The 101,307-nt window shown below is 72.2% G+C and carries 103 protein-coding genes and 1 tRNA gene (1 of these 104 only partly in view); 54 read left to right on the forward strand and 50 right to left on the reverse strand.

Annotation, left to right across the window (positions count from 1 at the left end; genetic code table 11):
• Both DEJ04_RS07140 and DEJ04_RS07145 read left to right on the forward strand, forming a co-directional pair.
• On the forward strand, positions 1-844 hold the 3' portion of the coding sequence (locus DEJ04_RS07140) for a hypothetical protein (protein ID WP_111029813.1). The gene continues 233 nt to the left of window position 1, outside the view; the window shows 844 of its 1,077 coding nt (coding positions 234-1,077); its start codon lies beyond the left edge, outside the window; the stop codon is at positions 842-844.
• Between the two features lie 223 nt (positions 845-1,067).
• Positions 1,068-1,952, forward strand: a complete 885-nt coding sequence (locus DEJ04_RS07145; protein ID WP_111046665.1) for a VOC family protein — start codon at positions 1,068-1,070, stop codon at positions 1,950-1,952.
• 26 nt (positions 1,953-1,978) lie between these two features.
• Here the strand turns inward: DEJ04_RS07145 and DEJ04_RS07150 are convergent, their stop codons facing one another.
• On the reverse strand, positions 1,979-2,764 hold the full coding sequence (locus DEJ04_RS07150; RefSeq protein WP_111046725.1) for an SDR family oxidoreductase: 786 nt from the start codon (positions 2,762-2,764) through the stop codon (positions 1,979-1,981).
• A gap of 128 nt (positions 2,765-2,892) precedes the next feature.
• Here DEJ04_RS07150 and DEJ04_RS18665 point away from each other — a divergent pair, with 128 nt between their 5' ends.
• The 4 genes from DEJ04_RS18665 to DEJ04_RS07165 are packed head-to-tail and all read left to right on the forward strand — an operon-like array spanning position 2,893 to position 5,823.
• Positions 2,893-3,468: a hypothetical protein gene (locus tag DEJ04_RS18665; RefSeq protein ID WP_258371331.1), complete on the forward strand. Its 576-nt coding sequence runs from the start codon at positions 2,893-2,895 to the stop codon at positions 3,466-3,468.
• Positions 3,465-4,112: a signal peptidase I gene (gene lepB / locus DEJ04_RS18670; RefSeq protein ID WP_111091885.1), complete on the forward strand. Its 648-nt coding sequence runs from the start codon at positions 3,465-3,467 to the stop codon at positions 4,110-4,112. The genes DEJ04_RS18665 and lepB overlap by 4 nt, the downstream gene beginning before the upstream one ends.
• Positions 4,109-4,927, forward strand: coding sequence for a helix-turn-helix transcriptional regulator (locus DEJ04_RS07160; RefSeq protein ID WP_146248668.1), 819 nt, complete (start codon positions 4,109-4,111; stop codon positions 4,925-4,927). Before lepB ends, DEJ04_RS07160 begins: the two co-directional genes overlap by 4 nt.
• A 38-nt stretch (positions 4,928-4,965) precedes the next feature.
• On the forward strand, positions 4,966-5,823 hold the full coding sequence (locus DEJ04_RS07165; protein WP_111046667.1) for a helix-turn-helix domain-containing protein: 858 nt from the start codon (positions 4,966-4,968) through the stop codon (positions 5,821-5,823).
• 50 nt (positions 5,824-5,873) lie between these two features.
• Here the strand turns inward: DEJ04_RS07165 and DEJ04_RS07170 are convergent, their stop codons facing one another.
• The gene (locus tag DEJ04_RS07170; RefSeq protein WP_111029819.1) at positions 5,874-6,413 is read right to left on the reverse strand and encodes a hypothetical protein; all 540 of its coding nucleotides are present in this window, start codon (positions 6,411-6,413) and stop codon (positions 5,874-5,876) included.
• Positions 6,414-6,697: 284 nt separating this feature from the next.
• On the opposite strand from DEJ04_RS07170, the gene DEJ04_RS07175 reads away from it, so the two are divergent.
• Together DEJ04_RS07175 and DEJ04_RS07180 are read left to right on the forward strand one after the other, a co-directional pair.
• Positions 6,698-7,429 carry an alpha/beta fold hydrolase gene (locus DEJ04_RS07175; RefSeq protein WP_111046668.1) on the forward strand — a complete coding sequence of 244 codons (732 nt, stop codon included), beginning with the start codon at positions 6,698-6,700 and terminating at the stop codon, positions 7,427-7,429.
• An 81-nt stretch (positions 7,430-7,510) separates the two neighbouring features.
• Positions 7,511-9,130: an MFS transporter gene (locus DEJ04_RS07180; RefSeq protein WP_181437759.1), complete on the forward strand. Its 1,620-nt coding sequence runs from the start codon at positions 7,511-7,513 to the stop codon at positions 9,128-9,130.
• Between the two features lie 67 nt (positions 9,131-9,197).
• Here the strand turns inward: DEJ04_RS07180 and DEJ04_RS07185 are convergent, their stop codons facing one another.
• Positions 9,198-9,515 carry a hypothetical protein gene (locus DEJ04_RS07185; RefSeq protein WP_111046670.1) on the reverse strand — a complete coding sequence of 106 codons (318 nt, stop codon included), beginning with the start codon at positions 9,513-9,515 and terminating at the stop codon, positions 9,198-9,200.
• A gap of 88 nt (positions 9,516-9,603) precedes the next feature.
• Here DEJ04_RS07185 and DEJ04_RS07190 point away from each other — a divergent pair, with 88 nt between their 5' ends.
• Complete coding sequence (locus DEJ04_RS07190) at positions 9,604-10,827, forward strand: PP2C family protein-serine/threonine phosphatase (protein WP_111046671.1); 1,224 nt, start codon at positions 9,604-9,606, stop codon at positions 10,825-10,827.
• 363 nt (positions 10,828-11,190) lie between these two features.
• Here the strand turns inward: DEJ04_RS07190 and DEJ04_RS07195 are convergent, their stop codons facing one another.
• Positions 11,191-12,060 carry a phosphoribosylaminoimidazolesuccinocarboxamide synthase gene (locus DEJ04_RS07195; RefSeq protein ID WP_111046672.1) on the reverse strand — a complete coding sequence of 290 codons (870 nt, stop codon included), beginning with the start codon at positions 12,058-12,060 and terminating at the stop codon, positions 11,191-11,193.
• Positions 12,057-13,325 carry a phosphoribosylamine--glycine ligase gene (purD, locus tag DEJ04_RS07200; RefSeq protein ID WP_110864321.1) on the reverse strand — a complete coding sequence of 423 codons (1,269 nt, stop codon included), beginning with the start codon at positions 13,323-13,325 and terminating at the stop codon, positions 12,057-12,059. Before purD ends, DEJ04_RS07195 begins: the two co-directional genes overlap by 4 nt.
• A 57-nt stretch (positions 13,326-13,382) precedes the next feature.
• Between purD and DEJ04_RS07205 the strand changes: the two genes are divergently transcribed.
• A complete protein-coding gene (locus tag DEJ04_RS07205) occupies positions 13,383-13,754 on the forward strand; it encodes a sterol carrier family protein (protein WP_111046727.1) in 372 nt (123 codons plus the stop codon).
• 327 nt (positions 13,755-14,081) lie between these two features.
• Here DEJ04_RS07205 and DEJ04_RS07210 read toward each other — a convergent pair whose 3' ends face one another.
• On the reverse strand, positions 14,082-16,670 hold the full coding sequence (locus tag DEJ04_RS07210) for a LuxR C-terminal-related transcriptional regulator (RefSeq protein ID WP_146248669.1): 2,589 nt from the start codon (positions 16,668-16,670) through the stop codon (positions 14,082-14,084).
• 108 nt (positions 16,671-16,778) lie between these two features.
• Between DEJ04_RS07210 and DEJ04_RS07215 the strand changes: the two genes are divergently transcribed.
• The gene (locus DEJ04_RS07215) at positions 16,779-17,180 is read left to right on the forward strand and encodes a hypothetical protein (protein WP_110858851.1); all 402 of its coding nucleotides are present in this window, start codon (positions 16,779-16,781) and stop codon (positions 17,178-17,180) included.
• A 145-nt stretch (positions 17,181-17,325) separates the two neighbouring features.
• On the opposite strand, the gene purF is transcribed toward DEJ04_RS07215, so the two are convergent.
• Positions 17,326-18,783: an amidophosphoribosyltransferase gene (purF, locus tag DEJ04_RS07220; protein ID WP_027465037.1), complete on the reverse strand. Its 1,458-nt coding sequence runs from the start codon at positions 18,781-18,783 to the stop codon at positions 17,326-17,328.
• Positions 18,784-18,856: 73 nt separating this feature from the next.
• Between purF and purM the strand changes: the two genes are divergently transcribed.
• Positions 18,857-19,972, forward strand: a complete 1,116-nt coding sequence (gene purM, locus DEJ04_RS07225; protein ID WP_110858852.1) for a phosphoribosylformylglycinamidine cyclo-ligase — start codon at positions 18,857-18,859, stop codon at positions 19,970-19,972.
• A gap of 218 nt (positions 19,973-20,190) precedes the next feature.
• Here purM and DEJ04_RS07230 read toward each other — a convergent pair whose 3' ends face one another.
• Complete coding sequence (locus DEJ04_RS07230) at positions 20,191-20,409, reverse strand: DUF3073 domain-containing protein (protein ID WP_017886249.1); 219 nt, start codon at positions 20,407-20,409, stop codon at positions 20,191-20,193.
• Positions 20,410-20,567: 158 nt separating this feature from the next.
• Here DEJ04_RS07230 and DEJ04_RS07235 point away from each other — a divergent pair, with 158 nt between their 5' ends.
• Positions 20,568-21,713 carry an NAD(P)-binding domain-containing protein gene (locus DEJ04_RS07235; protein ID WP_111046674.1) on the forward strand — a complete coding sequence of 382 codons (1,146 nt, stop codon included), beginning with the start codon at positions 20,568-20,570 and terminating at the stop codon, positions 21,711-21,713.
• Positions 21,714-21,840: 127 nt separating this feature from the next.
• Here DEJ04_RS07235 and DEJ04_RS07240 read toward each other — a convergent pair whose 3' ends face one another.
• The 4 genes from DEJ04_RS07240 to DEJ04_RS07255 all read right to left on the reverse strand — a co-directional run bounded on the left by DEJ04_RS07240 (position 21,841) and on the right by DEJ04_RS07255 (position 25,811).
• The gene (locus tag DEJ04_RS07240) at positions 21,841-22,281 is read right to left on the reverse strand and encodes a DoxX family protein (RefSeq protein WP_027465040.1); all 441 of its coding nucleotides are present in this window, start codon (positions 22,279-22,281) and stop codon (positions 21,841-21,843) included.
• Between the two features lie 120 nt (positions 22,282-22,401).
• Entirely contained in the window at positions 22,402-22,677 is a 276-nt protein-coding gene (locus tag DEJ04_RS07245; RefSeq protein WP_017886246.1) for a DUF3072 domain-containing protein, read from the reverse strand.
• A 114-nt stretch (positions 22,678-22,791) separates the two neighbouring features.
• Entirely contained in the window at positions 22,792-23,547 is a 756-nt protein-coding gene (locus DEJ04_RS07250) for a hypothetical protein (protein ID WP_111046675.1), read from the reverse strand.
• An 11-nt stretch (positions 23,548-23,558) separates the two neighbouring features.
• Complete coding sequence (locus DEJ04_RS07255) at positions 23,559-25,811, reverse strand: APC family permease (protein ID WP_111046676.1); 2,253 nt, start codon at positions 25,809-25,811, stop codon at positions 23,559-23,561.
• Positions 25,812-25,941: 130 nt separating this feature from the next.
• On the opposite strand from DEJ04_RS07255, the gene DEJ04_RS07260 reads away from it, so the two are divergent.
• Positions 25,942-26,394: a MerR family transcriptional regulator gene (locus tag DEJ04_RS07260; protein WP_111046677.1), complete on the forward strand. Its 453-nt coding sequence runs from the start codon at positions 25,942-25,944 to the stop codon at positions 26,392-26,394.
• A gap of 138 nt (positions 26,395-26,532) precedes the next feature.
• On the opposite strand, the gene DEJ04_RS07265 is transcribed toward DEJ04_RS07260, so the two are convergent.
• From DEJ04_RS07265 to DEJ04_RS07275, 3 genes are all read right to left on the reverse strand, one after another.
• Positions 26,533-27,114 (reverse strand): PadR family transcriptional regulator, encoded by a 582-nt coding sequence (locus DEJ04_RS07265; protein ID WP_071405831.1) that lies wholly within the window; start codon positions 27,112-27,114, stop codon positions 26,533-26,535.
• Complete coding sequence (locus tag DEJ04_RS07270; protein WP_111046678.1) at positions 27,111-27,992, reverse strand: DUF4097 family beta strand repeat-containing protein; 882 nt, start codon at positions 27,990-27,992, stop codon at positions 27,111-27,113. The genes DEJ04_RS07265 and DEJ04_RS07270 overlap by 4 nt, the downstream gene beginning before the upstream one ends.
• A 157-nt stretch (positions 27,993-28,149) precedes the next feature.
• Positions 28,150-28,839, reverse strand: a complete 690-nt coding sequence (locus tag DEJ04_RS07275) for a YitT family protein (RefSeq protein WP_111046679.1) — start codon at positions 28,837-28,839, stop codon at positions 28,150-28,152.
• Between the two features lie 61 nt (positions 28,840-28,900).
• On the opposite strand from DEJ04_RS07275, the gene DEJ04_RS07280 reads away from it, so the two are divergent.
• The 3 genes from DEJ04_RS07280 (at position 28,901) to DEJ04_RS07290 (ending at position 34,724) form a co-directional block, all read left to right on the forward strand.
• Positions 28,901-30,352 (forward strand): PLP-dependent aminotransferase family protein, encoded by a 1,452-nt coding sequence (locus DEJ04_RS07280; protein WP_258371332.1) that lies wholly within the window; start codon positions 28,901-28,903, stop codon positions 30,350-30,352.
• Positions 30,353-30,460: 108 nt separating this feature from the next.
• Positions 30,461-31,135, forward strand: coding sequence for a DUF6518 family protein (locus DEJ04_RS07285; protein WP_111046681.1), 675 nt, complete (start codon positions 30,461-30,463; stop codon positions 31,133-31,135).
• Between the two features lie 109 nt (positions 31,136-31,244).
• Positions 31,245-34,724: an efflux RND transporter permease subunit gene (locus DEJ04_RS07290; protein WP_111046682.1), complete on the forward strand. Its 3,480-nt coding sequence runs from the start codon at positions 31,245-31,247 to the stop codon at positions 34,722-34,724.
• Here the strand turns inward: DEJ04_RS07290 and DEJ04_RS07295 are convergent.
• Positions 34,721-35,017 (reverse strand): hypothetical protein, encoded by a 297-nt coding sequence (locus DEJ04_RS07295; protein WP_111024960.1) that lies wholly within the window; start codon positions 35,015-35,017, stop codon positions 34,721-34,723. The two genes, DEJ04_RS07290 and DEJ04_RS07295, sit on opposite strands and share 4 nt — an antisense overlap.
• A gap of 144 nt (positions 35,018-35,161) precedes the next feature.
• Positions 35,162-36,178: an alpha/beta hydrolase gene (locus DEJ04_RS07300; protein ID WP_111091869.1), complete on the reverse strand. Its 1,017-nt coding sequence runs from the start codon at positions 36,176-36,178 to the stop codon at positions 35,162-35,164.
• Positions 36,179-36,284: 106 nt separating this feature from the next.
• On the opposite strand from DEJ04_RS07300, the gene DEJ04_RS07305 reads away from it, so the two are divergent.
• Positions 36,285-37,139, forward strand: a complete 855-nt coding sequence (locus tag DEJ04_RS07305) for a PPK2 family polyphosphate kinase (protein ID WP_181437760.1) — start codon at positions 36,285-36,287, stop codon at positions 37,137-37,139.
• A gap of 270 nt (positions 37,140-37,409) precedes the next feature.
• Entirely contained in the window at positions 37,410-39,536 is a 2,127-nt protein-coding gene (locus tag DEJ04_RS07310; protein ID WP_111046683.1) for a DEAD/DEAH box helicase, read from the forward strand.
• Between the two features lie 145 nt (positions 39,537-39,681).
• Here DEJ04_RS07310 and DEJ04_RS07315 read toward each other — a convergent pair whose 3' ends face one another.
• Both DEJ04_RS07315 and DEJ04_RS07320 read right to left on the reverse strand, forming a co-directional pair.
• Complete coding sequence (locus DEJ04_RS07315; RefSeq protein ID WP_111046684.1) at positions 39,682-40,191, reverse strand: DUF664 domain-containing protein; 510 nt, start codon at positions 40,189-40,191, stop codon at positions 39,682-39,684.
• 36 nt (positions 40,192-40,227) lie between these two features.
• Entirely contained in the window at positions 40,228-40,806 is a 579-nt protein-coding gene (locus tag DEJ04_RS07320) for a MarR family winged helix-turn-helix transcriptional regulator (protein WP_111046685.1), read from the reverse strand.
• 208 nt (positions 40,807-41,014) lie between these two features.
• On the opposite strand from DEJ04_RS07320, the gene DEJ04_RS07325 reads away from it, so the two are divergent.
• The 4 genes from DEJ04_RS07325 (at position 41,015) to DEJ04_RS07340 (ending at position 47,097) form a co-directional block, all read left to right on the forward strand.
• The gene (locus DEJ04_RS07325) at positions 41,015-41,614 is read left to right on the forward strand and encodes a hypothetical protein (protein ID WP_110864334.1); all 600 of its coding nucleotides are present in this window, start codon (positions 41,015-41,017) and stop codon (positions 41,612-41,614) included.
• Positions 41,615-41,682: 68 nt separating this feature from the next.
• Positions 41,683-42,882, forward strand: coding sequence for a S24/S26 family peptidase (locus tag DEJ04_RS07330; RefSeq protein ID WP_111046686.1), 1,200 nt, complete (start codon positions 41,683-41,685; stop codon positions 42,880-42,882).
• Positions 42,883-42,943: 61 nt separating this feature from the next.
• A complete protein-coding gene (locus DEJ04_RS07335; RefSeq protein ID WP_111046687.1) occupies positions 42,944-44,107 on the forward strand; it encodes an exonuclease SbcCD subunit D in 1,164 nt (387 codons plus the stop codon).
• Complete coding sequence (locus tag DEJ04_RS07340; RefSeq protein WP_111046688.1) at positions 44,107-47,097, forward strand: AAA family ATPase; 2,991 nt, start codon at positions 44,107-44,109, stop codon at positions 47,095-47,097. Before DEJ04_RS07335 ends, DEJ04_RS07340 begins: the two co-directional genes overlap by 1 nt.
• 17 nt (positions 47,098-47,114) lie before the next feature.
• On the opposite strand, the gene DEJ04_RS18365 is transcribed toward DEJ04_RS07340, so the two are convergent.
• Positions 47,115-47,291, reverse strand: coding sequence for a hypothetical protein (locus tag DEJ04_RS18365; RefSeq protein ID WP_156463787.1), 177 nt, complete (start codon positions 47,289-47,291; stop codon positions 47,115-47,117).
• Positions 47,288-48,097: a class E sortase gene (locus DEJ04_RS07345; protein ID WP_241660484.1), complete on the reverse strand. Its 810-nt coding sequence runs from the start codon at positions 48,095-48,097 to the stop codon at positions 47,288-47,290. The genes DEJ04_RS18365 and DEJ04_RS07345 overlap by 4 nt, the downstream gene beginning before the upstream one ends.
• 94 nt (positions 48,098-48,191) lie before the next feature.
• On the opposite strand from DEJ04_RS07345, the gene DEJ04_RS07350 reads away from it, so the two are divergent.
• On the forward strand, positions 48,192-48,641 hold the full coding sequence (locus DEJ04_RS07350; RefSeq protein ID WP_111046689.1) for a GNAT family acetyltransferase: 450 nt from the start codon (positions 48,192-48,194) through the stop codon (positions 48,639-48,641).
• Between the two features lie 145 nt (positions 48,642-48,786).
• Here DEJ04_RS07350 and DEJ04_RS07355 read toward each other — a convergent pair whose 3' ends face one another.
• Entirely contained in the window at positions 48,787-49,710 is a 924-nt protein-coding gene (locus DEJ04_RS07355; RefSeq protein WP_111046690.1) for an EamA family transporter, read from the reverse strand.
• Positions 49,711-49,746: 36 nt separating this feature from the next.
• Between DEJ04_RS07355 and DEJ04_RS07360 the strand changes: the two genes are divergently transcribed.
• From DEJ04_RS07360 to DEJ04_RS07385, 6 genes are all read left to right on the forward strand, one after another.
• Entirely contained in the window at positions 49,747-50,895 is a 1,149-nt protein-coding gene (locus DEJ04_RS07360) for a CPBP family intramembrane glutamic endopeptidase (protein WP_111046691.1), read from the forward strand.
• A 9-nt stretch (positions 50,896-50,904) separates the two neighbouring features.
• Positions 50,905-52,773 carry a DNA helicase RecQ gene (recQ, locus tag DEJ04_RS07365; RefSeq protein ID WP_111046692.1) on the forward strand — a complete coding sequence of 623 codons (1,869 nt, stop codon included), beginning with the start codon at positions 50,905-50,907 and terminating at the stop codon, positions 52,771-52,773.
• A gap of 87 nt (positions 52,774-52,860) precedes the next feature.
• On the forward strand, positions 52,861-53,607 hold the full coding sequence (locus DEJ04_RS07370) for a 1-acyl-sn-glycerol-3-phosphate acyltransferase (RefSeq protein WP_111046693.1): 747 nt from the start codon (positions 52,861-52,863) through the stop codon (positions 53,605-53,607).
• A 135-nt stretch (positions 53,608-53,742) separates the two neighbouring features.
• The gene (locus tag DEJ04_RS07375; RefSeq protein ID WP_111030844.1) at positions 53,743-54,099 is read left to right on the forward strand and encodes a hypothetical protein; all 357 of its coding nucleotides are present in this window, start codon (positions 53,743-53,745) and stop codon (positions 54,097-54,099) included.
• A 439-nt stretch (positions 54,100-54,538) separates the two neighbouring features.
• Positions 54,539-55,057, forward strand: a complete 519-nt coding sequence (locus DEJ04_RS18590) for a M23 family metallopeptidase (RefSeq protein WP_220035553.1) — start codon at positions 54,539-54,541, stop codon at positions 55,055-55,057.
• A 73-nt stretch (positions 55,058-55,130) separates the two neighbouring features.
• On the forward strand, positions 55,131-55,967 hold the full coding sequence (locus tag DEJ04_RS07385; RefSeq protein WP_258371335.1) for an NAD(P)-dependent oxidoreductase: 837 nt from the start codon (positions 55,131-55,133) through the stop codon (positions 55,965-55,967).
• A 56-nt stretch (positions 55,968-56,023) separates the two neighbouring features.
• Here DEJ04_RS07385 and DEJ04_RS07390 read toward each other — a convergent pair whose 3' ends face one another.
• The gene (locus tag DEJ04_RS07390) at positions 56,024-56,227 is read right to left on the reverse strand and encodes a hypothetical protein (RefSeq protein WP_027465064.1); all 204 of its coding nucleotides are present in this window, start codon (positions 56,225-56,227) and stop codon (positions 56,024-56,026) included.
• Positions 56,228-56,237: 10 nt separating this feature from the next.
• Positions 56,238-56,756: a MarR family winged helix-turn-helix transcriptional regulator gene (locus tag DEJ04_RS07395; protein WP_110864346.1), complete on the reverse strand. Its 519-nt coding sequence runs from the start codon at positions 56,754-56,756 to the stop codon at positions 56,238-56,240.
• Between the two features lie 131 nt (positions 56,757-56,887).
• Between DEJ04_RS07395 and DEJ04_RS07400 the strand changes: the two genes are divergently transcribed.
• A complete protein-coding gene (locus DEJ04_RS07400; RefSeq protein WP_111046695.1) occupies positions 56,888-57,781 on the forward strand; it encodes an alpha-E domain-containing protein in 894 nt (297 codons plus the stop codon).
• A gap of 196 nt (positions 57,782-57,977) precedes the next feature.
• Here the strand turns inward: DEJ04_RS07400 and DEJ04_RS07405 are convergent, their stop codons facing one another.
• Together DEJ04_RS07405 and DEJ04_RS07410 are read right to left on the reverse strand one after the other, a co-directional pair.
• The gene (locus DEJ04_RS07405) at positions 57,978-59,315 is read right to left on the reverse strand and encodes an MFS transporter (RefSeq protein WP_375334727.1); all 1,338 of its coding nucleotides are present in this window, start codon (positions 59,313-59,315) and stop codon (positions 57,978-57,980) included.
• Positions 59,312-59,722, reverse strand: coding sequence for a MarR family winged helix-turn-helix transcriptional regulator (locus DEJ04_RS07410; RefSeq protein ID WP_071248270.1), 411 nt, complete (start codon positions 59,720-59,722; stop codon positions 59,312-59,314). Before DEJ04_RS07410 ends, DEJ04_RS07405 begins: the two co-directional genes overlap by 4 nt.
• Positions 59,723-59,817: 95 nt before the next feature.
• On the opposite strand from DEJ04_RS07410, the gene DEJ04_RS07415 reads away from it, so the two are divergent.
• Positions 59,818-60,570, forward strand: coding sequence for an SDR family NAD(P)-dependent oxidoreductase (locus tag DEJ04_RS07415; protein WP_071406021.1), 753 nt, complete (start codon positions 59,818-59,820; stop codon positions 60,568-60,570).
• Positions 60,571-60,750: 180 nt separating this feature from the next.
• Here DEJ04_RS07415 and DEJ04_RS07420 read toward each other — a convergent pair whose 3' ends face one another.
• The 3 genes from DEJ04_RS07420 to DEJ04_RS07430 form a co-directional block, all read right to left on the reverse strand.
• Entirely contained in the window at positions 60,751-61,695 is a 945-nt protein-coding gene (locus DEJ04_RS07420) for an acetamidase/formamidase family protein (RefSeq protein WP_111046697.1), read from the reverse strand.
• Positions 61,696-61,865: 170 nt separating this feature from the next.
• On the reverse strand, positions 61,866-62,135 hold the full coding sequence (locus DEJ04_RS07425; protein WP_111046698.1) for a hypothetical protein: 270 nt from the start codon (positions 62,133-62,135) through the stop codon (positions 61,866-61,868).
• 11 nt (positions 62,136-62,146) lie between these two features.
• The gene (locus tag DEJ04_RS07430) at positions 62,147-63,304 is read right to left on the reverse strand and encodes an inorganic phosphate transporter (protein ID WP_111046699.1); all 1,158 of its coding nucleotides are present in this window, start codon (positions 63,302-63,304) and stop codon (positions 62,147-62,149) included.
• 105 nt (positions 63,305-63,409) lie between these two features.
• Between DEJ04_RS07430 and DEJ04_RS07435 the strand changes: the two genes are divergently transcribed.
• The 3 genes from DEJ04_RS07435 to DEJ04_RS07445 all read left to right on the forward strand — a co-directional run bounded on the left by DEJ04_RS07435 (position 63,410) and on the right by DEJ04_RS07445 (position 65,957).
• Positions 63,410-64,279, forward strand: coding sequence for an alpha/beta hydrolase (locus DEJ04_RS07435; protein ID WP_111046700.1), 870 nt, complete (start codon positions 63,410-63,412; stop codon positions 64,277-64,279).
• Between the two features lie 133 nt (positions 64,280-64,412).
• Entirely contained in the window at positions 64,413-65,462 is a 1,050-nt protein-coding gene (locus tag DEJ04_RS07440) for a biotin/lipoate A/B protein ligase family protein (protein WP_111046701.1), read from the forward strand.
• Positions 65,463-65,627: 165 nt separating this feature from the next.
• Positions 65,628-65,957 carry a hypothetical protein gene (locus tag DEJ04_RS07445; protein WP_110864355.1) on the forward strand — a complete coding sequence of 110 codons (330 nt, stop codon included), beginning with the start codon at positions 65,628-65,630 and terminating at the stop codon, positions 65,955-65,957.
• Positions 65,958-65,994: 37 nt separating this feature from the next.
• Here the strand turns inward: DEJ04_RS07445 and DEJ04_RS07450 are convergent, their stop codons facing one another.
• Positions 65,995-66,285, reverse strand: coding sequence for a GNAT family N-acetyltransferase (locus tag DEJ04_RS07450; protein WP_027465074.1), 291 nt, complete (start codon positions 66,283-66,285; stop codon positions 65,995-65,997).
• 105 nt (positions 66,286-66,390) lie between these two features.
• Between DEJ04_RS07450 and DEJ04_RS07455 the strand changes: the two genes are divergently transcribed.
• On the forward strand, positions 66,391-67,263 hold the full coding sequence (locus DEJ04_RS07455) for a site-specific DNA-methyltransferase (protein WP_111030830.1): 873 nt from the start codon (positions 66,391-66,393) through the stop codon (positions 67,261-67,263).
• A 210-nt stretch (positions 67,264-67,473) separates the two neighbouring features.
• Here DEJ04_RS07455 and DEJ04_RS07460 read toward each other — a convergent pair whose 3' ends face one another.
• From DEJ04_RS07460 to DEJ04_RS07495, 8 genes are all read right to left on the reverse strand, one after another.
• Positions 67,474-69,948 (reverse strand): MDR family MFS transporter, encoded by a 2,475-nt coding sequence (locus tag DEJ04_RS07460; RefSeq protein ID WP_111046702.1) that lies wholly within the window; start codon positions 69,946-69,948, stop codon positions 67,474-67,476.
• Between the two features lie 222 nt (positions 69,949-70,170).
• Positions 70,171-71,790 carry a phosphoglucomutase (alpha-D-glucose-1,6-bisphosphate-dependent) gene (gene pgm, locus DEJ04_RS07465; protein ID WP_071406014.1) on the reverse strand — a complete coding sequence of 540 codons (1,620 nt, stop codon included), beginning with the start codon at positions 71,788-71,790 and terminating at the stop codon, positions 70,171-70,173.
• Positions 71,791-71,933: 143 nt separating this feature from the next.
• Entirely contained in the window at positions 71,934-72,179 is a 246-nt protein-coding gene (locus DEJ04_RS07470) for a hypothetical protein (protein WP_110864358.1), read from the reverse strand.
• A gap of 126 nt (positions 72,180-72,305) precedes the next feature.
• Entirely contained in the window at positions 72,306-72,968 is a 663-nt protein-coding gene (locus tag DEJ04_RS07475; RefSeq protein ID WP_071406012.1) for a bifunctional 2-polyprenyl-6-hydroxyphenol methylase/3-demethylubiquinol 3-O-methyltransferase UbiG, read from the reverse strand.
• Positions 72,965-73,630: a DUF2064 domain-containing protein gene (locus tag DEJ04_RS07480; protein ID WP_111046703.1), complete on the reverse strand. Its 666-nt coding sequence runs from the start codon at positions 73,628-73,630 to the stop codon at positions 72,965-72,967. Before DEJ04_RS07480 ends, DEJ04_RS07475 begins: the two co-directional genes overlap by 4 nt.
• Positions 73,627-74,376, reverse strand: a complete 750-nt coding sequence (locus DEJ04_RS07485; RefSeq protein WP_111046704.1) for a glycosyltransferase family 2 protein — start codon at positions 74,374-74,376, stop codon at positions 73,627-73,629. Before DEJ04_RS07485 ends, DEJ04_RS07480 begins: the two co-directional genes overlap by 4 nt.
• A gap of 384 nt (positions 74,377-74,760) precedes the next feature.
• Positions 74,761-75,831 carry an NAD(P)-dependent oxidoreductase gene (locus DEJ04_RS07490; protein WP_111030820.1) on the reverse strand — a complete coding sequence of 357 codons (1,071 nt, stop codon included), beginning with the start codon at positions 75,829-75,831 and terminating at the stop codon, positions 74,761-74,763.
• On the reverse strand, positions 75,828-76,754 hold the full coding sequence (locus DEJ04_RS07495; RefSeq protein WP_111046705.1) for an MTAP family purine nucleoside phosphorylase: 927 nt from the start codon (positions 76,752-76,754) through the stop codon (positions 75,828-75,830). Before DEJ04_RS07495 ends, DEJ04_RS07490 begins: the two co-directional genes overlap by 4 nt.
• 107 nt (positions 76,755-76,861) lie before the next feature.
• Between DEJ04_RS07495 and glp the strand changes: the two genes are divergently transcribed.
• The 8 genes from glp to DEJ04_RS07535 all read left to right on the forward strand — a co-directional run bounded on the left by glp (position 76,862) and on the right by DEJ04_RS07535 (position 83,344).
• Entirely contained in the window at positions 76,862-78,106 is a 1,245-nt protein-coding gene (gene glp, locus DEJ04_RS07500) for a gephyrin-like molybdotransferase Glp (protein ID WP_111046706.1), read from the forward strand.
• Positions 78,103-78,591: a cyclic pyranopterin monophosphate synthase MoaC gene (gene moaC, locus DEJ04_RS07505; RefSeq protein ID WP_111056875.1), complete on the forward strand. Its 489-nt coding sequence runs from the start codon at positions 78,103-78,105 to the stop codon at positions 78,589-78,591. Before glp ends, moaC begins: the two co-directional genes overlap by 4 nt.
• The gene (locus tag DEJ04_RS07510; protein WP_071406005.1) at positions 78,588-79,100 is read left to right on the forward strand and encodes a molybdenum cofactor biosynthesis protein B; all 513 of its coding nucleotides are present in this window, start codon (positions 78,588-78,590) and stop codon (positions 79,098-79,100) included. Before moaC ends, DEJ04_RS07510 begins: the two co-directional genes overlap by 4 nt.
• Positions 79,097-79,537: a molybdenum cofactor biosynthesis protein MoaE gene (locus tag DEJ04_RS07515; RefSeq protein ID WP_111046707.1), complete on the forward strand. Its 441-nt coding sequence runs from the start codon at positions 79,097-79,099 to the stop codon at positions 79,535-79,537. Before DEJ04_RS07510 ends, DEJ04_RS07515 begins: the two co-directional genes overlap by 4 nt.
• Before the next feature lie 110 nt (positions 79,538-79,647).
• Complete coding sequence (locus DEJ04_RS07520; RefSeq protein WP_146248670.1) at positions 79,648-80,211, forward strand: hypothetical protein; 564 nt, start codon at positions 79,648-79,650, stop codon at positions 80,209-80,211.
• Positions 80,208-80,606, forward strand: a complete 399-nt coding sequence (locus DEJ04_RS07525) for a PLDc N-terminal domain-containing protein (protein ID WP_051596635.1) — start codon at positions 80,208-80,210, stop codon at positions 80,604-80,606. Before DEJ04_RS07520 ends, DEJ04_RS07525 begins: the two co-directional genes overlap by 4 nt.
• Positions 80,607-80,608: 2 nt before the next feature.
• A complete protein-coding gene (locus DEJ04_RS07530) occupies positions 80,609-81,283 on the forward strand; it encodes a hypothetical protein (protein ID WP_111046709.1) in 675 nt (224 codons plus the stop codon).
• Positions 81,284-81,496: 213 nt separating this feature from the next.
• Positions 81,497-83,344: an ABC-F family ATP-binding cassette domain-containing protein gene (locus DEJ04_RS07535; RefSeq protein WP_027465089.1), complete on the forward strand. Its 1,848-nt coding sequence runs from the start codon at positions 81,497-81,499 to the stop codon at positions 83,342-83,344.
• 6 nt (positions 83,345-83,350) lie between these two features.
• Here DEJ04_RS07535 and DEJ04_RS07540 read toward each other — a convergent pair whose 3' ends face one another.
• Together DEJ04_RS07540 and DEJ04_RS07545 are read right to left on the reverse strand one after the other, a co-directional pair.
• Positions 83,351-83,827 (reverse strand): VOC family protein, encoded by a 477-nt coding sequence (locus DEJ04_RS07540; protein WP_146248671.1) that lies wholly within the window; start codon positions 83,825-83,827, stop codon positions 83,351-83,353.
• Positions 83,828-83,874: 47 nt separating this feature from the next.
• Positions 83,875-84,369 (reverse strand): MarR family winged helix-turn-helix transcriptional regulator, encoded by a 495-nt coding sequence (locus tag DEJ04_RS07545; protein WP_111046711.1) that lies wholly within the window; start codon positions 84,367-84,369, stop codon positions 83,875-83,877.
• 79 nt (positions 84,370-84,448) lie between these two features.
• Between DEJ04_RS07545 and DEJ04_RS07550 the strand changes: the two genes are divergently transcribed.
• The 5 genes from DEJ04_RS07550 (at position 84,449) to DEJ04_RS07570 (ending at position 87,576) form a co-directional block, all read left to right on the forward strand.
• Positions 84,449-84,520 (forward strand) — tRNA-Gln (locus DEJ04_RS07550).
• Between the two features lie 180 nt (positions 84,521-84,700).
• On the forward strand, positions 84,701-85,312 hold the full coding sequence (locus DEJ04_RS07555; RefSeq protein WP_181433366.1) for a nucleotidyltransferase family protein: 612 nt from the start codon (positions 84,701-84,703) through the stop codon (positions 85,310-85,312).
• 44 nt (positions 85,313-85,356) lie between these two features.
• On the forward strand, positions 85,357-85,737 hold the full coding sequence (locus DEJ04_RS07560; protein WP_111046713.1) for a hypothetical protein: 381 nt from the start codon (positions 85,357-85,359) through the stop codon (positions 85,735-85,737).
• Positions 85,738-85,849: 112 nt separating this feature from the next.
• Positions 85,850-87,121: an FAD-dependent monooxygenase gene (locus DEJ04_RS07565; RefSeq protein WP_111046714.1), complete on the forward strand. Its 1,272-nt coding sequence runs from the start codon at positions 85,850-85,852 to the stop codon at positions 87,119-87,121.
• On the forward strand, positions 87,118-87,576 hold the full coding sequence (locus tag DEJ04_RS07570; RefSeq protein ID WP_220035554.1) for a MarR family winged helix-turn-helix transcriptional regulator: 459 nt from the start codon (positions 87,118-87,120) through the stop codon (positions 87,574-87,576). Before DEJ04_RS07565 ends, DEJ04_RS07570 begins: the two co-directional genes overlap by 4 nt.
• Before the next feature lie 25 nt (positions 87,577-87,601).
• On the opposite strand, the gene DEJ04_RS07575 is transcribed toward DEJ04_RS07570, so the two are convergent.
• From DEJ04_RS07575 to DEJ04_RS07590, 4 genes are all read right to left on the reverse strand, one after another.
• Positions 87,602-89,068, reverse strand: coding sequence for an SDR family oxidoreductase (locus DEJ04_RS07575; protein ID WP_017886157.1), 1,467 nt, complete (start codon positions 89,066-89,068; stop codon positions 87,602-87,604).
• A 30-nt stretch (positions 89,069-89,098) separates the two neighbouring features.
• Positions 89,099-89,554, reverse strand: coding sequence for a GNAT family N-acetyltransferase (locus DEJ04_RS07580; protein WP_111100045.1), 456 nt, complete (start codon positions 89,552-89,554; stop codon positions 89,099-89,101).
• 61 nt (positions 89,555-89,615) lie between these two features.
• On the reverse strand, positions 89,616-90,593 hold the full coding sequence (locus DEJ04_RS07585) for an SDR family NAD(P)-dependent oxidoreductase (RefSeq protein WP_111046715.1): 978 nt from the start codon (positions 90,591-90,593) through the stop codon (positions 89,616-89,618).
• Positions 90,590-91,516 carry a chlorophyllase gene (locus DEJ04_RS07590; protein ID WP_258371333.1) on the reverse strand — a complete coding sequence of 309 codons (927 nt, stop codon included), beginning with the start codon at positions 91,514-91,516 and terminating at the stop codon, positions 90,590-90,592. Before DEJ04_RS07590 ends, DEJ04_RS07585 begins: the two co-directional genes overlap by 4 nt.
• 154 nt (positions 91,517-91,670) lie before the next feature.
• Here DEJ04_RS07590 and DEJ04_RS07595 point away from each other — a divergent pair, with 154 nt between their 5' ends.
• Both DEJ04_RS07595 and DEJ04_RS07600 read left to right on the forward strand, forming a co-directional pair.
• Positions 91,671-92,273, forward strand: coding sequence for a TetR/AcrR family transcriptional regulator (locus DEJ04_RS07595; protein ID WP_111046717.1), 603 nt, complete (start codon positions 91,671-91,673; stop codon positions 92,271-92,273).
• A gap of 155 nt (positions 92,274-92,428) precedes the next feature.
• A complete protein-coding gene (locus DEJ04_RS07600) occupies positions 92,429-92,722 on the forward strand; it encodes a hypothetical protein (protein WP_111033864.1) in 294 nt (97 codons plus the stop codon).
• Between the two features lie 8 nt (positions 92,723-92,730).
• On the opposite strand, the gene DEJ04_RS07605 is transcribed toward DEJ04_RS07600, so the two are convergent.
• The 4 genes from DEJ04_RS07605 to DEJ04_RS07620 all read right to left on the reverse strand — a co-directional run bounded on the left by DEJ04_RS07605 (position 92,731) and on the right by DEJ04_RS07620 (position 95,508).
• A complete protein-coding gene (locus DEJ04_RS07605; RefSeq protein ID WP_146248672.1) occupies positions 92,731-92,922 on the reverse strand; it encodes a hypothetical protein in 192 nt (63 codons plus the stop codon).
• Positions 92,919-93,941 (reverse strand): arsenic resistance protein, encoded by a 1,023-nt coding sequence (locus tag DEJ04_RS07610; protein ID WP_181437761.1) that lies wholly within the window; start codon positions 93,939-93,941, stop codon positions 92,919-92,921. Before DEJ04_RS07610 ends, DEJ04_RS07605 begins: the two co-directional genes overlap by 4 nt.
• Positions 93,941-95,068, reverse strand: a complete 1,128-nt coding sequence (locus DEJ04_RS07615; RefSeq protein ID WP_181437762.1) for an NAD(P)/FAD-dependent oxidoreductase — start codon at positions 95,066-95,068, stop codon at positions 93,941-93,943. The genes DEJ04_RS07610 and DEJ04_RS07615 overlap by 1 nt, the downstream gene beginning before the upstream one ends.
• A 107-nt stretch (positions 95,069-95,175) precedes the next feature.
• A complete protein-coding gene (locus tag DEJ04_RS07620; RefSeq protein WP_111046720.1) occupies positions 95,176-95,508 on the reverse strand; it encodes a hypothetical protein in 333 nt (110 codons plus the stop codon).
• 66 nt (positions 95,509-95,574) lie between these two features.
• On the opposite strand from DEJ04_RS07620, the gene DEJ04_RS07625 reads away from it, so the two are divergent.
• Both DEJ04_RS07625 and mtnN read left to right on the forward strand, forming a co-directional pair.
• Entirely contained in the window at positions 95,575-96,531 is a 957-nt protein-coding gene (locus tag DEJ04_RS07625) for a serine hydrolase (protein WP_111046721.1), read from the forward strand.
• 54 nt (positions 96,532-96,585) lie between these two features.
• Complete coding sequence (gene mtnN / locus DEJ04_RS07630) at positions 96,586-97,293, forward strand: 5'-methylthioadenosine/S-adenosylhomocysteine nucleosidase (RefSeq protein ID WP_110864380.1); 708 nt, start codon at positions 96,586-96,588, stop codon at positions 97,291-97,293.
• Positions 97,294-97,334: 41 nt separating this feature from the next.
• Here the strand turns inward: mtnN and DEJ04_RS07635 are convergent, their stop codons facing one another.
• Positions 97,335-98,165, reverse strand: coding sequence for a serine hydrolase (locus DEJ04_RS07635; RefSeq protein ID WP_181437763.1), 831 nt, complete (start codon positions 98,163-98,165; stop codon positions 97,335-97,337).
• Between the two features lie 234 nt (positions 98,166-98,399).
• Here DEJ04_RS07635 and DEJ04_RS18370 point away from each other — a divergent pair, with 234 nt between their 5' ends.
• Complete coding sequence (locus DEJ04_RS18370; protein WP_155896774.1) at positions 98,400-98,555, forward strand: hypothetical protein; 156 nt, start codon at positions 98,400-98,402, stop codon at positions 98,553-98,555.
• 54 nt (positions 98,556-98,609) lie between these two features.
• Here DEJ04_RS18370 and DEJ04_RS07640 read toward each other — a convergent pair whose 3' ends face one another.
• Entirely contained in the window at positions 98,610-101,033 is a 2,424-nt protein-coding gene (locus tag DEJ04_RS07640) for an excinuclease ABC subunit UvrA (protein WP_111046723.1), read from the reverse strand.
• Positions 101,034-101,307 lie beyond the last annotated feature (274 nt).

The raw sequence follows: 101,307 nt of genomic DNA on the forward strand, positions 1-101,307 counted from the left end.
GGACACCGAAGGGGTCATCGCGTCCGGTGCGTTCCGGCGCCTCGACGCCGGGGTCGTCCCCGCCGCGCTGCCGGGCTCGGCGATCCCGACCTACGAGGTGACTGCCGGGGTGCGTGGTCTGCTCGGCGGCTCCGATGCCGACGGCACCGCGGGAGTGATCGTCTCGCCCACGGTGCACGAGACCCTGGGTCTTGCTGCCGGCGATCGCCTCGTCACGGCGGGCGGTGCGGGCACCGGAGTCGCCGGCGTGTACGACTACCCCGACGACGGCCGGGACCCCGACCTGGAGTACTCGGTCCTCGCGCCGACGGTGGACGACGGGTCGCCGTTCGACGCCTGCTGGGCGACGGTGTGGCCGCAGCGCGACGACACGGTCTCGATGCTCCGGCGCACCGTCCTGCCGGCGAGCGGGGCCGAGGGTGAAGACCGACCGACCGCCGGGCAGCTCAACCCGACGCTGGGCGCGGTCTTCACCCCCGCGGCGCGGCAGCCAGCGCTCGTCCCGTTCGGTGCAGCGGCCCTCGCGGGGCTGACGATCGGCGGGGCAGCGGTCGCACGGCGTCGGCTCGCCCTGGCCTCCGATCGGCACGTCGGGGTACCGCGGAGTGCGCAGGTCCTCGGCGTCGTCCTGCAGCACCTGGTCTGGGCATCGGTCGGGGCGGTGGTCGCGACGAGCGTCGCGGTGGTGTCGGTGCGTGGCCTCGACGTCGACGACGCGCTGCCGATCGTGCGCGAGGCAATCGCGATCGCGTCCCTCGGGCTCGTGGGCGCGCTGCTCGGTGGGGCGCTCGCCGCGGCCGCGATCCGCGAGCGCGCGCTGCACCGCTACTTCCGCTCCCGCTGACCGCGGCCGGCGGGGCGGACGCGCGCCGGGCCTCCCGTCGCCTGCGCGCCCCGTCCGCTGTGCGCCCCCGTGCGCCAAAGCGACAGATCGCCGCGAACCGTTCGCAGCGATCTGTCGCGTTGGCGGGTGCCTCGCGCCGGGATTGCGTGGATCTGTCGCTTTGGCGCAGGCGATCGACGCCCATTTGGTTGACGCGTCAACTAAATAGGCGCACACTGGTGCCATGCACACGCAGGACCTCCTCGCCGCCGACACCGGGATGGGTGCCGTCACCCTCCGCGTCGCGAACCTCGACCGGATGATCGGCTACTACCGCGACGGCGTCCAGCTCTCGCTGCTCTCGAACGAGGGCGGCGTCGCCGTCCTCGGGCGACCGGGCGCCGGTGGCCTGGCGGTGCCGATCGTGATCCTCGAGCACGCGCCGTCCATGCAGCACGCCGGCCCGCACGACGCCGGCCTGTTCCACACCGCGATCCTGTTCGACACCCGGGCAGACCTCGCCGCGGCGATGTACTCGGTCGCAACGAAGTTCCCGCAGACCTTCACCGGCAGCGCCGACCACCTGGTGAGCAACGCGTTCTACTTCACCGATCCCGAGGGCAACGGCGTCGAGCTGTACTGGGACCGCGACCGCACCGAGTGGTCGTGGACGCACGGCATGGTCGACATGGACACGAAGTACGTCGACCCGAACGCGTTCCTGCAGTCCCACCTGACGCAGGACGCCCTGGACACCGCCGCGGCACGCCCGGGCAAGGTCGGCCACGTGCACCTGTCCGTCGGCGACGTCGACGCCGCGCGCTCCTTCTACGTGGACACCCTCGGCTTCGAGACCACCGCCGGCTTCGGCGAGGCACTGTTCGTCAGCGCCGGCGGCTACCACCACCACATGGCGATGAACACCTGGAACTCACGTGGGGCCGGGCGCCGCCAGCTCGCGCTCGGGCTCGGACTCGTGCGGATCGAGGTGCCCGGGTCGGACGACCTCGGTGCCCTCGTCGCACGCATGCACGACACCGGGGTGCAGACCGCGGACGACGGCCGGACGGTCGCGTTCGAGGACCCGTGGGCGAACCGCATCGAGGTGACCGCGCCCGGTCGCGGCTGACGAGCGGGTCGCGAGGGGCCGACAGGTCAGGCGCTGTTCGAGATCCCGCCGTCCGACTTCAGCAGCTGTCCGTTCACCCACGCGCCCTGCTCCGAGCAGAGGAACCCGACGAGCGCGGCGGTGTCCGACGGGCGTCCGAGCCGGCCGAGCGGGGTGCCCTCGACGGCCCAGCCCTTGACCTCGTCGGACATCCAGCCGGTGTCGTTCGGGCCCGGGTTCACCACGTTGGCGCTGACACCGAGGCTGCCGAGCTCCTTCGCGGCGCCGAACACGATCCGGTCGAGCGCGCCCTTCGACGCCCCGTACGGCAGGTTGTACGCGATGTGGTCGCTCGTCAGGGCGACGATCCGGCGTCGGTCGCGCGGTGCGGCGTCCCCGGCGAGCTCGAGCCCGGCCGCGTAGGCGTGCACGAGCAGGAACGGTGCGCGGGCGTTCACGGCGAAGTGGCGGTCCCACGACTCGACGGTCGTGGTGCGGAAGTCGGAGTCGACGGACTCGCAGTGCGACATGACGAGGGCGGTGACCGGGGCGCCGGCTTCCGCCTCGGCGCGGCCGACGAGGGCGGCCGCCTGCTCCGGGTCCTCCAGGTCGACCGGGAGGCGCGTCACCCGTGCTCCCGCCGCCTCGCACTCCTGCACCACCGACTCGACCCCGTCCGGGTCCGCCCCGCCGCTCACGCGGTCGTCGTAGGGCCCCCACCACGAGATGGCGAGGTCCCAGCCGTCGGTCGCCAGCCGGGTGGCGAGCGCTGCGCCGATGCCGGCTCTGCGGCCCACGCCGGTCACCAGGGCGAGTGGTCGTGCGGACGTCATGCGTGCCTCCTGCTCCGGCGCTCCGTCGCGCCGATCGGCACCCAGTCTGCCGGAACCGGCCACCCGTGTGACCATCGCACCCGGTGTCCTGTCGGCGGACGGCCGACCGCGGGGGCCAAGATGGACGGATGCCACGCACACGACGGCCCTCCCGACCGGGGCGCGGACCCCGCGGCGGTCGCCCGGATCCCCGCGACCTGCCGCTCGAGCACGTCCGCGACCGGATGTCGTCGTACATCTACGGCAACATCACGGTGCTCGCCGTCGCGATCGCGGTGAACCCGGAGCAGATCCACCACGGCGCCGCGGTGGCGACCGTCCTGGCGACCGCGGTGCTGACGTACCTGGCGCACGTGCTCGCGCACCTGGTCGCGCACGGACTCGGCGACGACGGCGAGGAATCCGCTGCGGACCGCGCTGCGCGCAGCGACTCGGTCGCGACGATCATCCGGAACGCCAACCCGATCGCGACCTCCGGCATGATCCCGGCGGTCCTCTACGCGGCTGCCTGGATCGGGTGGCTGCCGGCCGAGTGGGCACAGATCGCGGCGACGGTGATCCTGGTCGTGCGCATCGGGCTGGTGGGCGTGTTCATGCAGCGGTTCAGCGGGAAGCAGCCGACGTTCCTCGGGCTGTGGGGCGGCATCGTGCTGGCCGCGGTGGCGTTCGTGATCGGTGTCGTCAAGGTGGTGTTGACGCATTGAGTGACACGCACGCCCACGCCGAACCTCACTCCGAACCCGCCCCCGACAGCGAGCCGAAGCGCGGCGGGCTGCGGTTCCTGCGCGACCTCGTCATCATCGTCGTCGTGGCGCTGTTGGCGTCCTTCCTGGTCAAGGCGTACCTGGTCCGCGCGTTCTCCATCCCCTCGGGCTCGATGCAGAACACGCTGCTCATCGGGGACCGGGTGCTCGTCAACGAGCTCGTGCCCGGGGTCGTCCCGCTGCAGCGCGGTGACGTCGTGGTGTTCCAGGACCCGGGCGGCTGGCTCGGCATGGGCCAGGGCGATGACCTGATCAAGCGGGTCATCGGCCTGCCGGGCGACACGGTGTCGTGCTGCGACGCCCAGGGGCGCCTGTCGGTGAACGGGCACGCGGTGGACGAGCCCTACGTCGTGCTCGAGCGCGGGTCGGACCGTGTCGCCGGGAAGGACTTCGAGATCACCGTGCCGAAGGGGCGCATCTGGGTGATGGGCGACAACCGGTACGACTCCGCCGACTCGCGCGTGCACGGCACCGTGCCGGTCGACGACGTCGTGGGGCGGGCCTTCGTGACCACGTGGCCGATCTCGCGGTGGTCGGTGCTGTCCCGGTACGGCGACGAGTGGGACCGGGTCCCGACGCCGTGACCACGGACGACGAGGGCTTCGGCTACGAGACCGGCGGGGACGACGACCTGTCGATCCACCGGATCGCGACACCGGGCAAGCGGTCGGGGACGATCGGTCCGCGCCCCGACCACGTCGTGTTCTGGCTCGCGGACGGCCGGGCCAGCCTGACCGCCGACGACGGCGAGCACTGGGAGGTCGGCGCCGAGCGGCCGATGATGCTCTCGGCGTCCGTCGCGTACGGGTTCGAGACCGACGCGACCGCCACGACGCTGCTGCACCTGTCACCGTCGCTGCTCGGCGACACGGGGGAGTCCTCGGTGTTCGGGCAGCCGGACGCGGCCGATCCCGCACTCGAGCCGCTGCGGGCACTGCTGCGCGAGGCCTCCGGGCGCATCCTCGACCCGGCCCTGCCCGCCGACGACCGTGCGGCCCTGAACCGGCGGATCGCGACCGTCGTCCTGTCGACCTTCGCCCGGTCGCGAGCGGACGTCGCGGACCGGATGCGGCGGGCGATCGGCTTCGTGCACGACCACGCCGACCGGACGCTGACCGTGGCGGACGTCGCAGCGGCCTGCGACCTGAGCGAGCGCGGCCTGCAGGACCTGTTCCGCCGTCGTCTCGGCGTCACCCCCATGCAGTACCTGCGCGAGGTCCGGCTCGACCGGGTGCACCTGGAGCTGGGGCGGCCGGGTTCCCGCGCGCTGCTCGTCAGCGAGGTCGCGCGGCGGTGGCGGTTCACCCACCTCGGGCGGTTCGCGGCGTACTACCGGGAGCGGTTCGGGGAGCAGCCGCACCAGACCATCGCGCGGAGCGGCACACCCGGAGAACGGTAGTTCTCGCGTTCTTTGCGGATTCCGGCTATCCTGCTCGCGTGGATGCGCGACGGTCCGAACTGGGGCAGTACCTCCGCGCCCGTCGGGCACTCGTCCAGCCCGAGGACGTCGGCCTCACTCGCGAGCCCGGACGACGAGTGGACGGCCTGCGCCGTGAAGAGGTCGCGCGGCTCGCGGGCATCAGCCCCGAGTACTACCTGCGGCTCGAACGCGGCCGCGATCACCAGCCGTCCGACCAGGTGCTCGTGGCGCTCGGCCGGGCCCTGCGGCTCGACCACGAGGCGGTCGACTACCTGCGCCGCCTCGCACACGCCGAACGCCGCCGCCCCGAGGGGGTCGTGCCGCCGGGGCTCGACGACTCGGTCCGGTCGCTCCTGGCGCAGTGGTCGCACACCCCGGCGTTCGTGATGGACCGCAACCAGGACATCATCCTGTCCAACGCCCTGGCGAGCGCCCTCGGCCCCGGGTACATGGAGCCGGGCGCGAACCTCGTCCTGCAGATGTTCTCCGAGGCGTCCCGGCAGCACGCGGCCGAATGGGACCGCACCGCGCACCGGGTCGTCGCCGCACTCCGGTTGCATGCCGAACCCGAGGATCCCCGGCTGCAGGAGATCGTCGGCACGCTGACCCTGCAGGACCCGGACTTCGCCCGCATCTGGGCCCGGCACGACGTCGCCGTGCAGCGCACCGGGATCTCGCGGCACTGGATCGACCCGATCGGCTGGGTCGAGTTCCGCTGGCAGAACCTCGCGATCCCGGGCAGCTCGCACGTGCTCGTGACCTTCTGGGCCGACCCCGGCACCCCCGCAGCCGCGGCCGTCGCGTACCTCGCCGCGCAGGTGCAGCAGGGCACCGCGCGCCGGCAGCCGGTCGCGGGCGAGACCGCGGTGGGCTAGCCAGGCGCTCGCCGCGGGCGTCGCAGCCGCGGCGGTCGCTGCGCTCCCGGTCAGGCGGTCGTCGCGCCCTCGTCGAGCAGCCCCCGGAGCGTCGTGAGCCGTGCGGCGGACTCGTCGTCCGCCGCCGTCCACACCACGAGCACGTGCTCGGGGTCCTCCAGCCGACGCAGTTGCTCCCACCGCAGGTCGATCCGGCCCACGAGCGGGTTCTCGAACGCCGACTCCCCGCGGCGAGTCGGCCGGACCGCTCCGCCGGCCCACTCGGTCGCGAACGTCGTGCTCCGGGCCATCAGCTCGCCCAGGAGCTCCTGGAACCGGTCGTCGGCGTCGTGCTCGTCCAACGAGTCCCTGAGCATCGCGGCGGTGCGGTGCGCCTCGGCCTCCCAGCCGTCCACCGAGTCCTCGACCCAGGGGTTCAGGAAGGTGAACCGCGCCAGGTTCGTGCCGACGGTGAGGGACGCGGACAGGGCACCGGCGAGCCGGTTCGCCGCCACGACGTCCAGGTGGCGGTCGAAGACCACGACCGGTTCGGCGAGCGCGTCCACGAAGTCCTGGGCCGACGTCGTCGTCGTGCCGTCCTCGTGTTCCATGCGATCACGCTAACCGGCCGCGCCGTGGAGCAGGGGGGAGAAGGGGGCCCCGGCGGGGACCCCGTCGCCGTGCCTCCGCCCCGCAGGGGGACCCCGGCACGGTGTGTCCGACTGTCGGAGGGCACCGTGCGCCGCACCCGGAGCCGCCGGCACGGGCTGTCGTCGGGGGTGACGGGCAACGACAGGGACACGACGACGCAGCACCCCCAGCCCTAGCGTGACGACGCCGGGACCCCCCCGGTCCCCGCAGCACCCCAGACGTTCGTCACGAAGGAGACCCGCACATGGCTGCACCCACCATCGTCCTGGTCCACGGCGCGTTCGCCGACTCCGCCAGCTGGGAACCCGTCACCCGCGAGCTGCTCGACCGCGGCCACACCGTCCTCGTCCCGCCGGTCTACAACCGGAGCCTCGCCGAGGACGCCGCCTCGATCCGCGCCGTCGCCGAGCACGTCGACGGGCCGGTCGTCCTCGCCGGTCACTCGTACGGCGGGGCCGTGATCACCGTCGCCGGCGAGGCCGAGAACGTCGTCGGACTCGTCTACGTCTCCGGCTACGTGCTCGAGGTCGGCGAGAGCCTCGGGCAGCTGCAGGGCGGGTTCCCCGACTCGGACCTCGCCGCGAACCTGGTGTACACGCCGTACCCGGTCGCCGGCGCCGAGGACGGCACCGACGTCTCCGTCGCGATCGACGCGTTCCCGCAGGTCTTCGCCGCCGGGGTCGACCCGCGCGTCGCCGAGGTGCTCGCCGTCTCGCAGCGCCCGCTCTCCGGCGCGGCCTTCGGCGAGCCGGCGTCCGCCGCCGCGTGGAAGACCACCCCCGCGTGGGCGATCGTCTCGTCCGACGACCACACCATCAACCCCGAGGTCGAGCGCTTCGGCTACACCCGCGCCGGCATCACCGACGTGACCGAGCTCGCCGCCCCGCACCTCGTCATGCAGACCCACCCGAAGGACGTCGCCGACGTCATCGAGCGGGCCGTCGCCGCGACCAGCGCGACCGACGCCGCCGCCTGACCCGACCATCCCTGGAGGCGCGGCGTGCGCCCGACGCGCACCGCGCCTCCAGGATGTCCCCGTCCCACCCCAGGAGGCGACGTGACCACGGAACGCACCACCCCAGCACCCCGCGGCGGCGCCCTGGCGCCGCTCGCGATCCCGGTCTTCCGCGCCCTGTGGATCGCGGTGCTGGTGAGCAACATCGGCAGCTGGATGCAGACCGTCGGCGCGCAGTGGCTGCTCGTCGACGAGCACGCCGCACCCGTCGTCGTCGCCCTCGTGCAGACCGCGTCGAGCCTGCCGGTGCTGCTCGTCGGGATCCCCGCCGGGGTGATCGGCGAGTTCGTCGACCGGCGGCGGCTGCTCATCGGGGTGCAGGCGTTCCAGGTGGTCGTCGGCGTCGTGATGACCGTGCTCACCGCGACCGGCGACATGACCCCGGCGCTCCTGCTCACCGTCACGTTCCTGCTCGGGACCGCCTCGGCGCTCCAGCTGCCCGCGTACCAGGCGCTCGTACCCGAGATCGTGCCGCGCGCCGCCATCACCGACGCCGCGGCGCTCAGCTCCGTCGGCGTCAACGTCGCCCGGGCGATCGGACCGGCGCTCGCCGGGGTGGTGATCGCGCAGCTCGGCGTGCCGTTCGTGTTCGCTGCCAACGCGCTGTCGTTCGCGCTCTTCCTGGTGGTGCTCGTCGCCTGGCGCGGCTACCAGCGCCCCGAGACGCGGGCCGAACCGTTCATCGACGCGACCCGCGCCGGGCTGCGGTACGTCCTGCACGCGGCGGTCGTCCGCCGGCTGCTCGTGCAGCTCGCCGTCTTCATGGTGCCCGCGAACGCGCTGTGGGCACTCCTGCCGCTCGTCGCCGACGGCTCGCTCGGCCTGTCCTCCGGCGGGTACGGACTGCTGCTCGCCGCCGTCGGCATCGGATCCGTCGGCGGGGCGTTCCTGATGCCGGCGGTCCGTGCGCGGCTCGGCATCGGCCGCACGGTCGGCATCGCCTCGGTGGTGTTCGGTGTCTGCACCACCGTCGTCGCGCTCGTCCCCGTGCTGGCGGTCGTCCTCGTCGCGCTGCTGGTCGGCGGGGTGGCCTGGATCGCCGTGGTGACGACGCTGAACGGCACCGTGCAGGCGTTCCTGCCCGCCTGGGTCCGGACCCGCGGGCTCGCCGCCTACCAGCTCGTGCTCTTCGGCTGCACCGCGATCGGTGCGGCGCTCGCCGGCGCGGTCGCCACGCCACTCGGGGTGACGGGCGTGCTCGCCGGGGCCGGCCTCCTCACCGCGCTCAGCGCCGCAGTGCTGCTCGTGTCCGGGTTCCCGGTGCTCACCGACCGGCAGCGCGCCGTGACGCCGATGCCGTTCGGGGACGAGGTGTTCGTGGCGGACGACCACGGCACGGCGACGGGGGAGACCCTCGTGCTGGTGCACTGGACGGTCCCGGCGGACGCGGTCGACGAGTTCCGGGCGCGCGCCGAACGGCTCGGGCGGAGTCGTCGGCGGACCGGTGCCCGTGACTGGAACCTCTACCGGGACGCCGCGACCGGGCCGGGCGCCTGGGTGGAGGCGTTCCGGGTGGGGTCGTGGCAGGAGCACGTCGACCAGCACGAGGTCCGGCAGACCGGGGACGACGCGCGGACCCTGCAGGCGGTGCGCGAGGTCGCGGGCGAGCCGCGCGTGGAGCACCTGGTCGCGGAGGGGGTCGGCAGCCCGTCGTCGGGGTGACGGGTGGGGTCGGCGGCCGGTCGTGGTGGCGGGTGGTGTCAGCAGCCCGTCGTGGAGTCGGGTGGTGTCAGCAGCCGGTCGTGGTGAGGGTCACCGTCGCGACCGCTCCGTCGGACACCTTGGTCGTCTGCGGGCAGAGGTCACCGGCGCGGACCGTGACCTTGCCGAGGGGGACGCCCGCGAAGTCGGCCGTTCCACCCGGGAACACCCGCTGGTGCTCGGAGAGCTTGCCGGTCGAGGCGAACACCTTGACCTCGTAGGGGTGGTCGGCGGCGTTCGACGAAACCGTGACCGACACCTGGCCGGTGGAGTCGTGGGCGCCACAGCCGGCGAGGGACAGGAGCGCGGCCACGCCGAGGACGGTTGCGGGGACGACTCGGAGCACGACGACCAGGGTACGCCGACGCGCCCGACGATCTGCGCCCTCCGGACTGGGGCCAGGCCCTGTCCGTTCAGCGCGTTACCGTGGGAGCATGCAGCCGGAAACCGCGATGTCCGTGCCCGCGCCGACCGGGGCCGATGCCGTCCGGCGAGCGGCCCTGATCGCGGCGCTCGACGTGGTGGACGGTGGCGTCGAGGAACGGTTCGAACGGATCACCCGCATCGCGCGCGAGGCCCTCGGGGTCTCCGGCTCGTTCCTCAACCTGGCCGGCGAGACCACCCTGACCATCAAGTCGCAGCAGAGCGACGCAGCCTTCGGCCCGGTCATCCCGCTGCAGGACACCTTCTGCGGCCGGACCCTGGGCGAGCAGGGGCCCGTGGTCGTCCCGGATGCCCGGGTGGACGCCCGGTACGCGGACCTGCCGATGGTGCTCGGCGACCCGAACGTCCGGTTCTACGCCGGTGTCGGGCTCCGTGCCGGCGACGACGACCTGAAGATCGGCACCCTCTGCCTGATCGACCCCGAGCCGCGCACCCTCGACGCCGACGAGCTCGAACTGCTGCAGGAACTCGGCATCTGGGCAGAGCGCGAACTGCTCGCCGGAGCCGACGAGGACCGCCTGCGCACCGTGCTCAACGGCCTGCAGCCGGCCGAGGTGCAGGTTCCCGGCTACCGGATCACGGGGATGTCGATCCCGCACGGGCTCGTCTCCGGTGACTTCCACGACTGGCACCGCTCCGGCGAGGACTCGATCCACCTGACCGTGTCGGACGTCATGGGCAAGGGGATGTCCGCCGGGCTCCTCGCCGCGAACATCCGCGGAGGCCTGCTCGCCCGCGGCGACCAGGACCCGGGCACCGCCGTCGCCGAGCTCGAGGCGCAGGTCGCCCCCGAGCTCAGCCGTGCCGAGTCCTTCGCGACGATGTTCCACGGCCGGCTGACCCCGTCCACCGGGCGACTCGACTTTGCCGACGCCGGCCACGGGCTCGTGCTGCAGCTCCGCGACGACGGTGCCGAGCGGATCCTGCGGTCGTCGGACCTGCCGATCGGGCTGCACCCCGCCGGGATGCCCCGCGCCGCCGGGTCGCTCGTGCTCCGGCCCGGTGACGTGCTCATCGTCGTGACCGACGGCGCGCTCGAGCTCTGGGACTCCACACTCGCGTCGCTGTCCGAGCTGGGGTCGCTGTACCGGGAGTCCCCGGACGTCGAGACGTTCCTGCAGCGGGTGCGCGCACGTGTCGCCGAGCACGACCCGGGCGACGACCTGACCGTCGTCGTCGTGGCGCGCGACGCCGTCGAGGCGCTCGAGGCCTGACCGGTCGAGAACTGTCGGATGGTTCGTCGGCGGTCGCGCGGCGAGTCGTCGCCGGTCGAGTGGTCGTGACGTGTCGTGCGTGGGCCGCCGAGTGGTCGCGAACTGTCGGTTGGCGGGGCGTTGGCCGACGGTTCGTGACCGTTCGCCGGAGCTGAGCGGGGTGTCGTGACCGTTCGGCCGGCGACGGGCGTCACGCGGCGAGGGGTCGCGACGCGTCGTGCGTGGGCCGCCGAGTGGTCACGAACTGTCGGTTGGCGGGGCATTGGCCGACGGTTCGTGACCGCTCGCCGGACCTGAGCGGGGTGTCGTGACCGTCCGGGCCACGCCACGCCACGCGACACCACGCGCCGGCCTGGCGCAGCGTCAGGCGCCGAGGCGCTCGATCAGCTCGGCGTAGCGCGCAGCCGTGCGCTCGACGATCTCGTCCGGGAGCACCGGCGGCGTGCCCTGGCGGTCCCAGTGCGCGCTGAGCCAGTCCCGCACGATCTGCTTGTCGAACGAGTCGGTGCGGTCGGCGGAACGGGCGTCCCAGTAGCGGCTGGAGTCGCTCGTCAGGACCTCGTCGGCGATGCGGATCCGGCCGGTGGCGTCCTGCCCGAACTCGAACTTGGTGTCGGCGATGACGACGTCCCGCTCGAGGGCGATGGCCGCGGCCTCGGTGTAGACGTGCAGCGAGAGCTCGCGCAGGGTGGCCGCGGTCTCGGCACCGACCAGGTCGACGGTCCGCTCGTACGAGATGTTCTCGTCGTGCTCGCCCTGGGCCGCCTTGTACGCCGGCGTGTAGATCGGTTCCGGCAGGCGGTCACCGTTGGACAGGCCCGCGGGGAGCGCGACGCCGCACACGCTGCCGGTCTCCTGGTACTCGGCCCAGCCGCTGCCGACCAGGTACCCGCGCACGACGCACTCGACGGGGAACATCGTGAGCGGCATGACGTGCATCGACCGTGCCTCGACCTCGGCCGGCACGGGGGTGCCACCGGAGGACGGACCGATGATGTGGTTCGGGACGTCGCTCAGCTGGGTGAACCAGAACCGCGACAGGCGGGTCAGCAGCTCGCCCTTGCCCGGGATCGGCGGCTCGAGCGCGAAGTCGTACGCGCTGACCCGGTCCGAGGCGACGAGCAGCAGCTCGGACGCGCTCGCCAGGTCGGCGGTGCCCTCGGGCACGTAGAGCTCGCGGACCTTGCCGGACGAGACGTGCCGCCAGCCGGCGATCGGCGCGGGGGCGGTCACTTCGCAACCTTCGCGGCGATGTCGGTGCGGAACTGCGCGCCCTCGAGCGTGATGTCGCCGAGCCCGGCGTAGGCACGTTCACGGGCCTGGGCGAAGTCCGACCCGGTCGCGACGACGCTGAGCACCCGGCCACCCGTGGCGACGAGCGTGTCGTCGAGGACGCCGGTGGCGGCGTGCGCGACCGAGACGCCGTCGCGGGCGTTCGCGTCGTCGATGCCGGTGATCGGTCGACCGGTCTGCGGGTTCTCCGGGTAGCCCTCGCTCGCCAGGACGACGGTCACGGCGACCTCGTCGCGGAACACGGGCGCGGGCACGGCACCGAGCTGCCCAGTGGCGGCGGCCAGCAGGAGTTCGCTGAGCGGCGTGGCCAGGCGGGGGAGCACGACCTGCGTCTCCGGGTCACCGAAGCGCGCGTTGAACTCGATCACGCGGACGCCCTGCTCGGTGACGATGAGGCCGCAGTACAGGAGTCCGACGAACGGCGTGCCCTCGTGCTCGAGACGACGGACGGTCGGCAGCGCGACGAGCTCGGTGACCTCGTCGACGAAGGCCTGCTCGGACGGCCAGCGGTCGGCGAGCCACGGCAGCGGCGAGTACGCGCCCATGCCGCCCGTGTTCGGTCCGAGGTCTCCGTCGGCCAGGCGCTTGTAGTCCTGCGCCGGGCTGAGCGCGCGGACGTCGTGCCCGTCGCTCAGGAAGAACAACGAGACCTCTTCGCCGTCGAGGAACTCCTCGACCACGACGTGTCCGTGCTGGAGCCAGTAGGTGGCGTGGTCGATCGCAGCCTGGCGGTCATCGGTCACGAGCACGCCCTTGCCGGCGGCGAGCCCGTCGGCCTTGACCACGTACGGGGCGCCGAGCTCGTCGATCGCGGCGACGGCTTCGTCCGCCGTGCCGGCGTAGACCGGACGCCCGGTGGGCACACCGGCTTCGCCCATGATCCGCTTGGCGAACGCCTTCGAGCCCTCGAGCTGCGCGGCGGCCTTGCCCGGCCCGAACACCGGGATGCCGCGGGTGCGCACCGGGTCGGCCACGCCGGCGATGAGCGGGGCCTCGGGGCCCACGACGACGAGTTCGACGTCGTTCTCGATCGCGTACTCCGCGACGAGCGCACCGTTGGTGGGGTCGAGGGAGACGGTCTCGACGTCGGCGGCGATGCCGGCGTTGCCGGGCGCTGCCGTGATGACGTGACCCGCATGCTCAGCGAGGAGGGCCGTGATGATCGCGTGCTCGCGGGCACCGGAACCGAGGACGAGGATTCGCACCCGATCACCCTACCCAGCCCGACTCGCCGCCCGCGATGCGAGGGCTAGCCTGTGGAGATGCCACCCAGGAGGATCGAGGACGCCGACGGGCGCGCGGCACTGGCCGCCGTGCGTCGTGGAGAGACGGCCCGACCGGCCGTCGCGACCGCGGTGCGGTGGACGTTGCAGTGCCTGGCGGACGAGGTCCCGGGCAACAGCGTCGAGGTGCGGGTGCCGCCGTTCGCCGCCGTCCAGGCCGTGCCCGGACCCCGGCACACCCGTGGCACGCCGCCGAACGTGGTCGAGACCGACGCCACCACGTGGCTGGCACTCGCGTCCGGCGAGCTGCCCTGGGCCGAGGCGGTCGCGCAGTCGCGCGTCAGTGCCTCGGGCTCGCGCGCCGACCTGACGGCGTTCCTGCCGGTCCGGCTGCCCGCCCCCGGCGCCTGACCCTGCGAGCCGCCGGCACCGATCCGCCAGCACCGATCCGCGGCGGCGAAAGCGTCTGCGGAGAACTCCCACGCGAATTAGGTAGTGCCTACCGATGCGCCCGCATCGACCGGGTTCCTAAGCTTGAAGTCGCCGGGATTCGGACCCGACCCGAACGGGTCCGAACCCGGCGACAGGCACCAAGGTACGCGATGTTCCACACAACGTGTCAATCGTGGCGGCGCGTCGTGCTGCAATCCGCAACGTTCTTGCGTTCGCGACAGCCGACGCGGAACGCGGAGGCGGCCGTGCCGAGTGCGGAACCGGCCGTGCCGAGTACCGAGCAGCTCAGAGCAGCTCGCTGAGCTCCGACCGCGCGTGCAGGTCCCACTTCGCGAAGACACGCGACAGGTGCGCGTCGATCGTCCGCGTCGAGAGCCCGAGGGACTCCGCGATCCGCCGGTTGCTCAGCCCCTGCGCGGCGAGTTCGGCGACCTCGTACTCGCGCTTCGTCAGCGGCGGTTTCGAGTGTCCCGCGGTCACGGAGATGCCATGTGCCGCGAGCAGTCCCTGCGCCGCGATCACCCGCGTGCGGTCGCCGGCGCGCACGGCGTCGGCGTACTCGATCACCGCGGCCGCGAGCGGTCCGTCGACGCGGGTGGCGGCCTCGCGCATCCGCTCGAGCGAGCCGGTCGAGTCGCGTCCCTGCGCCATGCCGACCGCGTGGTGCAGGGCGTACCCGTACATCACGTGCGTCCACGAGCCGTTGGCCGTGCTGCGCTCGATGATCTCATCGGCGTGCTGCAGTCCGGCCGGGTTGCCGAGCACGGCCTCGGTCCAGGCGATCGACACGGCGACCTGCTCGCCGGTGATGCGCATCGCCCGCTGCGGGGTGGTCCGGGCACGTTCGAGCGCGCTGGCGGCTTCTTCCGGGCGTCCGCCGTAGGCGAGCGCCAGGGCCAGACGTGCCCAGGGGTAGGCCGCGAACCCGCCGTGGTCGGCGATGTCGTACCGCTCGCACGCCGCCGAGAACGCGGCGACGGCGTCGTCCCAGCGGCGCTGTGCGATCGCCAGGTTGCCCTGACCGATGAGCTCGAGCGTGAAGTCGTACTTCAGGTAGGGGCTGGACCGCCCCGCGGGCACCTCGATGATCAGGTCGTCCAGGTCGCCGCGCCACATCTGCACCTGGTGCAGGACGGAGGAGTTCTCACCGACGCTCCAGGGTGCTGCCTCGACGTGCGCCACCGCGGTGGCCAGGGCGCGGTGACCGAGCGCGGACGCGTCGTCGAGCCGGCCGGCGGTCGCCAACGCCATCACGGCGCAGGGGGCGACGGCGAGGAACGACATCGGCATCGTCGGGGCGTCCACGATGCCGCTGCGCTCGATCTCGGCCCGGACCTCGGCGAAGTCCCCGCCCCAGCCCTGGTGGGCCATCCGCAGCAGCCGCAGCCGTTCGACAGCCTCGTCGGACACGACCAGGCGCGTGGCGGCATCGGTCAGGGCGACCGCCGCCGTGACGTCGTCGTCGTGGAACTGGCGGATGTTCGCCAGGGTCTCGCACGCTTCGATGACGGCCTCGTCGGTGACGTCGCCGACGTGCCGCTTCGCCACGCCCCAGGCGGCTTCGGCGTCGGCGCGGCCGGCTTCTCGGCCGTCCGAGTACGAGTACGCCAGCGAGCGGAGGCAGTGCGCCGCGACCTGTTCGGTGGGGGTGAGCGTCGTGCGGAGCGCTGCCGAGGCCAGGGCGATCCCGCTCTCGTGCTCCTGCAGCCGCACGGCGACCTGCGCCGCGTCGAGCAGCTGGTCGACCGACGGCAGCACCCCGCACTCGAGCGACCACAGTGCGGCACGCAGGCGTGCGGCGGGCGGTGCGCCCTCGGGCCGGTCGGTGCGGAAGGCGTTGGCGCGCGCGAAGAGTGCCGTTCGCCGGGCCACCGGCACCAGGGTCCGGATGACCTCGCCGACGAGCGGGTGCGACGGCCGGACGACCGCGGCGCCGTCGTCGAGCGAGTCGATGCGGACCAGACCGAGCGCGACGACCCGGTCGACGTCCCCGCCGGTCACCAGGCCGAGCAGGCGCGCGAGCGGGATCGGGTCGGCGAGGGCGACGATGTCGACGACGTCGCGCAGGTCCTCCGGCAGCGACCCGAGCTCGGTGCGGTACATGTCGGCCAGGCTGTCCGACGCGGTCACCCGCCCGCGCCAGTACCACCCGGTCGCGGTGTGGTCGAGGGCGCCGGAGACCCGCGCCGCACGGACCACCTCGCGCAGGTACAGCGGGTTGCCGGCGGTGGCGCGGTGGACGCGCTCGGCCGAGGCGTTCTCGAGCGGCGAGCCCAGTGCCTCGGCCACGAGCGCCGCGGTCTCGTGCAGCGCCAGGGGCTGCAGGTCGATGCGCTCGAGCAGGTCGTCCTGCCACAGCGCGCGGAGCGGCTCGGGGAGGGCCGTGAAGTCACGGCAGGTCAGGACCAGCCGCGCGCCCTGCCGGCGGACCAGCCAGGCGACGTACCGCGCGGAGATCGCGTCGAGGTGGTCGGCGTCGTCGACGCGGAGCAGGACGTCGCGGTCGACGAGGTCCTCGATCGCCCGGAAGCGCTGCTCGGCGCCGGTGTCGTCGGACAGCTCCGAGATGGACGCCGGCAGCTCGCCGAAGCGCTCGGCGACGGCGCCGAAGGGCATCGACCGGCTCGCGGCGACCGCCGTGATCGGCACGACGACCGTGCGGCCGGTGCCGTCGCGACCGGCGACGCGGTCGGTGACCCGCGCCGCGGCGGTGCTCTTGCCGATGCCGGGGGCACCGACGAGCGCGACGCTCCACCGGTGCTCGGCGACGACGGCGACGGCGCGGTCCTCTTCCGCGCGCTGCGCGACGGGCCAGGCCACGCGGGCGGGGGCGGCCGGTCGGCGTCGGCGGGCGGGTGCGGTTCGTTCACGCATCCGACACACCTCCTCCGCTTGGGATACCGACCAGTAGCGTCCATCCTCTCCCGGATCGGTCGCCGCGCACAGGCCGCGGGACGTCCCACAGTGGGGGACAATGGACGGGTGAGCAACACCGATCAACCCGACGAGCAGCCGCTCCCCACGCCGGCACCGGCTCCCAGCGCGGTCGCCAGCCCCGACGAGGTCACCATCCGCCGTGCACCGAAGTTCGGCGTGTTCATCGTCGGCGGTGCCGTGCTCGGGTTCCTCGCGACCCTCGTCGTGGTCGCCCTCACCATGAACCTCGGCGGCCAGCGGGACCAGACCAGCTTCGGCAGCCTGGTCGGCTACTTCAGCCTGTGGGGCGTCACGATCGGCGCCTTCGTCGGCGCGGTCGTCGCCGTCGTGTTCGATCGGGTCTACGCCCGGCGGTCGGCCCGCCTGACGGCGGAGCGGGTCGAGGTCGAACTGCCGCCCGAGACGGTCGACGGTGAGCTCGACGACCACGGTGACCAGCGGCCGTAGCCGCTCCCGATCAACGGACTGGAGGCCCGGTGCCAGCTGGCACCGTCCCTCCAGGCACGGCCGTCACCCCGCTGGCGCGGTGCGCCGGTACCGGCTGGCGGGGCCCACCTCCCGTCCGTCTGGTGGTCGCGATCGCGACCCCCACTCAGCTGAGCTGGTTGGCCTCGACCCAGGACAGGTACTCCGGGCTCACGGTGCCCGTGACGTACTCGCCCGTGAAGCAGCTCATCTCGAGGTCGGTCACGTCCGAGCCCTCGATGATGGCGTCGCGCATGTCCCCGACCTCCTGGTAGATCAGGTGGTCGCTGCCGAGCACGCGGTTGATCTCCGGGATCTTCCGGTCGTGCGCGATGAGCTCCGCACGCGTCGGCATGTTGATGCCGTAGACGTGCGGGAACCGGACAGGAGGAGCGGCGCTCGTGAACGTGACCTCGTTCGCGCCCGCGGCCCGGGCCATCTCGACGATCTCGCGGCTCGTGGTGCCGCGGACGATCGAGTCGTCGACGATCAGGATGTTCTTGCCCTTGAACTCGGACGACATCGCGTTGAGCTTCTGGCGCACCGAACGCTTGCGCTCCGCCTGCCCCGGCATGATGAAGGTGCGGCCGACGTAGCGGTTCTTGTAGAAGCCCTCGCGGTACTCGATGCCGAGCTTCCGGGCGACCTGCATGGCCGCCGGACGGCTCGAGTCCGGGATCGGCATGACCACGTCGATGTCACCGGTCGGCGCGTACTGCTCGATGGTGTCGGCGAGGCGGTTGCCGAGGCGCAGACGCGCGTCGTAGACCGAGATGCCGTTCATCACCGAGTCGGGACGCGCCAGGTAGACGTACTCGAACGAGCACGGCACCAGGCGCGGGTTCTTCGCGCACTGGCGGGCGTGCATCTGGCCGTTCATCTCGATGAAGACGGCCTCGCCCGGAGCGATGTCGCGGACGATCTCGTAGCCGCCGGACTCGAGCACGAGCGACTCGCTCGCGACGACCCACTCCGGCTGCCCGGCCTCGTCGAACTTGTGGCCGAGGATCAGCGGGCGGATGCCGAACGGGTCGCGGAAGGCCAGCAGCCCGTGCCCGGCGATGGTCGCGATCGTGGCGTAGGAGCCCTCGACCCGCTCGTGCACGCGCTCGACCGCATCGAAGACCTGACCCGGGTCGAGGTTCGCGCCGCGGACCTGGCCCTGCAGCTCGTGCGCCAGCACGTTCACCAGGAGCTCGGTGTCGCTCGTCGTGTTCAGGTGACGACGGTCGATGTCGAACAGTTCACGCGTGAGTTCCCGCGTGTTGGTGAGGTTGCCGTTGTGGACGAGGACGATGCCGTACGGCGCGTTCACGTAGAACGGCTGGGCTTCTTCCTCGTTCGTCGCGGCGCCCTTGGTGGCGTAGCGGACGTGTCCGAGCCCCATGGTGCCGAGGAGGGCACGCATGTCGCGGGTGCGGAACGCCTCACGCACGTGGCCGCGGGTCTTGTGCATGTGGTGCACGTGACCCTCGACCGTGGCGATGCCCGTCGAGTCCTGCCCGCGGTGCTGCAGGAGGAGCAGTGCGTCGTAGATGGATTGGTTGGCGGGGCCCTGCGCAACAAGGCCGACGATGCCGCACATTCGCGGGTGTGCTCCAGACCGTAGAATCGGGGGGTACCGAACAAGTCTGCCATGTCACCGCGAAGGACTCCGCATGCCCAACCCGTACGCCGAAGCCGGAGTGGACACCGCTGCCGGTGACCTGGCCGTCGAACTGATGAAGTCCGCGGTCGCGGCCACCCACAACGCCTCGGTCCTCGGTGGCGTCGGCGGGTTCGCCGGGCTCTACGACGTCTCGTTCCTGAAGGACTTCTCACACCCGTTGCTCGCGACCTCGACCGACGGCGTCGGCACCAAGGTCGCCATCGCGCAGGCGATCGACAAGCACGACACCATCGGGCAGGACCTGGTCGGCATGGTCGTCGACGACATCGTCGTGGTGGGCGCGAAGCCGCTGTTCATGACCGACTACATCGCGTGCGGCCGAGTGGTGCCGGGCCGGATCGCCGACATCGTCGCCGGCATCGCCCGCGGCTGCTCGGAGACCGGCACCGCCCTGGTCGGTGGCGAGACCGCCGAGCACCCGGGGCTGCTCGGCCCGGACGACTACGACGTGGCCGGCGCGGCGACGGGTGTCGTCGAGGCCGACGCGCAGCTCGGAGCACACCTGGTGCAGGACGGCGACGTGGTCCTGGCGATCGAGTCGTCGGGCCTGCACTCCAACGGGTACTCCCTCGTGCGGCACATCCTGGCGTCGCGGGGCGTCGGCTTCACAGACCAGCTGCCCGAGCTGAGCGGCGTCGGGTTCGGCGGCGCGGTCTCCGTCGGCGAAGCCCTGCTCGAGCCGACCCGGCTGTACACCGCCCCGCTCCTGGCACTGCTCGAGCAGCACCCGGGCGCGGTGCACTCGCTCTCGCACGTGACCGGGGGTGGCATCGCCGCGAACCTGGCGCGTGTGCTGCCCGTCGGCTCCTGGGTCGAGGTCGACCGTTCCACCTGGCAGCCGCTCCCGGTGTTCCGGGTCCTGGCCGACATGGCCGGCACCCCGATCGAGGACACCGAGGGCACCTGGAACCTGGGCATCGGCATGTTCGCCGTCGTCTCGGCCGGGGCTGCTGCCGAGGTCATCGCCTCGCTCGGTGCCGCCGGCATGCCCACGTGGCCCGTGGGCACGATCGCCACGTCCGCACGGGACCTGACCGGGTTCGAGCAGGGCGCCAAGGGTGTCGACGGCGGCGCGGTCCGGCTCGTCGGGAGCTACGCGGGCTGACCCGCCGGGTGGCGTGCTGCCGCCGCGGCGTTCTGCCTGCGGTGAGTGGTCACGAACCGTCGTTCGGCGGGCCTGCAACCGACGGGTTGTGACCGCTCGGCGGCGTGCACGCGGTGAGTCGTGACCACTCCAGCCCGGGATCCAGCGCGCCGACGGGTGTCCGGGCACGCGGAAACGCCGCGCTGCCCGAGGGCTGCGCGGCGTCACTGCGAGAGAGGTCAGGCGGACTTGTTCTGGTCTGCCTGGGTCTCGAACTCGTCTTCGTCTTCCGCCGGTTCCGGACCGTACTGGTCCGCCCAACGGTCGACGTAGTTCTCGTCGGAGTGTTGTCCGGCGGAGAGCTCCTGCTCGAGCGCACCGTAGTTCGTCTGCGGGCTGAAGTACTTCAGCTCACGGGCGACCTTGGTGTGCTTCGCCTTCTGACGGCCGCGCCCCATGCGTGACCCCCTCGTTCGGCTCTGGTCCGGTCCTGGCGAATGACGGAAGATCACTCGGGGAACCAGACGGTTCGTGGTTTGAAATCTGCCGATCACTCTACCATGTACCTCGATCTGGACGTCGCGCGACGGCTGGCCCGCACAGCAGAATCGAAGTGATGACGGAACCCCTCGAGACCCCGGTCGACCAGCACGCCCGCGTGGTGGTGATCGGTGCGGGGCAGGCGGGGCTCTCGGTGGGATACCACCTGCGTCGCCTCGGGCTCGTCCCCGGCAGCGACCTGGTGATCCTCGACCGTGCGCCGAGCACCGGTGGGGCGTGGCAGTTCCGGTGGGCGGCCCTGCGGCTCGGGGCGGCACACCGGGTGCACGACCTGCCCGGCATGCGCGCGATGGGCCTGGAGTTCGACGACGCCGACCGGTCACGGCCCGCGCGGGACGTCGTCGGCGAGTACTACCGGCGGTTCGAGCAGCACTACGACCTGCGGGTGCGGCGCCCGGTCACGGTGACGTCCGTCTCGCGAATCGGCGGCGGCGACGGCGTGGCGGGCGACGCCCCGGCGGACGGCGACCTGTGCGTCACGACCCGGAGCGCCGACGGCACCGTCACGCGCATCCGTGCCGAGGTCGTGGTGAACGCATCCGGTACGTGGGGCACCCCGTTCGTGCCGTGGTACCCGGGGCGCGATGTGTTCCGCGGACGCCAGGTCGACACGACCGAGTACCGCAGCGCCTCTGAGTTCGCCCGCCAGGACGTCGTGGTGGTGGGCGGTGGGACGAGCGCGATCGGGTTCCTGCTCGAACTCGACGGCGTCGCCCGTTCGACGCGGTGGTTCACCCGGCGCCCGATGGTCTGGGCCGGGACGGCGTCGCTCGACGTCGAGTCCGCCGTGGCCGCCGTCGACGAACAGGACCGTGCTGCCCGCGCCGGCGAGGTCCTGCCGAGCATCGTCAGCGGCACCGGTGTCCCGGTGTCGCGACGGATCCGCGCCGGCATCGACCGCGGTGTGCTGCGCGACGAGCCGATGTTCACCCGGATGGACGAGACCGGGGTGGTGCGGGCAGACGGCACCCACGTACACGCCGACGCGGTGATCTGGGCGACGGGGTTCCGGGCCGACCTGCGGCACCTCGCGCCGCTGCACCTGCGGACCACGGCGGGCGGGGTGGTGGTCGAGGACGGCCGGTCGGCCGAGGAGCCGCGGTTGTTCCTGGCCGGCTACGGTCCCCAGGCGTCGACCATCGGGGCGAACCGGGCTGGACGGCGCATCGCCCGCCAGGTCATCGACGCACTGGCGGGCTGAACAGCCGCGCGGCCCCTCGCACGGTGCGAGGGGCCGCGCGAACGGTGCGAGGTTCCGTTCCCGGTGCGGGCCTCGTGAGCTCTCACCGGGAACGGAACCTCGCACCAGACGAAACCGGGACGCGCGCTCAGGCGGGCAGGGGCTCCTCGACGCCACGACGACGGCGCGACGACTTGAGCACCAGTGCGTCGAGCGAGAACCGCCCGGGTCCGGTCAGTGCGACAGCGAGCGACGCCACCGCGAGGACGAGCACGTACTCGAACCCGCCGTCCTGCGAGTAGAAGCCGGCGGTGCCGTGGGCCAGGAACCCGGCGACGACCATGTCGACGGCCAGCAGCACGCCGACGACGCGGGTCGCGACGCCGAGCACGAGCAGGATGCCGCCGACGAGCTCGAGGCCGGCGACGAGGGGTGCTGCGACCTCGGCGAGGGGGACGCCCATGCCCGAGAAGCCCTGCACCACGTTGGGGATGCCCTGGGCGAACTTCTGGGCGCCGTGGGCGATGAACACCACCCCGAGGACGATGCGGAGCGCGGTCAGGCCGATGGAGGTCGATGTCGTTCGCATGGCCACGAAGGTAGCCGGTGACGCGTCATCGATCGTCCTCGAACAGGGGACTGACCGCGCTTCGCCAGAACATGCCCAGAGCATGCCCAGACAGCGGTCCGCCGAAGGGCGGACTGCTTCTCAGGAATCGGCGCCGCGGCCGGTCTGCTGCTGGAGGCGGTCGATGTGCTCCGACGCCTGCGCCTTGGTGAGGTCGGCGGGGAGCTCCTCGCCGGCTTCACGGGCCAGGGTGTCGAGGTAGCTGCGCTGCGGTCCGGTCATCGGCTCGTCGCCGGTGACCCACTGCTCGGGGTCCTTGCTCGCGTCGGTGGAGGGGTCGGGTCGGGGGCCGCCGAGGGTCTCGCCCTGGATCGGTGCGTCCGGGGTCTGCTGCTGGTCGCGGTCTGCGTCACTCATGTCCGCGACGGTACGCCGCACCCCCGTCACGACACGCAGCAGCGGCGTCCCCCGAAGCGGCCAGCGGCACAGCGGCACAGCGCGCATGACGGCACGCGTCCGCACCGAAGCGGCTCAGACCTCGGTCGCCGCGTACCGCACCAGGTCGGCCCCGACGGCACTCGTGGCGATCGGCACGACGCGGTCGTCCCGCCGGATCCAGATGGTCGCCGCACGCTCGTCGATCCGGTCGACCTCGTGCAGCTCGCCGTCGAGCAGCACCGACGCCGTGACCCGGACGTGCCCGCTCGCCGGACGTGGCGGCAACCCGACGACGTCGTCGCCGTACGCCGGGTGCTCGCCGGGCTGCAGGAACGGGGACACCGGGGCCGTGACGACCTCGAGTCCCTCGTCGACCGCGGTCACCGCCACCAGGCGGACGGCCTGGTCGGTCGGCAGCGGCACGTCGACGACGGGCGCGGCGGTGGGGCCGGCCAGTGCGCGGAAGGCGGGGCGACCGTCGGGGGCGAGGTGGGCCTCCAGGCCGTCGATCCGGACGCGACCGCGCCCACGGGAGTCGGCGTAGACGCCGGGCTCGATGCCGGACTGCCGCGCCTCGAGCCGGGTGAGGACGACGCGGTCCGGGCGGTACCAGTCGCGGAGCGCGGCGGGGTCCACCCAGCCGACGCTCGGGACGCCGCGGGAGAGCGCGGCGGACTCGTCGGCGGCGCGCTCGTCGCGCGCGCCGAGGGGGTGCTCGCCGCGCACGGCGACGAGTCCTTCGAGCGGGCTGCCGGCCGGCGGTTCGTGGTCGAGCACCTCGACGCGCTTCGAGACCTTGCCGCCGTGTCCGTCGAACGTGGCGAACGTCCGCAGGTCACTGATCGTCATGGGGCCACATGCTACGACTCGTCGGCTCCCCGTCGCGGCGGGGAGGGCACGAGGGCGTGGATCTCGCCCGTGCAGAGCGCGGGGTCGACGCCCTCGGCGGGGCCGGCCGGACGGGTCGCGCGGCGCGGCTGGATGCTGTTGCGCTCGGCGGAGCGGAGCAGGCGGTCCGAAGCCGAAGCCGAAGCCGAGGCCGCGGCCTCGGCCGACGAACCGGGCTGCACGGGGCGGCGGAGCGGGGGCCGGACGGGCTCGCCACGGCGCTCCTGGCCGGGCAGCGGGCGGGAACGGCGGCCGTAGAGCAGCTCGGACGAGTCGAGCAGCCACGGCACCAGGGCCACGGTGACGCCGTGCACGAGCAGCAGCTTCTTGCGGATGCGGCGGCCGCGGTGGTTGTGGAGCAGACCCTCCCACCAGTGCCCGACGATGAAGATCGGGGTGTAGACGGTGACGACCTCGGAGCCGTGCTCGTTCCGGTGCGCCTTGATGTACTTGATCAGGGGCATCGAGATGTCGCGGTACGGGCTCGGCACGATCGTCAGCGGCACCTGGATGCCGTACTCCGCCCACTGGTCGCGCAGGCGCTGGGACTCGGCGTCGTCGATCGCGACGTGCACCGCCTCGATGCTCGCGTGCTCGGCGGCGACGGCGTAGTCGAGCGCCTTGAGCACGGGCTTCTGCAGCTTGTTCACCAGGACGATGGCGTGGTCCCCGGTGGCGCCGAACTTCGTCTCGACGTCGGCCTCGATCTCGTGCGAGACGTCGCGGTAGTAGCGGTTCACGCCGAGCATGAGCACGTACAGCACCGGCATGATCAGGAAGACCAGCCAGGCGCCGTGGGTGAACTTCGTGATCGTGACGATGACGAGCACCACGAGGGTGAAGGTCGCACCGATCGCGTTGATCGTCCGGGAACGGACGACCTGCCCGCGGTTCACGGGTGGCTCGCCGTCTGCGGCGGGCGCCCCGTCCCGGTCCCGATCGGCTCGCAGCAGTCGTGTCCAGTGCACGACCATGCCCGTCTGTCCGAGCGTGAACGACACGAAGACACCGATGATGTAGAGCTGGATGAGGCTCGTGACGTTCGCCCGGTAGACCACGAGCAGCGCCGCGGCGACGAGGGCCAGGACGATGACGCCGTTCGAGTAGATGAGCCGGTCGCCGCGGGTCGAGAGTGCCTTCGGGGCGTACGAGTCGCGCGCCAGGATCGAGCCGAGCAGCGGGAACCCGTTGAAGGCCGTGTTCGCGGCGAGGAGCAGGACCGCCGCCGTGGTCGCCTGGATCACGAAGAACAGCACGGAGTTGTTGCCGAACGTCGCGGCCGCGATCTGCGCGATGAGCGAGCGCTGCGGCGTGGTGGCACAGTTCGCGAAGCCCTGCAGGTCGCAGGCGCGCTCGGCGTAGTGCACGTGCGACACGAGCGCCAGGGTGATGAGCCCGATGAAGAGGACGATCGCGATGCCGCCCATCGCGACCAGGGTGGCCTGCGCGTTCTTGATCTTCGGCCGGCGGAACGCCTGCACGCCGTTCGCGATGGCCTCCACGCCGGTCAGCGCCGAGCAGCCCGAGGCGAACGCGCGGAGGAGCAGCAGGATGAACGCCGCCTGCGTGGTGTGCTCGACGTTCTGCACGGTGTACGCCGCGGACTCGGCGACCGGGGCGTTGCCGGCGGCGACGCGGACGAGACCGGTGACGACCATCACGAAGACGCTCGCGACGAACAGGTAGGTCGGGATCGCGAAGGCCTTGCTCGACTCCCGCACACCCCGCAGGTTGGCGGCGGCGAGCAGCACGACGAACAGCAGGGCGAGCTCGACGCGGAAGTGGTCGAGCATCGGGAGCGCCGAGATGATGTTGTCGACACCGGAGGCGACCGACACGGCCACCGTCATCACGTAGTCGACGAGCAGTGCACTCGCGACGACCAGCCCGGCCTTCTCACCGAGGTTCCGGTGCGCCACCTCGTAGTCGCCACCACCCGACGGGTACGCCTTGATGAGCTGCCGGTACGAGGCGACGACGACCACGAGCAGCAGCACGACGAGTGCGGCGACCCACGGCGCGAACGTCAGGAAGGCCATGCCGCCGAGCAGCAGGATCATCAGCAGTTCCTGCGGCGCGTACGCGACAGAGGACAGCGGGTCACTCGCGAAGATCGGCAGGGCCAGGTGCTTCGGGAGGAGCTGTCCTTCGAGCTTCTCAGAGGGGAGGGGATCCCCGATCAGTCGTGCTTTCAACGACCGGATCTCGTTCGTCACGAGCGGCAAACCTACTCAGTTCCGGGCGCGAGTCAACACGGTTCGCCTGCCGCACATTCCCGGTCGGCTGCGGGCGCGCCACCCTGGGTGTCGCACACCCCTTGCGGTTGACGCAGCGTCAAGCATTACAGTCGCCAGCATGAGCGCATCGACAGGCCCGGGTGATGCAGCTGCGAAAGCTCCCCACGCCATCACCGAGGTGGCGCGTTCCGCCGGTGTCTCGAGTCGGACCCTTCGGCACTACGAGGCCGTCGGGCTGCTGCCGGCCACCGCCGTCGGCGCCGGTGGGCTGCGGCGCTACGACGACCGCGCGCTCGTCCGGCTGCAGCGCATCCTGCTGTTGCGCGGGCTCGGACTCGGGCTGCCGGAGATCGCGCGACGGCTCGACGAGGAAGGTGACGACGTCGCGGCGCTCACAGTGCACCTGACGTGGCTCGAGCACGAACGGGACCGGCTGGCCCGGCAGCTGGCCGCGGTCCGCACCACCGTGTCGCGCGTCGAGCACGGGGAGGAGCTGACGGCAGGCGAGGCGTTCGCCGGCTTCCCGCCGACGCGGCTGCCGGACTCCGATCCGCCGGGTGCAGGGCGCTGAGGAATCAGGTTCCGGACACCACACCGCGCATCTGCATGGTGCTGTGTCCGGAACCTGGTTCCGGGGGTGACGTCGCGCGACACGGTGCGGACGACGGCCGGGAGGCCCTGGTCGCCACCGCCTGTCGGCCGCGAGCCGTCAGAGCGACTTGCGCAGGGCCTCCAGACCGTCACGCAGACGCGTCACGGTGTCCGCACCGAGCGTGCCGCGGGTTGCTCGACGGCGCAGGTCCGCACGCACCTGCTGCCGGAACGACGACAGGGCCATCTCGAGCTCGCGCAGGGCGCGGGCGCTGTCCGACGGGACGGACACAGGCTCCTCGGCGGAACCCGTCGCCGGGCTCTCGGCGGCGGCGGCCAGGTCGGCACGGAGCGAGCGCATGGCCTCGCCGACCGAGGCGCGCACGCCGTCGGCCAACGACTTCACCGAGTCGCTCACGCCGGACTCGACCGTGGCGATCTCGTCGGCACGTGCCGCGAGCTCGGCACGGCCGGCGTCCGTGATCGCGTAGACGGTCTTGCGGCCGTCGGCGGTCTTCGTGACCAGGCCGTCGTCCTCGAGCTTCGCGAGCCGGGGGTAGACGGTGCCGGCGCTCGGCACGTACGTGCCGCCGAAGCGGTCGCCGAGCGCCTGGATGAGCTCGTAGCCGTGCATCGGGTGGTCGGCCAGCAGGACGAGCAGGTAGAGGCGCAGGTGGCCGTGGGCGAAGACGGGGCTCATTCGGGCACCTCGCTCTCGTTCGTCGGGGTGGTCGGGGTGGTCGGCGACGTGGTCGGGGTCGTCGGGGGCGCCGGCTCGGCGACCGGCGGGGCGTGCAGCACCGCGATGTCGCCGGAGACGGAGTTCACCCGCAGGTCGAGCCACTGGCCGGACAGCTCGCCGCCCTGCTTGACGTACGAACCGCGCACGCCGCGGATCTCGGCGTCGTCGAACTGCAGCTTGCCGGTCGCGGTGTTCACCGTGCACTTGTAGGCGACGCCGTCCGCCAGGCGGACGCTCACCGACCCGGACACCGTGTTGACGCGGGCGGACTCGGGGACACCGTGCAGGTCGAGCACGACGTCGGCCGAGACGCCGTCGGCCTGGAACCGCGGGATCTCGCCGGTGGCCACGACGTCGCCGGAGACGGTGTGCACCGCGAGCGCGCCGTCGAGGTCGCGGATCGTGGTGGCGCCCGAGACGGCGTTGACCGTGACGTCACCCGCGACGCCGTCGACGACCAGGTCGCCGGACACCGTGTTGAGCGTGGCACCACGGTTCGTGCCGGACAGCAGCGCACCGGCCGAGACGACACCGAGCGTGATGCCGGCGTCGCGGGGGACCAGGATGCTGACGTCGGCGTGGGCCTTGCCGCGGAAGGACTTCAGGAACCCGATGGGGTCGTCCCACCGGACCTGGGGGTGGTCGACGGTGAGGGTGTCGCCGTCGACCTCGATGAGCATCTGCTTGCCGGACACGCTGTGGATCTCGACCCGGGCGGTGGGTTCGTCGTGTGCGACGACGTCCACCTGCCCGCCGACGAGGCCGACACGCACGGTGCGCACGATGCCGGTGTCGATGACCTTGGGCTCGTCGACGAGCCACTTCTCCTGCGCCATGTTGCCTCCTGGAACTCGCGATGTATCGCGTCTGTGCAGGTCACGCTATATCGCGTTCCGCACGGCCGCAAGGGGTCGCACGCGATCGCCGGGTCGATCGCCGGACGATCGTGAGCAGGAACGGTCGGGTCGGGGCCGTGGACCCGACCATTCCTGCTCACGAAGCGGGTGTGGCGGGGGTGGGGCGGGCCTCCAGGGTGGGTGTGACGGCGGGTGCTGTGACGCCGGGCGCTGCGGCCGTGCGCTCGGGGCTCCACGGGAACCGGCGGAAGTGCGGCATGAGCGGTTGGACCATCGGGCCGATCGCGAACGCCGCGATGACGGTGCCCGCGCCGACGTCCCCGCCGAGGATCCACCCGACGATCACGACGGTGACCTCGACCAGGGTCCGGGCGAGCCAGATCGGCCAGCCGAGCCGCTGGTGCAACCCGACCATCAGGCCGTCACGCGCCCCGGTGCCGAACCCGGCACCGATGTAGAACGCCGTCGCGACCGCGAGCAGCACGAGTCCCGCGGCGAACAGCGCGATCCGGGCGACGATCCCCGACGGCTCCGGCACCAGCCAGAGCACCAGGTCGGCACTCGGCCCGATCGCCAGGGCGTTCAGCAGCGTCCCGATGCCCGGCTTCTGTCGCAGCGGGATCCACAGCAGCAGGATGACGCCGCTCGACACCACCGTGATGACGCCGAACGACCACGGCACGACGTTCTCGAGCCCCTGGGTCAGCACCGTCCACGAGCTCACGCCGACTACCGCTCGGACCTGCAGTGCGGTCGAGGCGCCGTACAGGAACAGTCCGACGAAGAGCTGGACGAAGCGCAGGGTGAGGGCGGTGCGGCGGGACATGTGGCCATCGTCCCGACAGATTGGCCTGCTGGTCGAGAGCCAATCACGCTACCGTGGACCCGTGCCCCCTGTCCTGATCAGTGCCCGCGCCGCCGCCCACCTGCTGACCGACTGGCGCGCGGGGACCGACGCCCCGGCCTACGAGGCGCTCGCCGATGCCCTCCGGGTCCTCGTCATCGACGGACGGGTCGCCCAGGGCGTCCGGCTGCCGGCCGAGCGGGGACTGGCCGCAGCCCTCGGCGTCTCGCGCACCACCGTCGCGAACGCGTACGCCCGGCTGCGCTCCGACGGGTTCCTGGTGTCCGTCCGTGGCTCCGGCAGCGTGGTCCACCTGCCCCGTGACCTGGTCGGGCGGCCCGACCCCGAACGCCTGGGCGGAGTCGTCGAGGGGGACCTGCTCGACCTGCGCAAGGCGGCCCTGCACGCGGCCCCCGGCATCGACGAGGCGGTCGAGCGGGCGGTCCGGCACGTGCCCGCGGCGCTCGCCGGCATCGGCTACGACACCGTCGGCGACCCCGGCCTGCGCGCCGCGATCGCCGCGCGCTACACCGAGCGCGGACTGCCGACGGAGCCCGCCCAGGTCATCGTCACCCTCGGCGCGCAGCACGCGATCGCCCTGCTCGCGCGCGTGCTCGTCCGCCGTGGCGACGCCGTGCTCGTCGAGTCCCCGACCTACCCGCACGCGCACGAGGCCTTCCGCGAGGCCGGAGGCCGCCTGGTCGGCGTCCCCGTCGACGCGCGGACGGGGTGGGACGCCGCCGCGCTCGAGACGACGCTGCGTCGCACCGCGCCCTCCGTCGCGTACGTCATGCCCGAGCTCCACAACCCGACCGGTGCGACCATGTCCGCATCGACCCGCCGGCTCCTGCTGTCGGTCGCGTCCTCGGTCGGCACGATCGTGATCGCCGACGAGACGATGGGGGAGCTCCGGATCGACGGGGAGCCGTCGCCGCCGTTGGCGGCGGCGGACCCGTCGGGGTCGTCGGTCGTGATGATCGGTTCCGCCGCCAAGGTCTTCTGGGGCGGCCTGCGGATCGGCTGGATCCGTGCCGACCCGGCGCTGCTGCAGCGGCTGCTGCTCGCCCGCCCCACGGGCGACCTCGGCACCCCCGTGCTCGACCAGCTGGTCGTGCGCGAGCTGGTCCCGCGCACGGCGGCCTTCCTGGAGGCGCGACGTGCGTCCCTGCGCGAAGGTCGCGACGCGGTCGTGGGGGCGCTCCGGGCGCGGCTCCCGGAGTGGGACGTCCCGGCGCCGGCGGGCGGGTTGACGACGTGGGTGGGGCTCGGCCGACCGGTGTCGAGCGCGCTCGTGCTCGCCGCGCGGGCCGAGGGTGTGGTGCTGGCCTCGGGCGGGGTGTTCGGGCCGGACGGCGGGTTCGAGCGGTTCCTGCGGGTGCCGTTCACGATGGCCCCGGCGGATCGGGGGCGGTTGGTGGACGTGCTGTCGCGGTCGTGGGAACGGGTGGGCGGCGAGACGAGCGGGGTGCGGGGGTCGTTGGCGGCGGTGGTCTGAGCGGTGCGTCGTCCGGGGCTCGGTGTCATCCTCTGGGGTGAGGTCGGGTCGGGGGTTCTCGCTCCTCGGGGTGATGCGGCTCCGGCGGGGTCCGGCGAGGCTGGTGCCATGAACGCGACCCTGTCCGCCGGAACCCGCTCCGCTGTGCCGACGTCCGTCGAGCCGCCCGCGGCGGTCCCCGCCGTGGTGCGGGTCACCATCGCGCTCAGCGGGGCGTTCCTGGCGGGCGTCCTGACCTCGTTCGGGCAGGCCGTGCCCGCACTCGCCTCCGTGTCGAACTCGGCCGGACCGTGGTTCCTCGTCGCCGCGCTGCTGTGCCTGGTCGCCGGAGCACGAGGGGGCCGGGTCGCCCTGCCGCTGGCGATGGTGCTCGGCGTCGTGCTCCTCGAGCTCATGCACGTCGGGTACTGGGCCACGACGGTCCTGCGCGGGTTCCCCGACGTGCTGTCGATCACGAACCCCTGGGTGCTGCTCGGGGTGCCGGCCGGGCTGCTGGCCGGAGCGGTCGCCGTGGCGGTGCGGTCCCGCGACGCCCGGTGGCGCGCGGGGGCGTTCGGTGTGACGGCCGCGGTGCTCGTCGGCGAGGGGATCCGCGGGCTGCTGCAGGTCGCCGCGACGACGGGACACGTCACCTGGGCCGTCGAGATCATCGTCGGCGTGGTGCTGCTCGGCATCGGGGTCCTCGGCACCCGCTCACCCGTCGGGCGCGTGGTGGCGCTCGGCACCGGGGTGGTCGGCACGGTGGCGGTGCTCGGGGCGTACCTGTTGCTGGGCGGGTTCTGATCCTGCAGTCCTGATCCGACGGCGGGTCCTCGCCGCTCCGTCTTGATCCGACGGCGGGTTCTGGCTGCCAGCCGAACGTTCGTCGGTCGGTCCTGCGAGGATCGATGACGTGCACCTCCTCTCGGTCTTCAGCCTGCGCAACCGGGCCCTCATCGCGCTCGTCACGATCGTGGTCGCGGTCTTCGGCGGCATCGCGCTCTCGAGCCTCAAGCAGGAGCTGATCCCCAGCGTCGAGTTCCCGCAGGTCGCGATCGTCAGCGCCTACCCCGGAGCCACGCCAGAGGTCGTGTCGAACGACGTCTCGACCAAGATCGAACAGGCGATCCAGGTCGTCCCGGACCTCGAGTCGACCAGTGCGACCTCGTCGACCGGGCAGAGCGTGGTGTCGGCGTCGTTCCAGTACGGATCGAACCTGGCCAGCGCCGAGGACAAGATCCAGACCGCGGTGAACGCGCTGTCGCTGCCCGACTCGGTGCAGACGCAGATCGTCACCGGGTCCTTCGACGACCTGCCGGTGCTGCAGGTCGCCGTCTCGGCGTCCGGCAACCAGGAACAGCTCGTCGACCGGCTGCAGGCCTCGGCGATCCCCGACCTCGAGAAGCTCGACGGCGTGCGGCAGGCGGACGTCTTCGGCAACCCGGGTCGTCGCGTCGTCATCACGCCGGACCAGGACGAGCTCGCCGCCCGCGGCCTCAGCCAGACGGCGATCTCGGACGCGCTCGACGACAACGGCACCCTGATCCCCGGCGGCACCATCACCGAGGACGGCTCGACCCTGTCGGTGCAGACGGGCGAGCGGATCGCTTCGCTCAAGGACATCCGCGCGTTGCCGCTGACGAGCTCGTCGAGTTCGGACGGGTCCGGGTCCGGGTCGGGTGCCGCCGGCGCCGACGGGACGGCCTCGTCCGGTGACGGCACGGCTGCGGGTGCGACCGGCACGGGGGCGACCGGCACCGGTGCGACCGGGACCGGCACGGGCGCGACCGGCACGGGTGCGACCGGCACCGCTCCCACGGGTGACGCCGCGACGGGCGGGTCGACGACCGCGGCCACGCCGACGGACACCACCCTGGGCGACGTCGCGAAGGTCGCCATCACCGAGTCGCCGCGCACCTCCATCAGCCGCGTGGACGGGCAGCAGGCGCTGACGATCTCGATCACGAAGACGCAGGAAGCCAACACCGTCGACGTCTCGAACACCGTCCGCGACGCCCTGCCCGGCATCGAGGACAAGATCGAGGGCGACCCCCGCTTCACCGTCGTCTTCGACCAGGCGCCCTACATCCAGCAGTCCATCGACTCCCTGGCCGAGGAAGGCCTGCTCGGGCTCGCCTTCGCGGTGCTCGTCATCCTGGTGTTCCTGCTCTCGTGGCGCTCCACGCTCGTCACCGCGATCTCGATCCCGACGTCGGTGCTCCTCGCCGCGATCGGCATGCGCGCCGCCGGCTACACGCTCAACATCATCACGCTGGCGGCCCTGACGATCGCGATCGGCCGCGTGGTCGACGACTCCATCGTCGTCATCGAGAACATCAAGCGGCACATGCTGCCCGGTGTCGACCGCGGCCAGGCCGTGCGGGACGCTGTTCGCGAGGTCGCCGGAGCGGTCACCGCCTCGACCCTGACGACCGTCGCGGTGTTCCTGCCGGTCGCCTTCGTCGCAGAACTCGTGGGGGAGCTGTTCCGACCGTTCGCCGTGACGGTCACCCTGGCGCTCGTCGCGTCGCTGTTCGTCTCGCTCACGATCGTGCCGGTGCTGGCGTACTGGTGGCTGCGCCCGCCGAAGGCGAAGCCGGGCGACGCGGCGACGGCAGCGGCAGCGGAAGCACCCACGGACGCGGAAGTGGCACCGTCGGCGATCGATGCCGAGCGCGCGCGCGAGGGCGACCGCTCGGAGGGTGCGCTCGCCTCCGCCGCGGACCTGCACGACGCCGGCCGGGTCGACCGCCTGCGCCGCGTCTACCTGCCGGTGCTCCGGTGGGTCGTCCGCAAGCCGGTCGTCGTCATCCTGCTCGCCGTGATCGTGCTCGGCGGAACGGTCGCCACGCTGCCGTTCGTCACCACGAACTACCTCGGCGACTCGGGGCAGAACACGTTCACGGTCACGCAGGACCTGAAGGCCGGTTCGAGCCTCGCCGTCCAGTCCGAGTCCGCACGCAAGGTCGAGCGGGCACTGCAGGACGTCGACGGCGTCGAGACCGTGCAGACCACCATCGGCACGAGCGGCCAGTCGATCCAGGCGGCGTTCGGCGGGGGCGGCAGCGCCTCGGTGCAGTACGCCGTCACGACCGACGCCGAGGCCGACCAACCCACGATCCAGGCCGACGCCCGGAAGTCGATCGGCGCGATCAAGGACGTCGGCGAGGTCACCATCGCGTCCTCCGGCGGCGGGTTCGGCGGCAGCAGCGACATCGAGGTCGACGTGACCGCGCCGACCCAGTCGCAGCTCGAGACGGCGTCGCGCCAGGTGCTGCAGACCATGCAGTCGGTACCGGACACCACGGGCGCCACGAGCAACCTGTCCGCGGCAGAACCGTTCCTCGCCGTCCGGGTCGACCGCCAGGAGGCAGCGTCACTCGGACTCACCGAGACCCAGGTGGGTGGCCTCGTCGCCGCCGCGGTCTCGCCGCGGGACACCGGCAGCATCGAGATCGACGACGCGACGCTCGACGTCTACATCGCCGACCCGGAGCCGCCGACCACCATCGCCGCGCTCCGTGCACTCGACGTGCCGACGAGCACCGGCACGGTCCCGCTGTCCGACGTCGCCACGGTCGAGGAGTCCGAGGGGCCCACCACGGTCACCACGACGAACGCGGCTCGCACCGCCACGATCACCGTGACGCCGGACGCCACGAACCTCGGTGCGGCCGTGCAGTCCGTCACGACCGCCGTCGACGAGCTCGACCTGCCGAAGGGTGCGACCGCCTCGATCGGTGGCGTCGCCGCCAGCCAGTCGTCGGCGTTCTCGCAGCTCGGGCTCGCGGTGCTGGTCGCCGTGCTGATCGTCTACGTGATCATGGTCGCGACGTTCCGGAGCCTGCTCCAGCCGCTGCTGCTGCTCGTGTCGGTGCCGTTCGCGGCGACGGGCGCGATCCTGCTGCAGATCGCGTCGGGCGTCCCGATCGGCGTCGCGTCGCTGATCGGTCTGCTCATGCTCGTCGGCATCGTCGTGACGAACGCGATCGTGCTCATCGACCTCGTCAACCAGTACCGACGGCGCGGGCTGCGGGTGCGCGAGGCGTTGATCGAGGGCGCCACACGACGCCTCCGTCCGATCCTGATGACGGCGATGGCGACCATCTTCGCGCTGCTGCCGATGGCGATCGGGCTGACCGGCAAGTCCGGCTTCATCTCGCAGCCGCTGGCGCTGGTCGTGATCGGTGGCCTGGTGTCCTCGACGCTGCTGACGCTCGTGGTGCTGCCGGCGCTGTACTTCGTGGTCGAGCGGGCTCGCGAGCGCAACGACGACCGGATCGCCGCGGGCAGGACCCGGAAGCAGGCGCGCGCTGAGCGACGCCAGGAACGCGTGGAACTCCGGCAGGAACGACAGCGGCGACGAGCCGCGCGTTCCGGCAGCGCTGCCTAGCGGCGGTACTCGGCGTCGATCGCGGCGAGGGGCGAGACGACGACGCGCTCGGTCCGCTCCTCGCGCTCGACGGCCCGGAACCAGGACACCAGCACGAGGGTCAGCGTCACGAGGAACACCACGGCGGCGACCTGTGACACGACGGCCAGCTGTCCGGTGACCGAGGCGTACCCGCCGAACGACACCGCGGCGACGAACGACAGCCCGAGCAGCAGCTCCCCGAACGTCTGCAGCGCAGGGCGGTCCCAGCGGGTCGCAGCGGCGCGGGCAGGGCGGGTCGAGGTGTCGGTCACCCCCGAAGTCTGCGGCCAGGGGGTCGGCAGCGGCAGTCCCGACTCCGGGTGGCACCCACCCGGGGCACGCGGTCGGTCTCCTGCGCCGGCAGCCGGCAGCCGGCAGCTGGCAGCCCCAGCCGGCCGCCGGTCGGCCGCCCGCGGTCAGCCCAGCTGCGTCCGCAGGAACGTGACCACCCGGCGGCTCATCGCCTCGTCGAGCTGGGCGATCGAGTGCGCCGTGCCCTCGACCGCCACGAACGTCACCGGGACGTCGTGGGACCGGAGCGTCGCGGCGAACTCCTGCGACTCCCACATCGGGATGAACTCGTCGGTGGAGTGCCCGATGAAGAACGGCGCGGTGTCCGAAGTGACGTGGAACTCGGGCGACGCCCGCGTGGCCGCCGGACACCTGGCGTACGACCGGCACCCGAGGTAGAGCAGCTGCTTGCGCTGGAAGGCCGCGGACACCCCGTCGGGCTCGGTGGACCGGGTGGTCAGGTTCGTCGGCCCGCTCAGGTCCACCACGGCACGGATCCGGTCACCGTCGGCGTACGCGGCGGAGTCGTGGTCGGTGACGGCGAGCATCGCGGCGAGGTTGCCGCCGGCGCTCCCGCCGAACACGCCCACACGCTGGGAGTCGACGTCGTAGGTCTCGAGCGTCGCGGGACGGAACACGTAGTCGAGCGCACGGCGGACGTCGTCGAGCCCGGCCGGGAACGGATCCGTCGGGGCCAGGCGGTAGTCGACGTTGAACGTCACGAAGCCCTCGGACGCCAGGTACTTGCACACGGACCGGTACGCGGCCGTCGCCTTGTCGCCGTGCGACCAGCTGCCGCCGTGGATCATCAGGACCGCCGGGCGTCCGGTGGTGGCCTCGACCGCTTCGGCATCGGGGTCGGCGGTGGCCGAGGCGGACGGCGTCGCAGTGGGCGTCGCGGTCGTCGCGGGGTCGCTGTCGGCGGGCAGGCACACGTCGAGGCGCTGCAGCGGGTCGGTGCCGTAGGGCACGTCGGCCACCACGTCGATGCCGTGGTAGCGCAGCGACAGCGGGTAGATGACGCTGTCCGCGGTCACGGTGGCGTTCTCGTCGCCGACCGGGTCCGTGCTGCAGGACGCCATCGCGCCGAGCGCCACGACCGCGGCGACGAGCGCGAGCACTGAGCGGCGGCCGGACTTCATCACGTCCACGCTAGCCGCCCCGGCGACCGCCCACGTCACCCGAGCGGAGGACGGCAGTGCGAGGATGAGCACGGCAGCCGCCGACCGGAGCACCGCAGGAGGACCCGTGAGCAATCGCAAGGCCTGGAACGCCGATCCCGAACCACTGCTCCGCGTCGAACCCGGGTTCCGCCTCGACCAGGTGGACCCGGACGGCACCCCGGGCTTCCCCGGCCGAAAGATCGACGGCCTCGAGGCCCTCGCCGCCGGCGCCTCCCGTGTCGCCGCCCTGCAGGAGCGTCTGTACGCGGCGTCGACCGCCGGTGACGAGCGCCGGGTGCTGCTCGTGCTGCAGGCGATGGACACCGCGGGCAAGGGCGGCATCGTCTCGCACGTCGTCGGTGCGGTCGACCCGAACGGCGTGCACTACGCCGGCTTCAAGGCCCCGACGGCCGAGGAGCGCGAGCACGACTTCCTCTGGCGCATCGAGAAGCAGCTGCCGGCAGCCGGGCAGCTCGGCGTGTTCGACCGCTCGCACTACGAGGACGTGCTCGCCCAGCGCGTCCGCGGGCTCGCCGCACCGGACGAGATCGAACGCCGGTACGGCGCGATCACCGCCTTCGAGGACGGCCTCGCCGCCGCCGGCACGACCATCGTCAAGGTGATGCTGCACATCTCGAAGGACGAGCAGCGCGAGCGTCTCGGCGACCGGCTCGACCGCCCCGACAAGCACTGGAAGTTCAACCCGAGCGACATCGACGACCGCCTGCTCTGGGACCGCTACCAGCAGGCGTACCAGATCGCCCTCGACCGCACGTCGACCCCACAGGCGCCCTGGTACGTCGTCCCCGCGAACCGCAAGTGGTACGCCCGCCTCGCCGTGCAGCAGCTCCTGCTCCGGGCGCTCGAGGACATGCACCTGTCGTGGCCGAAGGCGGACTTCGACGTCGCCGAGCAGCGTCGTCGGCTCGCGGAGTCCTGAGCGCACGACCGCCGGCCTGGAGGCCCGTCCCGCGCCCGGCACGCCGCCGTCGGACCGCGTGGGGCTGGCGTCAGGGCACCGGCTCGCGTAGACTCGCTCGGTCGGCCTTCGACGTCGTGACATTGTGATCACGGAAATTCTGCTGGGTGTGTGTTGCTCGAGGGCTGGAATCACGTCGACTCGCGACGGGATGAACCCCCTCTCCGCAAGCAGCCCCCGCCGATGTCGCTGTCGGGCGCTGCGGTACGTTGCGCACCCGAGAAAGCAGCCATGGCCCCGTACAACAAGGGCGGCGCGGACAACCGCGCCTCCGACCGCGTCCGCCACCCGAACGGCACCCCCGCCGCCCGCAGCAGCAAGCACCGCGGGTTCCGCGCCGCCGACTCGTCGCAGCCGCGCCAGAAGCAGCGCTGGGACGCCGAGGAGCGTCGCGGTCGCGCGTCGCAGGGCGAGCGTCCGGCCCGTCCGAACTGGGAGCCGCGCGACGGCGGCGGCCAGCGTCGCCCCGACCGCGACGACCGTGGTCGCGGCTACAACCGCGACGACCGCGCCCCGCGTCGCTTCGATCGTGACGACCGTGCGCCCCGTCGTGACAATGACGACCGTCCGCGTCGTTCGTTCGACCGCGACGACCGCGCTCCGCGCAGCTTCAACCGTGACGACCGTGCCCCCCGTCGTGACAACGACGACCGTCCCCGTCGCTTCGACCGCGACGACCGTGCACCGCGCAGCTTCAACCGTGACGACCGTGCGCCCCGTCGCGACAACGACGACCGTCCCCGTCGCTCGTTCGACCGCGACGACCGTGCACCGCGTCGTGACAACGACGACCGTCCGCGTCGTTCGTTCGACCGCGACGACCGCGCACCGCGCAGCTTCAACCGTGACGACCGCGCGCCCCGTCGGGACAACGACGACCGTCCCCGTCGCAGCTTCGACCGTGATGACCGCGCTCCGCGCAAGTTCGACCGCGACGACCGTGCCCCGCGCGGCTTCAACCGTGACGACCGTGCGCCCCGTCGTGACAACGACGACCGTCCCCGTCGTAGCTTCGACCGCGACGACCGCGCCCCGCGGAAGTTCGACCGCGACGACCGCAGCGACCGCACCCCGCGCCGCTCGTTCGACGAGCCCGAGCGCGGCAAGTTCGTGCCCGCCGACGACGTCAAGCTCGAGAAGCTGCAGGCCGAGGCCACCATCGCGGCCGACGTCGAGGGCGTGACCTTCGGCGACCTGGGCATCGGCGGCAACATCTCCCGCGCCCTGCAGGAGCTCGGCGCCTCGAGCCCGTTCCCGATCCAGGCGGCGACGATCCCCGACGTGCTCGCCGGCAAGGACGTCCTCGGCCGTGGCCGCACCGGTTCCGGCAAGACCATCGCCTTCGGTGCGCCCCTGGTCGAGAAGCTCATGGAGCACGGCGGCGGCACCAAGCGCAAGATGGGCCGCGCCCCGCGTGCGCTCATCCTCGCGCCGACCCGTGAGCTCGCCCTGCAGATCGACCGTACCGTGCAGCCCATCGCCCGTTCGGTCGGCCTGTTCACGACGCAGATCTACGGCGGCGTCCCCTACGGCCGCCAGGAGGGCGCACTCGAGCGCGGCGTCGACATCATCGTCGGCACCCCCGGTCGTGTGCAGGACCTCATGAACAAGGGGAAGCTCGACCTCAGCGAGGTCATCATCTCCGTGCTCGACGAGGCCGACCACATGTGCGACCTCGGGTTCCTCGAGCCGGTGCAGGAGATCCTCTCCGCCACGGCCGAGGTCACCCCGCAGGGCAACCGCGCACAGAAGCTGCTGTTCAGTGCGACGCTCGACACCCAGGTCGCGGCGCTCGTCGAGCAGTTCCTGCACGAGCCGAGCGTGCACGAGGTCGCGGGTGAGGACCAGGCGTCCTCGACCATCGACCACCGTGTCCTCGTGGTCGAGCAGCGCGAGAAGGACCGTCTCCTCGAGGAGCTGGTCGCCGGCGACGGCAAGACGATCGTCTTCGCCCGGACCCGCGCCTACGCCGAGCGTCTGGCCGACCAGTTCGAGGACGCCGGCATCCGCGCGACCTCGCTCCACGGTGACCTGAACCAGTCGCGCCGCACGCGCAACCTGCAGCTGCTCACGAGCGGCCGGGTGAACGTGCTCGTCGCCACCGACGTCGCCGCCCGCGGTATCCACGTCGACGACGTCTCGCTCGTCGTGCAGGCGGACGCCCCGGACGACTACAAGGCGTACATGCACCGCTCCGGCCGCACGGGTCGTGCCGGCAAGGAGGGCACGGTCGTGACGATCGTCCCGCGTGGCCGCATCCGCAAGATCGAGGGCATCCTCGAGCGCGCCGAGATCGAGGCGGACCTGGTGCAGGCCGCACCCGGTGACGGCATCGTGTCGGAGCTCGCCGCGCGCTAGTCGCGACCACACGACGGACGGGAGGCCCGGTACCAGCTGGTACCGGGCCTCCCGTCCGTCGTCGAGTGAGCAGAAGACGTCGGGTCGCCGCGGCAGACTCGTCGTCTTCTGCTCACCGGACGCGCGACCGCGCGGCCGCGCGCGCTCAGCGGTTGAAGAACAGCAGCCCGCGCACGAAGCCGGCCTGTCCGGCGTGCTGCGTGCAGTCGTCCAGGATGCTCACGAGCCGCGCGCCGGCCGTGACGGGCGGGTCCCACGCGTCGTCGACGACGGGGTCGAGGTCGTCCGCGCCGAGCGTGCCGAGGTACGCGACGGTGCGCTCGTGCACCGCACGCAGGTACCCGGTGAGCAGCTCGGCAGATGCCCGCACCCGCCCGACGTCGTCGCGGGACATGCCGTAGCCGAGCGCCTCGGCCGGGAACGGCAGCCCGAACCGGTCGTACCAGCCGTCCGCCGTCCAGACCTGCTCGGAGCCGGCGAGGTCGGCGATCTGCACGTCCTGGCCGCGGGCGATGTGCCACGCGAGCCACGCCAGCGTGTTCGCCCCGGCGGCCGGTCGTGCCGCGAGCTGGTCTTCGGAGAGCCCGTCGACGGCCCGCTCGACCGTCTCGGGGACGCGGGAGAACGCTTCGGTGAGGAGTTCGGAGGGGGTCATGGCGCTCACGCTACGCGCGGGCCGTGACACCCGCTGTCACCCGGCGGCGCTGCGGTGGTGGCGCTCCAGGGCGGCACCCAGCCCCTCGAACGCGGCGGCGACCACGGCGCGGTCGGACGGTGCGACGACCTGCCGGAACGCGTCGGAGTAGACGGCACCGACCTCGCGGGCGACCGCGGTCCCCGACGGCGTGAGGTGCAGGAGCACGCTCCGGCGGTCCTCGGGGTTCGGGCGACGCTCCAGGTGTCCGTGCTTCTCGAGCCGGTCGATCAGCGACGTCATCGCGCCGGTCGTGAGTTCGAGGTACTCGCCGGCCTGCTTCGGGGTGACGCCGTGGCCGCCGGCGGCGCTGAGGAAGAACACGAACCGGGTGTCCGTGGCGTTCAGTGCGCGGGCCGTGCTCTCGTGGTGCAGGACGCGCGCGTGCTGCATCTGGAGCACGCGGAAGGCGGTGAGCAGTCGCGGCAGGTCGGCGTCGGGGTCCGTGTCGGCGGTGACGGGGTCGAGCGCAGTGACGTCGGGCGACATCGGTGCCGGCGGCGTGGTGGGGGCGACGCGTGCCGCGGGGACGGCGGGTGCGTGCGGGGGGAGGACGACCGGGTCGGTGTCCGTCATGGGAGCTCTTCTCGGGTACAGGGTGGGAACTTCAGTCAACAAGTAACTCACTCGTCAAGACACCCCCATCAGTGGGGACATCTCAGGTCTTGTGAGCTGCTCGAGGGCCAAGTAGCTTGATCGTCGTACCACCTCGGCACGTAGCGCGACCAACCACCGCGGGCCCGTCCGAACCACCGATCAGACCTCTTCCTCACGGAGTCCAACCATGTCTCGTGTCACGCCTCGTGCTGCCCGCCTCGCCGCCTGGATCGCCATCCCCGCCGCCCTCGTCGCCTCGGGGGTCGTCGTCTCGACGGCCTCGTACGCGGCCTTCTCCTCGACCACCGTCAACCCGACGAACAACTGGACGGCCGGCAGTGTCGCCCTGTCCGACGACGACAACAACACCGCGCTGTTCACGGCGAACAACCTGAAGCCCGGCTCGACCGGTGCGAACTGCATCGCGGTGACCTCGACCGGTTCGCTGCCCTCGGCCGTGAAGCTCTACGGCACGAACGTCTCGACCACGAAGGACCTGGCGGCGAACGTCAACCTGACCGTCGAGCAGGGCACCGGCGGCGGCTTCGGCTCCTGCTCCGGCTTCACCCCGGCCGCCACCGGCGGCTCGCTCTACAGCGGCACCGTCGCGGGCTTCGGGGCCGCCTCGACCAACTACGCGACCGGCGTCGGCACCTGGGCCCCGACCGGCACCGCGTCCGAGACGCGCGTCTACCGCGTCACCTACACGGTCTCGAGCACCGCCCCGAACACCGTGCAGGGCGGCACCGCAGCCCTCGGCTTCACCTGGGAGGCCCAGAACAGCTGAGCCGGGACCGGGGCCGAACCAGCCCCGTCCGTTCCCTCCCCGCAACGCGCCCCCGGTCGAAGGCAGTCATGAGCAGCATCGCAGTGCACGGTGGTCCCGCACCGCACGCAGCGGTCCGTGACGCCGTCGACTGGGGGCGCGTCGTCGTCGCCACCCTCGCCCGGGGCGTGGTCGCGACGCTGCTCGGCCTCGCGCTCTGGGCGGCCGCGCCGGCGCTCATCGGCTGGCAGCCGACCACCGTGATGACCGGTTCGATGGAGCCGCGGATCGTCCCCGGCGACGTGGTCGTCTCGCGTCCGGTCGGCTCGGGCGAGATCGCCACGGGCAAGGTCCTGCTCGCCGACGACCCGGACCAGGCGGACCACCTGCGCATGCACCGGTACGTCGAGGACGGCCCCGGCGGCACCATGGTCACGAAGGGCGACGCCAACCCCCAGCAGGACTCCACGCCGATCGAGCGCTCCGCCGTGCACGGCATCGCCTTCCTGCGCATCCCCTTCATCGGGACACCGATCCGCTGGATCAGCGCGGGGGAGTGGGGTCTGGTCGCGATGCTCGCGCTCGGTCTGACCGCGGTGCTCGCGCTCTGCACGATCGACGGGTCGCTCCGGCGACTCGTCGAGGCCGACGACGACACCGACGCCGCCGCCGGTGGTCCGGACGACGCGGCCGGCCCGGACGACGCAGCCGGTCCGGTGGACGGTACGGACGACGGCCGGGAGGCGCGAGACGGCGCCGCCACGGGCCTCCCGTCCGCCGCCTCCACCGTCCTCACCCGTCGCGCCCTGCGTCGACGAATCCGTCGCAGGCGGCGGCTGCGCCGCCTCGGCGGGGGCGCAGCGGTGCTCGTGCTCGCGGCGGCCGCCGGCGTCCTGCTGCCCGGAGCGGCGGACGCGGCCCCGTGGTCGCGGACCACCGTCGCACCGACCGCGGCCTTCACAGCGGGCACGGCGACCGGTGTCCCCACCCTGACCTGTGTGCCGGCCGGGTCGAACACGGTGACGATCGCCTGGACCTACGACAACGGCGCGACCGTGCCGGTGTCGTTCGACCTGATGAACGGGACGACGCAGGTGGCCAGCACGACGACCGTCGGGGCCCGTTCGATGACGTACGGGGGCGCCGGACTCCTGAACCTCGGCACCACCTACACGCTGCACCTCCGCACGAACCTCGGCAACAACTGGACCGCGACGAGCACCCCGACGGTCAAGGTCCGGGTCGTCTCGGTGCTGGGCCTGGCGTCCGCGAGCTGCGTGACCGCCTGAGTCCTCCACAGGGCACCGCGAGGTGTCCGGAGATGTCCCCGGCCGGCGTTACCGTGGCGGCATGCGCATCCTGCACACCGGCGACTGGCACCTCGGCCGCACACTGCTGGGTGCCGACCTGCTCGAGCACCAGGCCGCGTTCACCGACTGGCTCGTCGACCTCGCCCGCGAGCGCGCGGTCGACCTCGTCGTCATCGCCGGCGACGTCTACGACCGTGCGATCCCGCCGGTGGACGCCGTCCGCATGCTCTCCCGCGTGCTGGAGCGCCTCGCCGAGACCACGACGGTGGTCCTCACGCCGGGCAACCACGACTCCGCCGCGCGGCTCGGCTTCGGTGCCGGCGTGATGGGGCAGCGCGTGCGCATCCTCGCCGAGCCCGCCCACGTGGCCGATCCGGTGCTCGTGCCCGACGACGACGGCCCGGTGGCCGTGTACGGCATCCCGTACCTGCACCCCGACCTCACGCGGTACGCCCTGGCGGCGGTCCCCGACGAACCCCTCGCCCGCTCGCACCACGCCGTCGTGCACGCTGCCACCGAACGGATCCGCGCCGACCTGGCGACGCGGGCCGACACCCGGAGCGTCGTCGTCGCGCACGCCTTCGTCGGGGGCGCCGACCCGAGCGACAGCGAGCAGGACATCCGCGTCGGCGGGGTCGACCGCGTGGCCGAGTCGGTGTTCGACGGGTTCGACTACGTCGCCCTCGGGCACCTGCACGGCCCGCAGCGCGTCGGCGACGACGGCCGGATCCGGTACGCCGGGTCGCCGCTGGCGTTCTCGTTCGGCGAGCGGCACCAGCGGAAGTCCGTGACGATCGCCGACCTCGACGCGGCGGGTGCCGTCACCGTCGAGCTCGTACCGACCCCGGTGCCGCGGCGGCTCGTCGACGTGCGGGGCAGCATCGACGCCATCGAGTCCGGGGAGTTCCGGGCCGATGCCGACGCCTGGGTCCGCGTCGCGGTGACCGACACCGTGCACCCGGAACGCATGTACGCCCGCGTGAAGGACCACTTCCCGCACGCCCTGGCGATCACGCACGAACCGGCGGACCGGCCGGCCGCCACCGCAGCGCGGGCCGTCACCGCGACGTCCGACCCGGTCGAGGTCGCCGGCGACTTCGTGGCCTTCGCCACCGGCGCGCTGCCCGACGACGACGAAGGCGCGGTGCTGACCGAGGCGTACGAGGCCGCGGTGCTCGCCCTGCAGCGTGAGGGGGACCGCTGATGTACCTGCACCGACTCGAACTGCGCGCCATCGGGCCCTACCCCGACCTCGTGACGATCGACTTCGCGGCGCTGGCCGCCTCCGGGGTCTTCCTGCTCGAGGGGCCGACCGGTTCCGGCAAGTCGACGATCATCGACGCCGTCGTGTTCGCCCTGTACGGCGGACTCGCCGGATCCGACGCCAGCTCCGACCGGCTGCACAGCCAGCACGCCGACCCCGCGGTCGAACCGTTCGTCGAGCTCGTGTTCGAGACCGGTGCGGGTACGTACCGGGTCCGGCGCACCCCGCAGTACGACCGCCCGAAGCAGCGGGGGACCGGCACCGTGAAGCAGCAGGCGTCCGTGCAGCTGTTCCGACTCGCCGCGCCCACCGACGTCGCCGGCGAACCCCTGTCGTCCCGCATCCCCGAGGTCGGGGTCGAGATCGCCCGGATCGTCGGGCTCGACCGCGCGCAGTTCCTGCAGACCGTGGTGCTGCCCCAGGGCGAGTTCGCACGGTTCCTCCGCTCCCCGGGGGAAGACCGCCGGAAGCTCCTGCAGTCGCTGTTCGGCACCCAGGTCTACGACCGCACCGCCGACGAGCTCGCCGCTCGCCGCCGGGCCGTGCAGGCCGAGGTCGAGGGGGCCGACGACCGCGTCCGCGAGGCCCTGGCCCGGTTCGCGCAGGCGGCCGACCTCGCCGACGCCGACGAGTCCGTCGTCCCCGGCACGGTGGCGTCCCTCCGCGCGACGGCCGACGCCGCCGGGGCGGCCCGGACGGCTGCGGCTGCCGCTGCGACGGCGGCGACCGAACACGAACGATCGGTGACGGCCCGTGCGGCCGCCCTCGAGCGACGAGCGGGGCTGCTGCGGCGCCAGGCGCTCCTCGACGACGACGCCCCGGCGATCGAGCAGGCACGGGCCGCGGTCGCGACGGCCGAGCGCGCCGCCCGGGTCGCCGCGGTGGCCGACGGCCTCGACGCCGCAACCGGCCGGGCGGACGACACCGCCGCGGCAGCCGCCCGGTTGCGCGAGCAGCACGCACTCGGCGCCGTCGACGCACAGCAGGTCGCCCGGCGCCGCGACTCGCTGACCGACGCCCTGTCCGACGTCCGGCACCTCGTCGCGGTCGAGGCCGACGCAGACGCCAGGCGCACCGCCATCGCCGAGGCCACTGCGACCGCATCGCGCCTCACCGACGACCTCGCCGCCCTCGACACCGCGCTCGAGGCCCGGCCGACGGAACGAGCCCGGATCGTCGAGGCCGCCCGCACCGCCTCGACGACCGCTGCCGACGCCGACGCCGCCGCGCACGAGGTCGCCCGGGTGCAGTCGCTCCGCGCCGACCTGGCCGCCCGCGACCGCGCCGAGCAGCGCGTCGCCGGTGCCGAACGCATCGTGGCCGATGCCCGCCGTCGGGCCACCGAGGCGCTCGATGCCGAACGCTCCCTGCGCGAGCGCCGTATCGCCGGGCTCGCCGGAGAGCTCGGTGCCGCGCTGACCCCCGGCGACCCCTGCCCGGTCTGCGGATCGACGGCGCACCCGTCGGTGGCCGCGCCGCAGGACGACCACCCGACGATCCAGGCGGTGGAGTCCGCGGGCGACGCCACGCGTACGGCCGATCAGCAGCTCGCCGACGCCGCGGCCGACCTGGCCGTCGAGCGCGCCGAGCACCTCCGGCTGACCGACGTCGTCGGCGCCGTCGACACGGTCGCCCTCGACACCATGGCGGTGGCCGCCGACGAGCGGGTCCGAGCGGCGCACGACGCCGCGGCGCTGGTGCTGGAGCACGAGCGCGAGCGGACGGCGCACGACACCGCGACGCGGGCGCTCGAGCGTGAGCGGAACGACCTCGACGCCCGGCGCACGGTGCTTGCGTCGACGGCGGCCTCCGACGCCGAGCGGCTCGAGGCCGACCTGCGATCCGTGCACGAGGCGATCGACCGGCTCGCAGCACTGCTCGACAGCGACAGCGACAGCTCGCCGGTGACGCTCCACGCCGTGGTCGACGGGCTCGACGGACGGCTGACGGTGCTCCGCGCCGTCGCCGAGGCCGACGACCGCGCGGCTGCCGCAGCCCGCGCCCGCGACGAGCGCAGCGTCGAGGTCGCCCGGGTCCTCGACGAGCAGGGGTTCCCCGACGTCGACGCCGCACGAGCCGGCCTGCTCGACCCCGACACCGTCGCACGGTTCCGCAGCAGCATCAGCGGAGCCGAGGCCGAACGCGCCGTCGTGCGGGCAGGGCTCGACGACCCCGCGGTGGTGCAGGCGGCCGACGACGATCCGGAGCAGCTCGACGTGCCGGCGGCCCAGGCCGAACGGGTCCGCGCGACTGCCGAGCTCGACGAGGCCACCCGGCTCGCGGTGACCGCTGCCCACCGTGCCGAGGCCGTCGAGCAGTGTGCGACCGAGGTCGACCGCACCGTCCGTGCGCGACAGGAGACCTCGGCCCGCAGCCGTGCGGTCGTCCGGCTCGCCGACGTCGCGAACGGGGTGGCATCGGTCAACCCGACCGGCATCACGCTCGGCACCTACGTGCTCATGCGGCGCTTCGAGGACGTCGTGGCGGCGGCGAACGACCGGTTGCGCGGCATGCTCGCCGGGCGGTTCACCCTCGAGACCTCCGACGAACGGGAATCCGGGTCACGGGCGCGACGGACGGGGCTCGCCCTCGCCGTGCACGACCACACGACCGACACCGTCCGCGATCCCCGCAGCCTGTCCGGCGGCGAGACGTTCACCGTGTCGCTGTGCCTGGCGCTCGGCCTGGCCGACGTCGTGCAGGCCGAGGCCGGCGGGGTCTCGCTCGGCACCCTGTTCGTCGACGAGGGGTTCGGCACGCTCGACCCAGAGACCCTCGACGACGTCATCGGGCAGTTGTCGCGACTGACCGCGGGCGGGCGACAGGTCGGGATCGTCAGCCACGTCGAGGAACTCAAGCAGCGGATCCCGGAGCGGATCGCGGTGCGACGCACCCCGGCCGGCGGGTCGCAGGTGACGACCACGGTCTGACCCGACCCGACCTGACGCTACGGGGTCGGCGTCGACTCCACCGTGCCGTCCGGCGGGGGCAGGATGTCCGCCGCGATCCACGGGAACACCCACTGGAACAGCACGAACACGATGGCGACGAGGAGCACGAGCAGCTCGAGCACCTTCAGGGCGGTGGGGCCGGGCAGCAGCCGCCAGACCAGGGGGAAGATCACTTGGCGGTCTCCGAGAGTTCCTTCGGGGTGCCCTCGGACGCGGGCATCCAGTAGTCGAGCTTCGCGTGCGTCACGAACCGCTCCGCCGCGGACCACATCGGGTGGCAGGCGGTCAGCGTGAGCCAGCGGTCCTGGGGGGTCGGTTCCACACCCGGCTTGTTCGGCACCGGCGCGATCGTCTCGATCTTGTCGGGCGTGACGATCTGGCTGTCGGTGACCTTGTAGACGTACCAGACGTCGAACTTCGTCTTCGCGTCGGTGACCCGGACCACGACCGAGTCGCCCTTCTTGAGCTCCGCGATCTGGTTGAGGGGCTTGCCGTAGGTGACCCGGTGTCCGGCGACGGCGAAGTTGCCGGGTGCGCCGGGCATCGCGGTGTCCTGGTAGTGGCCGAGCCCGATGGTGTTGAGGACCTTCTCACGATCCGTGCCCTCGCCGATCGGCCGGTTGTAGTCCTTGCCGAACCGGGGGATCTGCATCGTGCCGAACACGTCCGACAACCCCGGCGGTTCGTCCAGCACGGGTGCGGTGCCGCGGTGCTCGGTGCCCTCGACCTTCGGGGTCTTGACCTGGTCGAGGCCCTGCACGAGCTTCGTCTGCTCGTTCACGGCGACCACGTCGGTCCACCACGCCGTCCACACGACGTACAGGCCGGTGCCGGCGCCCGCGATGATGAGCAACTCGGCGACGAGCGACACGATCGCACCGCCGACCGTCTGCCGTCTGCGCGGGGAACGCCGGGACCGCGAACCGGCTTCGTCGTCCCGTGCGCTGCGGCGCGACGGGAGGGTGTCGTGTGCGGTCACGGGGCTCCTGATCGGCTGGGTGGTCGGACAGGTCTATCAGATCACGGCGACAGGCCGGTGACGACGTTCTCCCCACCCCCGTTAACGTGGGGGCATGGAGTACCGGATCCGCCCCTTCCGCACCGAGGACACCGACGCGGTCGTCGCCCTGTGGGAATCGTGCGGCCTCGTCCGACCCTGGAACGACCCCCGACGTGACATCGCCCGCAAGCTGACGGTCCAGCCCGAGCTCTTCCTGGTCGCCGAGCCCGAGCCCGAGCCCGAGCCCGGCACCGACACCGACGTCGTCGCCGCGGGCATGGCCGGCTTCGACGGGCACCGCGGCTGGGTGAACTACCTCGCCGTGCGCCCCGACCTGCAGGGCTCCGGCCTCGGTCGCACCCTGATGGCCGAGTTCGAGCGGCTCCTGACCGACCTCGGCTGCCCGAAGCTCAACCTGCAGGTGCGTGCCGGCAACGAGCAGGTGCTCGGGTTCTACGCGTCCCTCGGCTACACCGACGACCGCACGGTCTCGCTCGGCAAGCGCCTCATCCCCGACGCCTGACCGCGCCCGCCCGTCGCACCGTGCGGGTTCGCTCATCCGGTGCGGCGTTGGCGGCTCGGTGCGGTGCTGCAAGTCCGCACCGGGCCGTCAACCTCGCACGGTTCGAACGACTCGGCACCGTGCCCGGCCCGCCGCGACCCGCGCGCTACGCCAACGCCAGCGCCACCGACGCGACGAACGCCAGCACGATGCCGATCCACTGCTGCGCGGTCAAGCGTTCCCGCAGCACGACCCCGGCCAGCACCACCGTGCCGATCGGGTAGAGCGCGTTGAGCACGCTCACGACGGGCAGGGTCGCCGGGTCGTCGCTGCTGTGCAGCCCCGCCTGGATGAACACGTTCGCCATCGCGTCGAAGACGCCGCACACGGCGACGATGACCAGCAGCCGCGGACCCCATGCGCGACCCGACCGAGGCTCGCGGACGGCGGCAGCCCCGTCGGGGCGGGCCGACGTCGGGGCGGACACCGGGCCTCCCGTCCGGAGCACGACGACGATCGCCGCCGCACCCAGCAGCACCGCCTGCAGCACCCGCGCGACCACGAGGGGCGCGATGCCCGAGTCGGACGGCGTCATGTCGTAGGCCAGCACGATCCCGCCGAAGCCGCACCCGGCGACGGCGGCGGCGACCACGCCCCGGGCGGTGAGCCGCGCACCCGAGGCGTCCCGGACCACCGCGACCAGGACCACCGCGACGACCGCGACCACGAGCGCGCCGGTCGCCACGGGTGACAGCACGGTGCCGCGGAACACCGCGACGAGCACCGGCACGAGGGCCGCGAAGACGGCTGTGACCGGGGAGAGCACGCTCATGGGCCCGATCGCGAGTGCCGCGTAGAGCAGCAGGACCCCGACACCGCCGGAGAGGCCGGCGACCGCACCCCAGACCGCAGCCGGCCACGAGAACACGCCACCCAGGACCACCAGTCCGACGAGCAGCGGCACGATCCCGATCGCGGCGGCCACCGCCGTGACGACGATCGGGCGGACCCGGCGCGAGGCAAGTCCGCCCAGGAAGTCGGCGAACCCGTAGACGATCGCGCCGGACAGGCCGAACAGGACGGTGAGCACGGCTCCCATCCTGCCCGGCCCGGTACCCTGCGGTGCGTGAGTGTTCCCTACCAGCGCCTGCCCCGGATCGACGGACGGTGGAGGTGGTGGCGGCCGCTCGTCGCCCTCGCGTTCCTGGCGGGGTGGTACCTCGTTTCGCAGATCGTCATCGCGGTCGCGTACTTCGTGCCGATCGGCGCAACGCAGGGGCCGCAAGCCCTGATCGACCTGCAGAACGACCTGGCCGGTGGCGCGCTCGACCCCACCGACCCGCTGATCCTGTCGCTGTCGCTGGTGTCGCTCGTGGTCCTGCTGCCGGGCATCCTGCTCGCCGTGAAGATCGCGCGGATCGGACCGGCCGGCATCCTGTCGTCGACGCGGTTCCGGGTCCGGTGGGCCTGGACTGCCTGGTGCCTGCTGCCGACGCTCGTCATCGCCGCGGTCATGTTCGTCGTCCAGACCGGCCTGTTCTGGGACGGCGGGATGATCACGACCGACGGCGGCTTCGCCTGGAACCACGACGCGATCGGCCAGTCGACGGTCTCCCTCGGCACCCTCACGCTGACGATCGTCCTCGTCGTGCTGCTCGTCCCGTTCCAGGGCGCTGCCGAGGAGTACATCTTCCGCGGCTTCCTGATGCAGACCGTCGCGTCGTGGATCCCGCGTCGCGTCGGCACGGTCATCGCCGTGGCGGTCTCGACGGTCGTCTTCGCGGTGCTGCACATCCCGAACGGCTACAACGTCTGGGGCATCCTCGACGTCGGCTCGTTCGGTCTGATCGCGGCGATCATCGTCCTCCGGACCGGCGGGCTCGAGGCCACGGTCCTGCAGCACGCGTTCAACAACATCATGATCTTCGTGCTGCAGGCGCCCGGCTGGTCCGGGATCGACCTGACCTCGTCGGACGCGAACGGCACGTGGCAGGGGACGCTCGTCACCCTCGTCACGTCGCTCGCGTTCTGGGGCATGGTCGAGTTCCTGGCGTGGTGGCGGGGGCTGGACCGCCGGTTCGCCGGCCACGAGGCGCCCCGGTTCCGCGGTGTGACCCCGGCCTGGGCGGGCGGCGTCCGCTGGACCCGGCCGGGAGGCACGGGCTGGGCGACCACGCCGGCCCGCGCCGACGACGTGGCCGGTTCCGACCACCGTGCCGGCTCCGACACGGACGGTGCTGTGGACAGTGCGGTGGGTGTCGCCGGTCGCCCGTAGGCTCGTGGCATGAGCACCACGCCCGCGTCCGCTGCCGTGTCTGCTCCCGCTGCCGTGTCCGCACCCCGTGCCGCTGCGCTCGACGTGCTGCACCGCGTGTGGGGCTACGACGACTTCCGCGGCGAGCAGGCGGCCATCATCGACCAGGTGGTGGCCGGTGGTGACGCCCTGGTGCTCATGCCGACCGGTGGCGGCAAGTCCCTCTGCTACCAGGTGCCATCGCTCGTCCGCGACGGCGTCGGGGTCGTGGTGTCGCCGCTCATCGCCCTCATGCAGGACCAGGTCGACGCCCTGGCCGCGAACGGCGTGCGCGCCGCGTTCCTCAACTCGACGCAGGGCCCCGACGAACGGTCCCGGGTCGAGCGTGCCGTGGTGCAGGGCGAGGTCGACATGCTCTACCTCGCGCCCGAGCGGCTCCGGCTCGAGTCCACCCGAGCGCTCCTCGACCGGGCACGTGTCTCGCTGTTCGCCATCGACGAGGCACACTGCGTCGCCCAGTGGGGCCACGACTTCCGCCCGGACTACCTCGAACTGAGCGTCCTGCACGAGCGGTGGCCGACGGTGCCGCGCATCGCCCTGACCGCCACCGCGACGCCGCAGACCCACCGCGAGATCTCCGCACGTCTCGGCCTCGACGACGCCGCGCACTTCGTCGCCGACTTCGACCGGCCGAACATCCAGTACCGCATCGAACCGAAGACCGGTGCGCTGCAGCAGCTGCTCACCTTCATCCGCACGGAGCACAGCGGCGACGCGGGCATCGTGTACTGCCTGTCCCGCAACTCCGTCGAGCGCACCGCGTCCGCCCTGGCCGAGCAGGGGATCAACGCCCTGCCCTACCACGCGGGCCTCGACGCCCGGGTTCGTGCCCGCAACCAGTCGACGTTCCTGCGCGAGGACGGCGTCGTCATGGTGGCGACGATCGCGTTCGGCATGGGCATCGACAAGCCCGACGTCCGGTTCGTGGCGCACCTCGACCTGCCGAAGTCGGTCGAGGGCTACTACCAGGAGACCGGCCGTGCGGGTCGTGACGGGCTGCCGGCCACCGCGTGGCTCGCGTACGGCCTGAACGACGTCGTCCAGCAGCGGCGGATGATCGACCAGTCCGAGGGCGACGCCGCACACCGTCGGCAGCTCAGCGCCCACCTCGACGCCATGCTCAGCCTGTGCGAGACGATCGAGTGCCGCCGGGTTCGGCTGCTCGCGTACTTCGGGCAGGAGAGCACGGCGTGCGGCAACTGCGACACGTGCATCGCGCCGCCGGAGTCGTGGGACGGCACGGTCCCCGCGCAGAAGCTGCTGTCCACCGTCGTGCGGCTCGAGCGTGAGCGCCGCCAGCGGTACGGCGTCTCGCACCTCGTCGACATCCTGATCGGCAAGCGGTCGCCCCGCGTGCAGGAACTCCAGCACGACACCCTGGCGACCTTCGGCATCGGCGCGGACCTGTCCGAGGGCGAGTGGCGCGCGGTCGCACGACAGGTGCTGGCCCAGGGCTACGCGGCGGTGTCGGGCGACGGCTTCGGCACGGTCGTCCTCAGTCCCACGAGCGCCGAGGTCCTGACGGGCAAGGTGCAGGTGCGGATGCGTCGCGACCCGGTCAAGGCTCCGCGAGCCGGACGCAGCAGTCGACGGACGGTCGTCACCGACATGCCGCAGGAAGCCGTCGGCCTGTTCGAGGCCCTGCGTGCCTGGCGTGCTGCCGAGGCCCGCGAGCAGGGCGTCCCCGCGTACGTGGTGTTCAACGACGCGACACTCCGGGGCATCTCCGCCGTCCGACCGGCCGACGTCGACCAGCTCGGCGAGATCTCCGGCGTCGGCGCGGCGAAGCTCGAGCGCTACGGGCGCGCGGTCCTCGACGTCGTCGCCGCGGCCGACTGACCCCCGACCAGCACTGCATGCCGTTCCGGGCATGTGCCCTCCGCGCGCCTCATTACACTCGGTAGCTCGTCACCACGAGGAGGTCCGGTGTCCGGTTCGACGAAGTTCGCCACCGTGCTCAGTCGCGCGGTGGTGACCCCGCTCGCCCGGTTGCTGTGGCGCCCGAAGATCATCGGTCGTCGGAACGTCCCGAAGCGTGGTGCGGTGATCCTCGCGAGCAACCACCGCTCGTTCATCGACTCGCCCGCGATCACGCTCATGGCACCGCGCAAGGTGTCGTTCCTGGCGAAGCAGGAGTACTTCACGGGTTCGGGTGTCAAGGGAGCCGTCTCGCGGGCGTTCTTCGGGGGCATCGGCGCCATCGGGGTCGAGCGTGGCGCGGGCGCGGCGGCGCAGCAGGCCCTCGACCTCGGGCTGGCACGCCTGCAGGAGGGCGAGGCGTTCGCGATCTACCCGGAAGGCACGCGCTCGCTCGACGGCCGGATCTACAAGGGCCGCACGGGTGTGGCGTGGTTGGCGCTGACCAGTGGCGCCCCCGTGGTACCCGTCGCGCTCACCGGCACCGAGGACGTCCAGCCGGTCGGGTCCCGGCTGCCGAAGCTCGCCCGCGTGACGATCGAGTTCGGGCAGCCGATCGACCTGTCGTCCTTCGGCGAAGCGTCGTCCGGTCGTGCTCGGCGCCACGCGACCGATGCGGTGATGGCGGCGATCCAGGAGCTCAGCGGCCAGGAGCCGGCGAACACCTACAACAACCCGCCCGCGACGATCGTGGAGCGGGTCCGTCGTGCGCTGCAGCCGGACGACCCGACCGCTGCCGCCGTCGACCCCGACTGATCACCGCGACTGTCCGGTCACTATTGCACATCTGAAATATCGATGGTTGAATGGCGGACGTGCCGCTCGGCACGCCGCCATCGCCGGTCGCCCGAGAACGACCAGCCACGACATCCAGATCGGACCGTCCGCAGCATGTCCTCCACCCCGCTCTTCGACTCCATCGCCCAGCGTCGCGATCAGGCCGACGCTCCGCACTCCACCGTGCGCTCCACCCCGTCACCGGCGCTCGCCGTCGTCACCCCGGTGCCGACCTCGCCGATGTCCGCACCCGTCCGCCCGGGTGACTCCACGCTGGTGCCGGCCGCCCTCGTCGCCGCGATCGACGAGATCCCGGTCCGGGTGGCATCGGCCCTGGTGACCGAGGTCACGATCCGCCCCGAGCACCTCGTCCTGGTCGAGACCGTCGCCGACGCGATCACCCGCGCGGTCGTCGACGCCGTCGTGTGCGAGCTGGACCGGATCGCCCGTGACGGCGTCGTCCGCGTCTGACCGGGCTGGTCACCGCACGATGACGACCCCCGACGACGGCCTGCCCCGGCGCCCACGCGGTGCCGAGCGCCGCGCCGCCGCCCGACCGACCGCGCCCCGGCCGCGCCGTGCACGGCACGCTGCACAGCCGGGGCCGCTCCGAGCCGCCGGGGTGGCGGTGCCCCCTCCCGCCACCCCGGCTTCCACCCAGCCCGCACGACGCATCCGGCCTCCACAGCCCAGTCGGCCCACGCGGTCGGCCGCTCCGACGCGGCCGGCTGCCTCCACGCAGCCGGCCGCTCCCACGCGCCGCCGCCCCGCGTCCTTCCGGATCCCCGCCCGGCGGACCCTCCCCGCCGCGGCGGTCACTGCCGTCACGTGCCTGTTCGTCGCGGTCGGCTCCCCGCAGACCGCCGTCGCCGCTCCGACAACTCCGGAAGCCACGTCGGCATCGGCCGGCATGCAGCACTTCGTCGCCGACGGTTCCACCGGGCCGACCGCCGGCCGCGACGACTTCTCGGTCGGCCGTGCTGCCGCAGCCCTCCGGGTCCCCGGTGGCTCGGGCCCGACCGGTGGAGCCGTCCGCCCCACGGTCGGTGCGATCCCCGACGCCGGTGGCTTCGGCTCCCGCTGGGTCGTCGGCTGTGCGGCCTGCTCGTCGAACCACCAGGGGGTCGACTTCGCCGCGGCCATCGGGACCCCGGTCGTCGCCGCGCTGCCCGGCCGGGTCGTCTCGGCGGGTGTCCTCGGTGGCTACGGCAACCAGGTCCTCCTGCAGCACGCCGACGGCACCGCGACGCGGTACGGGCACCTGTCGGCGATCGACGTCCGCCCCGGCCAGGTCCTCGGCGCGGGGGAGCGCCTCGGGGCCGTCGGCAACACGGGCGTCTCGACCGGCGCCCACCTGCACTTCGAGGTCATCGTGGCCGGCACCCCGATCGACCCGGCCACCTGGCTGCAGGCTCGCGGCCTCCTCTGACGGCGGCGGGCGTAGCGTCGGAGCGGTCGCGGCACGCTGTCGCGCCAGGACGGAGACGCACGTGCGAGTGACGGTGTTGGGGACGGGGGCGATGGGTGCCGGCGTGGCGGGATCACTGCTCCGCGACGGCCACGAGGTGACGGTCTGGAACCGCAGTGCCGACAAGGCCTCGCCCCTGGGTGGCCGCGGCGCGACGGTGGCGAGCGACCCGGGCACTGCCGTCGAGCACGCCGAGGTCGTCCTGCTCACCCTGTTCGACACCGATGCGGTCGTCGACGTCCTCGAGCAGGCTGCCGGCGATGCCCCGACCGACGCCGTGTGGGTGCAGGCCTCGACGATCGGGGTCGACGGCACCGCGACGATCGTGCAGCTGGCCGAGAAGTACGGCATCACCCTCGTCGAGGCGATGATGCTCGGCACGAAGGCCCCCGCCGAACAGGGCAAGCTCACGATGCTCGCGGCCGGACCGGCGGACCTGCTCGACCGTGTCGACCCCGTGCTCGACGCGATCGGCGCGAAGACCGTCCGCGCCGGCGACCACGTCGGCGACGGCACCGCACTCAAGCTCGCCGCGAACGCCTGGATCGCCTCGATCACCGCGGCGACCGGGCAGTCCCTGGCCCTCGCGGCGGCGCTCGGGCTCGACCCCGCGCTGTTCCTGCAGGCCATCGAGGGCAGCGCGAGCGACTCCGCCTACGCCCACACCAAGGGCGCCGCGATGATCGCCCGCGAGTTCCCCGCCCAGTTCGCACTCGACGGGCTGCGGAAGGACATCGGACTCATCACCGATGCCGCCCGGACCGCCGGGGTGTCCACCACGCTGCTCGAGGCGCTCGGACGCGTCTACGCCGATGCCAGCGCAGCCGGCCACGGGGGCGACGACATCGCCGCGGTCGGCACCGCGTTCTGACGCACGGGCGCCCGCACGCGCAAGCGCACACCCACATGCGCGGATCCGCCGACCGATCAGCCCCGACGGAACAGCCGCCGCAGGCGCTTCGTGAGCCGCCCCACGGCCTCGTCGTTCATGGTGTTGGCGAGGTCGAACGCCTCACGAGCCGGATCTGACCCGGCCTGGATCCGTCGGAGCGCGGCGTCGGCACGGGCCCGCGAGTCGAGCTCGGCGAACGGCATGTCGTCCTCGGGGTGGTGTTCGCCGCGAGGGTCCATGCGGTCCAGGTTACGCGCGACGGAGGTGGTCCGACCCGGCGTCGAGCTCGTCCACGACGCGGACCATCTCGTCCAGGAAGTCCACGACGACGGCCATCTCGTTGCTCGGCAGGTGCTCGGTGACCTCGAGCGCGCGGGCGTCGAGCTCCTCGATGACCCGGAGCGCGTGCCGCATCGAGGTGCCGGTGGCGGTGAGGATGACACCACGGCGGTCGTTCGGATCGGCGTGCCGTTCGACGTGACCGCTGCGGACGAGCCGGTCGACGAGCGCCGACGTCGACGCCGCGGTGATCTCGAGCCGCTCGGCGAGGTCCTTCGCGTTGACGGTGCGGCCGTCGTGCTCGGCGTCGATCAGGAACCGGAGTGCCAACAGGGCGTTCTCGCCGATCCCCAGTGCCTCGCGCGCTCGGCGCTGCGCAGCGCTCTCGGCCGTCCGGTACCGCCGCAGGGCGTTGAGGACGTCCACGGCGGAGACCGCGGAGTCCTCGTACCAGTACCCCGCGGTGCTGGTCATCACCTCGGACGTCATGCCCCAATGCTAGACGCTCTAGTTAGATTGTCTAGCGAGCGCGGAGACGGGACACCTGCAACACCCGTGACGCGGTTCTGTAACACCCCGGCAACGCCGGCTCGTTAGGTTCTGGACATGCAGGAGCAGCCGTGCTGAGCCGCCTCGCGGGGAACGTCTTCCACGTGGGGAGCGCGGTGGAGCGCACCGACGTCGTCGCACGCTTGCTCGACGTCTACGTCGCGCGTCGCGAACCGGGCACCCTCGACGACGACCGGCTCGTGTCCACCGAGCTCCGCAGCGTCATCGGGACCACCGGCCCCGCGAACGACCCGGACCGTGCCGCCACCGTCGACGCCCTCGCACTCGACCGGCACGAACCCGCGTCCATCGCCGCCGCGGTCGCCGTCGCCCGCGACCACGCACGCCGCGCCCGCGAGGTCGTCTCGAGCGAGCTCTGGGACTGCCTCGACGTCACGCGGTCGCGGATGCCCCGGAAGATCGCCCCGGACCGGGCGCACGAGTTCCTCGGCTGGGTGCGGGAGCGCAGTGCCCTCGCCATCGGGGTGGTCGAGGGTGACGCCAGCCGTGACGAGGTGTGGGAGTTCTTCACCCTCGGGCGGTCACTCACCCGCTGCGCCTCCACCGCACGGCTGCTGGCGTCGCGGCTGCTCGAGCCGGACGCGGTCACCTCGTGGACGGCGGCGCTCCGGGCGTGCGGCGCGGGCGAGGCCTTCCTGCGCGGACGCGACCACCCACCGTTGCCGTCCGACGCCGCCGCCTTCCTGCTCCTCGACGCGCACAGCCCGCGGTCGTTGCGCTTCACGGTGCACCGCGCGGCCGAGTGCCTGGCCGACGTCGCCCCGTCCTGCGTCGCGGACGAGGTCGCCGGGTTCGACGAGGTCCGCGTCCTGCTCGACGGCATCCCGGAGGAGTCGGCGCTCGCCGTGGCGGGTGACGTCGGGCAACGGCTGGCGGTCGCTGCCGACCGCGTCGCCGCGGCCCTCGACGAGCGCGTCTTCGCGTCGTCCGCACCCGTGCTCTGAGCCCACCCGGCGCGCGTGTCCGGAGCCGCGTCGGCGCGGGTGTGGCGGGACCGGGCCGGTCCGCGCGTCGTGACCGCGGCCGTGTGCCCGGGTGGCGCCGGACGGGAGGCCCGTGGCGGCGCCGGTGCGGGCCTCCCGTCCGACGGTCGGTGCGTCACGGGCCGTCGGCCGACGGGCAGGGCGACCCGCCGGTCCGTCAGACGGCGCTGGAGCGCTCGGCGAGCGTCTCGTCGCGTTCCAGCTCGCGGCGGAGCGCCGCGCGCGAGCCGACCACCGGCACGGCGTGCGTGATCGCCAGGTGCAGCCGCGAGTCGGCGTCGTAGCGCAGCCGGACCCGCTGGTACCGGACGAGCCAGACGAGCGCGATCCCGAGCGCCACGAAGCCCGAGGCCGCGCCGACGACGATCGCCCAGCGTGGGCCGAAGGCGTCGGCGACGGCACCGACGAGCGGGGCGCCGATGGGGGTGCCGCCCGCGAAGATCGCCATGTAGAGCGCCATCACGCGGCCGCGCATCGCGGGCTTCGTCGTGGTCTGCACCAGGGCGTTCGCCGTGGTCATGAAGGTCAGGGACGCGAGCCCGACGAACACCAGCACGATCGCGAAGGTCCAGTACGTCGGGGCGAGGGCAGCGGCGGTGCACGCGAGCCCGAACCCGCCCGCCGCGAGGACGAGGGTGCGCATCCGCGGCTTGTCCCGTCTGGCGGACAGCAGCGCACCGAGCACCGAGCCGACCGCCATCACCGAGTTGAGCAGTCCGAACTCGCCGGCGCCCTGGTGGAACTCGACCCGCGCCATCGTCGAGGTGAAGATCGGGAAGTTCACGCCGAACGTGCCGACGACGAAGATCATGCAGAGCACGACGACGATGTCCGGTCGGGTGCGGACGTACCGGAAGCCGGCGACGATCTGCCCCTTGCCGCGGCCCGCCCGGACCCGTTCGGCGAGCTGCGCGGGGTCGACGAACCGGAGTGCGAGCAGGACGGCCAGGAACGACCCGGCGTTGATGACGAACACCCATCCGGAGCCGATCGCCGCGATGAGCACACCGGCGACCGCGGGGCCGATCAGGCGTGCGGCGTTGAAGGACGCGGAGTTCAGCGCGACGGCGTTCGAGACGTCCTCGCCCTGCACGACGTCGGAGACGAAGGCCTGCCGGATCGGGGCGTCGAACGCGGCGACGATGCCGAGTGCCAGGGCGAAGCCGTACAGCGCGAGCAGGGTGGCGGTGTGCGTGAGGACCATGACGCCGAGCCCCAACCCGAGCAACCCCATCAGACCCTGGGTGAGCATGAGCATCTTCCGGCGGTCGAACCGGTCGGCGGCGAGCCCGGTGAGTGGCAGGAGCAGCAGCTGGGGGCCGAACTGCAGGGCCATCGTGATGCCCACCGCGACGGCGTTGTTGTCCGAGAGCTGGGTCAGCACGATCCAGTCCTGGGCGGTGCGCTGCATCCAGGTGCCGACGTTCGACACCAGGGCCCCGGCGAACCAGATGCGGTAGTTGCGTCCGGCGAGGGAGCGGAACATGGCGGTCACTGCTGGGCCAGCCTCCTCATGATCTCGGTGGCGTCGGCGAGGGTGCTCCGCTCGTCGGCGGTGAGTGCTGCGAGTCGCGGGGAGAGCCAGCCGTCACGGCGGCGTCGGGTCTCCTCGACGAAGGCGGCTCCGGCGGGCGTCGCACCGAGCAGCACCTTGCGGCGGTCGTCGCCGTGCCCGCACTTCGACACCAGGCCCCGCTCGACCAGCACCGCGACCGTCTTCGTCATCGAGGGCGGGGTGACGCCGTCCTGCCGACTCAGGTCGGCCAGGGTCATGGCGCCGTCGCGGTGCAGGCGGGCGAGGGCGGAGAACTGCGCGTCCGTGACGCTCGAGTCGGCCTTCTGGGCACGGAGGGTGCGGGACAGCCGGTTCACCGCGATGCGGAGGTCGGTGGCGTCGGTCATCGGTCGTTAGCCTATCTCATTAGTTCAGCGAACGAACTTCATTTCGGGTGTACCGTGGTTGTAGACAACACGTGTTGCCGAGAGAGAAGGAGAACATGTCCGAGTTCGAGGGCAAGGTCGCCGTCGTCACCGGTGGTGGCAGCGGCATCGGCGAGTCGGTAGCGAAGGAGCTCGCCGCGGCGGGCGCCACGGTGGTCGTCGCCGACATCAACCTGGCGGGCGCCGAGCGCGTCGCCGCGTCGATCGTGGAGGCCGGTGGCACCGCCCGCGCGTTCGAGGCCAACTCCGCGGTCGCCGCGGACAACGAGCGCATGGTGCAGTTCGCGGTCGACACGTTCGGCGCGCTGCACCTGGCCGTGAACAACGCCGGCATCGGCGCAGCACCGCAGCCGATCGGCGAGTACGACATCGCCGCCTGGGACCGCGTCCGTGCGGTCGACCTGGACGGCGTCTTCTACGGGCTGCGCTACGAGATCCCCGCGATGGTGGCCGCCGGCGGTGGCGCGATCGTGAACATGGCGTCGGTGCTCGGCACGGTCGGCATGGCCCAGAACGCGGCCTACGTCGCCTCGAAGCACGCGCTCGCCGGGCTGACCAAGGTCGCCGCGCTCGAGTACTCGTCGCAGGGCGTCCGCACGAACGCCGTGGGCCCCGGGTTCATCGACACCCCGCTGCTCCGCAAGTCGCTCTCGCCCGAGGCCATCGCGGCACTCGAGGACGAGCACGCCTCGAAGCGGCTCGGCACCGACGCCGAGGTCGCCGCGCTCGTGCTGTTCCTGCTGAGCGACAAGGCCTCGTTCATCACGGGCAGCTACCACCTGGTGGACGGCGGCTACTCCGCCCACTGACGGGTCCGGTGCACCTGGTCGTTCCGGGCGTACCTGGTCGAAACGGGCGTACCTGGTCGGTTCTTCCGACCAGGTACGCCCGTTTCCGCTTTCCAGCGCGGGCGCGATGGGAAGGAACGTCGGACTGGAGGCCCGCCCAGCGTGCGCCGGTCGGCTCGCGCTGGGCGGGCCTCCCGGCCTTCAGAGCCGCGCGTCCGTCAGGATCGCGTCGTGCGGGAGCAGGGCGTGCACGCCCCACGTGCGGTTCGCGACCTGCGTGATGCGCATGCTCACCGCCACGCTCGCCATCGCGAGGGCCTCGGCGCGGCCGATCCCGTGCAGCCCGGCGATCCAGTCGACCATCCGGTCGAGCGCCGTGGCCGTCGCGACGTTGAGGTCGGCGTCGAAGCCGAAGGTGATGCGTCCGGCGGGGGTGTCGGCGTGCACGCCCTCGACCGGGGCCGCATCGAGGAGCGTCAGGGTCATCGTCGTCGTCATGCCGCACTCGACCGCCGTGCCGGAGACCTCGCCGTCGCCCTGGGCCGCGTGCCCGTCGCCGACGTGGAGCAGGGCGTCCGGCACCGTCACGGGCAGGTACAGGGTCGAGCCGGCGATCAGCTCACGGCAGTCGACGTTGCCGCCGCCGACCGTGCGGGGCGGGATCGTGGAGTGCTCCCCGGTGGGCGCGGGTGGGACGCCGACGACGCCGAGGAACGGTGCGGTCCGTACCCCGAGGCCGAGCTGGTTCACGGCGACTCCGGCGGAGACGTCGATGTCCCAGAGGAGCGGGCCGCGCGACGCCGGGTCGGTCAGGCCGAGTGCGCGGTTCACCGGGGAGTCGACCCCGCCCGAGGCCGTGTAGCCCCAGTCGTCGGGCACGAGGTCGTCGAAGTGCACCGCCAGGACCATCCCCGGACGTGCTCCCGCGACGGCGATCGGCCCGACCAGGCAGTGGCCCCGGCGCGGGTCGATCAGGGTCGGGGCGTCGACGCCCGGGCCCGGCTGGCGTTCCGTGTAGCCCGCGGCGCTCAGGGTTCGGACGGTCACCGTGTCGCCCGGTTCGACGGTCAGGACCGGCTGGCGTTCTGCGGTGAAGACGTCGACGGCGGAGTCGACCGTGGCGTCGAGGTGGTGGTGGGTGGTCACCGTTCGATCATCCCAGGCGGGAGCGGGGCGGTTCCGGGCGTACCTGGCGGAATCGGGCGTACCGGGTCGAATCGGGCGTACCTGGTCGGAACGGGCGTACCTGGTCGGAAGTTCTGACCAGGTACGCCCGATTCCACCAACCATCGCGGGTGTTCTGGGAAGGAACGTCCTCAGTGGAACTGGGGGATCGTCAACCAGATGCCCGCCAGCACCGCGGCGATGCACAGCGCGAAGCACAGCACGGCTCCCGCCAGTGCCGCCGGCGGGGTGTGCCCGGAGCGTGGGGTCTCCTCGGAGTACTGCGTGCGCTCGCCGCCCACGTCGTCCGGCTGCCCCGTCCCGAGCAGCCGGAGGCCGAGCGTGTACACGAGCACCAGACCCACGGCGGCCACGAAGCCGACGCCGGCGACCGTGCCGATCGCGGTGAAGTCGATGTCCATCGTCGTTCCCCTCAGTTCGCTGCGCCGGTCGGCTGCGGCTCGGCCTGCTCGGCCGGCCCGGACTCGGTGGTGATGTCCTCGTGCGAGATCGGCTTGCGCTTGGCGAGGACGTAGAAGGTGAGCCCGCCGGCCAGTGCGAGGACCGCGACGAGCACCAGCCCGAAGGCCGAGGTCGACGCGAGCCAGGTCGCGAGCGCCCCGACCACCGCAGCGGCGGGCAGCGTGATCACCCATGCGATGACGATGCGGCCGACGACCGACCAGTGCACGTCGGCGAGCTTCTTGCCGAGGCCCGAGCCGACGACCGCGCCGCTCGTCACGTGGGTCGTCGAGAGCGCGAAGCCCAGGTGCGACGAGATGAGGATCGTCGCGGCGGAGCTCGTCTCGGCGGCGAAGCCCTGCGGCGACTGCACGTCGGAGATCTTCTTGCCGACGGTCTGCATGATCCGCCAGCCGCCCATGTACGTGCCGAGGCCGATCGCGAGCCCGCAGGCCAGGATCACCCAGAGCGCGGGACCGGTGCCGGCGGCCTGGTAGTTCGCGGCGATGAGGGTCAGCGTGATGACGCCCATCGTCTTCTGCGCGTCGTTCGTGCCGTGCGCGAGCGACACCAGCGACGCCGAGATCGTCTGCCCGTGTCGGAACCCGGTCGCGGCACCGTGCGTCGTCGCGTTCTTCGTGAGCACGTACGCCAGGTACGTCGCGACCAGGGCGATCACCCCGGCGATGACCGGGGAGAGCAGCGCCGGCAGCACGACCTTCGACACCACCGTCGCCCAGCTGATCGAGTTCAGCCCCGCGCCGATGATCGAGGCGCCGATGAGCCCGCCGAACAGCGCATGGGTGGACGAGGACGGCAGCCCGAGGTACCAGGTCGCCAGGTTCCAGAGCACCGCGCCGACGAGCCCCGCGAAGATCATCGTGGGCGAGATGTGGATGCCGTCCTGCCCCTCGCGGATGATGCCCTGCGAGACGGTCTTGGCGACCTCGGTGGACAGGAACGCGCCGACCACGTTGAGCACGGCGGAGATGAGCACGGCGGTCCGGGGCTTGAGCGCTCCCGTGGCGACCGACGTGGCCATGGCGTTCGCGGTGTCGTGGAAGCCGTTCGTGAAGTCGAACACGAGGGCCACGACGATCACCAGCGTGACGATGACGATGACGTCCATGCGCAGGACGCTAGGCCCGCCTGGAACCCCCTGCGTGAACGCCGGGTGAACAGGTCCGGGATGGAGCGCGTCTGCGAGGATGGCAGTGTCTGGAAGGATGCGGGTGTGCCGACTTTCTCCGCCGCTCGCGGCGACGCCTCGTTCACCGACGCCCACGGCGTCGAGATCGTCTACTCGACCTGGCGTGCGGCGCGGCCGAAGGGTGTCGTGCAGATCGCGCACGGGGTCGGGGAGCACGGGCTCCGGTACGAACCGCTCGCGCAGGACCTGGTGCGCGCCGGCTACACCGTGCACGCCAACGACCACCGCGGGCACGGACGCACCGGCCTGACCCAGTGGGACGGCGACCACGCCAAGCTCGGTCGGCTCGGCCCCGGCGGCCTGCGCGCGGCGATCGCCGCGGTCGAGCAGATGAGCGCGGTCGCGCGGGCCGACGAACCCGGGCTGCCGCTCGTGCTGCTCGGGCACTCGTGGGGGTCGCTCATGGCGCAGCGGATCGTGAACACCTCGTCGGACCGCTACGACGGCGTCGTCCTGTCCGCGAGTGCCTACCGGCTGCCCGGCTGGATGAACAGCGGCGACCTCAACGCCCGGCACGCGGGGTCGGGGCCCACCAAGTACGAGTGGCTCACCCGCGACCGGAAGATCATCGACGCGATGGCGGTCGACCCCCTGGCGGTCGAGGCCGACGTCATCGGGCTGTTCGGGCTCGCCGACACGCTCCGGCTGCTCGGGGTCCCGCGACGGGGCATCCCGCACGACCTCCCGATGCTGCTGCAGGTCGGCTCCGACGACAGCCTCGGGGGTCCGCGCTCGATCGAGCGTCTGGCGCAGGCGTACCGCCGACGCGGACGACTGTCCGACGTGACCGTGCAGGTGTACGAGGGCGCGCGGCACGAGGTCTACAACGAGACCAACCGCGCCGAGGTCATCGGCGACCTGGTCGCGTGGCTCGACCGGGTGACGGAGCGCTGACGGCGCTCGCCGCGTCCTGCGACGCGACCGGCGGCGGCCTGGAGGCCCGTGGCGGCGCCGCCACGCGCCTCCAGGCCGCGTCACCAGGCCGGCTCACTGCCGGGCCGTCGGCCGTCCGGAATAGGGTTGCGGCATGCACGGTGAGTACAAGGTCCCCGGAGGCAAGCTGGTCGTCGTCGACCTCGAGGTCGTCGACGGCACGATCCAGCAGTTCCGGCTGGCGGGTGACTTCTTCCTGGAACCCGACGACGCGCTGCCGCTCATCGACGCGGCCGTGAATGGGCTCCCCGTGACCACCGACGCCGCGGGCATCGCCGCAGCCGTGAGGGCGGCCCTCCCGACCGATGCGGTGCTGCTCGGCTTCACGCCCGAGTCCGTCGGCGTCGCGGTGCGCCGTGCGCTGTCGCGGGCCTCGACCTGGCGCGACCACGACTGGCAGATCGTGCACGAGGGGCCGATCAGCCCGAACGAGCACCTCGCGCTCGACCAGGTGCTGACCGAAGAGGTCGGTGCCGGACGCCGCGGTCCCACGCTGCGCATCTGGGAGTGGGACCAGCCGGCCGTCGTGATCGGCTCGTTCCAGTCGCTCAAGAACGAGGTCGATCCCGCCGGCGCCGAGAAGTACGGCGTGCAGGTGGTCCGACGGATCTCCGGCGGCGGCGCGATGTTCATGGACGCCGGTGCCGTCATCTCCTACTCGCTCTACGTGCCGTCCGACCTGGTGCAGGGCATGACCTTCGCCGACTCGTACGCGTTCCTCGACGAGTGGGTGATCGAGGCGCTCAAGTCGCTCGGCATCGAGGCCTACTACCAGCCCCTCAACGACATCACCTCGACCAAGGGCAAGATCGGCGGGGCCGCACAGAAGCGCCTCGGCACCGGGTCGCTGCTGCACCACGCCACCATGAGCTACGACATGGACGGCGAGAAGATGGTCCAGGTGCTGCGCATCGGGCGCGAGAAGATGAGCGACAAGGGCACCACCAGTGCTGCGAAGCGCGTCGACCCGCTCCGCTCGCAGACCGGGCTGACCCGCGCCGAGATCATCGAGCGGCTGATCGGCACCTTCACCCGGCTGTACGGGGCGACCGAGGGGCACGTGACCGAGGCCGAGCGGGAGCGCGCGCAGGAGCTGGTGCGGACGAAGTTCGCGACGAAGGAGTGGCTCGAGCGGGTGCCGTGAGCCCTGCTCGGTCGACGGTGGACGCGACGGCCGGAGCTGAGGGGGGACGTCCCGGCCGCCGCTGCTTCGAGTGTGCGCCTCGACCTCATGAACCAGACGTGTGGATGATGAGAATCCCCCGCGCGGCTGATCCGCTCGCCGCGCAGCCCACGTAGCGTCGCTGCCGTGAACTGGTTGATCTTCCTGGGGGCGGTGGCCGCCGTGGCCGTCGTGGTGTGGATCGCCGATCGCATGGGGTGGATCGACCTGTCGAACAAGTCCCAGCGGAGCGGCGGATCCGGAGGCATGGGCGGGATGCTGGACGAGGTGTTCGCACCGACCCGGCACGAGACGCAAGCCGAGTACGAGCGGCAGGCGCGCCTGCCGAAACAGGCCCCGTCTCCGGCGGACCACGACCACGATCTGCTCAGCGGCAGCGTGCTCATTCGGGTGCCGGCGGTGCGGAGCGCCGGGCGGCACGAGGCCCGCGCGGGGACGCACGACCGGTCGTACTGAGCTGACGGGCGCCGCGCTCGTCTGGGGGTCGCCCGCGTCAGCGCGTCGTGAGCTCCTGGTAGTCCGGGTGCCGCTCGATCCACGCGTGCACGTAGCTGCACTGCGCGACGACCCGGCGTGACGAACTCGCACGCACGTCGTCGAGGGCGTGCTGCACCAGGATCGACGCGTGCCCACCACCGCGGTGCTCGGGATCGACCTCGGTGTGCACGAAGCGGATCTCGTCGCCGTCGATCTCGTACGCTGCGAGGCCGATGACCTCGCCGTCCTCGATCAGGGAGTACTGCTGCTTGTCGGTGTCGTTGCGGACCTCGGGTGCTGCTGCCATGCACTCGACCGTACGCCGGGGCCTGGGCGTGCGGTGCGTGTCCGCTCGCTGCGGCGCGGTGCGGTGCGCGTCGAGCGTGCTCGCTCGGTGCGCGACAATGGGTCCGTGCGCAGGGGAGACGACCGAGGCCCGGACCGCGTCGTCCTCGGCGACGCCCTCGACGTGGTCCCCGCGTACCCGGACGGCTCCTTCACCCTGGTGTACCTGGACCCGCCGTTCAACACCGGCCGGTACCAGCGTCGGCACGCGACCTCCGCCGTCCCGAAGGCCGACGGCCCCGTGATGGGGTTCCACGGCCGGACCTACGAGCGGGTGCGCGGCGACCTGATGCGCTTCGACGACCGGTTCGAGGACTACTGGTCGTTCCTCGAACCCCGACTCATCGAGGCCTGGCGGCTGCTCGCCACCGACGGCACGCTGTACCTGCACCTCGACTACCGCGAGTCGCACTACGCCAAGGTGCTGCTCGACGCGCTGTTCGGCCGCGAGTCGTTCCTGAACGAGATCGTGTGGGCCTACGACTTCGGCGCCAAGTCCAAGACGCGCTGGCCCACGAAGCACGACACGATCCTGGTCTACGTGAAGGACCCCTCGCGGTACTGGTTCGACTCCGAGGCCGTCGACCGCGAGCCGTACATGGCGCCGGGGCTCGTCACGCCCGAGAAGCGCGAGCGCGGCAAGCTGCCCACCGACGTGTGGTGGCACACGATCGTCTCGCCGACCGGCCGCGAGAAGACCGGCTACCCCACGCAGAAGCCCGAGGGGGTGCTGCGGCGGATCGTGCAGGCGTCCTCACGCGAGGGCGACTGGGTGCTCGACTTCTTCGCGGGCAGCGGGACCACGGGCGCCGTGGCACAGGCGTTGGGGCGGCGGTACGTGCTGGTGGACGACAACCCGGCGGCGATCGACGTGATGCGGAAGCGGTTGCCGGGGGCGTCGTTCGAGGTGGCTGCGGCCGGGGCGGGGTCGGCCGTCTGAGGCGGACGGGGTCTGCGACGATCCACGAGTCGTTCGACGCGTGGATCGTCGGAACATGCACACGCCAGAGCGACGATGTCGACGTCGTACGACATCGACGGTGTCGCCTCCGCGCGGCCGCAACAGTTGCACACGCGCAGATGCGACGAGGTCGCTGTCGTACGACAGCGACCTCGTCGTTCGGCATCAGCGAGCGAGCGCCCGCGCCGACTACTCCGCCGAGTGCCGCCCGTGCGCGTGCGCGTCGCCAGCGTCGTCAGCGTCCGTCCGGGAGGCCCGGCTCGCCTCCGCCGCGTCGGCTCCGGCCCCGGGAGCGTCCGGCTCCACGACCGCAGCCGCGTGGGCAGCCCGGGTCCGGATGGCACCGGTCGTCGTCGGGGGCTCGTCGACCGGCGCAGCCGCCGAGTGCGCACCATGCGTCGTGGCGTTCGGCAGCGGCGCACGGGTGTCGTCGACCCCGTGCGGCAGCACCGAGACGTCCGACGCCCCGGCGGCGCGGGCAGACCGAGGCTGCACGTCCGGCGAGGTCGGCACGTCGGGCGAGGTCGGCACGCCGGCAGAGGCAGACGCCGACCCCGTCGGCACCGGACCAGCCCCAGGTGCGGCGGCGGCAGCGGCTGCAGCGGCGCTCCCGTCCGATCCCGCACCGGCAGCGGTGCGTGCAGCGTCCGCCTGCTCCTGCAGCGCCGAGGTCTTGCGGAGCGGCGGCACCCGGAAGAACCACGTCAGCACGAACGCGAGCAGGATCACCGCGAGGCCGACGTAGTAGACGCGGACGGCCGAGTCGCTGAACCCGACCAGGAACGGACGGCTGAGCCGGGGGTCGGCCCCGTTCAGGAACGACGTGTCGCTCGTCGCCGAGTCGGTGGACGAGCTCGCGGCCGAGTCGCCGCTCTTGAGCTGCTTGATGAGCGTCGGGGCGACCTGGTCGACGACGTTCTCCCGCTGCGCCTCGTCCGAGTAGTCGATCTGCAACTTGCCGTCGACGACCGAGGCGTTCGCCTTCGTGGCCGCCGTCTCGAGCGCCTGCTGTTCGGCTGCAGGCTTCGCGTCGTCGACCTGCTGGGCGATGATCGTGTCCGCTGCGGCGGCGGGGACCGTGCCCGCGGCGACCTGCCGCTGCACGGCGGCCGTCACCTGCTTGGTCACGGCGGCGTCGGCGGCCTGCTTCGCCTGCGCGGTGCCCTGGTCGAGACCGTCCTGCACGTTCTTCTGCACCGGGTCGACGATCTTCGTCCAGATCTCGTCCATCACGCCCTGGTTCTTGGACGCGTTCGCGACCGAGGGGGTCATCGCGGCGTTGAGCGCGCTCTTCAGGTCGGACTCGTTCTGCATCGCGGCGCTGATGTTCGTCGGCATCAGGGTGAACAGCACGGAGAGCAGGACGGCGGTACCCATGGTGCCGCCGATCTGACGGAAGAACGTCGCCGCGCTCGTCGCCACACCGATGTCCCGCGGCGAGACCGAGTTCTGCGCGGCCAGGGTCAGCGTCTGCATGAGCTGCCCGAGTCCGAGCCCGATGCCGAACATGCCGAGCATCAGGAACCACAGGGGCCGGTCGGCGGTCAGGAACGTCAGGACCGTGAAGCCGATCGCCGTGAACGCCGTTCCGGTGATCGGGAAGACCTGGTAGTTGCCGGTCTTCGAGATGATCTGGCCGGAGGCGATCGACGAGATCATCAGGCCGAGCACCATCGGCAGCATGGCGAACCCGGACTCGGTCGGGGTCACGCCCTTGACGATCTGCAGGTAGAGCGGGATCGTCAGCATCGCGCCGAACATGCCGAAGCCGACGAGCACCGACAGGATCGCGGACATCGAGAACACCCGCGATCCGAAGAGCTTTATCGGCAGGATCGCGTCGTCGCCCATGGCCCGCTCGACGATGATGAACGCGATCAGGCCGAGGGCACCGATGGCGTAGCAGGCGAAGGCGGCGGGGGAGTCCCAGCCCCACTCGCGGCCCTGCTCGGCGATGAGCAGCAGCGGCACGAGCGTGACGATGACGAGCGTCGCGCCCCACCAGTCGATGCGGGGCTTGCCGCGGTCGCCGAACTTCGGCAGGTGCAGGAACGTCAGCACCATGAACAGGGCGATGATGCCGATCGGCACGTTGATCAGGAACACCCAGCGCCAGCCGGCGATGAACAGCAGCTGGTCGGCGCCGGCGAAGACGCCACCGACGAGCGGCCCGATGACGGACGAGATGCCGAACACCGCCAGGAAGTAGCCCTGGTACTTCGCCCGCTCGCGTGGGGCGAGCATGTCGCCCATGATCGCCAGCGGCAGGGACATCAGGCCACCGGCACCCAGGCCCTGCAGCGCGCGGAACCCGGCGAGCATGAGCATCGAGTCGGAGAACGACGCCGCGAACGAACCGACGATGAAGATGCCGATCGCGGTGATGAAGAGCGGCCGGCGACCGAAGATGTCGGAGAGCTTGCCGTAGATCGGGGTCGTGACCGTCGACGCGATGAGGTACCCGGTGGTGACCCAGGCCTGCTGGTCGAGCCCGTGCAGGTCGTCACCGATGGTGCGGATCGCGGTGCCGACGATCGTCTGGTCGAGGGCGCCGAGGAACATGCCGGCCATCAGGCCGTAGATCACCAACAGGATCTGTCGGTGGTTCATCACGACGTTTGACGCCGTGGTGGGGGCCGCGGGGGCGGTCGCCGTCTGGGTCATGAGCAGGGTCTCCCGGGGTACCGATGCGCTGGCAGAACGATTTTTGCGCTGCCTGCAAAGTTACAACTGCCGCAAGTGCTCGGTCGCACCGAGACGGCTTCCTGAGTGGATCGGCAGTCACGGTACGCCAGTGGACCCCGGTGGCACACGGCCTGGAGGCCCGGCTCGGTTCCGGCGGACGGGCTGCGGTGTCCGAGACCCGCAGCCCGTCCGACGAGGGCGCTACGCGCCCAGCGCTGCGTCGACGATCTCCTTGGCCTCGCGCTGCACCTGCTCGAGGTGCTCCTGCCCGACGAAGCTCTCGGCGTAGATCTTGTAGACGTCCTCGGTGCCCGACGGCCGCGCGGCGAACCATGCCTTGTCGGTCACGACCTTCACGCCGCCGACGGCTGCGTCGTTGCCCGGGGCCTTCGACAGCTTCGCGGTGATCGGGTCGCCGGCCAGGGTGTCCGCGGTGATGGCGTCGCCGTCGAGCTTGCCGAGGCGGGCCTTCTGCTCCTTCGAGGCCGCGGCGTCGACGCGCTGGTACACCGGCGCACCGAAGCGCTCGGTCAGCTCGGCGTAGAGCTGCGAGGGGGTCTTGCCGGTGACGGCGACGATCTCGGACGCCAGGAGCGCCAGGATGATGCCGTCCTTGTCGGTGGTCCACGCGGTGCCGTCGGTGCGCAGGAACGACGCACCCGCGGACTCTTCGCCGCCGAAGGCCACGGAACCGTCGATCAGGCCGGGGACGAACCACTTGAAGCCGACCGGGACCTCCCACAGGCGACGGCCCAGGGACTCGGCGACGCGGTCGATGATGCTCGACGACACCAGGGTCTTGCCGATCGCGGCGTCGTCGCGCCACTCGGGCCGGTGCGCGTAGAGGTACTCGATCGCGACCGCGAGGTAGTGGTTCGGGTTCATCAGCCCGCCGTCGGGCGTGACGATGCCGTGCCGGTCGGAGTCGGCGTCGTTGCCGGTGAGCACGTCGAAGTCGTCCTTGCGGGCGAGTACCGAGGCCATCGCCGAGGGGCTCGACGGGTCCATCCGGATCTTGCCGTCCCAGTCGAGCGTCATGAAGGCCCACGTGGGGTCGACCTCGGGGTTCACGACGGTCAGGTCGAGGCCGTAGTGGTCGCGGATGGCGTTCCAGTACGGCAGCGAGGCGCCACCGAGCGGGTCGGCGCCGATCTTCACGCCGGCACGCTTGATCGCGGCGATGTCGATGATGTTCTCGAGGTCGGCGACGTACGTGTTCAGGAAGTCGTAGCGCTCGGGTTCGGCGTCCTCGGTGCGCTGCACCTCGGCGTTGCCACCCTCGATGATCGCGTTCGCCCGGTTCGCGATCCAGCTCGTGGCGTCGCTGTCGGCGGGACCACCGTGCGGCGGGTTGTACTTGAAGCCGCCGTCGCGGGGCGGGTTGTGGCTCGGCGTGATGACGATGCCGTCGGCCGTGTCCGGGTTGCCGGCGCGGTTGTAGCGGATGATCGCGTGGCTCAGCGCGGGCGTCGGCACGAAACCGTCCTCGCTGTCGGCGAGCACGCGGACGCCGTTGGCGGCGAGGACCTGCAGCGCGGTCTGCTCGGCGGGGGCCGAGAGCGCGTGGGTGTCGCGGCCGATGAAGAGCGGCCCGTCGGTGCCCTGGTCGCGGCGGTACTCCACGATCGCCTGCGTGATGGCGGCGATGTGGGTGTCGTTGAAGGCGGTGTCGAGCGACGACCCGCGGTGTCCGGACGTGCCGAACACGACCTTCTGCTCGGGGACCGAGACGTCGGGCACTCGGTCGTGGTAGGCGGCGAGGAGCTCGTCGAGGTCGACGAGGTCGTCTGCGGTCGCTGGGGTGCCGGCGCGGTCGTTCATGCGTCCATCCTGGCATCGGCCGCCCTGGCGCGTTCGGGGGAAGTGCACCAGAGGCCGGGAACGCGAGCGAGCGGCCGCCCCACCCGGGTTGAGGGGGGACCCCCGGGGTGGACGACCGCTCGCGGTCTGTGGAGGCAGGTGCCTCAGGCGGTGCGGAACGAACCCGTCGCCGTGCGGAACGAACCGGTCACGGTGCGCGTCGAGGACGTCGCGGTGCCGGGACGGCGGAACTGCGTGTCGACGAAGCGGCCGAGTGCGCGGCCGGTGCCGGTGCCGGTGTAGCTGCCGATCGGGCTGCGGGTCGCGTCGCCGGTGAAGGCGCCGAGCTCGGCGCGGGTCTCGAGGCCGGTCACGTAGGCGCCGCCCAGGGGGTTCTGACGGTTCTGCATGGGTGCTCCTCGTCGTCGTGCCGAGGTCCGCAGGTCACCGAGCCGGCGACCGCGACGCCGTCGGCTGGATGACCACCAATGTACGCGCTTGTCTTGCATGATGCAAAACAAGCGCGTGTCGGAGCCTCAGGCGAGCAGCTCGCAGAAGTTCCGGCCCTCGGCCGTCCAGCTCTGCCGCGCGACCAGTCCGGCTTCCGCCGCGTGCCGGTGCAGGGCGTCGAGGCCGACCTCGGCCCACGGGAACCCGGCGCTCTCGTTGCCGTCGGCGTCGACCACCCGGGCGGTGTACACGCGGTCGGCCGTGACCTCGGGGTTCGTCTCCACGATGACCCGGCCACCGGCTCGTACGATCTCGCGGCAGCGGGCGAGCAGGGCGGTGGGGTCGCCGCCGATGCCGATGTTGCCGTCGATCACGAGTGCGGTGTCCCAGTGGCCCTCGTCGGGCACGGCGTCGAACACGGAACCCTGCAGGGCGGTGCCGCCGGAGCGCTGCGCGATGGCGACGGCCTCGGCGGAGACGTCCACGCCGAGCGCCGGGATGCCCCGGGAGCGTGCGGCGACGAGCATCCGGCCCGGGCCGCAGCCGATGTCGATGACGCCGCCGTCGACGTCGTCGAGCAGCGAGCGGTCGACACGGTCGGCGGCGGCGCTCCAGCGGCCGACGTCCATCGTGGTGACGGCGTCGGGACGGTCGGCGTCGGTCAGGCGCAGGTGGCCGTCGGTGCGGAGCGCACGGGCGTACGGCTCGCCGCCGCCGGCACCGAACGAGACGGGTGCGTGCATGGTCATCGGGTGCTCCCCACGGTCTCGGCACGGAGTGCCCGGGTGAAGTCGGAGTCGGGTGCAAGGTCGGCGACCCGCTCGGCGTCCGGCATGGTGTCGACGTCGAGCAATTCGCCGAGCACGCCCACGTCGAGTCCGGCGTCGATCAGGCGTGCGAGCTGCACGGCTCCGGTGTCGTCGCGGGACATCGGGACGCCGCGCAGCAGGTCGCCGGTGGGCTCTCGCAGGTACAGCGACCAGAAGCCGCCGTCCTCGGCCGGGCCGAACCAGGCGTCGCGGGCGGCGTCGTCGAACACCGGTGCGAGGTCCGCGGTGGACACCTGCGGGGTGTCCATGCCGACGAGCAGCAGCGGACCGTCGACGGCGTCGAACAGGAACCCGAGGCGTTCGTCGAGGCCCCCACCGGGCTGGTGCAGCACGTCGAACCCCTCGGCCGAAGCCGGCACGACGTCGCCGTCGAAGAACAGGACCCTGCGGGCCGCGGGCAGTGCGCGGACGGTCGCCAGGGTGTCGCCGAGGCTCGCGGACGCGACGCGCGCGGCGCCCTCGGGGGAGAGCGCCGGCGTCAGCCGGGTCTTCACCTTGCCGGGCAGGCACTCCTTCGCCACGACGGCGACGGTGACGTCGGTGCGCGCAGCGTCGCTGACGGGGGTCGGGTCGGCGGTCACGAGCGGGCCTCCTCGACCACGGGGGTGGACTCGGCCGCCTGGCGGAGCGGTCCCGGTGCGACGGCCCGGACACGGGCCTCCCGGCGGTACGCACGGAGCAGACGGGACATGTCCCGCACCGCGTTGATCGTGCCGCGGAGCGTGCCGGTCACCTTGCTGTCGCCGATGCGCTGCGCGTACCCGATGTCGGATTCATCGACGCGCCAGCCGGCGGCGTGGGCGGCCAGGACCATCTCGAGCGGGTAGCCGCTGCGCCGGTCGCGCAGGTCGAGGGAGACGAGGTCCTCGCGGCGCATCACGCGCATCGGGCCGAGGTCGCGCAGACGGTAGCCGGTCGCGCGGTGCATGAGGACGGCGAGGACGCGGTTCGCGAAGCGCGCGTGCGGAGCCCACGCACCGCGGCCCGTCGGGACGCGGCGGCCGAGGGCCAGGTCGACGCGGCCACTGGCCACGCGGTCGACCAGGGGCGGGAGCTCGGCGGGGTCCATCGAGGCGTCGGCGTCGCAGAAGGCGACGAAGTCGGCGGTCGCCGCGGCGACCCCGGCGGCACAGGCCGAACCGAACCCCTTGACGGGTTCCGTCACGACGAGGGCCCCGTGGGCGCGGGCGACGTCGGCCGATCCGTCGGTCGATCCGTTGTCGACGACGATGGCCCGGTAGCCCGTGGGGAGCCGTGCGATGACCTTCGGCAGGGCGTCCGCCTCGTCGAGGCACGGCAGGATCACGTCGACAGTCATGTCCGTCATTCGGTGCGGTCGGTCGGATCGACGGGTCTGTCCTGGCATGCACTCGACACAACACGACGACGCGCTGCGGGGTACAGGAAACTGCCGGGTCCTGGTCGTTCAGCGCGTCCGGTCTGCGCCTGGTCCCCAGAACGGGGGACAGGGTGCGTGTGTGGGTCCGCGAGTGGTTGCGCAAGACGCCGTCGTGTCGTCGAGACGCCGCCGAATGGGGCGGCGTCTCGCGCACCTGGGGGCGTGGTGCCGACACGACGGCGTCTCGCGTGGCCCTGGGGGCGGGGACTGCGGACGGGAGGCGCGGGGCGGCGCCGTCACGGGCCTCCCGTCCGGTGGCTGGTCGCGCTCTCAGGCGCGGCCAGCGGTGCGCCGCTCGCGCACGCGTTCCGGCTAGCGGACGGCGCTTCGGAGCGGTGCCGTCGCGAAGTCGCGCATGCCGGCCTCGAAGTCGACCTCGGCGTGCCAGCCGAGCTCGGCGGCGATGCGTGCCGAACTCGCGGTGACGTGGCGGACGTCGCCCAGGCGGTACTCGCCCGTGACGACCGGCTGCGGGCCGTCCGGTCCGGCGATCGCGGCGGCCATGTCGCCGATGGTGTGCACGGTGCCGGAGCCGACGTTGTACGCGCGGAACGTGTCCGACGGCAGGTCGGCGGTCGCCGCGATCGAGGCGGCGTTCGCGCCGGCGACGTCGTCGACGTGCACGAAGTCGCGTCGCTGGGCGCCGTCCTCGAAGACGCGGGGTGCCTCGCCGCGGGCCAGTGCCGAGCGGAACAGGGACGCGACACCGGCGTAGGGGGTGTTCGCAGGCATGCCCGGTCCGTAGACGTTGTGGTAGCGGAGCGCGATCGCGCGGCCGCCCGTGGCGCGTGCCCAGCTCGAGGCGAGGTGCTCCTGCGCGACCTTCGTCTGCGCGTACACGTTGCGGGGATCGAGCGCGGCGGACTCGTCGATCAGGCCGGGCAGCAGGGGCTGACCGTCGGGGCCGATCGGGTCGAAGCGGCCGGCGTCGAGGTCCTCGCGGCGGCGGGCCGGCGGACGGGTGGGTTCGCCGGAGGCGGTGGTGTACGCGCCCTCGCCGTAGACGACCATCGAACTGGCGACGACGAGCCGGCCGATGTCGTGCCGGTCCATGCCGGCGAGGACGTGGGCGGTGCCGGCGTCGTTCGACGAGACGTAGTCGGGGGCGTCCTGGAAGTCCACGCCGAGGCCGACCTTGGCGGCCTGGTGGCACACGACGTCGATGCCGTCGAGGGCGGCGTCGAGGGCGACCCGGTCGCGCACGTCGCCGTGCACGAACGCGATGCCCTGCTGCTGGTGGGCGCGGATGACCTCGGCGGGGTCGCCGTGCACGTCGTCGCGCAGCGAGTCGAGGACGCGGACCTCGTGGCCGTCGGCCAGGGCGCGGCGGACGATCGCGGAGCCGATGAAGCCCGCGCCGCCGGTGACGAGGAGGCGGCTCATGCGGTGGCACCCGTGGTGGCGGTGGCGGCAGGCTGGGCCTTCGTTGCCGTGGGCTGGGCCTGCATGATGCTGGCGCTCGCGCTGGTCGGAACGAGTTCGCGCGGGGTGAAGTCGGCGGGGATGGCGGCGACGATCTGGCCGATGGCGCGGACGATGACCTCGTTGGCACGGGCGAGGCGTTCCATGACGAGCGCGTGGGTGACGACGGCTCCGGCGTCGTCGACGTCGGGGCCGCTGGCTGCGGCTGCTGCGGCGGCCTCGTCCTCGGTCGGGGCCAGGCCGGCGTCGGCGTCGGTCACGAACGACAGGTTCACGGTGGCGATGCCGAGTTCGGCGGCCAGGGGGACCTCGGGCGTCATCGTCATGTTGATGGTGTGGCCGCCGGCCTGGCGGAGCCAGACGGACTCGGCGCGGGTGGAGAACCGGGGGCCCTGGATGACGACGCAGGTGCCGGTCGGACGGAACGGCACGTCGAGTCCGGCGACGGCGTCGATCGCCGCGCGGCGGAGCGTCGGGTCGAACGGGTCGGCGAAGGACAGGTGCTGCACGTCGTCCTCGAAGAACGTGTCGGCGCGGCCCCAGGTGCGGTCGATGAGCTGGTCCGTCACGACGAAGGTGCCCGGGGCGTAGTCGGGGTGCAGGCCGCCGACGGCGCTCGAGGACACGATCGCGCGGACGCCGAGCGAACGGAGCGCCCAGACGTTCGCACGGTGGTTGATGCGGTGTGGGGCCACGGAGTGCTCACGGCCGTGGCGGGTCAGGAACGCGACCCGTCGTCCGGCCATCGTGCCGATGCTGATCGGGCTCGACGTCGGGCCGAACGGGGTCGGGACGTCGAGCTCGTCGGCGGTGCCCTCCTCGAACAGCTGGTAGAGGCCGGAGCCTCCGATGACACCGATCGTCACGGCTTCGTCGTTCTCCACAGGTCCTCCGGTTGGTCGTCGGCGCGGGCTGCGCGCTGGATACGCTACTGACGGCACCACCGGGCGAACCGGGAGCGGCGCCACCAACCCCCTGTTCGGAGGCACCTGTGCGAACGATCGGTCAGCACCGCGACGACCTGGCGGCGTTGCTCGCGCCGGTGGTGGCGGGCCTCGGAGCAGAAGAACTGTCGATCGGCGAACTCGCCGGTGCGGGTGCCGGCGCCGGTGCGCTTGTCGGGTTCGCCCACCGCGTGCTCGCTGCTCCCGTCGCGTCGCCCGTTCCGCTGCCGCCGTTCGACAACAGTCAGATGGACGGGTTCGCCGTGCGGGCCGCGGACGCGGGGCAGGCCGTCCGGGTCGTCGCCCCGATCCCGGCCGGCGTGGTGCCCGAACCGCTCGAACCCGGCACGGCCGCGCCGATCATGACCGGTGCACGGATCCCGACCGGTGCCGACGCGGTGTTCCCGGTCGAGGCGACCGAGCCCGGTGCGTTCCCGGCGGCGCTCGAGCTGCCCCGGGTGACGGTGCCCGCCGACCTGACCGCCGGCACCTTCGTGCGGGTGACCGGCAGCGACCTGCCCACCGGTGCCGAGCTCGCTCCGGCCGGTTCCGCCGTCACGCCGGCGCTGCTCGGGGCGCTGGCCTCTGCGGGGGTGACGACCGTGTCGGTGCGCCGACCACTGCGGGTCCTCGTCGTGTCGACCGGCTCGGAGCTGCAGGGCGCCGACACGGACGCGGCGACCATCGGTGACGCGAACGGCATCGCGCTGCGGGCAGCCCTTGCCCAGGTCGGTGCGGACGCACGGGCCGTCCGGGTGCCCGACGACGTCGCTGCCTTCGACCGGGCGCTCGATGCAGCCGTGGGGGACTGGGCCGACCTCGTGCTGACCACCGGGGGCATCAGCGCCGGGGCGTACGAGGTCGTCCGACAGGCGCTCGAACCCCGCGGGCTCGCGGTGACGCCGGTCGCGATGCAACCCGGTGGGCCGCAGGCGTTCGGCAGCGTCGTGTTCGGAGACGGTCGCGCCGTACCGGTCGTGTCCTTCCCCGGCAACCCGGTGTCGGCGCTCGTCTCGTTCGAGGTGTTCCTGCGCCCCCTGCTCGCCGCCGCCGTCGGACTCACGCCGGACCGCCCCGCGCAGGTCCTGCCGGCGGCGTCCGCTGCCGGCTCGCCCATCGCCAAGCACCAGGTCCGTCGCGGCCGGGTGCAGGACGGTGCCGTGCACTTCGTCGGTGGGCCGAGTTCGCACCTGCTCGTGCACTACGCCGCCGCCACCCACCTGGTGCACGTCCCCGTGGGGGTCGACGCCGTCGAGGTCGGCGACCCCCTGACCGTCTGGAGCCTCCGATGACCGACCCGTCCGCCTCCGACCAGCTGTCGCACGTCCGCGCTGACGGCAGCGCGCACATGGTGGACGTCTCCGCGAAGGACGTCACCGACCGGTCGGCCACCGCCACCGCCACCGTCGTCACCCGCCCCGACGTCGTCGCACGCATCCTCGACGGCTCGCTGCCCAAGGGCGAGGTCGTCGGCACCGCCCGCATCGCCGCGATCATGGCGGTGAAGAAGACCTCCGACCTGATCCCGCTGTGCCACCCGCTGCCGATCGCCGGCGTGCAGGTCGACATCACCGGCACCGACGACCGCGTGCTGATCGAGGTGTCGGTCCGCACGACCTCGCGCACCGGCGTCGAGATGGAAGCCCTGACCGGGGCGAGCGTCGCCGCCCTGACGGTGTACGACATGGTGAAGGCCGTCGACCGAGCGGCCGTGATCACGGACGTGCGCGTGCTCGAGAAGCACGGCGGACGCTCCGGGGACTGGAGCAACCGATGACCGCCGAGCCGACCAGGGGCCGGGCCGCCGTCGTCGTGGTGTCCACGCAGGCCGCCGCCGACCCCGCGCTCGACCGCACCGGACCCGTCATCGCCGACTGGCTGCGCGACCACGGGTTCACCACGAGCGACCCGATCATCGTCCCCGACGGCGGCGCGATCACCGAGACCGTCACCGCGGAACTCCTGGCCGACGCCCGGGTCGTCATCACCACCGGGGGCACCGGGGTCACCCCGACCGACCGGACCCCCGAGGCGGTGGCGGGGCTGATCGACCTCGAACTGCCCGGCATCACCGAGGAGATCCGTCGACGCGGACTCGCGGGCGCCGGCCCGACCGCCCTGCTCACCCGCGGGGTCGCCGGGGTCACGAACGCCGGCTGCCTGCTCGTCACCCTGCCCGGGTCGCGCGGTGGGGTGTCCGACGGACTCGCCGTGCTCGACGGAGTACTCGACCACGTGGTCGCACAGGTGCACGGCGAGGGCCACGCCCCGCGGAGCGCCTCGTGAGCACCACCGAGTCCGCCGCACGGGTCGTGCTCGCCGACGTCGTCGACCGCGACGTCAGCGTCGACGAGGTCGCAGCCGTGGTGGCCACCGAACAGGACGGCGCGGTGGTGACCTTCGCCGGCATCGTCCGTGACCACGACGGTGGCAAGGGCGTCACCACGCTCGACTACGAGGGGCATCCGAGTGCCGGCGAGGTCATCACCGAGGTCGCCCGGACCATCGCCGAGGACCACCCCGACGTCCGGATCGCCGTGCTGCACCGGGTCGGGGCGCTCGGCATCGGGGACGTCGCGCTCGCCGCAGCGGTGTCGTCGTCGCACCGGGCGCAGGCGTTCGCCGCGTGCGGTGCGCTGGTCGACCTCGTGAAGGAGCGCGTGCCGATCTGGAAGCACCAGCGGTTCACCGACGGGACGGACGAGTGGGTCGCGGCGCTGTGACATCTGCCGAACGGTCGAATGTCGAACCGACGGTGGTGGAACGCCGGTGGGCCGAGTCCGAGCAACGTGCTCGCGCCGTCTCGGCGCAGCCCCCGGGTGCTGTCCTGCAGGTGCGTTGGTTCGTCCTGGCGATCGTGCTGGTGTTGGTGGTGCTCGCCGTCGGGGCGATCGTCCTGCCCGCCGGCTCCGACGCTCGTTTCACGCTCTCGGCCGTGGTCGCTGGACTGGGCTTCGTGGCCGGTCTCAGTGAAGCCGTCCAGGTCAGCATCCGCCGGAGACGGAACGGCGTGGCTGCTCGGCCGGTGGCGGTGCTCGCGCCGTTGCAGCAACGCGAGCAGCGGGCGGTGACCGCGGCCGCGACCGGGCGGCGCGCTGCCCCCACCGACCGGCTGGCGATCGTGCGGGCTCGGGCCGTCGAACTCACCGACGGCACCGGGATCCAGCTCACCGCGGGCCTCGTGGTCGTGTGGGCGGCCGTCGCGTTCTCCGGCGTCACGCTCTGGCCCGTCTACCTGGCGGGTGGCATCGCCGCCGCGGGGCAGTTCGCATGGACGGCACGGTCCGCGGTGCTCGCCCGCCGGTACCTCGACGCCCACCCTGTGCACCTTCGCAACCGGGACGCTCGTTCGGGGCATGGTGAGACTCCAAGCGGATCCATAGAATCGCGAACATGAGCGTCTTGCTGCCCGGGATCACCGTCATCCTGCTGGTCTTCGCCCTGATCGACATCCTGACGAAGACGGATGACCAGATCCGCGGCCTGCCGAAGATCGCGTGGGTGATCCTCGTGATCCTGGTCCCCGTCGTCGGCAGCATCGTCTGGTTCGCCATCGGCCACGACTGGGCTCCGGGCGAACGGAACCACGGTCGCTACATCGAGCCGACCCGCCACGAGGACCGGTACGCGACCCTCGGCGACGCCCGCAGCGCGCACGGCGCCAAGCGCGTCACCGGTACCGAGCAGGAGCTCGCCGAGCTCGAGCGCGAGATCGAGTACTGGGAGGCGCAGGCCCGGTTGAAGCGCGCGAAGGAAGCCGCGGGCGAGGGCGACGCCGCCCCCGCGAGCTGATCGTGTCCACGCCGGCCCCGCATGAGTTCGCCGGAGCCACGGTCTCCGAGGAGACCTGGCAGCAGGTGGAGGACCGTCTCGCGGGGGCGCCAGTCGGACCGCGTGTCCGCCGTTCGATGGTCCGGCGGGTCATCTGGATCGTGCTGGCCGTCGTCGCCGCGGTTGCAGCCGGGTGGCTGAGCGCCGAACACCTGCCGCGCTTCGAGCTGCCCTCGACCGGAAGTGGCCTGCCGGACTGGGCGTTCTTCGTCATCGTCCCGCTCATGATCGTTGGCCCGGTCTGCTGGGTCACCGCAATCGTCCGAGGCGGTGGACAGTTCCAGAGCGCGCTGTCCGACCCGATGCTCGGGCTTCCTCGTGCCGTCCGCCGACGGATCGAGCGCATGGCTCGTGGGCAGCAGCCCGCCGATCCGCAGCACCGGACCGCGCTCGTCGCACTCGCCGGCCGTCGGCTCGGTCAATCGACATCGACGTTCTGGCTCGCCCTCGGATGGACGCCGTTCGCGTTCGCGCAGTTCCTGCTCAACTGGGCGACGTTGTTCGGGCTGCTGTACGCGCTCCTCACCGTGTTCTTCCTCGCGATGCTGCTCTGGACCGTCAGCAAGCGGAAGCAGTGGCGAGCGTTCCTGCAGGAGACCGAGCCCCGCGCCGGGGCCGAGCCGGCCCCCGCGAGCTGACCCGGGCCTCCAGGCCGACGCGCCGACGCACCGTGCGCGGTCTGTCGGGTGGTGCGAGGTTGCGCGCTCCGTGTGCCGCTACAGGCTCGCACCGAGCGGGCAACCTCGCACCATTCGAACAAGCGCGCACCGTGCGACGAGCGCCGGCCGGCCAAACCCCCGAACCAACCCGCCCCGCACCCACCACCCCGCCGCGCCACCTACCCTTGACGCGTGGCACATCTCCTCGGCGCCGAGAACCTGCATCTCGAGTTCCCCACCAAGGTCGTCTTCGACAACGTCACCCTCGGCATCGACGAGGGTGACCGGATCGGCGTCGTCGGCCGGAACGGCGACGGCAAGTCGACCCTCCTCGCACTGCTGTCCCAGCGCCTCGAGCCGGACGGCGGCCGCGTCACGCACCGCCGTGGGCTGACCATCGGCTACCTGGACCAGCGCGACATCCTGCCCGAGGGCGCGACCGTCGGCAGCACCGTCGTCGGCGACCTCGAGGAGCACGAGTGGGCCGGTGACCCGAAGATCCGCGACATCATCGGCGGTCTGGTCTCGGACATCCCGTGGGACGTCAGCGTCGACGAGCTGTCCGGTGGGCAGCGTCGCCGTGTGGCCCTCGCGCGGCTGCTGGTCGGCGATTGGGACGTCCTGTTCCTGGACGAGCCGACCAACCACCTGGACGTCGAAGGCATCGAGTGGCTCGCCGGGCACATCAACCGCCGCTGGTCGTCGAACCAGGGCGGCATGGTCGTCGTGACGCACGACCGGTGGTTCCTCGACGCCGTGTCGACCGACACGTGGGAGGTCCACGACGGCGTCGTCGACCCCTTCGAAGGTGGCTACGCCGCGTACATCCTGCAGCGCGTCGAGCGTGACCGGCAGGCCGCCACGATCGAGCAGCGCCGCCAGAACCTGGCCCGCAAGGAGCTCGCGTGGCTCCGCCGCGGTGCCCCGGCCCGCACGAGCAAGCCGAAGTTCCGCATCGACGCGGCGAACGCCCTGATCGACGACGTCCCGCCGATCCGCGACACGGTCGCGCTGTCCCGGACGGCGACCGCGCGCCTCGGCAAGGACGTCGTCGACCTGCTCGACGTGAGCGTCTCGTTCGACGGCACGCAGATCCTCGACCGCATCGAGTGGCGCATCGCACCGGGGGAGCGGACCGGCATCCTCGGCCCGAACGGCGCCGGCAAGTCGACGCTGCTCAACCTGGTCTCCGGGCGGCTGCAGCCGACGAGCGGGCGGGTGAAGACCGGCAAGACGGTGCAGGTCGCGGTCCTCGACCAGCAGCTCGCCGACCTGCAGCAGTTCGCCGACGACCGCGTGCGCGAGGTGGTGGCCCGCAAGAAGACGAGCTACGTCGCCGACGGCAAGGAGATGACGCCGTCGCAGCTGCTCGAGCGGCTCGGCTTCACCTCGGAGCAACTCTCCACGCCGGTCAAGGACCTGTCCGGTGGGCAGAAGCGGCGCCTGCAGCTCATGCTCATCCTGCTCGACGAGCCGAACGTGCTCATCCTCGACGAGCCCACAAACGACCTCGACACCGACATGCTCGCCGCCATGGAGGACCTGCTCGACACCTGGCCCGGCACCCTGCTGGTCGTCAGCCACGACCGGTACCTGCTCGAGCGCGTCACCGACCAGCAGTACGCCGTGCTCGGCGGGCACCTGCGCCACCTGCCCGGCGGCGTCGACGAGTACATGCGTCTGCGCGAGGCCGGTACCGGTGGCGGGACCGCCTCTGCGGCTGCCGCCGCGTCTGCCGGGAGGCCCGACACCGTCGGCGGGACCGGCTCGGCCGGTGCCGTGGCCGGGTCCACGGCCGCCGGTGCGTCCGCCCTGTCGGGCGCGGACCGGCGGACGGCCGAGAAGGAGATGTCGGCGCTCGACCGCAAGATCGCGAAGGTCGGCGCGGATCGCAAGAAGCTGCTCGACCAGTTCGCGACGCACGACCAGTCCGACTACGCCGGACTCGGCGAACTGCAGGCGAAGCTCGGTGCGCTCGAGGCCGAGGTCGAGCAGCTCGAGGAGCGCTGGCTCGAGGTCGCGGAGCTGCTCGGGGTCTGAGCCGGTCTACTCGACGGACGCGGGGTCGACCGCGTCCTGGCCGCTGTCCGTCGGCGTGCCGTCCTCGGGGGCCCCACCGCCGGGGTTTGCCACGACCTCCCACAGGTGCCCGTCCGGGTCCTGGAAGAAGCCGGACCACATGCCCCACGGGCGCGTGTAGGGCGGTTCGGGCATCGTGGCGCCCGCTGCCTGCGCCCGTTCGAGGAACGCCTCCGCCTCGGCCTGACTGCTCGTGAAGTGCCCGATCGTGCTGCTCGGTGCCGTGGCCAGCTGTACGCCGGAGTCCTTCGCCATGTCGTCCCGGCCGTAGACGCTGACGATCAGGCCGTCGTCGAGGGTGAACATCGCCGTGGTGCCGCCGGCCTGCGTCTCGGTGGCGGGGTACTCGGTGCCGATGACGCCGCTGCCCTCGATGCCGAGCAGGGCGCGGTAGAACTCGGCCGATCGAGCGACGTCGGCGACGGCGAGGGTGATGGCGTGCATGCCGCGCACGCTACCCCGGGGCCGCTCGGCCCGTGTCACGCTGTCGGTCAGTCCCCGAGACCCAGGATGAGTCGGCGGAGCAGCCCGGCCAACTGGCCCTGCTCGTCGGCGGAGACCCCGGACAGGATGTCGCGCTCGGCGGCCAGCAGGTCCGCGATCGCCGCGTCCACCGCCACCCGGCCCTTGCCCGTCAGCGAGACGAGGATGCCGCGGCCGTCCTTCGGGTCGGTCCGACGCCCCACGAAGCCGCGGGCCGCCAGACGGTCCACCCGGTTCGTCATCGTGCCGCTCGACACCAGGGTCTGCTGCAGCAGGGTCTTCGGGCTCAGCTCGTAGGGCTCACCCGTTCGCCGCAGGGCCGACAGGACGTCGAACTCCCACGGCTCCATGTCGCTCGCGTCGAACGCCGTCCGCCGGGCTCGGTCCAGGTGCCGGGCGAGCCGGTCCACGCGGGACAGCACCTCGAGCGGGCCGAAGTCGAGGTCGGCACGCTCACGACCCCACGCCGCGACGATGCGATCGACCTCGTCCTCATGCGGCATCCCTCCATCTTGGCCGAACCCCGAGCGGACAGCCAGCCTCGTCGGTCATGGGAGGATGGAGGAGCACCTCCGGGTGCGTTCCGCCTTGGTGTAATGGCAGCACGACGGCCTTTGGTGCCGTTAGGTCCGGGTTCGAATCCTGGAGGCGGAGCAACTCCGCGCTGACCGGTCGCATCTTCGCTGCTCAATTCGAGCAACCCGACCGCAGGGGCGAGTGCGCTGCATCTGTCCGGGGATTGCCCGGAAGTGGTTCCTTCTGGTTGCTTCCCATCACTATAGTGATGTACGCGTCACTATAGTGATGCTGGATGACCGAGGTGAGGAGGGCGTCGTGCAGCTGCAGAGCCCGTTCGCGGCGTTGTCGAGTGGCCTCGATGGTGACGTTCTGATGGTGCTGAGCGGCCTGTCGGACCGACCCTTCACGGTGTCCGCGGTCCAGCGGCTCGTGCCCGGAGGCCGTTCGCGAAACGGCGTGAAGAAGGTGCTTGACCGTCTGACGGAGCAGGGCATCGTCGTGTTCGACGACATCGGCGGCGTGAGCACGTACGCGCTCAACCGAGACCATCTCCTCGCGTCGGCGGTCCTCGAGGTCGCCGGAGCTCGTACCCGCTTCCTCGACAGGGTCCGCGGGGAGATCGCATCGATGCCGGTCCGCTACGCAGCGTTGTTCGGCTCGGCCGCGCGAGGTGCGATGCGACCGGACAGCGACATCGATCTGTTCTTCGCCGTGGATGCCGTTTCGCGGACGGATGCTGAGGACCGCATCTACGACCTCACCATTGCCGTTCACCGGTGGACCGGCAACCAGGTGAACCCCATCGTGTACGACGTCTCGGGGGTCAGCCCCGATGACCCGCTCATCGGTTCCATCGCGAGTGAGGGCATTCCCCTCGTGGAAGACCGCCGATGGCTCCAAGCCCACCTCAGGAAGGCCGCACGTTGACTCCACCGAAACTGCCGTCGACCACTGACGGCGACAACGCTTTCATGCGCGGTCGGCTCGAGAAGGCCAAGGGCTTCCTCGAGTCAGCCGAGACGCTGTTCGAGTTCGGTGCCGAGGACGGGATCCTGGTTCCGACGTCCCCTCATGCCGACTCCTTCGTCGACCTGTGCGTCGACGCGGGGATCGCCGCGGCAGACGCCATCTGCATCGGCAAGACCGGAAGGTACAGCAGTGGGGCGAGCCACAACGACGGCGTCTCGATCCTGCAGGATGCGACAGGCCGGCCGATTGCGAAGCACCTCGAGACGCTCGTTCGGGTCAAGAACAAGGCGGCCTACAGCGCGAGGTCAGTAGACGCATCGGACATCCGCAATGCCGGTGCGGCCGCCCGCGCACTCGTTGCCGTCGCGGAGGATCTGGTCTGACAGCTCACCGATCGACGCGGACCCGAAAGCATCTTCTCTGTGGAGTGTTATTGCTGTGAAGGTATACTCTTCGTGAGGCGGCACTCGCCGCCCCACGAGCAGAGGACCACCCATGGCGACCACGCCGCACCACCGCCCACGCGTCCTGATCACCGGCGCGAGCATCGCGGGCCCCGCGCTGGCGTGGGGACTCGACCGATCGGGCTTCGATGTCACGCTGCTCGAGCGGTCGCCGGAGCAGCGGACCACCGGCCAGAACATCGACGTCCGGGGGCTCGGGCGCGAGGTCCTCGAGCGCATGGGCCTCCGCGACACGGTGATGCAGCACCTCACCGGCGAAGCGGGCACACGGTACGTGGACGAGCACGGCACCCCGTACGCCACGTTTCCGAAGACCGAGGGCCAGGACGGTCCGACTGCCGAGATCGAGATCCTGCGGGGCACGTTCGCCGGGATCCTCGTCGATGCGCTGCCGGACACGATCGACCGCCGCTACGGGGACTTCGTCGTGGGCGCCGAACAGGACGGCACCGGGGTGAACGTCCGCTACGACAGCGGCGCTCCGGAGCGGTTCGACCTGGTCGTCGTCGCCGAGGGCCGCAGCTCGCGCACCCGTCGGATCCTGTTCGCCGACGAGACGGAGTACCGCGACCACGGCGTCAGCATCGCCTACGGCACGCTCGACCGGATCGGCAGCGACACCGACCACTGGGACTGGTACACGGCGCCGCGTGGACGTGTCGCGTCGATCCGGCCCGACAACGAGGGGACGATCCGGGCCAGCGTGTCCTTCGAGTCGGAGCCGATGGGCTTCGAGCAGCTCCCCGTCGACGTGCAGCTGCGGATCCTGCGCGAGCGCTTCCGGGGCGCAGGGTGGCAGACGGAGCGGATCCTCGACGGGTTCAGGGAGCGGTCTGACGAGTTCTACACGCAGCGGATGGAACAGGTCGTGGTGTCGCGATGGAGCAAGGGCCGGATCGCGCTGCTCGGTGACGCGGCCTGGGGCTCCGGGCCGACCGGCATGGGCACGACGCTGTCCCTGGTCGGCGCGCACATCCTGGCCGGGGAACTCGCACGGACGATCGAGCCGGCCGGCGGCGCTGATCACGGGTACTCGATCCCGGACACATTCGCGCGCTACGAGGAGATGCTCCGCGGGTACGCCGACAGCGCCCAGGGGCTTCCGCGCGGCGGTGCGCGCCTGCTGCACCCGTCGTCGAAGGCGGGCGTCCGCGCGGTGCGGGCGGCGCTCCGGGTGGCGTCTCTCGGTCCGGTCCGCGGCTTCGCCCAGAAGTACCTCCTGACGAGCGAGAAGCACGTCCCCGTCCTGCCGCACTACCCGACACTGCAGGGGGCCCGGAAGGCGGCAGAATCGATCGCATGACCGACCTGCGCTCCCAGACCCTCGAGGCGCTCCGCCACTACGCCGTCCGGTACCAGGAGTCGGCGCTCCACTTCGCAGCATGGATGGAGCTGCCGACCTCGGACGGCGTCGCGCTGGGGGAGATCCTCTGGGCGGAGACCGAGGGCGAGCCGATGACGGGCACGCGGCTCGCCCGGCGGATCGGGATGACCTCGGGTGCGGCGAACGCGTTGGTCAACCGACTGGAGGAGCGTGGCTTGATCGTGCGGAGCCGCGAGAGCGCGGACCGTCGGGTCGTCACCCTCCGCGTCACCGATCTCACCCGGGAACGCAGCAGTGGGTTCCTCGGGTCACGTGCCGCGGAGCTCGACGAGGCGATCGGTTCGTACGACGACGACACGTTGATGGTGGTGCGCGACTTCCTGCTCCGCTTCGCCGCGGTCCTGCCGCAGGAGACCGCCCCGTCGAAGCACTGACGGAACCGGTCCGGTCAGCCGCTCGTCACCACGAACTCGGCGCGTAGTCCTTCAGGAAGACACCGAACACGTCCTCGCCCGCTTCGCCCCGGACGATCGGGTCGTAGACACGGGCTGCCCCGTCGACCAGGTCGAGCGGCGCGTGGAAGCCCTCCTCGGCGAGCCGGACCTTCGTGGGGTGCGGCCGTTCGTCGGTGATCCAGCCGGTGTCGACGCTCGTCATCAGGATGTTGTCGGTCTCGAACATCTCCTGCGCGCTCGTGCGGGTGAGCATGTTCACGGCGGCCTTCGCCATGTTCGTGTGCGGGTGACCCGGCCCCTTGTAGGCGCGGCCGAACACCCCTTCCATGGCGCTGACGTTCACCACGTAGGTGCGGCGTCCGGTGCTCGCGGCCATGGCGGGGCGGAGCTTCGAGATGAGGATGAACGGCGCCGTGGTGTTGGCCAGCTGGACCTCGAGCATCTCGAGCGGGTCGACCTCGTCGACCTGCTGGGTCCACGAGTTCTCGTCGTGCAGGTCGGGGACCAGGCCGCCGGCGTCGATGGCGGTGCCCAGGGCGAGCCGTTCGAGCGAGCTCGATCCCGGCGCCATCGCCTGTTCGGTCAGCTCGTCGGCTCGGGCTGCGGCGGCCGCGAGGATCGGGTGCGCGGCAACTGAACGGGCGAGCGCCAGCGGGTGCTGGTCGTTCGTGTGCCCGAAGGTCACGAGTTCGGGCAGCGGTCCGTCGGGCAGCGGCGCGAGTTCCGCGTCGACCAGCGGCTGGTAGGCGCCGGTCGACCGGCGCACGGTCTGCGTGGCGTTGTTGATCAGGATGTCGAGGGGACCGGATGCGGCGACGTCCTCGGCGAGTCCGATCACCTGGGCGGGGTCACGCAGGTCGATGCCGACGACCTTCAGTCGGTCCATCCAGTCGGCCGAGTCGGGCAGGCTCGCGAACCGGCGCACCGCATCGCGGGGGAACCGCGTGGTGATGGTGGTGTGGGCCCCGTCGCGCAGCAGCCGGAGGGCGATGTACATGCCGATCTTCGCGCGACCGCCCGTGAGCAGCGCCCGCTTGCCGGTCAGGTCCGTCCGGGCGTCGCGCTTCGCGTGGCTCATGCGGGCGCACGCCGGGCAGAGCTGGTGGTAGAACGCATCGACGACCGTGTAGTGCTGCTTGCACATGTAGCAGGGCCGTGACTTCAGCAGGGTGCCCGCGGTGGTCGATGCGGTCGAGGCGCTGATCGGGACGCCGCGGGTCTCGTCGTCGATCCGGTCGGCGGCCCCGGTGGCGGTGGCGGCGATCACCCGGCGGTCGGCCTCGGCGATGACGCCGCGCTTCTCGAGACGGTGCGCACGCTTGACGGCCTTGAACATCTTCGCGGTGGCCTGCCGGACCCGGATGAAGTCCGGGTGCGTCTCGTCGATCGACGGCAGCTGCTCGAGCACCCGGAGCGCGACGGTCAGGTCGTCGGGGTCGATGCCGCTGGGTTCGGGGTGCTCGGAGCTCACACGCGATCCTACGTCGGGACCGACCACCGGTCAGACGAGCTGCTGCTCCATGCACACGCTCGTCGGGTCGTCGACGTAGGGGCCGAACCGGGGGATGTCCGCGTACCCGGCCTTCCGGTACAGCGCGATGGCCGCGGCCTGCGGCAGGCCGGTCTCGAGCCGGACGGTCCCGATGCCGACCGCGCGGGCCCGGTCGTGCAGGGCGTCGAGCAGCCGCGTCCCCACGCCGAGCCCACGCGCGGCGTCGCTCACGAACATGCGCTTGACCTCACCGGTGCCGTCGCCGGCGTCGACGAGCGCCACTGTGCCGAGGGCGGTGCCGTCCTCGCGCGCCACCAGGAACGTGACGTCGGGCTGGTCCAGGTCGTCGACGTCGAGGGCGTGGTAGTTCTCGGCCGGGTAGAGGCTCAGTCCGTAGTCGTCGCCCTGCTGCAGCAGGTGCAGGACGTCGTCCTGTCGGGGGCTCTCGATCCGCACGGTCAGCACCGTCACACAGTAGCGAGGACGACGAGAACAGTGGGCAGACGAGGCCCCCGGCCGACGGTGATCAGGCCAGGAGTCCCTCGCTGACCTCCCACAGGCGCCGGGCATCATCGGCGTCGAGCATTGCCGAGTTCGCGTCCGACGGGATGCGGTCGGCGGTGAGGGGCAGGACCCGGTCGTCGATCACGGCGACGTCGCTGTCCTTCAGGTAGACCCCGCCGACGCCGTCGAGCAGCGGGCTCGCGGCACCGAACACGAGCGTGGCTGCGCCCTGCTCGACGGTCTTCTTGCCGACCTCGGGGTCGATGACGGTCGCCCCGTGGTCGTCGACCAGTCCTTGCTCGCGGTAGGAGGCGATCCGAGAAGCGTCGTGCGGGCCGGGTCCGATGATGACGCCCGGGTGTGCGGCGAAGGCGCGGATGCCCTGGTCGGCGTACCGCCGGTCGAGCTCCACCGTGAACAGGACGTTGGCGCGCTTCGACTGGCCGTACGCGGTGACCGGGTCGTACCCGTGCGCGAACGTCAGGTCGTCCCACCGGATCTGCCCGAACCGCGCCGCGCCGGAGGTGACGGTCAGGACCCGCGCACCACGGGCCTCCAGGAGGGCGGGGAGGAGCGCCCGCGTGAGCTGGAAGTGCCCGAGGTGCGTCGTCGAGAACGCCAGTTCGTTGCCGCGGCCGTCGAGCCGACGGTCTGGGGTGAAGAGCATCGCGGCACTGTTCACGAGCATGTGCAGCGGGCGGCCGGAGGCCGACCAGCGCGCGGCGAAGGCGTCGACCGACGACGGGTCGGTGAGGTCGAGGGCCTCGACGCGGATGCCCGGCATGTCGGCGACGGCGGCGGATGCCCGCTCGACGTCGCGGGAGGCGACGGTGACGTCGGCGCCGGCCGCCGCGAGGGCGCGGCTGGTCTCGCGGCCGAGGCGGCTGTGTCCGCCGGTCACGACGACGTTCCGGCCGGTCAGGTCGACGCCGTCCAGGACGTCGGCGGCGGTGGACGCGGCGGTGAACGGAGTGGGCAGGGGGTGCTGGTGGGTGATCACGAGTGGTGCTCCTTCGATTCGATGTGGCCGACGGCGGCAGCAGGGCCGACGGCGTCGGCGACCGCCGACCACGCGTCGGGGTCGAAGCCGAGCTCGGTCCGGAGGAACGCCGTCGTGGTGTGGCGGACGAGGTCCACACGGTCGGGGCTCTCGTCGGTGGTGGCGGTCGACTCGTAGTCCTGGATCCCGCCGAGCAGGTGCTCCCCGCCGTGGACGGTCACCAGGTGCCGCGCGCCGGGGCTCAGGTGGTAGACGTCGGTGAACCAGTCCGGGCCTCGCGTCGAGAGCTGGGACTGGTCGTGGTCGCCGGCGACGACCAGTGACGGGGTGTGCAGCTGGCTGAAGTCGGGGCTCATGAACGCGAAGTGCTCCTGCGCGAACGGCACGAGGTCGCCGCGCGCGATCCCGGTGGTGGACAGCAGGACCCCGGCGCGCACGCGGTGGTCGGTGCGGTCCTCGCCCGGCCGCCCGTCGGCGTCCAGGACGCGGGCCCCGAGCAGCATGCCCACGGACTGTCCGCCCCACGAGTGTCCGACCGCGGCGATGCGCGCGGTGTCGACGCGCCCGCTCAGGCCGGGGACCGCGTCGATGATCTGGTCGAGGTCGTCGAGCACCCGCTCGAGGTCGTCGACCCGCGTCTGCCAGATGGTCGGGTAGCGCGGGTCGTCGAGCGTCAGCCCGTAGGCCTTCGCGTCGAGGAACGTCGGCTGGACGACGACGAAGCCGTTCGCGGTCCAGTGGTCGACCAGGGGGTCGCCGCCGGTCATGGACTGGCCGAAGCCGTGGGCGAAGACGATGACGGGCAGGTCCGTTCCGGTCGTCGGTGCGGTGATCCGGACCTCGAGGTCCTGACCGCGCGAGGGTGCGGGAAGCGTGACGGGGCGCACGCTGATGACCTGCGGTCGAGGTGCTGTGGGTGCCATGTGGGCCTTTCCGGGATGCGGTGTCGCCCGAGGGCGGAGCGACTGTCGTCCGAAACGGAGCGACGTTCCGGAACGATACGGAACAACGATCCGGATTGCAAGAGAAAGCGGAGCGTTGTTCCGCATTCCGTCTGCGTCGTGCGATGATCGACGCATGAGCACCCCGTCGACCGACCCCGTGCCGCGTCGCCGTCGCGACGTCGAGCGCAACGAGCGCACGATCCTCGACGCCGCTGCCGCGGTCTTCACGGCCTCGGGCGTCGGCGCACCGGTGCGCGAGGTCGCCACCGCCGCGGGGGTCGGGGTCGGCACGCTCTACCGGCACTTCCCGACCCGTTCGGACCTGGTCGTCGCCGTCTACCGGCACCAGATCGAGGCCCTGGTCGACGCGGGGCCGGCGCTGCTCGGCTCGGAGCCGACGCCGTTCGCCGCCCTGCTGCGCTGGGTGCACCAGTTCGTCGACTTCCTCGGCACCAAGCACGGTCTGGCGCGCGTCTGGGAGGGTGACGCCGACGGCTTCACGGCGCTGCACACGCTGTTCGTCGACGAGCTCGTGCCCGTGCTCGGCCGGCTGCTCGACGCCGCGCGGGCGTCCGGCGAGGTGGCCGCGCCGACCCCGCCGTACCAGCTGCTCCGGGCCGTCGGCGACCTGGTGGCGTGGAGCCCCCAGGACCCCGACTACGACGTCCGGACGATCGTGACCCTCCTGGTCACCGGGCTGCGGCAGGCGCAGCCGACGGTGACCGACAGCGCGTAGCCGGCCACGCGCACTGGTCGCGACCGGCACCGGACTGGAGGCGCGGTGCGGGCCCGTCACGCGCCTCCCGTCCGGCATCGTGACCGTCTCGGGCCGCACCAGCGCCGTCGGGGCCGGTCCGGGCCCTACGATCGTCCCGACGAAGGGGGACCACCATGACGGAACTGGCGGACTGGGAGACCGAGGGGGCCAGGGCTCGTCCGGCTCGACCGGGTGACCACGAACCGGCGCCGGCCGCGCTGCGGGCCGTGACGATCATCGGGGTGTTGTTCCTGATCGCCGCGGGCTGCGTGTTCGTCGCGACGGCGTTCCTCCCCACGTCCGACGAGACGGCCGTGCCGGACAGCCTTCGACTGCTGATGGCGACGGTCGTGTCGGTCGGCATCGCCGTGGTCGGCGTGGTCGCCCTGCTGCTCCGACTCGTCGCCGGGGTGCTCGTCCGCCGCTGACGGCCGGCTCAGCGTCGGCCCGGCTCCGCGATGCCGGACTCGGTGTCCCCGTGCTCCGGCAGCACGTCGACGTCGGTGACCGTGTACCCGAGCGGCACCTGGCCCAGCGCGAGCAGGAGCGCCGTCCGCCGGTCGTCGTGCTCGGTCTCGATCACCCGCCGCTCGGTCGGGACGACGACGAGTCGGACCCGGTGCGTCACGGGTGCCCCCATGCGGCGGTGCCGCGCAGGCGTCGCCCGGCGTGCTGACCACGTCGCCGACGCAGCAGCAAGTGGCGGACCGCGAGCAGGTGCGGGAACTCGACGAGCATGCCGACGACGATCGCCGTGGTGACCAGCGGCTGGTGGGGGAGTGCGGCGCTCGTCAGCCCGATCATCAGGGGTGCGTTGCGGGCCGCCGTCGTCATCGCGAGCAGCGCCGACCGCGGGTACGACAGGGCGGCGAGGCGTGACGCCCACTCGGCTGCGATGAACATCACGGCGAAGAAGACAACCGCGCACCCCAGTACGGCGACGAACACCGGCAGGTTCGCCAGCAGCAGCCCGATGTGCGAGGCGAAGAGCCCGGCGACCATCGCGCCCACGATCCAGGGGACCGCGCGGCCGGGCAGGGCGGCGGCGCGGGCTCGAGCGCCGTCCGGCAGGAGCGAGATACCGAGGCGGATCACCACGGCGATCGCGGCGGGCAGGACGAACCACTGCAGCAGGGTGCCGATGGTGCCCACGGCATCGATGCCGGCGTTGCCGCCCAGGACCGTGATCCACACCGGGAACAGCAGCAGCTGGGTGACCATGTTGATCGGCAGCAGGGTCGCCCCCACGGCGGTGTCCCCGTCGCTCAGGCGGGTGAACGCCAGGAACCAGTCGGTGCAGGGCGCCAGGAAGTACAGCATCACGCCGAGCTGCACTGCCGGGTGTCCGGGCAGGGCCACGCGGGTGAGCAGGAACGCGACGAGCGGGGCGAGCAGGAAGTTCATGCTCCAGGCGATGCCGATGACCTTCCAGGCGCCGGGCGTCCGTGGCAGGCGGTGCAGGGGGACGTCGACGAACAGGGCGACGACCAGGGTGATCACCAACGCGTCCACCACCGAGCCCATCGCGTCGCCGGCCGAGGGTGAGACGCCGCCGATCACCGACCCGACCAGGATGGCGCCGCCGATGATCGCGGGGGTGGCCCAGAGTCGTGCACCGGCGGGGCGGGCAGGCCGCTGTGCCGGCATCAGCACGCGCATTCGACACCACAGCAGCTCAGGTCGTCGGTGAGCATCCCGGCGTCGTCCCACTCCTGCAGGGCACCGCAGTCGCGCCCTGCTCGTTCGCCGATGACGCGGGCGACGTGGGCGAACCGCTGCCGGAACTTGTAGACGAAGCAGAACTGCAGTGCGCCGTGCCGGAGCGCGGTGCCCGCCAGGAAGAGTCCGGGCGTGGTGGTCGACTCGTCGTCCTCGGTGAGCAGCGGCCAGCCGTCCGCGCGGGTGTCGAACAGGCTCGCGGCCGGCCCGAGCCCCGGGCCGTACCCGGTGGCGAGGATCGGTGGCGCGTCCGCCACCAGGGCGGTCCGTCCGGCGACCCCGACGGTGAACCCGTCTCCGGACCGCTTGATGCCGGTGACCTGACCGTCGTCGACCAGGGTGAGGCGTCCGCTGGCCCGCGCGGCCGCGAGCCGTTGACGGGTCCGCGGGGCGAGGCGGAACGACGGGTCCGACCCGCTGCCGGCGTCCCAGGGGCGGGACGGGTCGACGACCGTCACCGTCGCCCCCTGTTCGACGTGGTGGCACGCCAGGTCGATGCCGGACTCGAAGCCACCCACGACCACCACGTGTCCGGACCGCGCCACCCAGGCTGCCTCGGCGGACGCGTGCACCCCGAGCGAGGTGCCGGCGCAGCGGGGCAGGATCGGGTCGGAGAACTCGCCGCCGGCCCAGACCACGTTCCGGGTGATGACGGGGCCGCGGCTCGTGGTCACGCGGAAGCCGTCGTCGTCCGGTTCGATGCCCTCGACCTCGGTGTCGAGCAGGGTCGGCAGGTGGAAGGCCGCGACGACGCCCCGCAGGTACCGGGCGTACTCGGGCCCGGACGGGTAGTCGGTCCCCAGGCTGTAGGCGGGTGAGGTGCGCGGGTGGACCGCGTTGAGGTCGGTGGCCCCGAACCCGTTGCCGGTGAAGGACGGCGTCAGGAACCGCTGGTGCTCCGGCCACCGACGGAACGTGTCCCCGACGACGCCGCGTTCGACGACGCCGAACAGCAGGCCGTCGACGGCGTGGAGTGCCAGGCCGGTGCCGACGCCGGCCGGTCCGGCTCCGACCACGAGGGCGTCGAGGGTCTCGGTGGGGTGTGGTGCTGGCATGGGGTCGGTCTTCCCAGCAGCTGCGGCTGCGTCGATGGAACGGCCACCGTGGTGTGGTCGCTGCACACCATCTTAGTGAGAACCGTTATCAACATGCCATCGGGGCATCAACCGACCGGCGTCGAGTACAGGACCGCCAGGGTCGCCACCAGTCCGACGACCACGATGGCGAGGTCGAGCAGGGCCAGGGTGACGAGTCGGGTGCGCTGCGGCCGGACGGAGGCCCGCACCACGACCATCGTCACGAACAACACGACGACGAGCACGAGCGCCGGCCAGCCGATCGCCGGCGCCCGGATCGCCATGAGGACCATCACCGCGGCGACGATCACGGCCGTGACGGCTCCCCACACGAGCCAGTTCGAGCCCGACGCCGTCCGGAGCGCGGGCTGGTCGCCGACGCGGGTGGGATCGGGGCGGCGGGGCTGTTCGTCGGACACGAGCCGGACGGTACGCGGCGGCCCCTGCTCGTGCCCGCAGCCGCGCGGCCGCGAGAGGATGGGGGTGTGCTCACCGCCGCGACCATCCTCGACGCCGTCGTCCGGCACATCGACACCAGCGGGTTCGCCGCACACGGCATCCACGTGCGCACGAGGACTGCGGCTCCGGGCACCGAGAGCACCGCGGACGACGTCGCCGAGCACCACTGGACCCCCGACGTCCGACGCGAGATCCACTCCGCCGCGAAGGGCGTCTGCGTCCTGGCCACCGGCATCGCCGCCGACGACGGCCTGGTCGACGTCGACGAACCGATCGCGACGTCCCTGGTCGGCACCGGCCTCGGTACGGAGACCGGGCTCGCGCTCGGCGACGGCGTCGACCGGGTCACCCTCCGACACCTGCTCACCATGACGAGCGGGATCGACATGCCCTGGTCGGCGACCGAGCTGACGGACTGGCCGGACCTGGCGGCCGAGTTCCTGCGGCGACCGTCCCGCGGCCGGGTGTTCCAGTACGCGAACGCCAGCACCTACACCGCGATGCGCGTGCTCGAGACCCGGGTCGGCGACGTCGGCGCGTTCGTCACCGAGCGACTGTTCGCGCCGCTCGGCATCCAGGACGTCGAGTGGCAACGCTGCCCGAACGGGTTCGTCGCAGCGGGCGAGGGACTGTGGCTCCGCACCGAGGAGCTCGCCCGCATCGGACGCCTGATCCGCGACCGCGGGGTCGTCGACGGACAGCGGATCGTCAGCGCGCGGTGGTGCGACGCGATGCACACCGACTGGGTCGAGCGCGAGGGCACCGGCCCCGGCTACGAGCGGTACGCGATGGCCGGATGGGGTGGTCCCGGCCGACTCTGGCGGCTGCACGGTGCGTACGGTCAGATGCTGCTGTTCGACGAGACCGAGGCGAGCAACGACTCCGGCACCGTCGTCACCATCACCGCCGACGACCACTTCGGCGCCGACGCGCTCGCCGCCTTCGTCGCCGACGAGCTGGCCCGCCAGGACCCCCGCCGGTAGCGGCCGCGATCCGACCTGCACGTCCGCGCGCGCCCGGCGTGGGAGGATCGATCAGTGCAGCAGCAACCCGTCGCGATCATCATCGCGGCCATGAGCGAAGAGGTCTCGGCCTTCGCCGACCTGTTCGGCGGTGTCCCCGTCCTCGACGGCCCCGTCGGCGGCCACGACCCGCACCAGCTGCTCGACATCGGCGGCGCCACGGTCGTCGTGCGCCGCAGCGGCATCGGCTTCACGAACGCCACGGCCGCCGTTGCCCACGGCTTCCACGACTTCGGCCCGGGCATCCCGGTGATCAGCGTCGGGACCGCCGGTGGGCTCATGCACGGTGTCGCCATCGGTGACGTCGTGGTCGGCGACCGGTACGTCAACCTCAACGCCGACGCCACCGCGTTCGGCTACGCCCTGGGCCAGGTCCCCGGCATGCCGACCGGCTACGCGCCGGACGCCCGGCTCGTCGAGCTGGCGATGGGTGCCGACATCGCGTGGCCCCTGCGGTCGGCGACGATCGGCTCGAGCGAGGTCTTCGTGACCGAAGGCCGTGCCCGCGCGCTCCGGGTCGCGTTCCCCGAGGTGGCCGCGGTCGACATGGAGTCGGCCGCGATCGCGCAGTTCGCCCACGTGCACGACATGCCGTTCGTGTCGGTCCGGTGCATCAGCGACCTCTGCGCGCCGGACGGCGCCGAGTTCCGTGAGCACCTGGACGACGCCGCGGCACGCGCAGCGCGTGTGGTCCACGACCTGGTGCTCGGCCTGCGTTCCTGAGTCCGCCCGCGCGCTCCCTCAGCCAGCCCGAGTGCCGGCGCTCACGCGACGACTCCCACGGCACGGAGGCGTCGGACGGCGAGCCGGTCGGCGGCTCCGGGCGCTGCGCCGAGGGCGTGCGACGCGATCGTGACGTCGCCGTGACGGAGCAGACAGATGCCGGCGTCCCGTGTCTGCCCGCTGTGCCAGATCAGCCCGTCGCGGTGCTCCCACGCCAGGAAGTCCGGCTCGATGCGTCCGATCCCCAGGCCGAAGCGCAGGAGGTCGGACATGGTCGACCAGATCCCGGCGGCCGGTGCGTAGGGCCCCGATCCGACGGTCCAGGGGTCACGGGGACGGCCCCGCCACGACCGGAGCAGGGTTCGTCGTTCGGGTGCCGGGTCGAGGGTGGCGCTGGTGATGCCGAGCGGAGCCAGGACCGTCCGCTCGGCGACCGTGGACCATGCCTCCTGCGCGACGTGCTCGAGCAGCCGACCGAGCACCGCGTAGCCGAGGTTGGAGTAGTCCCGCTCACCCGGTGTCGTCGGGGTCTGGCGCAGCGCACGGGTGACGTCCGCCTCGGACACGTCCGCGTACGGGTCGCCGACGATCCCGGCCGACATGCCCTGGTGCACACGGGGCAGGCCCGAGCGGTGTCGGATCAAGTCGTCGACCGTGTAGGTGGCGTCGTCGGGGACGTCCGGCAACAGGTCCCGGGCAGGGGTGTCCCGTGGGATGTCCCGTTCAGCGAGGAGGACGTGCACGGCGGCGGCGGTCACGGTCTTCGTGACGCTCGCCCACTCCACCAGCGCGTCCGCTTCGTAGCGACCGCCGAGGTCTGCGGTGACGTCGCCCCCTGCGTCGATGATCACGGCTCGGTTCGCAGCGGTCACGCTCGTCCTCCTGATCTGGTCGAAGCCACCATGATCGCAGCCGGTCATGAGGGGAACCTCGTTCGGGGCGTACGAGCCTCCCGGTGCCGGAGGGGCGCGATCCGGCTCTCGGCACGGCCGGAATTGCGTTCCACGGACGTTCCGGGACGGATTGCGAACTCGCCTCCGAGCCCCTCGCTAGCCTCCATTTCGGGGGGCCAAGGAACCACGGCCAATCACACAGGGAGATCAGCCATGAGCGCCTACACGAGCGACGAGAACGTCGAACCTGCACGCATCACCACCTTCAAGCGCGTCCGCAAGCAGTGGCGTCGGACGGGTGAGGTCGGCTACACCCACAGTGGCAGCGACTTCTTCCGCGACGACGCTCCGGAAGCGGTCCAGCGGTAACCAGCGGCAGCCACGAAGTGCCCGCCAGGAGCGATCCTGGCGGGCACTTCTGCGTCAGCGACCGAGCTGGTCCCGCAGGTACGGGGCGGTCCGGCTGGTCGTCGAGGCGGCGACCTCGGCTGGCGTGCCGGAGGCGACCACCTGGCCACCCTCGACACCGCCGGACGGGCCCATGTCGATGACGTGGTCGGCGCTCGCGACGACGTCCATGGCGTGCTCCACCACGACGACCGTGTTGCCCGCGTCGGTCAGGCGGGCGAGCTGGGCGGTGAGCAGCTCGACGTCGGCCGGGTGCAGGCCGGTGGTGGGCTCGTCGAGCAGGTACAGGGTGTGGCCGGTCCGCGCACGCTGCAGTTCCGTGGCGAGCTTGATGCGCTGCGCCTCGCCGCCGGACAGCTCCGGGGCGGGCTGGCCGAGGCGCAGGTAGCCGAGGCCGACCTCGCGGAGGGTCTCGAGTCCGCGCCCGGCTGCGGGCAGGGACGCCAGGAACGGCGCCGCTTCGTCGACGGTCATGCCGAGGACGTCGGCGATGGATGCCCCGTTCCACCGGACCTCGAGCGTCTCGGCGGTGTAGCGGGAGCCGTGGCACTCGGGGCACGGGGCCCAGCTGCCGGGCAGGAAGAGGAGTTCTACGGACACCGACCCCTCGCCCTGGCAGACCTCGCACCGGCCGCCGGCGACGTTGAACGAGAACCGCCCGGCGCCCCAACCGCGGGCCTTCGCTTCGTCGGTCTGAGCGAAGGCGGCCCGGACCGCGTCGAAGAGGCCGGTGTAGGTGGCGAGGTTCGAGCGGGGGGTCCGGCCGATCGGCTTCTGGTCGACCTGCACGACGCGGTCGATGAGCGGGTGCGACGTCGCGACGCCGGGCAGCACGCCGCCGACGAGCGACGACTTGCCGGACCCGCTGACGCCGGTGACCGCGGTGAGGACACCGAGCGGCAGGTCGACGTCGAGCCCACGGAGGTTGTGCAGGGTGAGGTCGCGGAGTTCGAGCGTGCCGATCGGGGTCCGGACGGCGCGGTCGGCGGTCGGCTGCCGGGGCTCCAGGAAGCGCCGGGTGACCGACGCCTCGACCTCGGCCAGGCCGGCGACCGGGCCGCTGTACAGGACGGTGCCGCCACCGGTGCCCGCACGGGGTCCGACGTCGACGATCCAGTCGGCTCGGCGCACGATGCTCATGTCGTGTTCGACGACGAAGACGCTGTTGCCGCCGGCACGCAGGTCGTCGAGGACGTCGACGAGGGACTCGGCATCGGCGGGGTGCAGCCCGGCGCTCGGTTCGTCGAGCACGTAGACGACGCCGAACAGGCCGGACCGCAGCTGCGTCGCGATCCGCAGCCGCTGGCTCTCACCGGGGGAGAGCGTCGGGGTGGCGCGGTCGAGCGCCAGGTAGCCGAGACCCAGGCCGACCAGGACCTCGACGCGGGTGAGCAGGTCGCGGGAGATCGCCACGGCGACCTCGGTGTGCTCGCCGGACGATGCCCGTGACGTCGCCGCTGCCGCGTCGGTGATCGCCGCGATCGGGCGCAGGACGTCAGCCAGGCCGGTCAGCGGCAGCGCGTTCAGCTCGGCGATCGAGTGGCCGCCGATCGTCACGGCGAGGGCGGCTCGGGTCAGGCCCGTGCCGCCGCAGAGCCCGCACGGGCCGGACTCGACGAACTGCAGCACCTTCTTGCGCTGGGTCTCGCTCTGCGAGTCGGCGAGGGTGTGCAGCACGAACTGGCGGGCGCTCCAGAACCGACCCTTGTAGGGCTTCGCCACGCGATCGCGCTTCGGCTGCACCTGCACGACGGGCTGTTCCTCGGTGAAGAGCAGCCAGTCGCGGTCCTCGCGCGACAGCTCGCGCCACGGGCGGTCGATGTCGTAGCCGAGCACGGCGGTGACGTCGCGCAGGTTCTTGCCCTGCCATGCCCCGGGCCAGGCGGTGATCGCGCCGTCGCGGATGCTCAGCGACGGATCGTGCACGGCCGATGCCTCGGTGACCTCGTGCGCGGTCCCGATGCCGTGGCACCGGGGGCAGGCACCGGCGACGGTGTTCGGCGAGAAGGAGTCCGATTCGAGCCGGTCGGCGCCGGACGGGTACGTGCCGGCGCGCGAGTAGAGCATGCGCATCGAGTTCGACAGCGTGGTCATGGTGCCGACGGTGGAACGGGAGCTCGGGGCGCCGCGACGCTGCTGCAGGGCGACGGCGGGCGGCAGTCCGGTGATCGAGTCGACGTGCGGGGTGGAACCCTGCGCGATCAGCCGCCGCGCGTACGGGGCGACGGACTCGAGGAACCGGCGCTGGGCCTCGGCGAAGACGGTGCCGAAGGCGAGTGAGGACTTGCCGGAGCCGGAGACGCCGGTGAACGCGACGATCCGGTCGCGGGGGATGTCCACGTCGACGTCGCGCAGGTTGTTCTCGCGGGCACCACGGACGCGGATGAAGTCGTCCGGCCCGGGTCGGTCGTCGGTCTGGGTCGAGCGAGGAGCGGGCATTCGCTCGATCGTAGGCTCGGCCACTGGGAGAAGCAGTACCGGTGCGGAACCGCGAACGACGAAGAGCCGCTCCGCCCTGATCGGCGGAGCGACTCTTCGCGTCGTGCGGTGTTGCGGCAGGTGTTACTTGATCTGTGCGGTGATGGTGGCGGTGCCGACGAGCAGGCCGCGCTTGACGGCGTCGGTGCCGAAGGTCTTGTTCAGCAGGCCGGCGGCGTCTTCGGAGATGTGGACGGTGGTGCCGGTGAGGATGGCGTTGTCGCCCTCGAGCTGG

This window comes from Curtobacterium sp. MCLR17_044 (assembly GCF_003234435.1).
In the GTDB taxonomy this organism is placed as follows: domain Bacteria; phylum Actinomycetota; class Actinomycetes; order Actinomycetales; family Microbacteriaceae; genus Curtobacterium; species Curtobacterium flaccumfaciens.

Coding starts and splice junctions, on each gene's coding strand:
- DEJ04_RS07145 (WP_111046665.1), top strand. CDS start 1,068: ATGCACACGCAGGACCTCCTCGCCGCCGACACCGGGATGGGTGCCGTC.
- DEJ04_RS07150 (WP_111046725.1), bottom strand. CDS start 2,764: ATGACGTCCGCACGACCACTCGCCCTGGTGACCGGCGTGGGCCGCAGA.
- DEJ04_RS18665 (WP_258371331.1), top strand. CDS start 2,893: ATGCCACGCACACGACGGCCCTCCCGACCGGGGCGCGGACCCCGCGGC.
- DEJ04_RS07170 (WP_111029819.1), bottom strand. CDS start 6,413: ATGGAACACGAGGACGGCACGACGACGACGTCGGCCCAGGACTTCGTG.
- DEJ04_RS07175 (WP_111046668.1), top strand. CDS start 6,698: ATGGCTGCACCCACCATCGTCCTGGTCCACGGCGCGTTCGCCGACTCC.
- DEJ04_RS07190 (WP_111046671.1), top strand. CDS start 9,604: ATGCAGCCGGAAACCGCGATGTCCGTGCCCGCGCCGACCGGGGCCGAT.
- DEJ04_RS07205 (WP_111046727.1), top strand. CDS start 13,383: ATGCCACCCAGGAGGATCGAGGACGCCGACGGGCGCGCGGCACTGGCC.
- DEJ04_RS07210 (WP_146248669.1), bottom strand. CDS start 16,670: ATGCGTGAACGAACCGCACCCGCCCGCCGACGCCGACCGGCCGCCCCC.
- purF (WP_027465037.1), bottom strand. CDS start 18,783: ATGTGCGGCATCGTCGGCCTTGTTGCGCAGGGCCCCGCCAACCAATCC.
- purM (WP_110858852.1), top strand. CDS start 18,857: ATGCCCAACCCGTACGCCGAAGCCGGAGTGGACACCGCTGCCGGTGAC.
- DEJ04_RS07230 (WP_017886249.1), bottom strand. CDS start 20,409: ATGGGGCGCGGCCGTCAGAAGGCGAAGCACACCAAGGTCGCCCGTGAG.
- DEJ04_RS07235 (WP_111046674.1), top strand. CDS start 20,568: ATGACGGAACCCCTCGAGACCCCGGTCGACCAGCACGCCCGCGTGGTG.
- DEJ04_RS07240 (WP_027465040.1), bottom strand. CDS start 22,281: ATGCGAACGACATCGACCTCCATCGGCCTGACCGCGCTCCGCATCGTC.
- DEJ04_RS07245 (WP_017886246.1), bottom strand. CDS start 22,677: ATGAGTGACGCAGACCGCGACCAGCAGCAGACCCCGGACGCACCGATC.
- DEJ04_RS07250 (WP_111046675.1), bottom strand. CDS start 23,547: ATGACGATCAGTGACCTGCGGACGTTCGCCACGTTCGACGGACACGGC.
- DEJ04_RS07260 (WP_111046677.1), top strand. CDS start 25,942: ATGAGCGCATCGACAGGCCCGGGTGATGCAGCTGCGAAAGCTCCCCAC.
- DEJ04_RS07265 (WP_071405831.1), bottom strand. CDS start 27,114: ATGAGCCCCGTCTTCGCCCACGGCCACCTGCGCCTCTACCTGCTCGTC.
- DEJ04_RS07270 (WP_111046678.1), bottom strand. CDS start 27,992: ATGGCGCAGGAGAAGTGGCTCGTCGACGAGCCCAAGGTCATCGACACC.
- DEJ04_RS07275 (WP_111046679.1), bottom strand. CDS start 28,839: ATGTCCCGCCGCACCGCCCTCACCCTGCGCTTCGTCCAGCTCTTCGTC.
- DEJ04_RS07285 (WP_111046681.1), top strand. CDS start 30,461: ATGAACGCGACCCTGTCCGCCGGAACCCGCTCCGCTGTGCCGACGTCC.
- DEJ04_RS07300 (WP_111091869.1), bottom strand. CDS start 36,178: ATGAAGTCCGGCCGCCGCTCAGTGCTCGCGCTCGTCGCCGCGGTCGTG.
- DEJ04_RS07310 (WP_111046683.1), top strand. CDS start 37,410: ATGGCCCCGTACAACAAGGGCGGCGCGGACAACCGCGCCTCCGACCGC.
- DEJ04_RS07315 (WP_111046684.1), bottom strand. CDS start 40,191: ATGACCCCCTCCGAACTCCTCACCGAAGCGTTCTCCCGCGTCCCCGAG.
- DEJ04_RS07320 (WP_111046685.1), bottom strand. CDS start 40,806: ATGACGGACACCGACCCGGTCGTCCTCCCCCCGCACGCACCCGCCGTC.
- DEJ04_RS07325 (WP_110864334.1), top strand. CDS start 41,015: ATGTCTCGTGTCACGCCTCGTGCTGCCCGCCTCGCCGCCTGGATCGCC.
- DEJ04_RS07330 (WP_111046686.1), top strand. CDS start 41,683: ATGAGCAGCATCGCAGTGCACGGTGGTCCCGCACCGCACGCAGCGGTC.
- DEJ04_RS07335 (WP_111046687.1), top strand. CDS start 42,944: ATGCGCATCCTGCACACCGGCGACTGGCACCTCGGCCGCACACTGCTG.
- DEJ04_RS07340 (WP_111046688.1), top strand. CDS start 44,107: ATGTACCTGCACCGACTCGAACTGCGCGCCATCGGGCCCTACCCCGAC.
- DEJ04_RS07350 (WP_111046689.1), top strand. CDS start 48,192: ATGGAGTACCGGATCCGCCCCTTCCGCACCGAGGACACCGACGCGGTC.
- recQ (WP_111046692.1), top strand. CDS start 50,905: ATGAGCACCACGCCCGCGTCCGCTGCCGTGTCTGCTCCCGCTGCCGTG.
- DEJ04_RS07375 (WP_111030844.1), top strand. CDS start 53,743: ATGTCCTCCACCCCGCTCTTCGACTCCATCGCCCAGCGTCGCGATCAG.
- DEJ04_RS18590 (WP_220035553.1), top strand. CDS start 54,539: ATGCAGCACTTCGTCGCCGACGGTTCCACCGGGCCGACCGCCGGCCGC.
- DEJ04_RS07390 (WP_027465064.1), bottom strand. CDS start 56,227: ATGGACCCTCGCGGCGAACACCACCCCGAGGACGACATGCCGTTCGCC.
- DEJ04_RS07395 (WP_110864346.1), bottom strand. CDS start 56,756: ATGACGTCCGAGGTGATGACCAGCACCGCGGGGTACTGGTACGAGGAC.
- DEJ04_RS07410 (WP_071248270.1), bottom strand. CDS start 59,722: ATGACCGACGCCACCGACCTCCGCATCGCGGTGAACCGGCTGTCCCGC.
- DEJ04_RS07415 (WP_071406021.1), top strand. CDS start 59,818: ATGTCCGAGTTCGAGGGCAAGGTCGCCGTCGTCACCGGTGGTGGCAGC.
- DEJ04_RS07425 (WP_111046698.1), bottom strand. CDS start 62,135: ATGGACATCGACTTCACCGCGATCGGCACGGTCGCCGGCGTCGGCTTC.
- DEJ04_RS07430 (WP_111046699.1), bottom strand. CDS start 63,304: ATGGACGTCATCGTCATCGTCACGCTGGTGATCGTCGTGGCCCTCGTG.
- DEJ04_RS07440 (WP_111046701.1), top strand. CDS start 64,413: ATGCACGGTGAGTACAAGGTCCCCGGAGGCAAGCTGGTCGTCGTCGAC.
- DEJ04_RS07450 (WP_027465074.1), bottom strand. CDS start 66,285: ATGGCAGCAGCACCCGAGGTCCGCAACGACACCGACAAGCAGCAGTAC.
- DEJ04_RS07460 (WP_111046702.1), bottom strand. CDS start 69,948: ATGACCCAGACGGCGACCGCCCCCGCGGCCCCCACCACGGCGTCAAAC.
- pgm (WP_071406014.1), bottom strand. CDS start 71,790: ATGAACGACCGCGCCGGCACCCCAGCGACCGCAGACGACCTCGTCGAC.
- DEJ04_RS07470 (WP_110864358.1), bottom strand. CDS start 72,179: ATGCAGAACCGTCAGAACCCCCTGGGCGGCGCCTACGTGACCGGCCTC.
- DEJ04_RS07475 (WP_071406012.1), bottom strand. CDS start 72,968: ATGACCATGCACGCACCCGTCTCGTTCGGTGCCGGCGGCGGCGAGCCG.
- DEJ04_RS07485 (WP_111046704.1), bottom strand. CDS start 74,376: ATGACGGACATGACTGTCGACGTGATCCTGCCGTGCCTCGACGAGGCG.
- DEJ04_RS07490 (WP_111030820.1), bottom strand. CDS start 75,831: ATGAGCCGCCTCCTCGTCACCGGCGGCGCGGGCTTCATCGGCTCCGCG.
- moaC (WP_111056875.1), top strand. CDS start 78,103: ATGACCGACCCGTCCGCCTCCGACCAGCTGTCGCACGTCCGCGCTGAC.
- DEJ04_RS07510 (WP_071406005.1), top strand. CDS start 78,588: ATGACCGCCGAGCCGACCAGGGGCCGGGCCGCCGTCGTCGTGGTGTCC.
- DEJ04_RS07525 (WP_051596635.1), top strand. CDS start 80,208: ATGAGCGTCTTGCTGCCCGGGATCACCGTCATCCTGCTGGTCTTCGCC.
- DEJ04_RS07540 (WP_146248671.1), bottom strand. CDS start 83,827: ATGCACGCCATCACCCTCGCCGTCGCCGACGTCGCTCGATCGGCCGAG.
- DEJ04_RS07545 (WP_111046711.1), bottom strand. CDS start 84,369: ATGCCGCATGAGGACGAGGTCGATCGCATCGTCGCGGCGTGGGGTCGT.
- DEJ04_RS07560 (WP_111046713.1), top strand. CDS start 85,357: ATGCGCGGTCGGCTCGAGAAGGCCAAGGGCTTCCTCGAGTCAGCCGAG.
- DEJ04_RS07565 (WP_111046714.1), top strand. CDS start 85,850: ATGGCGACCACGCCGCACCACCGCCCACGCGTCCTGATCACCGGCGCG.
- DEJ04_RS07570 (WP_220035554.1), top strand. CDS start 87,118: ATGACCGACCTGCGCTCCCAGACCCTCGAGGCGCTCCGCCACTACGCC.
- DEJ04_RS07590 (WP_258371333.1), bottom strand. CDS start 91,516: ATGGCACCCACAGCACCTCGACCGCAGGTCATCAGCGTGCGCCCCGTC.
- DEJ04_RS07595 (WP_111046717.1), top strand. CDS start 91,671: ATGAGCACCCCGTCGACCGACCCCGTGCCGCGTCGCCGTCGCGACGTC.
- DEJ04_RS07600 (WP_111033864.1), top strand. CDS start 92,429: ATGACGGAACTGGCGGACTGGGAGACCGAGGGGGCCAGGGCTCGTCCG.
- DEJ04_RS07610 (WP_181437761.1), bottom strand. CDS start 93,941: ATGCCGGCACAGCGGCCTGCCCGCCCCGCCGGTGCACGACTCTGGGCC.
- DEJ04_RS07615 (WP_181437762.1), bottom strand. CDS start 95,068: ATGCCAGCACCACACCCCACCGAGACCCTCGACGCCCTCGTGGTCGGA.
- DEJ04_RS18370 (WP_155896774.1), top strand. CDS start 98,400: ATGAGCGCCTACACGAGCGACGAGAACGTCGAACCTGCACGCATCACC.
- DEJ04_RS07640 (WP_111046723.1), bottom strand. CDS start 101,033: ATGCCCGCTCCTCGCTCGACCCAGACCGACGACCGACCCGGGCCGGAC.